The sequence below is a fragment of the Halomonas almeriensis genome (assembly GCF_030409235.1).
Classification (GTDB): domain Bacteria; phylum Pseudomonadota; class Gammaproteobacteria; order Pseudomonadales; family Halomonadaceae; genus Halomonas; species Halomonas almeriensis.
Genome location: NZ_JAUFPO010000012.1, coordinates 141868 through 242875, shown reverse-complemented (window position 1 = coordinate 242875; position 101008 = coordinate 141868). Strand labels below are relative to the sequence as shown.

Annotated in this window: 104 protein-coding genes, 1 tRNA gene and 3 pseudogenes (1 of these 108 cut by a window edge); 38 read left to right on the top strand and 70 right to left on the bottom strand. The window is 62.1% G+C overall.

The window, feature by feature from the left end:
• Window positions 1-176 (bottom strand): annotated as a pseudogene (locus tag QWY74_RS12030) (IS630-like element ISHsp2 family transposase); the annotation flags it as partial.
• A 184-nt stretch (window positions 177-360) separates the two neighbouring features.
• On the bottom strand, window positions 361-690 hold the full coding sequence (locus tag QWY74_RS12025) for a helix-turn-helix domain-containing protein (protein WP_264825918.1): 330 nt from the start codon (window positions 688-690) through the stop codon (window positions 361-363).
• 435 nt (window positions 691-1125) lie between these two features.
• On the opposite strand from QWY74_RS12025, the gene QWY74_RS12020 reads away from it, so the two are divergent.
• Window positions 1126-1401 carry a hypothetical protein gene (locus QWY74_RS12020; RefSeq protein WP_264825906.1) on the top strand — a complete coding sequence of 92 codons (276 nt, stop codon included), beginning with the start codon at window positions 1126-1128 and terminating at the stop codon, window positions 1399-1401.
• A gap of 15 nt (window positions 1402-1416) precedes the next feature.
• Here the strand turns inward: QWY74_RS12020 and QWY74_RS12015 are convergent, their stop codons facing one another.
• From QWY74_RS12015 to QWY74_RS12000, 4 genes are read right to left on the bottom strand one after another with little or no spacing between them, the layout of a single operon-like run.
• Window positions 1417-2289 (bottom strand): DNA replication terminus site-binding protein, encoded by an 873-nt coding sequence (locus QWY74_RS12015; protein ID WP_353960326.1) that lies wholly within the window; start codon window positions 2287-2289, stop codon window positions 1417-1419.
• 11 nt (window positions 2290-2300) lie between these two features.
• Window positions 2301-2531, bottom strand: coding sequence for a DNA gyrase inhibitor YacG (gene yacG, locus QWY74_RS12010; RefSeq protein ID WP_264825904.1), 231 nt, complete (start codon window positions 2529-2531; stop codon window positions 2301-2303).
• A 46-nt stretch (window positions 2532-2577) separates the two neighbouring features.
• Window positions 2578-3216, bottom strand: coding sequence for a dephospho-CoA kinase (gene coaE, locus QWY74_RS12005; protein WP_290314386.1), 639 nt, complete (start codon window positions 3214-3216; stop codon window positions 2578-2580).
• Entirely contained in the window at window positions 3204-4055 is an 852-nt protein-coding gene (locus QWY74_RS12000; RefSeq protein WP_264825902.1) for a prepilin peptidase, read from the bottom strand. The genes coaE and QWY74_RS12000 overlap by 13 nt, the downstream gene beginning before the upstream one ends.
• 144 nt (window positions 4056-4199) lie before the next feature.
• Here QWY74_RS12000 and nagZ point away from each other — a divergent pair, with 144 nt between their 5' ends.
• Window positions 4200-5213 (top strand): beta-N-acetylhexosaminidase, encoded by a 1014-nt coding sequence (gene nagZ, locus QWY74_RS11995; RefSeq protein ID WP_264825901.1) that lies wholly within the window; start codon window positions 4200-4202, stop codon window positions 5211-5213.
• Window positions 5214-5252: 39 nt separating this feature from the next.
• Window positions 5253-5831, top strand: a complete 579-nt coding sequence (locus QWY74_RS11990; RefSeq protein WP_264825900.1) for a hypoxanthine-guanine phosphoribosyltransferase — start codon at window positions 5253-5255, stop codon at window positions 5829-5831.
• A gap of 48 nt (window positions 5832-5879) precedes the next feature.
• On the opposite strand, the gene QWY74_RS11985 is transcribed toward QWY74_RS11990, so the two are convergent.
• The 3 genes from QWY74_RS11985 to rarD all read right to left on the bottom strand — a co-directional run bounded on the left by QWY74_RS11985 (window position 5880) and on the right by rarD (window position 8871).
• Window positions 5880-6425, bottom strand: coding sequence for a response regulator transcription factor (locus tag QWY74_RS11985; RefSeq protein WP_264825899.1), 546 nt, complete (start codon window positions 6423-6425; stop codon window positions 5880-5882).
• Between the two features lie 29 nt (window positions 6426-6454).
• The gene (locus QWY74_RS11980; protein ID WP_264825898.1) at window positions 6455-7726 is read right to left on the bottom strand and encodes an ATP-binding protein; all 1272 of its coding nucleotides are present in this window, start codon (window positions 7724-7726) and stop codon (window positions 6455-6457) included.
• A 245-nt stretch (window positions 7727-7971) separates the two neighbouring features.
• Window positions 7972-8871: an EamA family transporter RarD gene (rarD, locus tag QWY74_RS11975; RefSeq protein ID WP_290314385.1), complete on the bottom strand. Its 900-nt coding sequence runs from the start codon at window positions 8869-8871 to the stop codon at window positions 7972-7974.
• Between the two features lie 119 nt (window positions 8872-8990).
• Between rarD and QWY74_RS11970 the strand changes: the two genes are divergently transcribed.
• Both QWY74_RS11970 and QWY74_RS11965 read left to right on the top strand, forming a co-directional pair.
• Entirely contained in the window at window positions 8991-9815 is an 825-nt protein-coding gene (locus tag QWY74_RS11970) for an amidohydrolase (RefSeq protein ID WP_264825895.1), read from the top strand.
• Entirely contained in the window at window positions 9806-10507 is a 702-nt protein-coding gene (locus tag QWY74_RS11965; protein WP_264825893.1) for a pseudouridine synthase, read from the top strand. The genes QWY74_RS11970 and QWY74_RS11965 overlap by 10 nt, the downstream gene beginning before the upstream one ends.
• Before the next feature lie 50 nt (window positions 10508-10557).
• On the opposite strand, the gene QWY74_RS11960 is transcribed toward QWY74_RS11965, so the two are convergent.
• The 6 genes from QWY74_RS11960 to gloB all read right to left on the bottom strand — a co-directional run bounded on the left by QWY74_RS11960 (window position 10558) and on the right by gloB (window position 18257).
• The gene (locus QWY74_RS11960; RefSeq protein ID WP_264825892.1) at window positions 10558-12150 is read right to left on the bottom strand and encodes an ABC transporter ATP-binding protein; all 1593 of its coding nucleotides are present in this window, start codon (window positions 12148-12150) and stop codon (window positions 10558-10560) included.
• The gene (locus QWY74_RS11955) at window positions 12143-13204 is read right to left on the bottom strand and encodes an ABC transporter permease (protein ID WP_264825891.1); all 1062 of its coding nucleotides are present in this window, start codon (window positions 13202-13204) and stop codon (window positions 12143-12145) included. The genes QWY74_RS11960 and QWY74_RS11955 overlap by 8 nt, the downstream gene beginning before the upstream one ends.
• A gap of 2 nt (window positions 13205-13206) precedes the next feature.
• The gene (locus tag QWY74_RS11950) at window positions 13207-14280 is read right to left on the bottom strand and encodes a microcin C ABC transporter permease YejB (RefSeq protein WP_264825889.1); all 1074 of its coding nucleotides are present in this window, start codon (window positions 14278-14280) and stop codon (window positions 13207-13209) included.
• A gap of 28 nt (window positions 14281-14308) precedes the next feature.
• Window positions 14309-16129 (bottom strand): extracellular solute-binding protein, encoded by a 1821-nt coding sequence (locus QWY74_RS11945; RefSeq protein WP_264825888.1) that lies wholly within the window; start codon window positions 16127-16129, stop codon window positions 14309-14311.
• Between the two features lie 44 nt (window positions 16130-16173).
• Window positions 16174-17379 (bottom strand): transglycosylase SLT domain-containing protein, encoded by a 1206-nt coding sequence (locus QWY74_RS11940; RefSeq protein WP_290314384.1) that lies wholly within the window; start codon window positions 17377-17379, stop codon window positions 16174-16176.
• Window positions 17380-17489: 110 nt separating this feature from the next.
• Complete coding sequence (gene gloB / locus QWY74_RS11935; RefSeq protein ID WP_264825886.1) at window positions 17490-18257, bottom strand: hydroxyacylglutathione hydrolase; 768 nt, start codon at window positions 18255-18257, stop codon at window positions 17490-17492.
• 101 nt (window positions 18258-18358) lie between these two features.
• Between gloB and QWY74_RS11930 the strand changes: the two genes are divergently transcribed.
• Genes QWY74_RS11930 through nudC form a run of 4 tightly spaced genes read left to right on the top strand, consistent with a single transcriptional unit; the run spans window position 18359 to window position 21149 of the window.
• Window positions 18359-19123, top strand: coding sequence for a class I SAM-dependent methyltransferase (locus QWY74_RS11930; protein WP_264825885.1), 765 nt, complete (start codon window positions 18359-18361; stop codon window positions 19121-19123).
• Window positions 19120-19563: a ribonuclease HI gene (rnhA, locus tag QWY74_RS11925; protein WP_264825884.1), complete on the top strand. Its 444-nt coding sequence runs from the start codon at window positions 19120-19122 to the stop codon at window positions 19561-19563. Before QWY74_RS11930 ends, rnhA begins: the two co-directional genes overlap by 4 nt.
• 36 nt (window positions 19564-19599) lie before the next feature.
• Complete coding sequence (gene dnaQ, locus QWY74_RS11920) at window positions 19600-20376, top strand: DNA polymerase III subunit epsilon (RefSeq protein ID WP_264825883.1); 777 nt, start codon at window positions 19600-19602, stop codon at window positions 20374-20376.
• Complete coding sequence (gene nudC / locus QWY74_RS11915) at window positions 20376-21149, top strand: NAD(+) diphosphatase (RefSeq protein ID WP_264825881.1); 774 nt, start codon at window positions 20376-20378, stop codon at window positions 21147-21149. The genes dnaQ and nudC overlap by 1 nt, the downstream gene beginning before the upstream one ends.
• A gap of 24 nt (window positions 21150-21173) precedes the next feature.
• Here nudC and QWY74_RS11910 read toward each other — a convergent pair whose 3' ends face one another.
• The gene (locus QWY74_RS11910) at window positions 21174-21479 is read right to left on the bottom strand and encodes an SCP2 sterol-binding domain-containing protein (protein ID WP_264825880.1); all 306 of its coding nucleotides are present in this window, start codon (window positions 21477-21479) and stop codon (window positions 21174-21176) included.
• Window positions 21480-21626: 147 nt separating this feature from the next.
• Between QWY74_RS11910 and sohB the strand changes: the two genes are divergently transcribed.
• On the top strand, window positions 21627-22655 hold the full coding sequence (sohB, locus tag QWY74_RS11905; protein ID WP_264825879.1) for a protease SohB: 1029 nt from the start codon (window positions 21627-21629) through the stop codon (window positions 22653-22655).
• 27 nt (window positions 22656-22682) lie between these two features.
• Here sohB and QWY74_RS11900 read toward each other — a convergent pair whose 3' ends face one another.
• Window positions 22683-23018 carry an ArsR/SmtB family transcription factor gene (locus QWY74_RS11900; RefSeq protein WP_290314383.1) on the bottom strand — a complete coding sequence of 112 codons (336 nt, stop codon included), beginning with the start codon at window positions 23016-23018 and terminating at the stop codon, window positions 22683-22685.
• Between the two features lie 359 nt (window positions 23019-23377).
• Here QWY74_RS11900 and QWY74_RS11895 point away from each other — a divergent pair, with 359 nt between their 5' ends.
• Window positions 23378-24061, top strand: coding sequence for a 7-cyano-7-deazaguanine/7-aminomethyl-7-deazaguanine transporter (locus QWY74_RS11895; RefSeq protein ID WP_264825877.1), 684 nt, complete (start codon window positions 23378-23380; stop codon window positions 24059-24061).
• Between the two features lie 30 nt (window positions 24062-24091).
• Complete coding sequence (locus QWY74_RS11890) at window positions 24092-24877, top strand: alpha/beta fold hydrolase (protein ID WP_290314382.1); 786 nt, start codon at window positions 24092-24094, stop codon at window positions 24875-24877.
• A gap of 66 nt (window positions 24878-24943) precedes the next feature.
• On the opposite strand, the gene QWY74_RS11885 is transcribed toward QWY74_RS11890, so the two are convergent.
• Entirely contained in the window at window positions 24944-26122 is a 1179-nt protein-coding gene (locus QWY74_RS11885) for an ABC transporter substrate-binding protein (RefSeq protein ID WP_264825875.1), read from the bottom strand.
• A gap of 225 nt (window positions 26123-26347) precedes the next feature.
• Here QWY74_RS11885 and QWY74_RS11880 point away from each other — a divergent pair.
• A pseudogene (locus QWY74_RS11880) lies at window positions 26348-28055 on the top strand (potassium/proton antiporter).
• A 26-nt stretch (window positions 28056-28081) separates the two neighbouring features.
• On the opposite strand, the gene QWY74_RS11875 reads toward QWY74_RS11880, so the two are convergent.
• From QWY74_RS11875 to QWY74_RS11855, 6 genes and pseudogenes are all read right to left on the bottom strand, one after another.
• The gene (locus tag QWY74_RS11875) at window positions 28082-28330 is read right to left on the bottom strand and encodes a GlsB/YeaQ/YmgE family stress response membrane protein (protein WP_264825872.1); all 249 of its coding nucleotides are present in this window, start codon (window positions 28328-28330) and stop codon (window positions 28082-28084) included.
• Window positions 28331-28601: 271 nt separating this feature from the next.
• A complete protein-coding gene (locus QWY74_RS11870; protein ID WP_264825870.1) occupies window positions 28602-28760 on the bottom strand; it encodes a YqaE/Pmp3 family membrane protein in 159 nt (52 codons plus the stop codon).
• 324 nt (window positions 28761-29084) lie between these two features.
• Window positions 29085-29729 (bottom strand): annotated as a pseudogene (locus QWY74_RS11865) (transposase); the annotation flags it as partial.
• Window positions 29730-29774: 45 nt separating this feature from the next.
• On the bottom strand, window positions 29775-29960 hold the full coding sequence (locus QWY74_RS13060; RefSeq protein WP_264825917.1) for a transposase: 186 nt from the start codon (window positions 29958-29960) through the stop codon (window positions 29775-29777).
• Window positions 29961-30121: 161 nt separating this feature from the next.
• Window positions 30122-30448 (bottom strand): hypothetical protein, encoded by a 327-nt coding sequence (locus tag QWY74_RS11860; RefSeq protein ID WP_264825869.1) that lies wholly within the window; start codon window positions 30446-30448, stop codon window positions 30122-30124.
• Between the two features lie 385 nt (window positions 30449-30833).
• Window positions 30834-30923: transfer RNA gene (locus QWY74_RS11855), tRNA-Ser, on the bottom strand.
• Between the two features lie 211 nt (window positions 30924-31134).
• On the opposite strand from QWY74_RS11855, the gene QWY74_RS11850 reads away from it, so the two are divergent.
• The 6 genes from QWY74_RS11850 to QWY74_RS11825 all read left to right on the top strand — a co-directional run bounded on the left by QWY74_RS11850 (window position 31135) and on the right by QWY74_RS11825 (window position 34096).
• Window positions 31135-31803 carry a Bax inhibitor-1/YccA family protein gene (locus tag QWY74_RS11850; RefSeq protein WP_264825857.1) on the top strand — a complete coding sequence of 223 codons (669 nt, stop codon included), beginning with the start codon at window positions 31135-31137 and terminating at the stop codon, window positions 31801-31803.
• A gap of 71 nt (window positions 31804-31874) precedes the next feature.
• Window positions 31875-32267 carry a sulfurtransferase complex subunit TusD gene (gene tusD / locus QWY74_RS11845; protein WP_264825856.1) on the top strand — a complete coding sequence of 131 codons (393 nt, stop codon included), beginning with the start codon at window positions 31875-31877 and terminating at the stop codon, window positions 32265-32267.
• A gap of 14 nt (window positions 32268-32281) precedes the next feature.
• Window positions 32282-32674 carry a sulfurtransferase complex subunit TusC gene (tusC, locus tag QWY74_RS11840; RefSeq protein WP_264825855.1) on the top strand — a complete coding sequence of 131 codons (393 nt, stop codon included), beginning with the start codon at window positions 32282-32284 and terminating at the stop codon, window positions 32672-32674.
• 111 nt (window positions 32675-32785) lie between these two features.
• A complete protein-coding gene (tusB, locus tag QWY74_RS11835; protein WP_264825854.1) occupies window positions 32786-33076 on the top strand; it encodes a sulfurtransferase complex subunit TusB in 291 nt (96 codons plus the stop codon).
• Window positions 33076-33432, top strand: coding sequence for a TusE/DsrC/DsvC family sulfur relay protein (locus QWY74_RS11830; protein ID WP_264825853.1), 357 nt, complete (start codon window positions 33076-33078; stop codon window positions 33430-33432). The genes tusB and QWY74_RS11830 overlap by 1 nt, the downstream gene beginning before the upstream one ends.
• 85 nt (window positions 33433-33517) lie before the next feature.
• Entirely contained in the window at window positions 33518-34096 is a 579-nt protein-coding gene (locus tag QWY74_RS11825; protein WP_264825852.1) for an acyl carrier protein phosphodiesterase, read from the top strand.
• Here the strand turns inward: QWY74_RS11825 and QWY74_RS11820 are convergent, their stop codons facing one another.
• The 5 genes from QWY74_RS11820 to QWY74_RS11800 form a co-directional block, all read right to left on the bottom strand.
• Window positions 34097-35314 (bottom strand): molybdopterin molybdotransferase MoeA, encoded by a 1218-nt coding sequence (locus tag QWY74_RS11820; RefSeq protein WP_264825850.1) that lies wholly within the window; start codon window positions 35312-35314, stop codon window positions 34097-34099. It lies immediately after the preceding gene.
• Entirely contained in the window at window positions 35307-35828 is a 522-nt protein-coding gene (gene moaB, locus QWY74_RS11815; protein WP_264825849.1) for a molybdenum cofactor biosynthesis protein B, read from the bottom strand. Before moaB ends, QWY74_RS11820 begins: the two co-directional genes overlap by 8 nt.
• Window positions 35828-36151 (bottom strand): DUF1244 domain-containing protein, encoded by a 324-nt coding sequence (locus QWY74_RS11810; RefSeq protein ID WP_264825848.1) that lies wholly within the window; start codon window positions 36149-36151, stop codon window positions 35828-35830. Before QWY74_RS11810 ends, moaB begins: the two co-directional genes overlap by 1 nt.
• 32 nt (window positions 36152-36183) lie before the next feature.
• Window positions 36184-36816 (bottom strand): helix-turn-helix domain-containing protein, encoded by a 633-nt coding sequence (locus QWY74_RS11805; RefSeq protein ID WP_264825846.1) that lies wholly within the window; start codon window positions 36814-36816, stop codon window positions 36184-36186.
• A 101-nt stretch (window positions 36817-36917) separates the two neighbouring features.
• Window positions 36918-37850 (bottom strand): histone deacetylase family protein, encoded by a 933-nt coding sequence (locus tag QWY74_RS11800; protein ID WP_264825845.1) that lies wholly within the window; start codon window positions 37848-37850, stop codon window positions 36918-36920.
• A 137-nt stretch (window positions 37851-37987) separates the two neighbouring features.
• On the opposite strand from QWY74_RS11800, the gene QWY74_RS11795 reads away from it, so the two are divergent.
• Window positions 37988-40756, top strand: a complete 2769-nt coding sequence (locus QWY74_RS11795; RefSeq protein ID WP_264825844.1) for a bifunctional acetate--CoA ligase family protein/GNAT family N-acetyltransferase — start codon at window positions 37988-37990, stop codon at window positions 40754-40756.
• 6 nt (window positions 40757-40762) lie between these two features.
• On the opposite strand, the gene pdxH is transcribed toward QWY74_RS11795, so the two are convergent.
• The 6 genes from pdxH to QWY74_RS11765 form a co-directional block, all read right to left on the bottom strand.
• The gene (gene pdxH, locus QWY74_RS11790) at window positions 40763-41404 is read right to left on the bottom strand and encodes a pyridoxamine 5'-phosphate oxidase (RefSeq protein WP_264825843.1); all 642 of its coding nucleotides are present in this window, start codon (window positions 41402-41404) and stop codon (window positions 40763-40765) included.
• Window positions 41405-41433: 29 nt separating this feature from the next.
• Window positions 41434-41841 carry a DUF2069 domain-containing protein gene (locus tag QWY74_RS11785; protein WP_264825842.1) on the bottom strand — a complete coding sequence of 136 codons (408 nt, stop codon included), beginning with the start codon at window positions 41839-41841 and terminating at the stop codon, window positions 41434-41436.
• A complete protein-coding gene (gene wrbA, locus QWY74_RS11780) occupies window positions 41838-42458 on the bottom strand; it encodes an NAD(P)H:quinone oxidoreductase (protein WP_264825841.1) in 621 nt (206 codons plus the stop codon). The genes QWY74_RS11785 and wrbA overlap by 4 nt, the downstream gene beginning before the upstream one ends.
• 26 nt (window positions 42459-42484) lie before the next feature.
• Complete coding sequence (locus tag QWY74_RS11775) at window positions 42485-42838, bottom strand: ArsC/Spx/MgsR family protein (RefSeq protein WP_264825840.1); 354 nt, start codon at window positions 42836-42838, stop codon at window positions 42485-42487.
• 80 nt (window positions 42839-42918) lie between these two features.
• Window positions 42919-43380 (bottom strand): MgtC/SapB family protein, encoded by a 462-nt coding sequence (locus tag QWY74_RS11770; RefSeq protein WP_264825839.1) that lies wholly within the window; start codon window positions 43378-43380, stop codon window positions 42919-42921.
• 105 nt (window positions 43381-43485) lie between these two features.
• Entirely contained in the window at window positions 43486-43911 is a 426-nt protein-coding gene (locus QWY74_RS11765) for a gamma-glutamylcyclotransferase family protein (RefSeq protein ID WP_264825838.1), read from the bottom strand.
• A gap of 158 nt (window positions 43912-44069) precedes the next feature.
• Here QWY74_RS11765 and smrA point away from each other — a divergent pair, with 158 nt between their 5' ends.
• Window positions 44070-44663 (top strand): DNA endonuclease SmrA, encoded by a 594-nt coding sequence (smrA, locus tag QWY74_RS11760; protein ID WP_264825837.1) that lies wholly within the window; start codon window positions 44070-44072, stop codon window positions 44661-44663.
• A gap of 87 nt (window positions 44664-44750) precedes the next feature.
• Here smrA and QWY74_RS11755 read toward each other — a convergent pair whose 3' ends face one another.
• The 4 genes from QWY74_RS11755 to metH all read right to left on the bottom strand — a co-directional run bounded on the left by QWY74_RS11755 (window position 44751) and on the right by metH (window position 52098).
• Window positions 44751-45266 carry a DUF934 domain-containing protein gene (locus QWY74_RS11755; RefSeq protein ID WP_264825836.1) on the bottom strand — a complete coding sequence of 172 codons (516 nt, stop codon included), beginning with the start codon at window positions 45264-45266 and terminating at the stop codon, window positions 44751-44753.
• Entirely contained in the window at window positions 45259-46911 is a 1653-nt protein-coding gene (locus QWY74_RS11750; RefSeq protein ID WP_264825835.1) for a nitrite/sulfite reductase, read from the bottom strand. The genes QWY74_RS11755 and QWY74_RS11750 overlap by 8 nt, the downstream gene beginning before the upstream one ends.
• Window positions 46912-47035: 124 nt before the next feature.
• Window positions 47036-48394, bottom strand: a complete 1359-nt coding sequence (locus tag QWY74_RS11745) for an MATE family efflux transporter (RefSeq protein ID WP_264825834.1) — start codon at window positions 48392-48394, stop codon at window positions 47036-47038.
• A gap of 2 nt (window positions 48395-48396) precedes the next feature.
• Window positions 48397-52098, bottom strand: a complete 3702-nt coding sequence (metH, locus tag QWY74_RS11740) for a methionine synthase (protein ID WP_264825833.1) — start codon at window positions 52096-52098, stop codon at window positions 48397-48399.
• Window positions 52099-52352: 254 nt separating this feature from the next.
• Here metH and nfuA point away from each other — a divergent pair, with 254 nt between their 5' ends.
• Window positions 52353-52940, top strand: a complete 588-nt coding sequence (nfuA, locus tag QWY74_RS11735) for a Fe-S biogenesis protein NfuA (RefSeq protein WP_264825832.1) — start codon at window positions 52353-52355, stop codon at window positions 52938-52940.
• Between the two features lie 65 nt (window positions 52941-53005).
• On the opposite strand, the gene QWY74_RS11730 is transcribed toward nfuA, so the two are convergent.
• A complete protein-coding gene (locus QWY74_RS11730; protein ID WP_264825831.1) occupies window positions 53006-54052 on the bottom strand; it encodes a DNA-binding protein in 1047 nt (348 codons plus the stop codon).
• A gap of 336 nt (window positions 54053-54388) precedes the next feature.
• Between QWY74_RS11730 and QWY74_RS11725 the strand changes: the two genes are divergently transcribed.
• Window positions 54389-55630 (top strand): tyrosine-type recombinase/integrase, encoded by a 1242-nt coding sequence (locus QWY74_RS11725; RefSeq protein ID WP_264825830.1) that lies wholly within the window; start codon window positions 54389-54391, stop codon window positions 55628-55630.
• Between the two features lie 28 nt (window positions 55631-55658).
• Window positions 55659-56081, top strand: coding sequence for a SufE family protein (locus QWY74_RS11720; RefSeq protein WP_264825829.1), 423 nt, complete (start codon window positions 55659-55661; stop codon window positions 56079-56081).
• A gap of 209 nt (window positions 56082-56290) precedes the next feature.
• Here the strand turns inward: QWY74_RS11720 and yidD are convergent, their stop codons facing one another.
• The 9 genes from yidD to gorA all read right to left on the bottom strand — a co-directional run bounded on the left by yidD (window position 56291) and on the right by gorA (window position 64265).
• Window positions 56291-56611 carry a membrane protein insertion efficiency factor YidD gene (gene yidD, locus QWY74_RS11715; protein ID WP_264825828.1) on the bottom strand — a complete coding sequence of 107 codons (321 nt, stop codon included), beginning with the start codon at window positions 56609-56611 and terminating at the stop codon, window positions 56291-56293.
• Between the two features lie 4 nt (window positions 56612-56615).
• Window positions 56616-57056, bottom strand: a complete 441-nt coding sequence (gene hisI / locus QWY74_RS11710; RefSeq protein WP_264825827.1) for a phosphoribosyl-AMP cyclohydrolase — start codon at window positions 57054-57056, stop codon at window positions 56616-56618.
• Between the two features lie 16 nt (window positions 57057-57072).
• Window positions 57073-57522 carry a Fur family transcriptional regulator gene (locus tag QWY74_RS11705; protein WP_264825916.1) on the bottom strand — a complete coding sequence of 150 codons (450 nt, stop codon included), beginning with the start codon at window positions 57520-57522 and terminating at the stop codon, window positions 57073-57075.
• Window positions 57523-57592: 70 nt separating this feature from the next.
• On the bottom strand, window positions 57593-58570 hold the full coding sequence (locus QWY74_RS11700) for an alpha-L-glutamate ligase-like protein (RefSeq protein ID WP_264825826.1): 978 nt from the start codon (window positions 58568-58570) through the stop codon (window positions 57593-57595).
• Window positions 58571-58573: 3 nt separating this feature from the next.
• The gene (locus tag QWY74_RS11695; RefSeq protein ID WP_264825824.1) at window positions 58574-60085 is read right to left on the bottom strand and encodes an inactive transglutaminase family protein; all 1512 of its coding nucleotides are present in this window, start codon (window positions 60083-60085) and stop codon (window positions 58574-58576) included.
• 43 nt (window positions 60086-60128) lie between these two features.
• Entirely contained in the window at window positions 60129-60974 is an 846-nt protein-coding gene (locus QWY74_RS11690) for an ATP-dependent zinc protease family protein (RefSeq protein ID WP_264825823.1), read from the bottom strand.
• Window positions 60975-61296: 322 nt separating this feature from the next.
• A complete protein-coding gene (locus QWY74_RS11685; RefSeq protein WP_264825821.1) occupies window positions 61297-61686 on the bottom strand; it encodes an ectoine synthase in 390 nt (129 codons plus the stop codon).
• 227 nt (window positions 61687-61913) lie between these two features.
• Window positions 61914-62495 (bottom strand): diaminobutyrate acetyltransferase, encoded by a 582-nt coding sequence (ectA, locus tag QWY74_RS11680; protein WP_264825819.1) that lies wholly within the window; start codon window positions 62493-62495, stop codon window positions 61914-61916.
• A gap of 387 nt (window positions 62496-62882) precedes the next feature.
• Window positions 62883-64265 carry a glutathione-disulfide reductase gene (gene gorA / locus QWY74_RS11675; RefSeq protein WP_290314378.1) on the bottom strand — a complete coding sequence of 461 codons (1383 nt, stop codon included), beginning with the start codon at window positions 64263-64265 and terminating at the stop codon, window positions 62883-62885.
• Window positions 64266-64392: 127 nt separating this feature from the next.
• On the opposite strand from gorA, the gene can reads away from it, so the two are divergent.
• From can to QWY74_RS11635, 8 genes are all read left to right on the top strand, one after another.
• On the top strand, window positions 64393-65046 hold the full coding sequence (can, locus tag QWY74_RS11670) for a carbonate dehydratase (protein ID WP_264825818.1): 654 nt from the start codon (window positions 64393-64395) through the stop codon (window positions 65044-65046).
• 174 nt (window positions 65047-65220) lie between these two features.
• Window positions 65221-66798 (top strand): ABC transporter substrate-binding protein, encoded by a 1578-nt coding sequence (locus tag QWY74_RS11665; RefSeq protein WP_264825817.1) that lies wholly within the window; start codon window positions 65221-65223, stop codon window positions 66796-66798.
• Window positions 66799-66960: 162 nt separating this feature from the next.
• Window positions 66961-68007, top strand: coding sequence for an ABC transporter permease (locus tag QWY74_RS11660; protein WP_264825816.1), 1047 nt, complete (start codon window positions 66961-66963; stop codon window positions 68005-68007).
• The gene (locus tag QWY74_RS11655) at window positions 68004-68945 is read left to right on the top strand and encodes an ABC transporter permease (protein ID WP_264825814.1); all 942 of its coding nucleotides are present in this window, start codon (window positions 68004-68006) and stop codon (window positions 68943-68945) included. The genes QWY74_RS11660 and QWY74_RS11655 overlap by 4 nt, the downstream gene beginning before the upstream one ends.
• A 4-nt stretch (window positions 68946-68949) precedes the next feature.
• Window positions 68950-69969, top strand: a complete 1020-nt coding sequence (locus tag QWY74_RS11650) for an ABC transporter ATP-binding protein (RefSeq protein ID WP_264825813.1) — start codon at window positions 68950-68952, stop codon at window positions 69967-69969.
• Window positions 69969-71012, top strand: a complete 1044-nt coding sequence (locus tag QWY74_RS11645) for an ABC transporter ATP-binding protein (RefSeq protein WP_264825812.1) — start codon at window positions 69969-69971, stop codon at window positions 71010-71012. Before QWY74_RS11650 ends, QWY74_RS11645 begins: the two co-directional genes overlap by 1 nt.
• A 127-nt stretch (window positions 71013-71139) precedes the next feature.
• Window positions 71140-72072, top strand: a complete 933-nt coding sequence (locus tag QWY74_RS11640; protein ID WP_290314377.1) for a LysR family transcriptional regulator — start codon at window positions 71140-71142, stop codon at window positions 72070-72072.
• Window positions 72069-73073: a hydrolase gene (locus QWY74_RS11635; RefSeq protein ID WP_290314376.1), complete on the top strand. Its 1005-nt coding sequence runs from the start codon at window positions 72069-72071 to the stop codon at window positions 73071-73073. The genes QWY74_RS11640 and QWY74_RS11635 overlap by 4 nt, the downstream gene beginning before the upstream one ends.
• Here QWY74_RS11635 and msrA read toward each other — a convergent pair.
• Genes msrA through QWY74_RS11615 form a run of 4 tightly spaced genes read right to left on the bottom strand, consistent with a single transcriptional unit; the run spans window position 73054 to window position 80479 of the window.
• Complete coding sequence (gene msrA, locus QWY74_RS11630; protein ID WP_290314375.1) at window positions 73054-73668, bottom strand: peptide-methionine (S)-S-oxide reductase MsrA; 615 nt, start codon at window positions 73666-73668, stop codon at window positions 73054-73056. The two genes, QWY74_RS11635 and msrA, sit on opposite strands and share 20 nt — an antisense overlap.
• Window positions 73669-73712: 44 nt before the next feature.
• Window positions 73713-77768 carry an autotransporter assembly complex protein TamB gene (gene tamB / locus QWY74_RS11625; protein ID WP_290314374.1) on the bottom strand — a complete coding sequence of 1352 codons (4056 nt, stop codon included), beginning with the start codon at window positions 77766-77768 and terminating at the stop codon, window positions 73713-73715.
• Between the two features lie 11 nt (window positions 77769-77779).
• Window positions 77780-79636 (bottom strand): autotransporter assembly complex protein TamA, encoded by a 1857-nt coding sequence (gene tamA, locus QWY74_RS11620; protein WP_264825807.1) that lies wholly within the window; start codon window positions 79634-79636, stop codon window positions 77780-77782.
• A 30-nt stretch (window positions 79637-79666) separates the two neighbouring features.
• Entirely contained in the window at window positions 79667-80479 is an 813-nt protein-coding gene (locus tag QWY74_RS11615) for a coiled-coil domain-containing protein (protein WP_264825806.1), read from the bottom strand.
• Between the two features lie 247 nt (window positions 80480-80726).
• Between QWY74_RS11615 and QWY74_RS11610 the strand changes: the two genes are divergently transcribed.
• Window positions 80727-81296 carry a Fe-Mn family superoxide dismutase gene (locus tag QWY74_RS11610; protein ID WP_264825805.1) on the top strand — a complete coding sequence of 190 codons (570 nt, stop codon included), beginning with the start codon at window positions 80727-80729 and terminating at the stop codon, window positions 81294-81296.
• 13 nt (window positions 81297-81309) lie between these two features.
• Here QWY74_RS11610 and QWY74_RS11605 read toward each other — a convergent pair whose 3' ends face one another.
• Window positions 81310-82602, bottom strand: coding sequence for a UDP binding domain-containing protein (locus QWY74_RS11605; RefSeq protein WP_290314373.1), 1293 nt, complete (start codon window positions 82600-82602; stop codon window positions 81310-81312).
• 3 nt (window positions 82603-82605) lie between these two features.
• The gene (gene galU / locus QWY74_RS11600) at window positions 82606-83499 is read right to left on the bottom strand and encodes a UTP--glucose-1-phosphate uridylyltransferase GalU (RefSeq protein ID WP_264825802.1); all 894 of its coding nucleotides are present in this window, start codon (window positions 83497-83499) and stop codon (window positions 82606-82608) included.
• Between the two features lie 146 nt (window positions 83500-83645).
• On the opposite strand from galU, the gene ubiG reads away from it, so the two are divergent.
• Together ubiG and QWY74_RS11590 are read left to right on the top strand one after the other, a co-directional pair.
• The gene (gene ubiG / locus QWY74_RS11595; RefSeq protein ID WP_264825801.1) at window positions 83646-84371 is read left to right on the top strand and encodes a bifunctional 2-polyprenyl-6-hydroxyphenol methylase/3-demethylubiquinol 3-O-methyltransferase UbiG; all 726 of its coding nucleotides are present in this window, start codon (window positions 83646-83648) and stop codon (window positions 84369-84371) included.
• Window positions 84371-85051, top strand: a complete 681-nt coding sequence (locus QWY74_RS11590) for an HAD-IA family hydrolase (protein WP_264825800.1) — start codon at window positions 84371-84373, stop codon at window positions 85049-85051. The genes ubiG and QWY74_RS11590 overlap by 1 nt, the downstream gene beginning before the upstream one ends.
• 62 nt (window positions 85052-85113) lie before the next feature.
• On the opposite strand, the gene QWY74_RS11585 is transcribed toward QWY74_RS11590, so the two are convergent.
• The 13 genes from QWY74_RS11585 to QWY74_RS11525 form a co-directional block, all read right to left on the bottom strand.
• Entirely contained in the window at window positions 85114-85881 is a 768-nt protein-coding gene (locus QWY74_RS11585) for a YciK family oxidoreductase (protein ID WP_264825799.1), read from the bottom strand.
• A 21-nt stretch (window positions 85882-85902) separates the two neighbouring features.
• Window positions 85903-86694 carry a tol-pal system protein YbgF gene (gene ybgF, locus QWY74_RS11580; protein ID WP_264825798.1) on the bottom strand — a complete coding sequence of 264 codons (792 nt, stop codon included), beginning with the start codon at window positions 86692-86694 and terminating at the stop codon, window positions 85903-85905.
• 120 nt (window positions 86695-86814) lie between these two features.
• The gene (gene pal, locus QWY74_RS11575) at window positions 86815-87375 is read right to left on the bottom strand and encodes a peptidoglycan-associated lipoprotein Pal (RefSeq protein ID WP_264825797.1); all 561 of its coding nucleotides are present in this window, start codon (window positions 87373-87375) and stop codon (window positions 86815-86817) included.
• Window positions 87376-87401: 26 nt separating this feature from the next.
• Complete coding sequence (tolB, locus tag QWY74_RS11570; RefSeq protein WP_264825796.1) at window positions 87402-88691, bottom strand: Tol-Pal system beta propeller repeat protein TolB; 1290 nt, start codon at window positions 88689-88691, stop codon at window positions 87402-87404.
• A complete protein-coding gene (tolA, locus tag QWY74_RS11565; RefSeq protein ID WP_290314372.1) occupies window positions 88691-89797 on the bottom strand; it encodes a cell envelope integrity protein TolA in 1107 nt (368 codons plus the stop codon). Before tolA ends, tolB begins: the two co-directional genes overlap by 1 nt.
• A 9-nt stretch (window positions 89798-89806) precedes the next feature.
• Complete coding sequence (tolR, locus tag QWY74_RS11560) at window positions 89807-90247, bottom strand: protein TolR (RefSeq protein ID WP_264825793.1); 441 nt, start codon at window positions 90245-90247, stop codon at window positions 89807-89809.
• 12 nt (window positions 90248-90259) lie between these two features.
• Entirely contained in the window at window positions 90260-90937 is a 678-nt protein-coding gene (tolQ, locus tag QWY74_RS11555) for a protein TolQ (RefSeq protein ID WP_290314371.1), read from the bottom strand.
• 40 nt (window positions 90938-90977) lie between these two features.
• Entirely contained in the window at window positions 90978-92000 is a 1023-nt protein-coding gene (gene ruvB, locus QWY74_RS11550) for a Holliday junction branch migration DNA helicase RuvB (RefSeq protein WP_264825791.1), read from the bottom strand.
• 79 nt (window positions 92001-92079) lie between these two features.
• Window positions 92080-92691 carry a Holliday junction branch migration protein RuvA gene (gene ruvA, locus QWY74_RS11545; RefSeq protein ID WP_264825789.1) on the bottom strand — a complete coding sequence of 204 codons (612 nt, stop codon included), beginning with the start codon at window positions 92689-92691 and terminating at the stop codon, window positions 92080-92082.
• Window positions 92692-92849: 158 nt separating this feature from the next.
• Window positions 92850-93392: a crossover junction endodeoxyribonuclease RuvC gene (gene ruvC, locus QWY74_RS11540; protein WP_264825788.1), complete on the bottom strand. Its 543-nt coding sequence runs from the start codon at window positions 93390-93392 to the stop codon at window positions 92850-92852.
• Between the two features lie 33 nt (window positions 93393-93425).
• Entirely contained in the window at window positions 93426-94184 is a 759-nt protein-coding gene (locus tag QWY74_RS11535; RefSeq protein ID WP_290314370.1) for a YebC/PmpR family DNA-binding transcriptional regulator, read from the bottom strand.
• 86 nt (window positions 94185-94270) lie between these two features.
• The gene (gene aspS / locus QWY74_RS11530) at window positions 94271-96052 is read right to left on the bottom strand and encodes an aspartate--tRNA ligase (RefSeq protein ID WP_264825786.1); all 1782 of its coding nucleotides are present in this window, start codon (window positions 96050-96052) and stop codon (window positions 94271-94273) included.
• 57 nt (window positions 96053-96109) lie between these two features.
• Window positions 96110-96370, bottom strand: a complete 261-nt coding sequence (locus tag QWY74_RS11525; RefSeq protein ID WP_264825785.1) for an FmdB family zinc ribbon protein — start codon at window positions 96368-96370, stop codon at window positions 96110-96112.
• A gap of 253 nt (window positions 96371-96623) precedes the next feature.
• On the opposite strand from QWY74_RS11525, the gene QWY74_RS11520 reads away from it, so the two are divergent.
• The 3 genes from QWY74_RS11520 (at window position 96624) to QWY74_RS11510 (ending at window position 99546) form a co-directional block, all read left to right on the top strand.
• A complete protein-coding gene (locus tag QWY74_RS11520; RefSeq protein WP_264825784.1) occupies window positions 96624-97562 on the top strand; it encodes a D-2-hydroxyacid dehydrogenase in 939 nt (312 codons plus the stop codon).
• 112 nt (window positions 97563-97674) lie between these two features.
• Window positions 97675-98574, top strand: a complete 900-nt coding sequence (locus tag QWY74_RS11515) for a ribokinase (RefSeq protein ID WP_290314369.1) — start codon at window positions 97675-97677, stop codon at window positions 98572-98574.
• A gap of 21 nt (window positions 98575-98595) precedes the next feature.
• Window positions 98596-99546 (top strand): nucleoside hydrolase, encoded by a 951-nt coding sequence (locus QWY74_RS11510; protein ID WP_290314368.1) that lies wholly within the window; start codon window positions 98596-98598, stop codon window positions 99544-99546.
• A gap of 19 nt (window positions 99547-99565) precedes the next feature.
• Here QWY74_RS11510 and QWY74_RS11505 read toward each other — a convergent pair whose 3' ends face one another.
• A complete protein-coding gene (locus tag QWY74_RS11505) occupies window positions 99566-99841 on the bottom strand; it encodes an acylphosphatase (RefSeq protein ID WP_264825781.1) in 276 nt (91 codons plus the stop codon).
• A 37-nt stretch (window positions 99842-99878) separates the two neighbouring features.
• Window positions 99879-101008, bottom strand: partial view of a YihY/virulence factor BrkB family protein gene (locus QWY74_RS11500; protein WP_320109330.1) — the 3' portion only. 10 nt of this gene lie beyond the right edge of the window; 1130 of the gene's 1140 nt are visible here — the last part of the coding sequence; the start codon falls outside the window, past its right edge; it ends in the stop codon at window positions 99879-99881.

Below are 101008 nucleotides of genomic sequence, written 5' to 3'. Positions count from 1 at the left end.
ACAGCATCGCGGCGAACCTGCAGTATCTCACTGATTTGGTTGATTGTATGGCCTTGATTACTCAACAGGATGGCATGCGCACGCCGACGTAGGGCGCGCTTCTCACCATGGTGATAGGCGGAGGACAGCGTTTTTTGTTCAGATTCAGTGAGAGGGGCAACGAAGCGCCTTGCCATGGTTCCATCCGTGTCAGTGATCCTGAGGCGGATTATACTCGAAAATATCAGATCAGGCACTTAGGCGTTCATAACGTTAGTTGCAGTTTCAAGTGGCCCTCTCGTTGATAAGCGACAGGGCCTTCTGTTGTTAGAGGCTGTCAGCAATGGCGATGCACAACTTCAGTCCCCGTGATTGTGGAATCTACTGGACTGGGTCGCCCTTCAGTGTTTTGCCTTTACCGGAAAAGTTGAGATAACTCATGAAGCAGAGTGCATCCTTCAGATCATGAGTGTTGTTTAGAGGCAGGCGCACCTGGCGTTGCTCGGGTAGAGACATCAGTCGGAAAGCCGGTGGCAAGGCTAGACGAATGATTGTGGTAGCTGTAGGCATGGCAATTGCGCGAATGCTCATGGGCGTTTGCACCAAAAGCCGGGCGGACTTGGCCATGCGAAGCTGGTTCCGGTAAGCCCCGGGTGATATGCCGAATATCTCGTGAAATCGCCGACGAATCTGTGACGGCGAGTAGCCGATGCATCGGGTCAGCTCTTCCAGGTTGGCAGGGGGCCAAGGTGTTCAGCAGCCATACCTCCGCCCGCATAATTTCGTGGCTGATCGCCATGCCTCTGGTTGTCTCTCACCATCCCTGCACTCGATGAGCGGTCATGTTTGCATTGTCCACAAACATTTTGATTGCCCGGAGCAGTGCAATTGATTATCGTTTTTATCTTGAATTAGCATATGTTAATAAAGGCTCTTTTACGCTGCTCATCGACACGCAAGGCACGAAAACTGGCGATGTCTGCGCGTTTTAGAGCAATATGTGCGAATTAGCCGAGCCTGTATACCAGGGGTTGTGTGCCCTGAGCCGGAATGGCGGGTATACTGGTTTCAGAGGAGCCCAAGCAAGATAGGCACGGTCAACCCACGGCTTTTTTCAAGGCTAGACTTGGAAATCAATATTAGCTAATGAAATATCAGAATACACGGCAACCTCTGGATGAGCGCGAAAAGCTCCGTAAGTTTCGTGAGCTTGATGATGCGTTTGCCGAGGCGTTGCGAGATCTCGAGCAGCCCGGTGAGCAGCCCCGTTCTCCGGCTGCTGAGACGTCCGAGGCCACGCCAGTGGAGCGCGAGGTGGCGTTCAAGCAGCAACTGGAAACGTTGATGCGGGAGTATGCCCTTCCGGCGGAGAGCGTGAGTGACCTGCTGAGCACCATGAAGGCCCTGGGGCGCATTGCTTGACCCGGCGAAAAGCGCTCATTGACCCCGTTGGTAGCGGTAGACTCTGATACTCGGCAGCAACGCGGTTTCCTCCAGACGCGCGTCACGGCGCTTGGCGCGGCTGCGTTGCGCTGGGGGGCTATCCGGAGGCTGGTTGACGTCGGGGAGCTGCCCATTCTCACTGGGGATGAACAGAGGAAGCGCGATGTTCATCGCCTTGCGGCTGTGACCGTCTTCCAGGGGAGTGCTGTAAAAGATGTTGGCGCGCATCAGGGGAGCTTGTTCCTGGACCTGCGCCAGGGGTTCGCTTGCCTGAAGTCTCCCCAGCTTGTCCAGTTGCAGACGCACATGAGCGGCATCGGTATCCAGTTCATGGAGTAAGAGTTCAGCGTCACGGACGCTGAGTCGCTTGATCGACCGACCGCTGCGGTACCAGGCCAGTCGGACCCTTGATACCTCGCTTTCGGCTTGCGGAATGCTCCGCCAGCATTGCTTGAGATGCAGGCGTGCCAGGCCGGCACCACTCAGGTGTTCATGCAAGGCTGGATGACGAAAGGGCAGGACTGCCTTGATTTCGGGTATCAGGCCCGGGACGTCGCGACGTATCTTGGCCACCAGTTGACCCAGTTGCTGCTTGGTCGCATTGACCTCCTGCAACCGAGCCATGACGGCTTCGTTGGCGGCCACAAGTCCGATATAGCGCCGCGTGCTTCGCCCGTCCTGGCCGTCCTCGTACCAGAAGTCCAGCAGGGCACGTCTGAGCCAGGTAGCGTCTGCGCGGGATGTATCGAACGACCAGGCTGATGCCCGGCTTTGCCGCCAGGTATCCACCAGATGATCGGTGCGCTCGACAAGCTGATCAAACACGGCTTCCAGTTCGGCGAGCAGCCGGTATTGCGGCGCTTGCATCATGCTATGCATTACTCACTGGCATCACGATCGGACCGTGCCAGCATGGCGTCTATATCGGCCTCGTCCATGGCTGGCTCTCCGGCAATACGGTGTGACTCTTCCGCCCAGGCGCCCAGGTCCAGCAAACGGCAACGTTTGCTACAGAAGGGACGATAAGGGTTCTCCGCTGTCCAGGCCACCGTATTGCGGCATTGTGGACAGGCAACTTCAAGTGGGCGCTGTGTCGAAGTTTCGGCCATGGGGTCTCGTCGGAATCGCGGGTGGTTGGCGACGTATGATGCGCGATCAGTTGTTCCCTGGCAATCTCGGCATGTCGCGATATTGCTGGTCCAGTCTCTTGATCTGTGCCTCGAGAGATTCGGGGCTGCCGTCATTGCAGAGCACGTCGTCGGCGCGGGCCAGTCGCTGCTCTCGCGTCATCTGGGCGGCGACAATGTCGCGTGCCTGAGCTTCGTCGACATCATCGCGTCTGGCGGTGCGCTCAACCTGCAGGTACTCCGGCACATCGATGACCAGGCAGCGGTCGACCAGCTCCTGCTGTCCGGACTCGAAGAGCAGTGGCGAGATGAGCAGGGCGTAGGGCGCCCCTCGCCAGTGAAAGGTGTCCAGCCATTCAATCAGCCGGGTTCGTATGCGCGGATGGGTGATGGATTCGAGCCACTGCCGTTCCGCGGGATCGGCAAAGACGATCTCGCGGAGTGCCCGCCGGTCGAGGCAACCGTCGTCGAGCATCAGCCTGGCGCCGTAGCGTTGACGAATTTCCGCCAGGGCCGGCTCGCCCGGTGCCACGATCTCCCTGGCCACATCATCCGCATCCACCCAGGGAATGCCGAGCCGTGAAAAAACGCGGGCAACGGTGGATTTTCCTGAAGCGATGCCGCCTGTCATGCCGATGACAAGCGGGCGAGGGGTCAGTTCATCCATTGGAGGTACCACGCCATCAAGGGTTCGCCGGCCATCAACATCAGCCAGCCCGCCATGGCCAGCCAAGGCCCGAAGGCAATGGCTTGACCACGTTGTCGAGGATCCCTGGCCTGAATGGCCATTCCATAGAGTGTACCGGAGGCGGCCGCGATCAGCAGTAACAGGGGCAGGTAGGTCCAGCCCAGCCAGGCGCCCAGGGCGGCCAGCAGCTTGAAGTCGCCTTGGCCCATCCCCTGCTTGCCGGTCGCCAGATGAAAGACACCATGAAAGCCCCAGAGCACCAGGTAGCCGAGCATCGCCCCGAGAACGGCGTCCGGCAGGGCGAGAGGAACCAGCAACCAGTGGTAGAAGAGCCCGGCCCAGAGCAAGGGCAGGGTCAGGATATCGGGCAGTAGCTGCAGGCGCAGGTCGATCACCGCCAATGCCAGCAGGGTCAGGCAGGCGCCAAGCAGGAAGGCGGTCTCCCAGCTCACGCCATGCAGCAGCACCACGGCCAGGGCAAGAAGCCCCCCGAGGAGCTCTACCAGCGGGTACTGGGGGCTGATCCGTGCCTGACAGTCGGCGCAGCGGCCACGCAGCATCAGCCAGCTGACCAGTGGCAGCTTGTGGCGCCAGGCTATGGGGGACTCGCAACTCGGACACATCGAATCGGGCCGCACGAGGTTGAAAAGCGGCGCTGACTCCGCTTCCAGTGACAGGGCTTCGCGGGCCTCGCTGCGCCACTGGCGCATCAGCATCACGGGCAGGCGGGTAATGACCACGTTGACGAAGCTGCCCAGGCTCAAACCGAGCAGCATGGCAATCGGCCCGACCAGCCAGGGGGGCAGAGGACTTGGCATCAATGACTCCTTGCTTGGCGACCGCTTCATTGTACGTAGTGTTTGGCCTGGTGTCCGCCGGCCAGGCCGAAGAGCGGGGTTACGGGCTGTCACCCAGCCATGGGATGGTCTAGAATCTGGCCTTCATTTCGTCAGGAAGCGACCATGAGCCAGACACTCGGACCCGTGATGCTGGACCTGGAAGGTCCTCTTCTCCGCGAGGACGAACAGCAGATGCTGGGTCACCCGGCGGTGGGCGGCGTCATACTGTTTGGTCGCAATGTCGAGGATGCCTCCCAGGTACGCGAGCTTTGTCAGTCAATCCGTCGGGTGCGTCCCGACCTGCTGTTGGCCATCGATCAGGAAGGAGGACGCGTGCAGCGTCTTCGCCAGGGCGTCACACGCCTACCCTCGATGTCACGCCTAGGGCAGGAGTATTCGCTATCTCCGGAGGATGCCCGTCGCCTCTGCCAGGATACCGGCTGGCTGCTGGGCATGGAGATGGCAGCGTGCTGGCTTGACATCAGCTTTGCCCCCGTCCTGGATGTCGATAGCGGTATCTCATCGGTCATCGGTGACCGCAGTTTCAGTGGTGATCCCGAGATCGTCAGCGTCCTGGCCGGCGCCTTTGTATCCGGCCTCCATGAGGCCGGTATGTGCGCCATCGGCAAGCATTTTCCCGGGCATGGTGGTGTGGCCGCTGACTCCCATCATGAGCTGCCCGAGGACCCGCGGTCCATGGAGAGCCTTCGGTCTCATGATCTGATCCCGTTCTGCGAGCTGGCCCCGCGGCTGGATGGCATGATGCCAGCCCATGTCCTGTATCCCGACTTTGATCACCGTCCCGCCGGTTTTTCGCCGGCCTGGCTTGGCATGTTGCGCGAATCCTTTGGCTTCAAGGGTACCATCTTTTCCGATGATCTCAGCATGGCCGGCGCCTGCTCCGCCGGGGCGCCGGCCGAGCGGGCGCGTCAGGCGCTGGAGGCCGGCTGCGATACGCTGCTGGTGTGCAACGACCGCCAGGCGGCCCTCGAGGTGCTGGATGCCTGCCAGGGGCAGGTATCGCGGCGCACCGGCAAGTTGCGTTACGGGCGTGCCCGACCGGATCTCGATGCCCTGATGGCCTTGCCGCGCTGGCGTCGCCTTCATGCACGCCTCGAGTCCATGGCCGCCGACTGACATACCCTGTTACCCAGCTACTCACAAGACGAGCTTACGATGTCCAAACTCGATCCCGATACACTGCCGTCACTGTCTGACATGCAAGCGGTCATGGATAGTGCTGACTGCCTGATTTCACAGCCGCAGGTCGAACGCGCTCTCGATCGCATGGCCGAGGCCCTGAATCGCGATCTCGGCGATCGCCTCCCGGTCTTCTACTGCGTGATGAACGGCGGTTTGATCACGACCGGGCATCTGCTGACTCGCCTTGGGTTTCCGCTGGAAGTCGACTATCTTCACGCCACGCGCTATCGCGGAGGCACTCGTGGGGGCGAGCTTTTCTGGCGTGTTTCACCGGAGGTGCCGATGTCCGGCCGCCATGTGGTGATCGTCGATGACATCCTGGATGAAGGCTCGACCCTGGCGGCGATTCTGGAATATTGCCGGCAGGCGGGCGCGGCCAGCATTTCCACGGCGGTGCTGGTCGACAAGCAGCATGACCGCAAGGCGGTCGAGGGGCTCAAGGCTGATTACTGCGGGCTGGAGGTAGCTGATCGCTATGTATTCGGTTTTGGTATGGACTACAAGGGCTACTGGCGCAATGCCCCGGGTATCTTCGCGCCCCGGGACATGTGAGGCACCACAGCGGCCCTGCCAGCGCGCTCGGTGACGCCGGTCGACCCGCTAGTGTCTGACCGGCCGTTTCTGCAGCTTGCGCTGCAACGTTCGACGGTGCATGCCCAGTGCGCGGGCCGTCGCCGAAATGTTGCCGTCGTGTTCCTGCAGCACCTTCTGGATGTGCTCCCAGGTCAAGCGGTTGATGGAGGGCGGGGCTTCTGCGACGTCGGCGGCCGGGTCGCCCTCATTGCGGGATAGTGCGGCCATGACGTCATCGCCATCAACCGGCTTGCACAGGTAATTGACCGCCCCCAGCTTGATGGCCTCAACGGCGGTGGCAATGCTCGAGTAGCCGGTTAGGACGATGATGCGGCACTCGGGAACCAAACTCAGTATTTCCGGCAGTAACCTGAGGCCGGATTCATGCTCGAGCTTGAGATCGAGTGTCGCTTCCTGCGGACGATATTCACGCACCAGTTGCAGGGCTTTTTCGCCATCGCGGGCGACCAGGACTTCATAGCCACGTCGTGACATGGCGCGATGCATGACATGGCAGAACATCTCGTCATCATCGATGACCAGCAGACGTTGTGTGGTGGTTGTCGGTTGCATGGTCTCGCAATCCTCTCCAGTACCCATCTTTATACAGCGGTGTCGGCACGCGGCAGACTCACCTCGGTCAGCGTGCCGCCCTCGGGGTGATTGTACAGGCTGACTCCCCCGCCGAAGCGATTGATGGTGGCATGTGTCAGGAAGAGCCCGATACCCAGCCCCTTGCTTTTGGTCGAGACAAAGGTCTCGCCGAGCTGGTCGGCAATGTCCAGCGTCACCCCCGGCCCATGATCTCGTATATCGATGACCACCTCGTCCATGCTCCAGTCCATCTTGATGGTGATATCCGCCGGGTTGGCGTCGGCGGCATTGTTGAGCAGATTGGTCAGGGCCTGTTCCAGAGTCGTGTCGACGGCGATGCAAGGCTGGCCCCGCCGTTCGCTGATGGTCAGGTGATAATCGACATCCGGCCGCAGTACCAGCCAGCGCTGTATCACCGTGTCCAGCCACTCCCGAGCATCCCGTGGCTCGGGCTTGGACATGCGACGGCGGTCGGCGTTTTCGACCAGGTGGCGCAGACGCGACTTGCAGGTATCCACCTGTTCGCGAAGCATCTCGATGTCCCGGGTCAGAACCGGGTCGTCCCTGGCATCCTCTCGCATTTCACTCAGCAGGACTGCCATTGTCGACAGCGGGGTACCCAGCTCATGGGCCGTGCCGGCCGCCTGGGTGGCCACTGCCAGTACCTGCTCATTGCGCAGCGCAGATTCTCGGGTACGTGACAGAGACTGCTCCCGGTGGCGCAGGGCATGGGCCATCTTGTAGATAAAAAAGGTGACCAGTCCCGCCGACAGAGCGAAGTTGAGCCACATACCCAGAGTGTGCAGGTTCAGCCCGGTTTCGGCATGCGGAATGCCCAGTTGTGGCACCGGATGATAGAAGAACATCAGCAAGCTGTAGCCCGCCATGCCAGCTGATGCAACGACCCAGGCATGGCGCCAGGGCAGGGTGGCAGCGGCGATGGTGACCGGAACCAGGTAGTAGCCGATGAAGGGGTTGGTCGAGCCGCCGATCAGGTAGAACACCAGGGTCAAGCCGGCCATGTCCGCCAGCAGGTGGGCCAGGTACTCCCCGTGGGTGACCGTCCAGGGACGGCCCAGGCGCCACCAGGTGGCGATGTTGATCAGGCTCATGGCGCTCATCACCGCGATGACCGACGGGATATCGAGGGCGAAATCGAGCGCCGCGATACCGATGACCACGCCGATGAGAAAGCCGGTCCAGGTGATGCCGCGAACAATGGTCAAACGCACCAGGTTGCGGTTGGGCGTCGACAGTGGCAGGGGCAGAGGCGCTTGCATGGGGGCTCCGCTATGGGGGTTTGTCGCCATGATAGCCGATTCGAGCGGCATGGTGCTTGAAGCCGGGGGCGAGTTCACGCACTGCGGCCGAGAAGGTGTTTACAAGGGCCCCGGGCCAGAGGATGCCGATTGTCATAAGGCAGCCAGACAGGAAGAGGTCCATAGTGCTTGGTCATCCGGACTTGTCGCAGTCGTCGAGACGGATCAAGCCCGATGCATCTCAGGGGATGGCAAGACGGCTGGTGTCAGGCCGGCACAGGACGGTTCTGCCATGCAGACCATGAGTACAGGGCCAGTCCGCCCCATATCAGCAGGAAGGTGACCAACTGCGTCGGCACCAGGGGTTCCTCGAAGACCAGCAGAGCGATCAGGAACTGGATGCTGGGGTTCAGGTACATGAGAAAGCCCAGTGTCCCGAGTTGCAGCCGACGTGCTGCGCCGGCAAAGGCCAGCAAGGGCAGGGCGGTAATCACCCCGCTGGCGATCAGCAGCAGCGTATGGCGCTGGTCGGTCAGGAAATGGGACACGCCAAGCTGACTGAGCCATGCCAGCGCCAGCAGCCCTAGTGGCATGAGCATCAGGGTCTCGACCAGCAGCCCGGAGAGCCCATCCAGCGGAACCTGCTTGCGCAGCAGGCCATAGGTGCCAAAGGAGAAAGCCAGGACTAGAGTGATCCAGGGCATCTCGCCGAGCATCACCAGCTGGATGGTGATGGCGATACCGGCAAGAGCCACGGCGATGCCCTGCAGGGGCAGCATGCGTTCACGCAGCACGATCATGCCCAGCAGTACATTGATCAGGGGCGTGAGAAAGTAACCGAGACTGGCCTGCAATACCTGGCGACTTTCTACGGCATAGATATAAAGCCCCCAATTGACGGCGATCAGAATGGCACAGGCAAGCACTCGCCCCAGTCTTCCCGGGTGCCTGAGAGCCGCTATCACGGGGGACCAGCGACGCATCAGGGTGACCAGTCCCATAAGAAAGACGCAGGACCACAGGACTCGGTGGATCAATACCTCATAGGCAGGCACCCCCTCGAAGAGTGCAAAAAACAGCGGGAAACAGCCCCACATGAGATAGGCGGCGAGTCCGAAACCGACTCCCTTGCCGGCATCGGGCGAAACGTCATGGATCCTTGGCATGTTAAGCTTCCTAAGTATGTCGGCACCATCATAGTGCGGCCGAGTTCATCTTGCCATGGCTGCGCATAGGGTGACTCGGTTAGGCTATGCGAATATCTGACTCCATCAAGGAGACTTGCATGAGTGAGCTACGAACCACCCTGGTGCAGTGTGATCTGCGTTGGGAAGACCCCGAGGCCAACTGCCGGATGCTCGAGGCCACCCTCGGCGAGTTGGGCAGTGCGGACACCGATCTGATTGTCCTGCCCGAAATGTTCGCCACCGGCTTCACCATGAACTCCCGGGAAATGGCCGAGCCCATGGAACACAGCGCGACCGTTGCCTGGATGCAGGATCAGGCCCGCCAGCGGGGCTGTGTGATCACCGGAAGCGTGGCCGTGACCGCCTCGGGCGAGCATTACAACAGGCTGGTCTGGGCCAGACCGGATGGCAGTATGCTCAGTTACGACAAGCGCCATCTGTTTCGCATGGCCGGCGAACACGAACGCTATGCCATGGGAGATGATCGGGTGATCGTGGAGCTCAAGGGCTTTCGGATTCTGCTCAGTGTCTGTTACGACCTGAGATTCCCCGTCTGGTTGCGTCAGCAAGCGTCGTCCGATCAGCACTTCGAGTATGATGCCTTGCTGTGTGTAGCCAACTGGCCCGCCCCGCGTCGTCATGCCTGGCGAGTGCTTCTGCAGGCGCGTGCCATCGAGAATCTTTGCCCGGTGATCGGTGTCAATCGCGTCGGTAAGGATGCCAAGGGGCTGGGGTATGCGGGCGACTCCATGCTGATCGATGCCAGGGGCGAGCCGCTGATCGATGAGCCCCGGGATCAAGCCTTTGTCATGACCGGCCGCCTGTCTCTGGACGAGCTGCAGGCCTTTCGGGAAAAATTTCCTGCCTGGATGGACGCGGATGACTTTACCCTGGACGAGGGAGCGACTGCCTCATGCGACTAGATCGCTTTCTGTCGGAAAGTACCGAGATGACCCGAGGGCTGGCCAAGCGAGCCCTGCTGCGCGGTGAAGTCACCGTCAATGGTCAACTGGAGAAGAAGGCGGCCCGGCATGTCCAGTCCGATGACTGTGTAACTTGGCTGGGAGAAGCGCTGGAGCCGGTGGGCTTGCGCTACATCATGCTCAACAAGCCGGGGGGCGTGGAATGCACGGCAAGGCGGGAACTCTACCCCAGGGTGGTGGACTTGCTCGATGTCGCCAAACCCGAGCGACTGCATTCCGTCGGCCGGCTGGACGTCGATAGCACAGGCCTTATCCTGATCACCGATGATGGCCAGTGGTCCCATCGCATCACGGCCCCCAGCCGGCATTGCCCCAAGGTCTACCGGGCGACCCTGGCTCGTCCTCTGGAGGGGGCCGGAGCGCAACGCGCCATCCGGGCCTTTGCTGAAGGCGTCGAACTGCAAGGCGATAAAACGCCGACGCTGCCTGCCCGGCTCGAGTGCCTTGATCCCTATCAGGTGCGCCTGACGATCCAGGAAGGCCGTTATCATCAGGTGCGGCGCATGCTGGCCGCCATCGGCAACCACGTCGAGGCGCTGCATCGCGAGGCGGTCGGCGACCTCCCGCTGGACGAGACGCTGGCGCCGGGGGAGTGGCGTGAACTCGAGGCCAGTGAAGTGGCTCTTTTCTGACCGAGGTATCCCTTTTCCTGCCGCCGCCCGGTAGAGCCGGGTCGGCCGATTCATTCCCGGGCCGGACTCAGTCCGGCTGCTTCAACCAGCTCTCGTGTATACGCCATGGCGGGGTCCGCCAGGACGTCCTGGCAATCGCCGTGCTCGACAACCCTGCCGTCCTTGAGGACCAGGATGCGATGCGCCATGGCGCGCACCACTGCCAGGTCATGGCTGATGAACAGGTAGCTGATGCCGCGTCTGGATTGCAGCTCGCGCAGGAGATTGACCAGTTGGGCCTGAACGGTGCGATCGAGGGCTGAGGTGGGCTCGTCGAGTATCACCAGGTCAGGTTCCATGATGATGGCTCTGGCGACGGCGATGCGCTGGCGCTGGCCACCGGAGAACTCATGGGGGTAGCGCGCGGCACAGCCCTCGGGAAGCCCCACTTCCTGCAGGGTGGCGGCGACTCGCTGGGCCACGGCTGATGGGCCCAGCTCGGGGTGGTGAAAGCGCAAGCCCTCACTGATGATGTCCGCCACTGGCATGCGGGGAGACAGTGAACCAAAAGGGTCCTGGAAGACGACCTGAAAGCGCCGCCGTTGATGGCGCATATCGCGCCGGTTCAGGCGGTCCAGGCGTGTGCCGTCGAAGTCGACAGCCCCCTTGCTGGGTACCAGGCGCAACAACGCCTGAGCCAGTGTGCTCTTGCCCGAGCCGGATTCGCCCACGATGCCCAGTGTCTCTCCGGGGGACACCTGGAGGTCGAGCGGATGCAAGGCGTCGAAGGGGGCAGGGCGACGTTGAAACAGCCGCTTGGGGCGCTGGAAGCTGACACTCAGCCCCGAGGCCTGCATGAGTGCCCGATGATCCTTGACCGGCGCGGGCCGGCCGCTCGGCTCGGCGTCCAGAAGGTCTCTCGTGTAGTCACTCCGCGGAGAGCTGAAGACTTCGTGGACCCGGCCGGTCTCCTCCACCCGGCCCTGATGCATTACGCAGACCTGCTCAGCATGATGACGGACCAGGTTGAGATCATGGGTGATGAACAGCATGCCCATGCCCTGTTCATCGCGCAGCTCGGCAAGCAACGAGAGGATCTCCTTCTGCACCGTGACATCCAGTGCCGTCGTGGGTTCGTCGGCGATCAGCAAGCGCGGGTTGTTGGCGATCGCCATGGCAATCATGACGCGTTGACGCTGACCGCCGGAAAGCTGGTGCGGCCAGGTGTCGAGGAGTTCATCCGCTCGGGGGAGCCTGACCCTGTCCAGCAGTTCCCGGCAGCGCTGGCGGGCGGCCTGACCGGTCAGCCCCTGGTGCAGCCTCAGCACCTCGCCGATCTGCTTGCCGATATTATGCAGAGGGTTGAGCGAGGTCATGGGCTCCTGAAAGATGAACCCCACCCGAGAGCCGCGAATGCGTTGCCAGTCACGCGGTGTCAGCTCGGCCAGGTCCTGTCCGTCGAGCTGGCGCACGCCCTGCACGCGCACATTGGCGGGAAGCAGCCCCAGGGCGCCCAGTGCCGAGACCGACTTGCCCGAGCCGGACTCGCCGACCAGCGCCATGGTTTCGCCACGCCCCACCTTCAGGGAGAGCCGGTCGACGACGGTCGTGCCATCGAAGGCGATAGTGAGCCGGTCGAGCTCGAACAGGGGCTGATCAGGCATGGCCATCTCCGGCGTGTTGAATGTGGCGAGGGTCGAAGGCATCCCGCAGCCCCTCGCCGATGAACACCAGCAACGACAACATGATCGAGAGCGTCAGGAAGGCGACTATGCCCAGCCAGGGGGCCTGAAGATTGTTCTTGCCCTGGGCGACCAGCTCACCCAGTGAGGGCGAGCCGGGCGGCAGGCCGAAACCGAGGAAGTCCAGGGCCGTGAGGGTGGTGATGCCGCCGGTGAACAGAAAGGGGATGAAGGTCAGGGTGGCGACCATGGCATTGGGCAAGACATGACGCCACATGATCAGCCGGGATGGCAGTCCCATGGCGCGAGCGGCCCGCACATACTCGAGATTGCGCGCGCGCAGAAATTCGGCGCGAACCACATCGACCAGCCCCAGCCACGAAAACAGCAGCATGATACCCAGCAGCCACCAGAGGTTGGGCTCGACCATGCTGGCCAGAATGATCAACAGAAAGAGCACAGGCAGACCCGACCATATCTCGGTGAGTCGTTGACCGATCAGATCCACCTTGCCACCGAAGTAGCCCTGGATACCGCCGATCAGGACGCCAAGCATCAGCGATCCGACGGTCAGCACCAGAGCGAACACCACCGACAGGCGAAAGCCATAGATCACCCGGGCCAGCACATCGCGTCCCTGGTCGTCTGTGCCCAGCCAGTGTGCGGCGTCGGGAGGTGACGGGGCAGGGTGTTCCAGCCCCATGTCCAGGGTGTCATAGGAATAGGGAATCGGCGGCCAGAGCATCCAGCCCTCTGCCTCGATGGCGTCTCGGGTATGGGGGTCATGATAATCGGCGGGTGTCGGCAGGAAGCCACCGAACTCGCTGTCTGCATAGTCCACCAGGACCGGAACATACCAGTCCCCCTGGTATTGCATCAGCAGGGGTTTGTCATTGGCCACCAGTTCGGCGCCCAGGCTGATCACGAACAGCACCATGAACACCCACAGTGACAGGCGCGCCCGGCGGTTGTGGCGAAAGACCCGCAGCCGGCGCTGACTGATCGGAGAAAGACGTGACGGCAGCATGCTGAGCATGATCAGGCCTCCCGCGTTTCGAAGTCGATGCGCGGATCGACCCATACATAGGTCAGGTCGGAAATCAGCTTGAGGATCAGGCCGATCAGGGTATACAGGTACAGAGTGCCGAAGATCACCGGGTAGTCCCTTTGCATGACGGCCTCGAAGCCCAACAGACCCAGGCCGTTGAGCGAGAAGATGACCTCGATCAACAGTGCGCCGGTAAAGAAAATGCCGATCAGCGCGGACGGCAGACCTGCGATGATGATCAGCATCGCATTGCGAAACACATGGCCATACAACACCCGCCGTTCGCTGGCCCCTTTGGCGCGGGCTGTCAGGACGTATTGCTTGTGGACCTCGTCGAGGAAGCTGTTCTTGGTCAGCATGGTCAGGGTGGCAAAGCTGCCGATGGCCGAGGCCACGACCGGCAAGCTGATGTGCCAGAAATAGTCCTTCACCTTGCCAAGCGTCGAGAGCTCGTCGAAATCGGCGGATGTCAGGCCACGCAACGGAAAGATGTCCCAGTAGCTGCCGCCGGCGAAGAGCACGATCAAGAGGATGGCGAAGAGAAAGCCGGGGATGGCATAGCCGATGATGACGATGCCCGAGGACCAGACATCGAAGCGGGTTCCATGCCTTAGTGCCTTGCGTATGCCCAGGGGAACCGATATCAGATAGACCAGCAAGGTGGTCCAGAGTCCCAGCGAGATGGATACCGGCAGGCGTTCAAGGATCAGGGTGGTGACGGCCTCGCCGCGGAAGAAGCTCTCGCCCAGGTCAAAGGTGGCGTAGTCGACCAGCATATCGAGGAAGCGTTGCGGCGCCGGCTTGTCGAAGCCGAATTGCGCTTCCAGACGCTCCACCAGCTGGTCCGGTACGCCACGGCTGGCGCGCGACTCCGAACTCTCGACGACTTCGCCACCGCCACTCTGCAGTCGTGTACTGGACTCCGAGGAAAGCCCCTCGAAGCGGGCCAGCATCTGGTCGATCGGGCCGCCCGGGGCGGCCTGCACGATGACGAAGTTGAGTAGCAGAATGCCCAGCAGGGTGGGGATCATCAGCAACAGACGGCGTAGCGTGTAGGCGGCCACGGCAATTCCTCAAATGGACGGGAGCTGGCTAGCCGCCGCTCTGGCGAGCCTCGATTTCCTGGGCGCGTTGCGGGTCAATCCACCAGGCGTCAAGGTCCAGGCGATACTCGGGAAAGGGCTCCTGCCAGGCTAGCTTGTCCCAGAACGCCAGCCGCGTCGCGGGAAGGTGCCACTGGGGGATGACGTAGAAGCCCCAGCGCAGCACCCGGTCCAGAGCCTGGGCAGCTGTGTCCAGGTCGTCGCGCGAGTCGGCGGCGATCAAGCGGTCGACCAGGTCATCGATCACCGGGTCCTGCAGGCCGATGAGGTTACGGCTCTGTGGGGCGTCGGCATATTCGCTGCCCCAGTATTCACGCTGTTCATTCCCGGGGCTGGCCGATTGAGGGAAGCTGCCCACGACAATATCGAAATCGAAATTGCGCAGCCGGTTGAGGTATTGGTTGACGTCGACCACGCGAATGTTGCCCTCGATCCCCAGCCGTTGCAGGTTCTGCAACAGGGGTTGGACGACGCGTTCGAAACGGGTGTCGTGAAGCAGGACTTCGATGTTCAAGGGCTCACCATCGGGCTTGCGCATCACGCCGTCCTGATAGGTGAAACCGGCCTCGCCGAGGATGGCATGGGCCTTCCTGAGTCGCGCGCGAGGTGCTTGCGGAGTAGCCATGGGCAGCGGGGTGTCGAAGACTGCCTCGGGCAGGGTATCGCGATGAGGCTCCAGCAGGGCCAGCTCGCCTTCGTCGGGCAGCCCCTCGGCCGCCATCTGGGAATTGGCGAAGTAGCTGTGGGTGCGCTCATAGGCCCCGTAGAAGAGGTTCTTGTTGAGCCACTCGAAGTTGAAGGCCAGGTTGAGTGCCTTGCGCAGCGCCAGATGCTGAAACTTGTCCCGTCGCAGGTTCATGACATACGCCTGCATACCGGCGGGTTGGCCATCGGGAATCTCGAGGCGCTGTATGAAGCCCTGATTGGCCGCCGGGAAGTCGTAGCCGGTGGCCCAGTTGCTCGCCGTGGCGCCGATTCTCAGGTCCAGGTTGCCGGCCTTGAAGGCTTCCATGGCCACCGATGAATCGCGGTAGTAATCATAAACCAGTCGCTCGATGTTGTGGCGTCCACGATTCACCCCCAGGTCAGCGCCCCAGTAGTCGTCGACCCGCTCATAGACAATGCGGCGTCCGGGATCGATCGTGGCGATGCGATAGGGGCCCGAGCCGAGCAGGGCATCCCGGGTCGGGCTGGTAAAATCGCGGTCCTGCCAGTAGTGCGAGGGCAGGACCGGCATCTGACCCAGAATCAAGGGCAATTCACGGGACTCACTGTCAGCCAGATCGAAATGCACGGTGTCATCATCAACGGCGCGCACCGCCTCGACATTGGCATAATAGGCCGCGTAGAAAGGGCGACCGTGCTCGACCAGGGTGTTGAAGCTGAAGATGACATCCTCTGCCGTCACCGGGGTACCGTCATGGAAGCGGGCCTCGGGATGCAGGTCGAATTCGACCCATTGCCGATCGGGGTCGAGACGGATTCCCGAGGCCAGCAGCCCATACATGGTGAAGGCTTCATCCGGGCTCTGGGTCAGCAGGGTGTCGTAGGTATGGCTGAGCCCGGCGGCGTGGGTGCCCTGAATGATATAGGGATTGGTGGAGTCGAAGCTGCTGCCATTGGCGGCGCGACTCAGCGTGCCACCGACGGGCGCATCGGGGTTGGCATGCGGGAAATGCTCGAAGTCGGCCTCGAGGGCGGGCTCGCCGTACAGGGCGAGGGCGTGTTGCGTTGCCACCTCCTCGGGGTCGGCGGCCATGCTTGCCCCGCTGGCCATGGACACGAGAATCGGCAGTAACAGTCGCTTCATGGGGGTTCCTTTCCGTCATCAAGCTGGCGCCAGGCGCGCCACGGTCACCTATCGGAAAGTGTCAGTTGCTGCCCGGGTTGTAAAGTGTCGGGGTGGTCGAGGTCATTCCAGCGCGCCAGGTCGTTCATGGCCACGGCATGCTGTGATGCAATGGTGGACAAGGTTTCACCGCGTTGCACCACATGCACAGTCTCCGGGCTCGCCGGCGAGGTGTCGGGTGAGCCCTGCAGCGCGGCCACCAGGGGGGAGGCATGTCCGGCAGGTACGAGCAGATCCCCCTGCTGGTGCGGCTCAGCAATACCCTGGCGCAGGCCCGGGTTGAGTTGGCTCAGGGTGTCGCGGGAGACGTCGGTCAGACGGGCCGCTTCCTCGAGGCTGATGCGCCGCGTGACGGCAACACTGGCAAAGGCCGGGCCTCCATGAATATCAGGGAGCTGGATGCCATATTGCTCGGGTTCGGCGATGATGGCGGCAATGGCCAGCAGCTTGGGCACATAATCCATGGTTTCGCCGGGAAGCTCGAGATCCCAGTAATCGCCGGACCGCCCCCTGGCCTGCGCCACTCGGCGCGCCTGGTTCACGGTGCCTGCCCCGGCATTGTAGGCAGCGAGGGAGAGCTCAATGTTCCCTCTGTACCATTGGTCGGCCTGCATCTCGATATAATCGAGTGCGGCTTGCGTGGAGCGCACAACATCCCGTCGGCCATCCCAGCCCGCACTTCGCGTGAGGCCCAGGGCTTCACCGGTGCGTGGCATGATCTGCCACAGACCCGAGGCCCCACGATGACTCATCGCCTGTGGGTCGAATGAGCTCTCGACAAAGGGAACCAGGGCGATTTCACCGGGCAGGCCCCGGGCCTCGACCTGCTGGATGATCCAGGCCAGCCAGGGGCGCGCGCGGCGAGTGATTTCTGCGATGTTGCGCGGCCCGGCGCTGTATTGTTCGATCCAGTACTGGACGCGGTCATGCCCGGCACCCTCGCGCCACTGATCCTGCCAGGCAAAGTTGTTTCTTAGTCGCTTCCAGGCATCCCTGGGGTGAAGTGTCAGGTCGGACCAGAAGCCTGATCTCGACACTGGCATGGCGGAATCTGCTGGGATTGGGTCAGTCGCCAGGGTTGCTGCAGTGGCAGCCGGGCCGCTGGAGGCATGTACTGGCTGGCCGAGGAGGCCGAGCGTCAGGATGGCGCCCATCAAGGCACAGGAACCGGTAAGTCCAGACAGGGGATGACGCAGTGCATGATGGGGCATTGATGACTCCTGGGCGCGGTGGTCGTCGGGGTGGGGGTTCCCGCCGCATCGGATATCAAGTAATAGGCAGGAGACGGTCTCGATGGTAGCGCCTTGCAGCCGACGCGTTCTCAAAAGCTGTCTTTCCAGGCACGCAGCGTGGTAAATGTGGCTGCATCGGTATCTGCCTGACCCTGCGCCGCTGCGGCCTGGCGAATGGCCGGGTTGCTGCAGCGCAGGAAGGGGTTGATGCGGCGTTCGCGTCCCAGCGTGCTGGGCAGGGTGGGACGCTCCAGTTCGCGGGCCCGCAGGCATTCCTGTTCGGCTTCCCGAATGTCCCGGTTGTCCGGGTCCACGGTCCTGGCGAAGGCCAGGTTGGCCAGGGTGTACTCGTGGGCGGCAAACACCAGGGCATCTTCGGGCAGGGGCGTCAGGCGATCCAGCGAGTGGAACATCTGCTCCGTTGTTCCCTCGAAGACACGGCCGCAGCCTCCACTGAAGAGAAGGTCGCCACAGAAAAGCAGGGGTGGTATGCCCGCGGTGAAGAACGCGATATGGTCGAGGGTGTGACCCGGTACCTCGAGCACCTCGAAGAGTCGTCCCATGACGCGAATCTCGTCGCCATCGCCGACCCGCTCGTGGATGCCTTCGATATCCGGGTTGTGTGGCCCTATGACGCGAGGCGAATAGCGCTTGATCAGCTCGGCTAGCCCGCCGGTATGATCGCCGTGATGATGGGTGATCAGGATGCAGCCGAGTGTCAGACCCTCTCGCTCCAGCCACTCGATTACCGCCGTCGCGTCGCCAGGATCAACCACGCAGACACTGTCACTCGTGTCCTGGCGCAATAGCCAGATATAGTTATCATTCAGTGCGGGTATGGGCGTCACGCTCAGCATGAATAATGTATCCTCGTGCCTCCTGGAAGTCGACAGTAGCCCGATGCTCTGGTACCGAGGCAATTCGCAAAAAGTGTAAACTGTGGAGAGAAGAGCGCAGCATGTCAAATCTTCGGGATCCGATTGCCCTGGCCAGGTTGGCAAGAGAAGGGCGCCAGTACTGGGTCGGTGAGTCTGGTCGCGTCGTCTGGTCTGCCGAACGCGCCTGTATCGGACCGCGCTGCGAGAAATGGTTCGGCCTGCATGCACTCGAACTCAGCCTGGCCCCTGCGCTGACCGACATGTGTCCGGTTCAACACTCCATGAGCTGGGCGCCGACCAGCGAAATGGCCGAGTCGCGCTCGACGCTGGTGTGCCCGCCTGATCAGCTTGCCTTGCCGGACAACTGTCTGGACCTGGTGGTCGTGCATCATCTTCTCGAAGTCCTGCCGCAACCGCACCATGTTCTGCAGGAGGCGGCAAGAGTCACGGCGGACAATGGCCACCTGGTACTTTTCGGCTGGTCGCCCTATGGCACGGCAGGCTGCGCACGCATGCGTCCCGAATGGCGTCGACACTTCAGTGCCGGTGGTCGCTGGCGCAGTCCATCGCAACTGAGTGATTGGCTGGCATTTGTCGATTTCGAAGCTCAGCGAGTAGACTATTGCGGCTTTCGGCTGCCGGGCCGGACGGGGTGCAATGGCATGCTCGAAACGCTTGGACGGCGCTACAATGTTCCGCTGGGCGATGCCTACATGATGGTGGCTCGACGCCGATCCCAGTTGGTCAAGCCGAGACAGGGCAGGTTGTCATTGCCGCCGCTCGGGGGGCCGGCGCTGGGAGGTGTGTCCCGACTACGATCATCATCGAGAAGGATCGAAGAGTGAACGACGTTACCATTTACACCGACGGGGCGTGTCGTGGCAATCCTGGTCCGGGGGGATGGGGGGCTGTACTGATCAGTGGCGGGCATGAAAAGGTCCTGAAAGGTGCTGAAACCAGTACCACCAACAACCGTATGGAACTTCTGGCGGCCATCATGGCCCTGCGTGCGCTGAAGCGGCCCTGTCAGGTGGCACTCTGGACCGATTCGGAATATGTCCGCCGCGGCATGACCGAGTGGATTCAGGGCTGGATCAAGCGGGACTGGAAGACCGCATCGCGCAAGCCGGTCAAGAATGCCGAGTTGTGGCGCGACCTGCTTGAGCAGTCGCGGCGTCATAATGTGGAGTGGCACTGGGTCAAGGGACACAGCGGTCACCCTGGCAACGAGCGAGCCGATGCCCTGGCCAATGAAGCCATCGATGAAATGAACGCCGCCTCCTGACGTTCATTTCCGTGATCAGCGACGACGAGATACTGCATGCGCCAGATTATCCTGGATACCGAAACCACCGGCATTGATCCTCGTGATGGCCATCGGCTGATCGAGATAGGTGCTGTCGAAATGGTCAACCGCCGCCTGACCGGCAATACCTATCACCAGTACATCAACCCCGAGCGCGACATCGAGGCCGAAGCCGTCGACGTGCATGGCATCACCAATGAGAAAGTGGCCCACGAGCCGGTCTTTGCCGAGGTCGCGGATGCCTTCTGGGCCTTTATCGAAGGGGCCGAACTGGTGATTCACAACGCTCCCTTTGATGTGGGCTTCATCGACCATGAGCTGAACATGCTCAACGAAGTGCGCGGTGAACCCAGGCTGGGTCCGGTGGCAGAGCACTGCCGGATTCTCGATACGCTCAGGATGGCGCGGGATAAGCACCCCGGCCAGCGCAACAATCTGGATGCCCTGTGCAAGCGCTATGACATCGACAATGGCCACCGTGTCCTGCACGGCGCCTTGCTGGATGCCGAGATACTGGCGGATGTCTATCTGGGCATGACCGGCGGGCAGACGGCCCTGACACTGGAGGCCCAGTCGGCCGGCGAGTCGAGCCGCGAGTCCGACAGTCCCGGGGGCTTGGTCATTCGTCGGCTCGCCTTGTCGCACGGCCAACTCCGTGTCCAGCAGCCCGACCCGGATGAATGGCGATCGCATCATGATAAGCTGGCCAGCATCCGTGAGGCGGCCGGCCATTGCCAATGGGACCAGCGAGAGAACTGGCCGGGTGCCACGCATCCCGAGGACTCGGGCTGATGCTCTGGCGGGAGCTGCCCCATCGAGCTGATGCCGGTCGCATCATCCGTCTGGCCGGCGGCCGTATTGCCCCGGGCGTGGACAAGGGCCCGCTGCAGCCGTTGACTGCCTGGCCTGCCGGAGTCCAGCCGCTATGCTGGTGGTCGGGTGAGCCCGTGGCTTTGAGTCTCGAGGAAGCGCCTGGAACGGACTGGCTCGACGGTCGCGACTGGCTGCAGCTGTTGCCGGCTGAATGGTTTCCGCTGATCTCCACCGCCCTGCAGGTCGCTGCCTGGCTGCGTAACCATCGTTTTTGTGGACGTTGCGGAGTGGCGACCGAGAGCGTGCCGCATGAATTTGCCAGGCAGTGCGGAGAATGTGGCCAGCGCCAGTATCCGCGCATTTCTCCCTGCATTATCACCCTGGTGACCCATGGTGAATCGATGCTGCTGGCCCGCAGCCCGCGTTTTCCGCCGAGCCGTTACTCGACCCTGGCGGGCTATATCGAGCCCGGCGAGTCAGCTGAGGAAGCGGTTCGGCGAGAGGTAGCAGAAGAGGTCGGTGTGGCGCTGGGACGTCTCCGTTATTTCCGCAGCCAGGCCTGGCCGTTCCCGCATTCACTGATGATGGGGTTCTTTGCCGAGGCTGCCAGCGCGCGTATCCGTATCGACGGCATCGAGATCAGTGATGCCGCCTGGTTCTCGCCGCACCGCCTGCCCCAACTGCCGCCTGCCTATTCGATTTCGCGTGCCCTGATAGACACCCATCTGGATGCAGTTGGAGCCAGGCGGTGATCCCGCGTGCCGGGGAGTCGCCGCTCAGCGCGATGGAAAGAGACTCGTCAGACGGGTGGCCAGCATGATGTTGCCACTGGCTTTCAGCTTGCCGCTCATGTAAGCCGTCATGCCATTGATATCCCCTGACATTATGCCTTTCAGGGTGTCAGTGCTGAGATTCAGGCTAACGGAGGGATCATCATGTTCACCTTCGACAATGTCCAGCTGGCCATCCTCGACTGCCAGGTAATGGGCCTGAGCATCCGTGAAGTGGAACTGGAAGACCTCATGCATGCCCTCGGCGGCCTGGGGGTCGAAGCGATCATGGAGCTTGTCGAATGTGGACATCGTTGGAAGACCTGTGTGTCGTTAATATTGCCGCCAGCCTATTGAGAACACCCGCCTCGATCAAGCCACCGTGGCCGGGACACCCGTATTTACTGTCTCGCCGGGGCTTCTTTGAGGTACAACCCGATACAAAGCAGGAGATCGATCGTGATGGAATGGTTAGGTGAACTTGGCCTCTTCGCGGGGCAGTGCTTGATCGTCGTGATCAGCCTCGCGGCCTTGGTGGCATTGATCGCCAGGGCGCGAGGCGGTGGTGAAGAAGACAGGTCGCGTCTCAAGCTTGAGGAGCTCAACAGCAAGCGACTGCGGCGCCAGCAACGTCTCCAGCTGGCGGCTACCGATGGCGGCCAGCGCAAGGCGCTGGCCAGACGTCTCAAACGCGATGTCAAGGCGCGAAAAAAACATCCGACCTCGCGAAGTACGGTCTGGGTACTGGATTTTTACGGTGACTTGAAGGCCAGCGGCACGAGTCGGCTGTCGGATGAAATTTCCGCTGTGCTGGATGCAGCCGGCGAGGGCGACGAGGTAGTAGTGCGACTAGAGTCCGCCGGGGGCCTCGTTCACGCCTATGGTCATGCCGCGGCAGAGATGGATCGGCTGAAGCAGGCCGGGTTGTCGACCACGGTCTGTGTCGACAAGGTGGCCGCAAGCGGGGGGTACATGATGGCCTGCTGTGCCGATCGCCTGCATGCTTCGCCTTTCGCGGTTCTCGGCTCGATTGGTGTGGTCGCCCAGCTGCCCAATGTGCACCGCCTGCTGAAGCGCCATGACATCGATGTCGATGTGCTCACCGCCGGCCAGTACAAACGCACCCTGACAGTGTTTGGCGAGAATACCGAGGAAGGTCGCGACAAGTTCCTGGATGACCTGGACACGGTTCACCAGTTATTTAAGCAACATGTCATCGAACGACGCCCCGGGCTCGACATCGAGGCCGTGGCCACCGGCGAGACCTGGTATGGCCGGCAAGCGAAGGATATGAGGCTGGCGGATGAAGTCGGCACCAGCTCGGCGTATCTGGCAAGCCGCATGAACGAGGCTCGCGTGATTACCCTCAGCCTCCAGCCACATCAGGGCATGTTGCAGCGTCTAGGACTCTCGGTCAGCGAGGGCATCGAACGCGCCGCCTTGAAAGGATTGGAGGTGCTCGATGCCTCACGCTGGCAGAGGCGCTGAGAAGAGCCTCGATGATCGACCGCCCGCTTATCGGTCGGTCAAGTGGTCGAGCGTTGTGATCAGTGTCTTCGCGCAATCCCCCTCGAGGGAGTAGTAAATGGTCTGGGAATCGCGTCGGGTGGTGACGAGTTGCGCCCGACGCAATATAGCCAGATGCTGAGACAATGCAGACTGGCTGAGCACGAGCTGCTGATTCAGCTCGGATACCGAGAGTTCCCCCTCCGCCAGCAAGCACAGAATGCGTAATCGGTTGTCATTGGCCATTGCCTTAAGCAGCGCGCTGACCTGGCCGACTTTCGCATCCCCTTTTTTTAGCAGTGGGTGTTTTGCCTGGCGCTGATTGCTGGTCATTGTCAGTTCCATCCTAGAGTGTCCAATACCGCGGCTTCCCTCGCTGGCTACCGGGTTGGTGTGCGACTGCCGGCAATCCGGATGACTTGCCTTTGCCTTGGTCCATCATAGAGACAAAATCCACCATAGCTCATTCTTTAAGGACTAGCGAATACACGCAGGCCTAATGTATTGATGAGTAAATGATTATTATCTGGCCGTATGGTCATGTTGCGATGGAACGAGTGCCGTGCTTGCCGATGGCGGGTGTCCCCGGCCAGGTTCGGGTCTGGCCCGGCTGTGTCAGATGCGTATAATGTTCATTCTTGATAGCTGCATGCTCATATCCCACAGGGTTCCCTCACCCCTCTTCCAAAAAGATTGACGCAACCATGTTTATTCTCTCCTCTACGCAGGCGCGTCGTTGCCTGTTGTTACTGGTAAGCCTGCACATTCTGGTCATTGCCGCCAGTAACTATCTGGTTCAACTGCCGTTCAGCCTGTTTGGCTGGCATACCACCTGGGGCGCGTTCAGTTTCCCCTTCATTTTTCTGACGACCGACCTCACGGTTCGCCTTTTCGGCAAGGAACAGGCGCGTGCCATCGTGCTGCGCGTGATGTTTCCGGCCCTGGTGATCTCTTATGTGGTCTCGGTCATGTTTCCCAAGGGAGGTTTTGCCGGACTGGGCGCGTTGAGTGAGTGGAACCTCTTCGTCGGCAGGATCGCGCTGGCCAGCTTCATGGCCTATGTCGTCGGCCAGCTGCTGGACATCACCGTGTTCGACAGGCTGCGGCGCTTGCGCGCCTGGTGGGTGGCTCCGGCGATGTCCACTCTGCTGGGCAATTTCGCCGACACCTTTGCCTTTTTTTCCATTGCCTTTCATCACAGCCCGGATCCGTTCATGGCGGCTAACTGGCCGGAGATTGCCTGGGTGGACTATGTGATCAAGCTGGGGATCAGTCTGGTATTCTTCCTTCCCCTCTATGGTGTCCTGCTGAGCGGCCTGTCACGCTGGCTGGTCGGCGTCACCGGGCGTGATGACAAGCTGCCGGAACAGGCAGGAGTACGTCCCTGAGGCGTTTCTGGACAAGCAAGGAGGTAGTCGATGGCGGTCTCGCTGCATTACACGGATACCGGTGGCGAAGGTGCCCCCCTGGTTGTGCTGCACGGTCTGTTGGGCAGCGCCGATAACTGGCGCTCGCATATCAAGCAATGGCGCGAGCGCTTTCGAGTGCTGGCCGTTGACTTGCGTAATCATGGACGTTCGCCGCACGTCGACGGCATGACTTATACTGCCATGGCCGAAGATGTCATGGCTCTGCTGGATCGTCTCGGCATCGAGCGGGCGCACTTGTTGGGCCACTCGATGGGCGGCAAGGTTGTCATGAGCGTGGCGCGCCTGGCGCCGCAGCGAGTGGTCTCGTTGTTGGTCGCCGACATTGCACCTTGTGCCTATGGTCATGACCACGCCAGCATTCTGGCCGGTCTGAGGCGTGTGCAGAGCGGCATGCCCGGAAACCGAAACGAGGCCGATGCCCTGCTCGCCGAGCATGTCGAAGAGCCCGCGATTCGGATGTTCCTGGCCACCAACCTGGTGCGTAATGACGCGGGTGGGCTTTCGTTGCGAGTCGGCCTTGACGAGATAGAAGCTGGCTACGGCGCCATCATGGCCGAGCCGGCCGGCCAGGGAGCCTTCAATGGCCCTACGCTCGTGCTGCGCGGTACACGGTCGCAATATGTCGCCGATGAGAGGCTGCCGGCGCTTTACACCATCCTCCCGGAGGCCGAGCTGGTGAGTCTGGACGCCGGGCATTGGTTACATGCTGAATGTCCGGATGCCTTCCAGGCGTCGGTCAATGACTTTCTCGCGCGCATTCTGGGGAAGCGCTGAATCATCTGACGGGCCAAGCTCTCGAGCGCGATGATTAAGTAGTGGTTTCCTGGAACAGCGCTAGGTCTATTGGTCACGAATCGGTGCACTGATATCGACAGCGAGCCGTGATACAGCATGCAGGTCATCTGCGATGCCGATTTCCTGCATAAAGCGTTCGAAGCGCTGGTAGCGTCCCTGGCTCAAGGCACTCGGCGCCTGGGTTAAACGGGCCCTTACGATTGGCCAGGCATCCCGGTTGATGGAGGTGTCCAGAGTTGGTTCCTGGTCGATCAGTAGGGGCCAGCTCTCATCCGGGTGCTCCAGAAGCCACGCCGTTGCCTTTTCGAGGGCGGCGACAAAGTCCTTGATGGCATGTCGCTGGTGCTGCAGGTCATCCCTGTTGGCCACCAGTATCAGGCCGTCATGCAATGGCACACCATGTTCCTCGACGAAGAAGCTGCGTGACACGGTGCCATCGTTGGCCAGAGCACGTGGCAGCAGATGACGAACACCCCCGATGACGCCATCGACGCGTCCTTCCTTGATGGCCTCTTCGATACGGTAGTGGACATTGGGGGTATCCAGGTCGTCGACGGCAACACCGCTGTCGGTAAGCATGGCCGGTAGTAGAATCTGCTCGCCATCTTCATTGGCATGTCCAATCCGCTTGCCTTCGAGATCCGCCAACGACTCGATACCGCTATCCTGACTGACGACCAGCGCGGTTAGAGTAACACTGATTAGGCTGGCCACTCTTACAAGCGGCATGCCTTGATCGATCTGTCGATGGAGGAGGGGCTGACGCGTCAGAGCCAGGTCCACTCGCGAGTCCGCCAGCAGTTTGGTTGGTACTTCCGGGTCGGCTGGTGTCGAGATGTCGACTTCCAGGCCATGCTGTCGAAACAGCCCTAGGGCCTGGGCGGTGAAGAGGGCTGCGTGCCGTGGGCTAGGATACCAGTCCAGCGCGACCGACAAGTGGTCCACAGGTGGAGGCGCGATGGGCTCTGCAGGCCCCAGGGCAATAGCGGGCGCTACCTCGCGTGAGGGGGTGTCCACGCCGGGACCACTGGCCTCTACGTTGCCCGCCGATGGAGAGCTCTGCGATGGGAAGGCCAGATCGGGCACCATGACGTCGCTCTGCAAGGGGCCGAAGCCAGCGTTCTCATCGCTCTCCTGCTGGCTGACGGCCAGCGTTGAAGCCAGCAGAGTGCCGGCCAGCATAATGCTGCGTGACACCTTAAACGAGCGGCGAGGTGACAACATGATAGTGGCTCCCGCTGTGACATAAGAGTTTGAGTCGCCTGCTGTGGGCAACCGCGATAAGGCAATCCGGTGAAGGTCTTTCTCCATGGTGCCGCCCGTCCCAGGCCCGAGTCAGTCTAGCGGTCGAGCGCGCTGGATGGCTAGCCCATCCAGCGGTATGGAGCGCATCGCCAGAATCTGGCGATCATGACACAATAGTATTCCAATATTCAGGCTTCATGACGCATGAATTCGATCAATACTCTTTTCTTGCTGAGCGGTTTCTTGATCGCCCTGAGCATTCTTGCCAGTCGACTTTCGAGTCTGGCCGGTGTGCCCTTGTTGTTGATCTTTCTCGGTCTTGGAATGCTGGCAGGCGAAGAGGGCGTGCTGGGTGTCGAGTTCGATGACTACGCCCTGGCCTTTTCCATCGGGCATGTCGCTCTTGCCATGATTCTTCTGGATGGCGGATTGCGGACCCGCTTGAAGACGTTTCGTGTCGGCTTCAAACCGGCATTGAGTCTGGCGACCCTGGGGGTATTTCTGACCAGTGGCATTGTCGGTAGCATCGCGATGCTGGTGTTTGACCTGACCTTGGTCCAGGGGTTGCTGGTCGGTGCCATCGTCGGCTCGACCGATGCGGCGGCGGTGTTCTCCATGCTGGGAGGCCGGGGCATCAATCTCAATGAACGGGTCGGCGCGACCCTGGAGATCGAGTCGGGCACCAACGATCCCATGGCCATTTTCCTCACGCTGATGCTGGTGGAGATTCTGGTCGGCGACATCGGCGGGGGCTGGGAAACCGCGCTCTTCTTTGTCGAACAGTTCGGTCTGGGCATCCTGATAGGTGTAGGTGCTGGCTGGTTGAGCGCCCGGCTGCTCAGCTGGCTGGATCTGGCGCCGGGCCTTTATTCGCTGCTGGCGCTGGCGCTGGGGTTCTGCGTATTCGGCCTGACCAGTGCGCTGGGCGGTAGTGGCTTTCTGGCCATTTACCTGACCGGCTTGATGATCGGGAATCGGCCGGGACGACACCTCAATTTCATCCTCCCGGTGCATGATGGTTTCGCATGGCTGAGTCAGATCGGACTCTTCCTCGTGTTGGGACTGCTGGTCAATCCCAGCGAGCTTCTCGATGTTGCCTTGCCGGCCGCTCTGGTGGCCCTGGCACTGATATTGGTGGCACGCCCGATTGCCGTGCTGATTGCCATAAAACCGTTCTTTCGCTTTCGCTGGCGGGGATGTAATCTTCATTGCCTGGGTGGGGTTGCGCGGGGCAGTGCCAATCGTTCTGGCCATCTTCCCGGTGATGGGTGGCGTCGAGAACGCATCGCTGTATTTCAATATCGCCTTCGCGGTGGTGCTGCTTTCGCTGCTGATTCAGGGCGGGAGCCTATCCTGGGTGGCGCGCCGCACCAGGGTGCTGCTCCCCCCCATGGTCACGCCCAATCGGCGTGGCCCACTGGGCATTCAAGCCAGTAACGATTTTGAAATGTTCGTCTACGTGGTGGAAAACAGTGACCTGGAAGATGTGCCCATTCGACTGTTGCGTTTTCCGTCCGGAGCCCTGATCGCCTCCCTGTTCCGGGATGGCGTCATGCTGCATCCCAAGGGTTCGACACGCCTGTGCCGTGACGATGTGCTGTGTGTCATAGGTCGAACGGATGATCTGCCGGCCCTGAACCGTCTGTTCAATGGGGATGCCACCCTCAAGCGGGAAAAAGCCTTCTTTGGCGCTTTCACTTTCTCGGGTGAAGTCCGTATGGGAGATCTGGCAGACGCTTATGGTTTGACCCTGAGCCCGGGGGAGCACGAAATGACCTTGGCGGAGTTCATTTCATTACGAGTCGGCGGTCACCCTGTGGTGGGTGATGATGTCGATTGGCACGGGATCCACTGGGTGGTCAGTGAAATGAAGGGCAATCAGGTGACCCAGGTCGGCTTGCGGTTGTATTGAGGGCCGGCCATGGCCGGCCCCGGGTGTTACTTGACGACCTTGTTGTAGATGAACAGCACGATAAGTGCGCCGACAATGGCAATCCCGAAGCTGCCCAGGTTGAACCCATCGACACTGCCGAAGCCGAGGAAAGTGCTGACCCAGCCGCCGACAACGGCGCCGACAATACCCAGAAGGCAGGTCATGATGAAACCGCCCCCGTCCTTTCCGGGCATGATCAGTTTGGCGACGACACCGGCAATAACGCCGAAAATGATCCAAGCAATGATACCCATGTATTCCTCCGAATGTGGTATTTTTTGCCTGCTGTTGCTGAGTGCCAGACAGGTGGCGCCAGTCTGATGGCCTGCTTGCGTACTGTCCATGTCAGTTTAGGGAAGTTCATCAATCACCAGGCCCTGGTGTGTAAATGTGTTGCCATACTGCGTCATTCTACGGGACCACTTTCCCCCCCCCCGGGTTGGAAACGAACGGCAAGCCAGAGGCGGAACAGGGGTGGGGGAGCAAAAAAGTACGGCCCTTGAGAGGGCCGTGGTGGGAGAGCTACTAGCGCCTGGCGATAATCCAGACAGCATGTACGATACCGGGAATGTAGCCCATGATGGTCAATAGAATGTTGACCCAGAAGTGAAGCCCGAAACCGACCTGTAGAAAAACACCCACAGGTGGCAACAGGATGGCCAGTATGATTCGTATAATATCCATCGTGATTCCCTTTTCGATTGAGTGGTAGTTCGGGTCCATCCTAATCTTGATGTGGTGGCTTGTCAGCTGCTTTGTCCACCCCCTGGAAGATTCCGGTGTTGCGTAGCTCTTGGCTATTGCGCTTGTGATGAAGTGGCGCGGCCCGTTGGCTGGTTAGCCCGGATATTGCACCAGGGCTGCGACGTTGGTCTGCTGAGTGACCAGGCCAGCTTGTCGCGCCAGTTTTAGCGAAGATTGGTCATTTTTTGATCGATGCGCCGGCAATAAGGCCCACTGCTCCCTACCTACAGTATTTATGCCGTGCCGCGGACAGCACCGCACTGGTCATCTCGGCACCAGCTTGCTAGCGAGCTTACGAAATAGGCTCTGATCGGGGGAAGGACTGCTCAGCATCAGGCGGACGAGACGGGTATTGCGGATCACCACGCCACCGATCTTCACAAACTTCAAGCGCAGCGTGGTGACCTGGGCCGTGGCGTAGGCGGTGCGCTTCAGATACACCTGGCGCAGCCGTTTCAGCAGCAGATAGGCCAGGCCGGCCAGCAGCAACCGGTACTGGTTGGGCCACCCGTCATGGCAGCTGGTGCGATCCGAGAACAACCACTGCTGTTCCTTGATGCGGTTCTCCATGTCGCCGCACGGGCAGTAGCGATGATCGTAGAGCCACTGCGGACTGCCATGAAGGTTGGTCACCACGTAGCGGGTGTTGAAGCCCCGGTGGCTGGTTTCGGCCTTGACCACCACCTTGCGCCTCGGGCGCTTCCAGCTGTGAGCAGCATAGTGGATGCGCCCGAAGTGGCGCTGCTTGGTCCGCTCGCCCTCCCAGCGGATGGTTGATTCATAGCGAATATCGAATGACAGCTTCTCGAGGCGGCTGCTGGTGGTTAGGCCGACGATGTATTCGACGCTATGGCGCTCACACCAGTTGAGGATCATCGGCCGACAGAAGCCACTGTTGCCACGGAAGACGACCTCCCTCTTAAGGGCTACCGCCCATTAGCGACTGGCTTGCTGTTAGAAACGGCACAGCGTCGATTGGCTGGCCAGCGCAACCTCGGTATCGACCGCCGCCTGTAGGGCGATATCACAGCGTGGGGCATGATGAGCGGTGAGATCTTCGTAGTCCAGCGCCAGACCGAAAACCCGCTGCCGAAGCATGGTTTCGGCAGCGGTGCTGACAACGGCGAGAGCCTGAGACAGTCGGCGATTCGTGAGACAGCGGGCCGGGTAGGTTGCTGATAGGCCAGGGGAATCGAACCGGGTGCGGCTCTGCTATCGAGCAACATTCGCCCCTGTCAGGAGCAGGGGCGAGTAGGATCACTTGCTGATTTGCTCTGCTTTGCGGCGGCAGTCCGGTAGTGTCAGTTGCTGACCTCAGGGTTATGATTTGATTGTACGCCACCGTCTAAGACGATGGGGTCGGTATCCAAATCGCCGTGTGTCTCCCGCTTAGCATTGTAGTTGGACTGAACCCCGCCATCCTGGATGATTGGTTTGTCATCGAGGGTGCCGCCATTATCTGCTCGTTCGGCAATGTGGTCGGATTGTACGCCGCCATCCTGAACGAGGGATTCGCCTTCGTTTGCGTGCATCTGGGACGTATCGCCACGATGATGGTCGGCGATGGCCATGCCTGAAAGCATGGTCATTGAGGCCGTGAGCGCTGCAATCTTGATTGAATTATTCATGATGTACCTCCCGTTTCGTGATCTGCATTACCGCCGTATCAGACGAAGAGGCGGTAAGCGTACTCATAAATACGAGGACGGGAGGCGTAGGGTTTCACGTCGTCGAATACTTGGATAGATAGGACGCTCTTCGAGGCGGCCTTCTTGTGAGCAAAACAGCGTCCAAGAGGTACCATTTGACTGGTGCCCCTGCGAAGACAAAGCTTTTCGCTCTGGCTCTGGCTCCTGCCTTAGACTTTGGCTTAACTTCAGTCGTTTAAGCACCGGGTCACCGGGTCAGCCGATTCTTTATAATGTGTGCTGTCAGAGATGTTATAGAGAAGGGGGGTTGCGAGACCCAAACAAATAGGGAATCAGCTAATTAGCTGATTCCCTTGAAGAAAGGTGGCGGAGGGACAGGGATTCGAACCCTGGGAAGGCTCTCACCTTCGCCGGTTTTCAAGACCGGTGCATTCAACCGCTCTGCCATCCCTCCGGCTCACGGCGATGTATATTATCAAAATTTCCGGAAGAGTCAACCGTCGTATTCCAGCGGGGTGGCATTCGCCTTGCGCCGTCCTGACCTATACTCACTGTAGAGGACGCCGGATCCCGGGGCCGGGAACAGCGAGGTGCTTGCGTCTGCCATTCTTAGGGGGCATTCTGTAGGCATTGCCCTGATCATAATTTACAGGAGTGTTGGATCAATGGCTTACCAAGATACGCATGTAACACAACAAGCTACACAGAGCGTTAGTGCCAACAAGACGCTACGCAACACCTATGGCCTGTTGTCACTGACATTGCTGTTCTCCGCCGTGACGGCGGGCACTGCCATGGCAATGGGTGTTCAGCAGATGAACATCTTTGTCTTCTTCATCGGTGCTTACGGACTGATGTTCCTGGTGCACAAGACCGCCAATTCGGCGCTGGGGCTCTTGTTGACCTTCGCCTTCACCGGTTTCATGGGCTTCACTCTGGGACCGCTGCTCAGCGCCTACCTGACGCTTCCCAACGGTGCTCAGTTGATCATGACCGCACTGGGCATGACGGGTCTTACCTTTTTGGGCCTGTCGGCGGTCGCGCTGATAACCCGCAAGGACTTCAGCTTCCTCAGCAACTTCTTGCTGGCCGGTGCCATCGTGCTGGTTCTCGCCATGCTGGCGAGTATCTTTCTGCAGATTCCGGGCCTGTCGTTGATGGTGTCCGCCGGCTTCGTGCTGTTCTCTTCCGCGGCTATCCTCTACCAGACCAGTGAAATCATCCACCGCGCCGGGGAAACCAATTACATCCTGGCCACGATTACCCTATACGTTTCCATCTACAATCTTTTCGTGAGTCTGCTCTCCATACTGGGGATCATGAGTCAGGACTGATCCCCGGCTGACGAACGATCCGGGTATTCTGGCCCCGCCTCGGCGGGGCCAGTCCGTTGAGAGAGTGCTTCATGCGTTATGCCATCCTGGTTCTGGCGGCACCCTATAGCCATCAGGCGAGCCACTCGGCCCTGCGGTTTGCCCACGCAGTCCTGGCCCGGGGACACCAACTGGATAGTGTATTCTTCTATCATGATGGGGTTTGCAATGCCGCGCGATTGGCCGCTCCTCCCCAGGATGAGCCCCAGCTTCTGGATGGGTGGATGAATCTCAGTGCCGAGCATGATGTCGCGCTCCAGGTATGCATTGCAGCGGCCTTGCGGCGAGGTCTGATGGACGAGCGCGAAGCCGCCCGGCATGGCAAGTCCGGGCATAGTGTCGAGCCTCCCTTCGAGCTGGTCGGTCTGGGTCAGCTCGTCGACCTGGGGTTGGGCTGTGATCGTCTGATAACCTTCGGCACCTGAAGAGAGGTCCGGCGATGCCATACCTCGAAGAACAGAACGGTTGTTCCACCAAGGGAGATATTCTGCTGGTGTTGCGTCATGCACCGCACGGCAGCAGCTGGCTGAGGGAAGGCCTGGACATTGCCCTGGTGGGTGCTGCATTCGATAGAGACGTTTCTCTGCTGTTCATGGGGGAGGGCGTCCTGGCGCTGCTCAGCGGCCAGCAAGCGGGAGCCCTGGGGCAGAAGGGCACACACCCTACGCTGCAGATGCTGGAGATGTACGACATTGACGCACTCTTTGTCGAGCAAAGAGCCATGGAACGTTATGGTTTGGTCCAGGAAGACTTGATCCTGGCTCCTCAGGGGCTCGAGGAGGCTGGAATGGCCGACTTGATTAAACATCATGATCTGGTGCTGACGTTTTAAGCATGCTCTCCGAAACTCAAGGTAGATGCTTGCTGCTTGTGTCCTGCAGGTTGCGCCAGTACTTGTGGGCCTTGATGAGCGGCGCTGTTTCTGGTGATTGGTGAGGGAATCATGATACTGCATGTCGTCAATCAAGCCCCGGATGCCGGTCGGACCCTGGAACAGGTGCTGTCGGCCATGGCGGACGATGATTGTCTGCTATTGATTGAGGATGGTGTCGTTGGTGCCATGCCCACTCTGGCCGCGCTCTTCACCGCGCTGGAAGGTCGACGCTACGTACTGCGCGAGGATCTGGAGTCGCGTGGCCTGCTCGGGCGCCAGCCTGAAGGCTTTGCCATTGTGGACATCGACGGTTTCGTGAATTTGACCGAGGAAGCGGCTAAAACCGTGAGCTGGTATTAATGGCCTCCACAGAAATATACCGTTATCTTGTGCTCAACAATGGGCAATCTATCCCCGTCGACCCTGAGGGTTATCTGGTTGACAGGACGCATTGGTCACTCGATGTTGCCCGGATACTGGCCAAAGAGGCATCCATTCAGCTGGATGAAGAGCATTGGGCCGTCATCGAGGTGGTGCGCGATTTTTATCGCCAATACGAAATGGCCCCGGCCATGCGTCCTCTGGTCAAGGCCGTCGGCAAGCAACTGGGTGCTGAAAAGGGCCGCTCCATTCATCTGATGCGCCTCTTCCCGGGAAGTCCTGCCAAGGTGGTCGCTCGTATCGCTGGCTTGCCGAAACCCGCCAATTGTCTATGAGCATCGGCTTGCCCCGTGCGTCACTCATGCCGGTTGGCAATGTGTCATGGTGGTTTTTGATGTTGTCTCTTCTTGACGCTTCGCAATGAATTTTCTTGCCCATGCATGGTTGGCGCGAGGGGGCTCCCAGGCGTTTGTCTATGGCAACCTGATTGCCGACGGTGTCAAGGGAGTAGATCTCTCCAGCTGGCAGCCACCCGTGGCCCGCGGGATACGTCACCACCGTCGTGTGGATGCCTTTGTCGATCGCCACTCTGTCGTCCGTGAGGCCCGTAACAGAGCACCTGCACAGCAGCGGCGTCATGCGGGTATTGCGCTTGATCTGGTGTGGGATCATTTCCTGGCGGCCAGCCTGGACGTGGCGGCTCGAGATGCTCTGGTGAAGCGCTGCTACCGTCTGCTTGGCGGGTGGGGCGCGCCCAACAGGTTGAGTCCCATGGTGCCTTGTCTGATCGGTCAGGACTGGCTGAGAGGGTATGCCGATTTCGACTTTACCTGTCGGGCCATCGCCGGCCTCGGCCGTCGGCTGAGCGGCCCCAACCATCTGGAGGCCCTGATTCCCTGGCTGCACAGCGATTATCTGGCGTTGTCAGAGGGTTTTCGTACCCTTCGGGGTGATCTGGACAACGTCCTCAGCATACCGCCGGTCTCCGCCTCCCTCTGATCAACCTGCGCTCAGCCAGAGACATTCTACGGCATCACCGGGCTCTATTCGGGTGTCCGGCGGAATGACCGCCAGTGCATCGGCTCCCACACAGGACGACAGGACCCCGGAGTTCTGATCCGGATAGGCGTGGGCTTTTATGCCCTCAGACGAAAAGGCCAGCGAGACCCTCATGTAGTGCCGCCTTGGCCCGGTGCTCGTGGTGAAGTCTGCATTCGCACGCAGGCAGGGGAGCTCCTTGAGCTCAGCACAGTCGAGCATGTGCCCCAGCAGGGGACGTAGAAACAGCCAGGCCCCCACGAAGCTGGACACCGGATTGCCCGGCAGTCCGACCAGGACGGTGCTGCCCCCGGCCGCATCGGGGATTCGGCCGATCGCCAATGGCTTGCCGGGCTTCATTGCCAGTCGCCAGACATCCAGTTGACCCAGCGATTCGATGGCCGCCTTGACGTGATCTTCCTCGCCGACGCTGACGCCACCCGTGGTCACCACCAGGTCCGCATCAGCGGCTGACGAGGCCAGCAACTGCCGCGTGCGTTGTGCCTGATCGGGGACAGCGGCCACGATGGATACCTCGGCACCAAAACTTTCGAGCAATGCCCTGAGCATCGGGCGGTTGGTATTGTAGATCTGCCCGGGGCGGAGTGGCTGGCCCGGCTCGATGATTTCGTCACCGGTGGAGAGCAGGGCAATGCGCGGTCTGCGGCGTACCCGGAGCCTGGTGACGCCCTGGCCGGCCAGGTGCCCCAGGGCAGCAGCGTCCAGCCGTGTGCCGGCACTCAGCAAACGGCTTCCAGCCTGCACATCGCTGCCTTGCGGTCGCACGTTGTTGTAGCGCGGGATCGACTGGGGAAAGCGAATACCCTGGGGTGTTTCCTCGACCTTTTCCTGCATGACCACCGTGTCGGCGCCTTCCGGCATCAGTCCACCGGTGAAAATGCGTGCGCAGCTGTCCAAGGCCAGACGGTCCGGTTGAGCCCCGGCGGTAATTCGCTGGCTTACCGGGAGGACGCGCCCTGCGTCACCATGGTAAAGGGCGTAGCCATCCATGGCGCTGTTGGCAAAGGGCGGTACATCCAGTTGTGCGGTGACACTCTCGGCCAGTACCCGGTGAAATGCGCCCTCGGAGTTCACCATCTCGCTCGGCATCAATGGCGTTTCGGCAAGCAGGGCGGCCAGGGCATCTTCCACGGAGCACAGCGCGCTGGCGTCAGCCATGATGACCTCGCTGAGGAATGACCAGGTTGGCAAAGTTGCAGGGGCGATGCCGGCTGTCCAGTTGCTCGGCCAGAATGCCATGCCAGGCTGTCCGACAGGCGCCTGTGGAGCCGGGCAAGCAGAAGATCAGGGTCTGATTGGCCAGTCCGGCGAGGCAACGGCTCTGCACGGTCGAGCTCCCGATTTCCTGCCAGGAGAGGTGGCGAAATAGCTCTCCGAAGCCTTCAATGCGGCTGTCGAGCAGGGGGTCGATGGCCTCCGGCGTTGAATCCCGTGCCGTGAAGCCGGTGCCGCCGGTGGTTACGATCACCTGAACCTCCGGGTCGGCAATCCAGGTGGCGACGCGGGCCCGTATCCAGTAGATGTCATCGCGAACCATGGTTTTGGTCGTGAGCTGATGGCCGGCGCTCTCGAGCGCTCCCACCAGCCACTGGCCGCTGTTGTCGTCGGCCTCGGTTCGAGTATCGGAAATGCTCAGTACGGCGATGCGCAGAGGGATCAGTGGGGCGCTCATCAATCGGAGTCCCGATTCTGTTTGGCGGCCTGCCGGGCTTCTAGTGCAGCCAGTTGTTCCGGCGTGGCCTCGGGCTGATAGCGTGCCTTCCACTCAGCATATGGCATGCCATAGACATACTCGCGTGCCGCTTCATAATCCAGGGATTCACCACGCGCCTCGGCTTCGGCCATCAGCCATTTTGAAAGGCAGTTGCGACAGAAGTCCGCCAGTATCATCAGGTCGATGTTCTGCACGTCCTTGTTGTCGTCGAGATGACGCAACAGGCGGCGAAATGCCGCTGCTTCCATTTCGGTGCGCGTCGCGTCGTCGATATGCTGCATGGAGAGCCTCCGATGTGGCTTGTTGAGACAGATCAATGTCCGGCACGCGGGGTGCAGACCGACAGCACGATGGCATCTTCCGCGCTGACCGAGACGAGTGCATGGCCCATGTCACTGTCAAAGTAGATGCTGTCGCCCTTGACCAGCAACACGGGTTCGTAGAACTCTGAGTAGAGGTGAACCTCTCCCTCCAGGATCATCAAAAACTCTTCCCCGTCATGGCGAACCCACTGTTGGAAGTCGTCGAAACGCCGCGCGCGGACGACCGTCTTGAAGGGGATCATGCGCTTCTGGGCCATCTCGCAGCTGAGTAGCTCATGCTCATAGGTCGGTGTCGGATGCAACTGGCCGGCCCCACTGCGGGTCAGGTCTCGTCGACCCATGGTTCGAGCCTTGCCGGGGGGCTGACTAAGCAACTGCGGCAGGTCGATTCCCAGGCCGCCGATGAGTTTCTGCACGGCAGCGAAGGTCGGCGATGTCTGGCCATTTTCGATCTTCGACAGGGTCGAGCGTGCCAGGCCGGTTCGCTGGCTGACGTCGCTCAGCGTCCAGTCATTGGCCTGGCGGATTTCCCTGAGGCGTTCGCCGAGTCGCAGGGGCTCGACGAAAGGCTTGCGACCCGAGGCGATGCGCAGGGCCGCATCCTGGTCTTGGTTGCCGTTCATGCGCGTTCACTCAAGGAAACGAATATGCGGTAGATTAGCATATCGGAACCTGGCACCGGCTAGTCCCGGCGACCCTGGCCTGGGTCACGGCGACATCATGCTCAGCCAGGGGGCAGTCCCAGCAGCGCCTTGAGGTGAGCTTCCACGCTGAGGCCCAGTGCTGAACCTGCGTAGCCGCCCTCGAGCACCGAGACCAGGCGCTTGTCCGCGTAGCGCTCGGCCACTTCCATGGCCAGACGGGTAACCCAGTAGAAGTCGTCCGGCGTTAGGTTCAGTTCTCCCAGGGGGTCTTCGCGGTGAGCATCGAAGCCGGCCGAAAGCAAGACCAAATCGGGCTGGAAATGATGCAGGGCGGGAAGCCAGTCAGCCTCGATGGCGCGCCTGAATGCCGCGCCATCGCTGCCGGACGGCAAGGGCGTATTGATGATGTTGGGGGCAGTGCTTTCCAGGTAGCGCCATGGGTAGAAGGGGGACTGAAAACTGCTGCAGACCAGCACGCTCGGGTCATTCTGGAAGATATCGATGGTGCCGTTGCCCTGGTGCACGTCGAAATCCAGAATGGCCACGCGTTGCGCTGCGTGGACATTTCGCGCATGGGCGGCGGCGACCGCCACATTGTTGAAGAAGCAGAAGCCCATGGCCTTGGATGCCTCGGCATGATGGCCCGGAGGACGCATGGCGCAGAAGACGTTGTCGGCCTGATGTCGATATACCCGGTCGACGCCCTTGATGGCGGCACCGGCCGCCAGCCGCGCAATGCGCAGGCTATCCGGGGTCATGAGGGTGTCGCCATCCAGGGACTGAACGCCCTCACACGGGTTACAGTTTTCCAGGTATCGCAGGTGTTGTGCCGGATGCACACGATACAGTTGCTGGTTACTGGCCTCGGTCGCCTCGCACTGCATGGTCTGTTGCAGGAGGCCGGTGAGCTTCAGTCGTGCCTGGATGGCATCCAGGCGCTTGGGCGACTCAGGATGCCCCGGCCCCATGAAATGCCTGGGGTGATCCGGGTGGGTAATATAGGCTGTTATCATGCTGCCCCTCCGCTGGCGTGGTATCACTCTAGAGCCCAGCCCTTCCTCTATGGAAGTGGCCATAGGTCGTAAGCCGTCGGCAGAGCGCCCGAGTGGACATAGACCAGCCGGAGCCCCGTCATCCAGAGGAGTCGCCGATGAGCACTCGTTTTGTGAACCATTTTTTCGACCCGCGAAGTATCCTCGTCGTGGGGGCGTCTGAAAAGCCCCAATCCATGGGCGGCGTGGTGATCGGCAATCTGCTGGAAGGGGGCTTCACGGGTCCGATCTGGGCATGGAGCGAGGATACGCTCAGTGACACAGCGCCGCAGCCCCTGCTGGGGGTGCCATGCTTCAATCGTCTCGATGACCTGCCCGGGGTAGCCGATCTGGCCGTGGTCTGCTCGCCCATCGATGACGTTGCCGAGATGGTCGAGGCACTGGGCCGACATGGGACACGTGCCGCGCTGGTGCTTTCCGGCGGCCCTCATCCGCGCAGAGCGGGCGAGGAGGGGCCATCCATCGGGGAGCGCATTCTCGGGGCGGCACGGGCATCGGGCGTCCGTGTTCTGGGGCCGGAATGCATGGGGCTCATCGTGCCGGGACGGCGCCTCAATGCCTCCTGTTCCGGACGGTCGGTGAAGCGTGGCCGGGTGGCCTATCTGGGGCAGTCGGGCATGCTGGGGAATGCCATGATCGACTGGGCCGCGGGGCGCGAGATCGGCTTCTCACATCTGCTGACACTGGGCGACAGCGTCGATGTGCTGCTGCCGGATCTGATCGATTACATCAACCAGTACTCCCCTCCCCAGGCCATTCTGCTGCATCTGGAACACATCCTCGATGCACAGCACTTCATGACGGCCTTGCGTGACGCCTCACGACATCGTCTGGTGCTGGCCATCAAGAGTGGGCGGACGGCTGAATCGGATATTTCCGGATTGCCTTCCACTCCCGGTATTGCCAACCGCGATCAGGTATTCGCCGCCGCCTTCGCTCGGGCCGGTGTCGTCCGGGTCAATGATTCCGATGAGCTCTTCGATGCCCTGGAAACCCTGTCGCGCATGAAGCCGTTGCGCGGTGACAGGCTGGCGGTTGTCTCCAATGGCCTGGGGCCGGCCATGCTGGCGATCGACAAGTTGATCAACGCCGGGGGGCGGCTGGCCGAGTTCGAGCCTGAAACCCGGGCCCGCTTGCAAGAAGAGCACCAGGATCGCAGCAAGCCCGGTGAAAACCCGGTGGACCTGGGGGGCATGGCGACGCCTCAAGCCTTTGTTGAGGCGCTGGAGCTGGTGGCCGCCGACCCGGGCGTCGATGCCGTGCTGGTCGTCCATGCGCCAACCCGGCTGGCCCCGTCGCTGGAAACGGCGCGTGCGGTCATCGAGGCCCGCAAGCGCTTTCGACGCAACCTCTTGACCAGCTGGATGGGCCTGGGCGAAGCGCTAGCGGCCCGGCATGAGTGCAATCAAGCCGGGATTCCCACCTATATTTCGCCGGAAAAGGCCGTCAAGGCCTTCATGCACATGGTGGATTATCAGCGGGTGCAGGCCCTACTGCATGAGACGCCGCCCAGTCTGACGTTTTCCACGCCAGCGGCGAGCCGCCAGGCATGCCGCGAGCTGATCGAGGAGGCGCAGGCCCAGTCGCGGGAAACCCTGTATCATTCCGAGGTGGCCCGGGTGCTAGAGGCCTATGGTATTCCTGCGGCGCACAGCCGTTATCTATCCGGCGCAGAAGAGGCGCTCCATGCGGCCGGTGACTTCCCGGGACCCATGGCCCTGAAGGTCGTGCATGACGGCAATTGCCGCCCCTTTCGCTATCGTCGTCACCCGCACAAGCTGTCAGCCGGCTTGCTTCAGGACCTGATGACACCCGAGGAGGTTGCCCTGGGCGTCACGCAACTGGGCAACAAGGTGCGGGAGAAGTTTCCGGACCTGGAGATTCGTGAGTATTGCCTGCAGGCCATGCAGCGCGGCAAGCACTCGATGCAGCTATGCGCCGGGATTACCCGGGACCCGGTATTCGGCCCCTTGGTTGTCTTCGGCATTGGCGGCTACAAGGTCAATATCCTCGCCGATCGCCAAGCGGCGCTACCACCGCTCAACATGTCCCTGGCGGCCGATGTGGTCGGTCGAACCCATGCCGCTCGCCTGATCCGTGAGCACTCTCCCGATCCGCAGCGCGATATGACGCGTATCGGTGAACTGCTGGTCAAGTTGTCGCAGATGGCCAGTGACCTGCCGAACCTGCAGGGACTGGAGCTCAATCCGATTCTGCTCAACCGGGATGGTTTGATGGCAGTGGACTTCGCCATGGATCTCGGCAAACCGGCACGTTTTGCCATCATGCCGTATCCGGAAGAACTGCGTGAGTGGGTGACATTGCGCAATGGCTGGGAGGTGGAGGTGCGGCCGATTCGCGCCGAGGATGCGCCGATGATTGCCCGGTTTCATGGTCGGCTTTCCGAGCAGAGCATCCGCTTCCGCTACTTCCACCACAAGTCGGATCTGAGCCAACGGGACCTGTCGATGCTGTCCCACATCAATTATGACCGTCAGATGGCCTTCATTGCCGAGCATCCCTTGCAGGATGGCAGCAAGGAGATGCTGGGCGTCGTCCGGGTGTGGAACGACCCGGACAATATCCGCACCGAATTCTCTATCATCATCCGTGATGACCTGCAGGGGCTGGGTATCGGCAAGCTGCTGATGGAGCGCATTATCCGTTACAGCAAGAGCGTCGGGACCCTGGAAATGGTCGGTCAGATCATGGCCGACAATCGGCCCATGCGATCACTGCTGAAATACCTGGGCTTTCGTCAGCGATACAACATGGAAGAGCAAGTGGTGGATGCGTTCCTGCGCCTCAATGAACCTGGCAGCGAGTGGCAGCGCCACCGCCTGGAGGCGGCGGCCTTCGAGGCGTGACCAGAGTCACGGGGCCAGGCGAAAATGCTGCCAGCTGTTGCCGCGCCGCTCGTAGCGGATGCGATCGTGCAGGCGGCTGGGCTGGCCCTGCCAGAACTCAATCATCCCCGGCACGACCCGATAGCCACCCCAATGGCCGGGGCGCTGGATATCCTGACCCTGATAGGCATGCTGGAAGCGTTGCTCTCGTTCCTCGAGCCAGCTCCGGTTGGGAATCACCACGCTCTGGGTGGCAATCCAGGCGCCGAGCTGGCTGGCCCGTGGACGACTGGCAAAGTATTGGTCGGACTCCTCGGCGCTGATCTTGTCGACGCTACCCTCAATGCGGACCTGGCGCCCCAGCGTCGGCCACCAGAAGACCAGGGCGGCATGGGGCGAGTTGGCGATCTCGCTGCCCTTGTGGCTCTGATAGTTGGTGTAGAAGACCAGCCCGGTGTCGCTGACGTCCTTGAGCAAGACAATGCGGGCATGGGGCATTCCCTGGCTGTCCACCGTGGCCAGTGTCATGACATTGCCATCGTCACCTTCGCTGTCCAGTGCCAGGGCTAGCCAGTCATTGAAGAGGGGCATGGGCTGCTCCGGAACCTGATCCTCTTCAAGCCTTCCTCCTTCATACTCGCGCCTGATGTCGGCAATCTCGCGTGTCATGGTGTCCTCCCGACAGAAAAACGAATGAGTTACTGTGAACCCGCCTGGGCATTCTTGACCTGACGACTGCGGAAGCGGGCGTAGCCGGTGCAGGCGGCAAACAGCGCCAGTGCCACAACGGCTTCCGTGATGCCCCGGATGACCTGCCCCGGTAGGCTGGCGACCATGACGCCCTGGGCGAAGTAAAGCAGACTGACAAAGGCCAGCCAGGCGTGGCCGCGGGCTCGCCTAGCGAATATCGAGGGCAGGAAGAGCGCCAGCGGAAGTACAAAGGCGATCCAGGGGCCGATACGGCCGGTGTCGCTGTCGACCACCAGGCCGCGGTAGACCATCAGTATCACGAGTATGGCATAACTGCCGATCACCAGCCGGCGGCTGGTTGTCACCAGTCGATCCAGACCCTGCCGGGCCTCGAGAGCATTCACCCAACGCTTCATGCCTTGCTCCCGGCCTGGAGGTCCAGGGAAAGCGCCAGGCGAGCGAGACGCTGGCCCTGGGCAAACGCTAGTTGCCGTTCATGGTCATCCAGCGGGCGGTCACTGCGAGTGCCAGCCAGATGGCTGACACCATAGGGCGTGCCGCCACCCTGGGTCCGGGTCAATTCGATCTCGCTGTAGGGAAGCCCGACATAGATCATGCCATGGTGCAACAAGGGCAGGAGCATCGAGATCAGGGTGGTTTCCTGGCCGCCATGTAGGCTGGAGGTGGAGGTGAAGGCCGTAGCGGGGCGGTCAATGAGGGCACCTCCCAGCCAGAGTTCACTGGTGCTGTCGATAAAGTATTTCAGCGGCGCCGCCATGTTGCCGAAGCGTGTCGGGCTGCCCAGGGCCAGGGCCGCGCAATGGCGCAGGTCATCTAGGTCGGCATGAACGGCGCCCTGTTCGGGAACCTCCGGGTCGACCGCTTCACAGGTGGTCGACACGGGAGGCACGGTACGCAGGCGGGCATCAATACCGGAGATGGATTCCACGCCGGCCGCAATGCGCTCTGCCAGGGCACGTGTCGCCCCCTGGCGTGAATAGAACAGAATCAGTACATAAGGATTGGCAGACATGGAGCTTCCTGTGTTGAATAAGCGAGTCAAGCGGTCGTCCCGTCAAGCAGGCTCAGCACAGCGTCCGTCGGGCGACCGATGATGGCGCGCTGACCGTCATCGGCGATCGGTCGCTGAAGGATCCGTGGGTGCGCTGCGATGGCCTGAATGACCTGCTCGGCGTCATGGGGATCGGCACCAAGTTGCTTCCATTCGGGCTCTTGGGTGCGCACGAGTGCGGCTGAATCCGCTTCGAGGCGCGTCAGCAGGGCTCTCAATTCTGCTTCATCGAGGGGCTCGTCGAGATAGCGGCGTACTCTCATGTCGAGGTGGCGCTCCTCGAGCAAGGCCAGCGTCTGACGGGACTTCGAACAACGCGGATTGTGCAACAGGGTCAGCATCCAGTGGCCTCAAGTGTGATGAACAACGCTCCGTCTATTGTAGGCCGGGGGCACAGACGCCCACAACAGCTCCGGGGGGCTCAGTCATCCCGCTTGTGCCACGGCAGGGCGCGCTCTATGGCGCCCAGCAGGGTCATGATGATCAGGGCCAGCAGGGTGACCATCGCGGCCAGCGCAAGATCGCCCACGCCGGCGGCGATGCCGATGGCACCCGCCAGCCAGATCGACGCTCCCGTGGTGATGCCCTGCACATTGGTGCCACTACGGATAATGCTGCCAGCGCCGAGAAAGCCGATGCCGCCGATCACGCCCTCAACGATGCGCGTCGGGTCAATCCGAGCCGCCGGGTCGCCTCCACCGGTGGCCTGGAGGATTTCCAGGCCGACCAGCAGAAAGGCCGCGGCGCCCAGGGCCACCAGCATATGGGAACGCAGTCCCGCCGGTTTGCGGCGGAATTCCCGCTCGCAGCCCAACACCAGCGCCAGCCCGGCAGCGGCGCAAAGTCGGGTGAACATCTCGAGCAGGGTCAGTGAGTCGTCCATGTCTTCAGCCTACAGGCAAGGCGCCTTGTCGGCTATGCCGGTATGTTATTTATACCGTTATCTACGTTGCCAAACAACTTGCACCGGAGGCGGATTAACGCGCATTCAGTCATCCAGGCGTTGGTAGACCCAGGCCTGCTGGCCATCGCCGAGTTCCACCCGCTCTCGCGAGTACCGAATGCCCAGGCGTTCGTAACGATCCAGCCGCTTTAGCTCCCGGCGGTCGACCGTCAAGACGAGGCCTTCGACACTGGCACCCCTGGCGCGGATCAGGTCCAGATCGTTACGCTCATAGCCCTCGAGCGTGGCAGCTGAAGGAGAACCGCTGCGTCCGTAGACAATCCAGCGCACGCTGGCATGTCGCAGGGTGCCGTAAACAAAGACCTGATGAGGTCCGGGGGATACCTCCGGCAGGGAGGCCGGGCGCTGATAGGTCCAGGGACTCAACCACACCAGCCAGAAGAAGATGCCGGCAGTGATCAGCAAAGTGGCGAGTCCTGCGGTGATAGCAAAGCCCGTCTTCCGGCGCATCTAGAGCTCCCGATCTGTCAGGGGCGTTCCCGGCAGCACAGCGCCGTGGAGGCAAAAGGTTGTCATGTTTCCTTCATCACGCGGGGTTGATCCGGTGGCCGGGAACGCTAACATGATCGGCACAATATTTCAGTTGGTGTGCCCGCCGGAGGTGTCGCATGAATGCATCAAAGCAGGAGAACCTGGATTTTCGGGCATTGATGGAAGATGTAGAACCCCTTCGCAGCGGGCGAGACCGTGCGGATCCGGGGCGTCCGCCGAGCAGTCCCAGTGAAGCGCAGCTGGCGCGGCGCCAGAGTGCCGAGGCCGAGACCTCGACTGCATGGGGCCTATCCGATGATTTTGTCGACCTCATCCCCCCGCATGACCCGCTGGAATGGCGTCGTGACGGCATTCAGCACGGTGTCGTCGATCGCTTGCGCCATGGCGGCTATCCCGCCCAGGCGAGCCTGCACCTGCTGCGACGACCGCTTGACGAATGCCGCCGTGCGCTGCCGATCTTTGTGTGTGAAGCCCGCGACAGCGATCTGCGCTCGGTATTGATCGTGCATGGTCGGGGCAGGGAGATCGACAGTGCGGCCAATGTGCTGCGCTCGTATCTGGCCAAGTGGCTGAGTGCCCTGGAAGAGGTTCAGGCTTACACCTCGGCGGCACAGGCCGACGGGGGCATCGGCGCTACCTGGGTAATGCTGCGCAAGAGTGAACGGGCCAGGGCGGCCAACCGGGAGCGTCAGCAGAAGCGGCGAGGGTAGAAGGGGTCGGCGCCCAGTCGGTGAACAAGGAGGGGTGCAGGCCTCCGGGCCGGCACCCCCCCGTCGCAGCTGGTGCTGTCCGGCGCATCAGGCCACGCTGCGTTGAGGGTTTCTCTCGCGCAGCCGACGACGAAAAAGGGGCTCCCGGGTATCGGTGCCCGGTTGATAGCTGCGGCTGAAGGTATTCAATGCCTTCAGGGCGTCGTCGGCGAGCTGATCTTCGCGCAGGGAAAAGGCGTTGAAACCACACCGTGACATGTAGAACAACTGATCGATGAGGACATCGCCGACCGCGCGGATCTGTCCGTGATACCCATGTCGTTCCCGCAGCAACCGCGCCAGGCTGTAGCCCCGGCCATCGGTGAACTTGGGAAAGTCGATGGCAATCAGCGGCGCCTCGACCAGTTCGGCGACTAGCTCCGGTGTCAGGACGGTGTCACTGGCCAGCAGGGGAGCCGTGGTTGCCTCGCGGGCCGCTTGCCAGTCCGCCAGTGGCATGATCACGGGCTCATCCGCAGGGCGCTCGCTTGCTTCTCCGAGCAGTCTCCACTCATCCGGTACCACCGCGCCGTCGACAATCAGGCAGCGTTGCTGATCAGGCATATACATGCTCCTTGAAGGGTTTCAGGCCGATCCGCCGGTAGGTGTCCAGAAAGGTCTCATCTGCCTGGCGTTCGCCGACATAGACCTTCAACAGCTTGTCGATCACATTGGTGACATCTTCACGGTAAAAGGAGGGCCCCAGAATCTTGCCAAGCGATGATTCATTGCCCTGGCTGCCGCCCAGCGAGATCTGATAATACTCCTCGCCTTTCTTGTCGACGCCCAGAATGCCGATGTGACCCACATGATGGTGGCCACAGGCGTTCATGCAGCCCGAGATATTGAGCTCCAGGGGCCCCAGGTCGTACAGGAAGTCCAGGTCCTCGAAGCGCTGTTGAATCTCCTGGGCCACCGGGATCGACTTGGCATTGGCCAGCGAACAGTAATCACCGCCGGGGCAGCAGATCAGGTCGGCGAGTGTGCCCACGGTCGGGTTGGCCATGCCGAGCTCTTCCAGGCGTTGCCAGAGCGCCTCCATCTGATCCACGGGCACATCGGTCAGCACCAGGTTCTGCTCGTGAGTGACCCGCAGCTCGCCATAGCCGAACTCATCCGCTAGGTCGGCGACCGCGCTCATGTCGTCCGAGGTGACGTCACCCGGCGAATGATCATGGCGCTTGAGCGACAGGGTCACGGCCTTGTAGCCGGGTACCTTGTGATCCGTCACGTTGTTGGTGACAAAGCGGGCAAAGGCGCGGTTGTCCGCTCTCAGCTGCTCATAGTGCTCAATGGCGCTTTGCGACACCTCGCGCCTGGGTGGCTCGACGAAGTGCGCCGCCACGGCATCGATGGCCTCGTCGTTCAGGGTCTGAGAGCCGTCCTTGAGATGGGACCATTCTTCCTCGACCCGGCGGCGAAATTCATCGGCGCCCAGCGCCTTGACCAGGATCTTGATACGCGCCTTGAACTTGTTGTCGCGCCGCCCGAACTGGTTGTAGACCCGCACCAGAGCCTCCAGGTAGGTCAGCAGATGCTGCCAGGGCAGATCCTCGTGGATCACGCTGCCGATCATCGGCGTGCGGCCCAGCCCGCCGCCGGCCAGTACCCTGACGCGGACTTCACCGGCCTCGTCACGCCACAAGTGCAGGCCCACATCGTGTACCTGGATGGCGGCACGGTCTTCCTCGGCACCTGTAACGGCGATCTTGAACTTGCGCGGCAGGTAGGCGAATTCTGGGTGGAAGGTCGACCACTGGCGGATCAACTCGCACCAGGGACGCGGATCGACCTGTTCATCGGCGGCGATCCCGGAAAACTGGTCGGTGGTGGTGTTGCGGATGTCATTGCCGCTGGTCTGGATGGCGTGCATCTGCACGCTCGCCAGGTCGGCGAGGATATCGGGAACATCCTCCATCTTCGGCCAGTTCAATTGCAGGTTGGTGCGCGTGGTGAAGTGCCCGTAGCCACGGTCATAGCGGGCGGCAATCTCACCCAGCTTGCGCAACTGGTAGGAAGCCAGCATGCCGTAGGGGATCGCGATACGTAGCATGGGGGCATAACGTTGCACATAGAGACCATTCTGCAGACGCAAGGGGAGAAATTCCTCCTCGCTGAGGCTGCCTTCCAGGTAGCGGCGCATCTGGTCGCGAAATTGCGCGACACGCTCATCTACCAGGCTCTGGTCATGATTATCATAGCGATACATTCGACGCCTTCCTTTAATAGGAAAGTGGCACAGTCTGGTTAGTCTACCGGCCTCTTTTTATACGATAAAAGAATAAATATGCATATTTCATGCGCAAAATGGAATTAAGACTAGCGCTTTCGGGCTAGAGAGCCACGCTCGTCCAGCGTTGGCGCTTCCATATCAGGGCGAATACCAGGGAGTTGATCACTCGATAGACCAACTGAACCCACCAGATACCCAGTAGCCCGAATGCCAGATGCACCCCCACCCACCAGGCCACAGGCAGAAACAGCAGCCACTGCAGGGTAAGCGTTGTCAACATGACGGTTCGATTGGCACCGGCGCCCAGCAGGGCCTGGGCCAGCACCAGGGCTGCGGCGTCCAGCATGATCATCATTGCCGTCAATTGCAGCGGCCGGCTGCCCAGGGCAATCAGTTGGCTGTCATGCAGAAACCAGCTCAGCACCAGCTCGGGGAAGATCAACAGAGGCAGACCGAGCAGTGTCAGGCAGACAACGGCCACCCGCACTGCCTCCCAGCCCCAGCGTTTGGCCTCGCGACCATCCCGCCGGCCAAGCGACTGACCGACCAGGCTCATGGCCGCCATGCCAAGGCCCACGCCGGGCAGGATCAGCATCAAGGACAGATTGACCAGCACATGACCGACCGCCACGCTTCCGGTACCAATCTGCCCGAGAATCCAGAACAGTACCGCATAGCCTGCGGCGAACCAGAGTTGCTGAAACGAATGCGGCGCCGCCAGGCGCAGGGTGGTGCGAAAGGTCGTGAGGTCCGGCCAGCTCACCAAAAAGCCACTGACACTGGCATGTCGACGGCTATAGCCGGCCCATACCACCAGTCCCGCAAACAGCGAGAGGCTCGTACCGGCCCCGGCGCCGGCAGCGCCCATGGTCGGCAGCCCCAGATAACCGAATATCAAGGTGATACTGGCCAGCACGTTGACCAGGTGCATCATCAGCATGATGCGCAGATACAGGCCGGTACGTTGAATCCCGTTCCAGTAGCCGCGAAAGCAGAAGATCAGGGCCACCGGCGTCAGGGACACCACGCGCCAGCGAAAGTAGCTGACGGCTTCGGCGTTCACCGCCGGGTCCTGATTGATCCAGGCCATCAGCCGTGGGGCCTGCCACAGGCACACCAAGGTCAGCGGCACTGCGATCACCAGGCCCATTACGAGCCCAGCGTTGAGGGCCATGGCGCGACTGGCCCAGGCCTTTTCGCCATGGCGCCGCGCGGTCTGGGCCTGAACCCCCGATGAAAGACCGAAAACCATGGCCGTGATCAAGAAGGTGGCGTAACCCCCGATTCCCACACCGGCCAGCGGAATCTCGCCCAGACTGCCCACCAGGGCGGCATCGATCAGATTGAGCAGGCTCTGGCTGAGCATCCCGCCGATGATCGGCAGGGCAAGGCGCAGAATGGTCCGCCGCCGGCTATCGAGCTGGCGGCGCTGTGGTCCTGTGCTGGCACATCCGGCCATGGTTAGCTGGGGTTGTAGGAGAGCACTGGCATCAGCCAGCGTTCCAGTTCGCCAAGCGTCATGTCCTTGCGCTTGGCCAGAGACTCGACCTGATCGCGGGTGATGCGGCCGGTGGAGAAGTACTTTGACTGTGGATGCGCGAAATACCACCCGGAGACGGCGGCCGCGGGCCACATGGCGAAGCTCTCGGTCAAGGAGAGCCCGGTGTGCCGCTCGGCTTCGAGCAGACGGAAGAGGGTGGCCTTTTCGGTATGATCTGGACAGGCCGGGTAGCCGGGCGCCGGGCGAATGCCCTGATACTTTTCAGCGATCAGGGCCTCGTTGTCCAGTGCCTCCTCGGGCGCATAGCCCCAGTACTCGGTGCGCACGCGCTCGTGCATGTACTCGGCGAAGGCTTCGGCCAGGCGGTCGGCCAGGGCCTGGACCATGATGGCGTTATAGTCGTCGCCGGCAGCCTTGTAACGCTCGGCCAGCGCTTCCACCCCGTGGCCGGCGGTCACCGCAAAGCCGCCGATCCAGTCCGGCCGTCCCGTGCTCCGGGGCGCGATGAAATCGGCCAGACTGTAGCAGACGCCTTCGCGATTCTTGGTGGTCTGCTGACGAATATGCTGCAGCCGCTCGGCCACCCGAGTCCGTGACTCGTCGGCGTAGACCTCGATGGTATCGTCATCCACGCTGTTGGCCGGCCACATGCCGATGACCCCGCGAGCCTGGATCAGCCGCTCGTCGACCAGGTACCGCAGCATGGTCTGGGCATCATCAAAGAGGTTGCGGGCTGCTTCGCCGACCTTGGCATCCTCGAGAATCTGGGGGTACTTGCCGGCCAGCTGCCAGCTCATGAAGAAAGGCGTCCAGTCGATACGCTCGATCAATGGTGCCAGCGGCTGGTCGCTGAATGTCTTGAGGCCGGAAAGGACCGGGCGCGGCGGCGTATACGCCTGCCAGTCGAAGGCTGGCTTGTGCTGGCGGGCCTGGTCATAGCTGATTTCGGCGGCCTTGGGACGGCGCTTGGCGTTGCGCTCACGCACCTTTTCGTACTCGTCGCGGATGTCACTGATGTAATCCGCTTTGAGCCCCGGAGTCAGCAGCCTGCCTGCGACCCCCACGGCGCGTGAGGCATCGGTGACATAGATCACCGGATGCTCGTAACCCGGCTCGATCTTGACCGCGGTATGCGCCTTAGATGTGGTGGCGCCACCGATCAGCAGGGGGATGTCGAAGTTCTGGCGCTGCATTTCCTTGGCGACATGCACCATCTCGTCCAGGGAGGGCGTGATCAGGCCGGACAGCCCGATGATGTCGGCATTCTCCTCGCGCGCGGTCTGCAGGATCTTCTCGGCCGGCACCATCACGCCGAGGTCGATGACCTCGTAGTTGTTGCATTGCAGGACTACACCGACGATGTTCTTGCCGATATCGTGGACATCGCCCTTGACGGTAGCCATGACGATCTTGCCCTTGGCCTGGGTGTCCTCGCTCTTCTCGGCCTCGATATAGGGAATCAAGTAGGCCACGGCCTGCTTCATGACGCGCGCCGACTTGACCACCTGGGGCAGGAACATCTTGCCGTCGCCGAACAGGTCGCCGACCACGTTCATGCCATCCATCAGCGGGCCCTCGATGACCTCGATCGGACGCTGCGCACGCTGGCGGGCGAGCTCGGTGTCATCTTCGATGTAGGCGGTGATGCCCTTGACCAGCGCGTGCTCGATGCGCTTCTCGACTTCCCAGCTGCGCCATTCCGCGTCTTCCTTCTGGGTGGCGCCGCTGCCGTCATCCTTGTACCGGTCGGCCAGTTCCAGCAGCCGTTCGGTGGCATCGGGTCGGCGATTGAGCACCACATCCTCGACGCCTTCGCGGAGCTCATCGGGCAAGTCATCATAGACGGCCAGTTGCCCGGCATTGACGATGCCCATGCTCAGGCCGGCACGAATGGCATGATAGAGAAATACCGAGTGAATCGCCTCGCGCACGGCGTTGTTGCCGCGGAACGAAAAGGACACGTTGGACACGCCGCCGGAAACCATGGCATGCGGCAGATGCTCGCGAATCCAGCGCGTGGCCTCGATGAAATCGACGGCATAATTGTCGTGTTCCTCGATGCCGGTGGCGATGGCAAAAATGTTGGGGTCGAAGATGATGTCTTCGGCCGGATAGCCGATTTCATCGACCAGCAGGCGATAGGCGCGCTGAGAGATTTCGGTCTTGCGCGCGAAGGTATCGGCCTGGCCCTGTTCGTCGAAGGCCATGATGACCAGGGCGGCGCCGTAGCGTCGGCACCGGGTGGCCTGCTCGCGGAAGGCGTCCTCGCCTTCCTTCAGGGAAATGGAGTTGACCACGGCCTTGCCCTGGATGCACTTCAGGCCCGCTTCGATGATCTCCCACTTGGAGGAGTCGACCATGATGGGCACCCGGGCGATGTCGGGTTCGCCGGCAATCAGGTTGAGAAAGCGCACCATGGCTTCCTCGGACTCCAGCATGCCTTCATCCATGTTGATATCGATGACCTGAGCACCGTTCTCGACCTGCTCGAGGGCGACTTCCAGGGCGGTGGTGAAGTCTTCTTCCTTGATCAGGCGCTTGAAGCGCGCTGAACCGGTGACATTGGTGCGTTCGCCGACATTGACGAACAGCGAGTCGTGCTGGATGTTGAAGGGCTCCAGGCCCGACAGACGGCACGCCCGGTCGCGTGGCGGAATCCGGCGCGGCTCGACGCCCTGGATGGCGCGGTGAATGGCCGCAATGTGTTCCGGAGTGGAGCCACAGCAGCCGCCGATGATGTTGACCAGCCCGCTGGTGGCGAACTCGGCGACGATTGCCGCCATCTCGTCCGGGGTCTGATCGTATTCGCCGAACTCGTTGGGCAGGCCGGCATTGGGGTGGGCGGTCACGAAGGTATCGGCCTTCTGCGCCAGCTCCTCGACATAGGGGCGCAGCTCGGCGGCGCCCAGCGCGCAGTTGAGGCCGATCGACAGGGGCCGGGCGTGACGCACCGAATTCCAGAAGGCCTCGGTGGTCTGGCCTGACAGAGTACGGCCGGAGGCATCGGTGATGGTACCGGAGATCATCACCGGCACGCGCTCGCCGCGCGCCTCGAAGAGCTCCTCCAGGGCGAAGATAGCCGCCTTGGCGTTCAAGGTGTCGAAGACGGTCTCGATCAGGATCAGGTCGCTGCCGCCTTCGATCAGCGCGTCGGCGGCCTCTTGATAGTTGTCGCGCAGCTCATCGAAGGTGACGTTGCGCATGGCCGGGTCGTTGACATCCGGCGACAGTGAGGCGGTGCGCGAGGTCGGCCCCAGTACGCCGGCCACATAGCGTGGCACGCCGGTTTGCCGCGCCACGCTGTCGCAGACCTGGCGGGCGAGGCGGGCAGATTCCCGGTTGAGCTCGACCACCAGTTCCTGCATGCCATAGTCCGCCTGGGACAGGCGCGTGCTGTTGAAGGTGTTGGTCTCGACAATGTCGGCGCCGGCTTCCAGGTATTCCCGATGGATGCGCGTCACCAGGTCCGGGCAGGTCAGGCCGAGCAGGTCGTTGTTGCCCTTGAGGTCGGTCGGCCAGTCGCTGAAGCGCTCGCCGCGGAATTCCGCTTCGCTGAGGTCGGCATTCTGCAGCATGGTGCCCATGCCGCCATCCAGCATCAGAATGCGGCTGGAGAGGCTATCGGTAAGCGTCGCAAGCGAGGTTACGGAAACGTCGGCCATGGGTCGGGAAGATCTCCGGCAAGTCGTGAATCGAGCGTTGTTATGGGCTGTGCCATGCGGCATCCGCCTTGTGCGGGGAGCCGGATGGGGCGACATGGTAGCAAATGCCGGCCGTCAGCGGCAGGGCGGGAAAGACCCACCAAAACACTCGGGATTGTCTTGGCGGCAAGGCTCGCTTACCATGAGGGCAAATCCCGACAACTCGACTCCGCTCCCCATGAATGGCGGGTCGGGGCCAGAACAGTGAGAGCATCATGAGTGACAGCATCCAGATCACCGACAGTGCCCAGGATTACCTCGCCGAACTGCTGGCCAAGCAGAACGTCGAGGGGATAGCGGTACGCATTTTCATCACCCAGCCGGGCACGCCCTACGCCGAGACCTGCCTGGCCTATTGCCGGCCCGGCGAAGAAGAGCCAAGTGACCAGCGTCTCGAGCTCGAGAAGATTGCCGTCTATCTCGACAGCAACAGCGTTCCCTTCCTCGAAGAGGCCGTGGTCGACTTCAACGCCGACCGCATGGGGGGGCAGCTGACGATCAAGGCCCCCAATGCCAAGATGCCGAAGGTCAATGCCGACAGCCCGCTCGAGGATCAGGTCAATTATGTCCTGTACAGCGAGATCAACCCTGGCCTGGCGGCGCATGGCGGCGAGGTTCGCCTGGTGCAGTTGACTGAGGAGCAGGTCGCCGTGCTGTCCTTCGGTGGTGGTTGCCAGGGCTGTGCGGCCGTTGATATCACGCTCAAGGACGGCGTCGAGAAGACCCTGAAGGAGCGTATTCCGGAGCTCAGCGGCATCCGGGACATCACCGACCACTCGGATACCACAAACGCCTACTACTGAGGCTCGGTGACTACCGTGGCCAGCTGGTCGCGGCAGGCATCCCCTCTAGCGCGAGCCAGCCCCGTTCAGGCGGGGTCCTCGCGATCCGAAGCAGGCGAGTCCGTAGTGTCCTCGGCTCGCTCCCGCGCATCCCGCCACTCGCTGCGCAAGGCTTCCAGCGACGTCCATAGCCGCTCTTCCATCTGCTGCTCGCGTTGTTGCCAGTGTTCGGCCTGCTCGGCCAATTGGCGATCGCGTTCGGTAATACGCGCGGCCAGTTCTTCATTCTGCCGCTGCAGCTCGGTTTCTCTCTCCTGTGTCGTGGCGCGGGCCCGTTCGGCCTCGTGTCGCGCGTGTTGGGCCTCGGACAGCTCCTGTTCGCGGGCCTTGTGCTGTGCCCGGGCATCTTCCAGCTGACGCTCGAGCCGCTGTTCGCGCCCGGCATGGGCCTTCTCGGCCGCCTGGCGCTCCTGTCGGGCCTCATCCAGCAGGCCCATGAGGCGCGCCTCGGCGCTTTCATTGCGCTCCTCTTCCTGTCGCAGGCGTTGCTCGAGGTTCGTTTGCTGCGCTTCCAGGGCCTGCTGGTGGGCCTGTTCCTGCTCACGAGCTTGCTGTCTGGCGGCTTCCAGTCGCGACTGGAGGGTCTCGACCTCTTGTTGCGCGCGGGTCAGCCGCTCCTGCAGGGCATCGTGTTCGGCCTGTAGCTGCGCCTGTTCACGGGTCCGCTCATCGAGACGTTGATCGAGCTCCGTCAGGCGCGAGGACAGGGCGGCTTCCCGCTGTTCGGCGTCCTCCGCACGGCGCTCGGCCCCGGCGACCTGCTGTTGGGCCTCTTCCACGCGGGTATCGGCTTCCTGACGATAATGCACCAGGGCGTCATTGGCGGCTTCCTGGGCCTGACTCCACAGCGCTTCGGCCAGTGCCTGAAGCTCGGTGGGCATGCCCTGAGGAGGCGGAACATCGCGGTTTTCCTCGCGCAGCCGGCGCCATTCGCGCAAGTGTTCGCTGATGGTCGTGAAGCTGCCTGTGCCCAGGGCTTCACGAATCTTGTGCACGCTGGGTGCTTCCCCGCGTGCCATCAAGGCGTCGATGGCGCGTTGCACATCCTCGTATCGCACACCGCTGCGTGCCATGTGAACTCCTCGTGTAACCCGGGTTGCTTGCCTTGATCGCCGGTGTCGGCCGCCATGTGCGTAGGGGCCCCTTTGGTGGGTCTCGACTGCTTCAGGCTAAGCGCAGGATAGCGCTTTGGGAGACTAAAATAAAGTATATTACATAAAACGTAACACATAATTTTATTTACACATTAGCCCAAAAATTCAAGATTACGCGCCTTATCTTGAATTTCTTTCCGCGTAACGCCACACTGAGCGAGCCGATGCGCTAACCGGACCGCGGTGCGGGCAGGGCAGTGCCCGCAGCCCGTGAGGCACGGCCGCCACCCAGGATCCTACTCAAAGGAATAACCCATGGAAGACGACTCGCTGCCTGCCGGTTCAGCTCCCTATGCGACGGCCAGCAGACCGGCCGCCGAGCAGATCGGCAGCCTGCTGTATGCGGCCGCGGACAGCGCGGCGCTGCCTGTGTCGTCATCCGGGCGCATCCAGGCCTCCAGCGATGCCGAGGCGGTGGCCTGCTGGCTGGCCGAGTATCGCGCCAGCCCCAATACCCGGCGTGCCTATCGACGCGAGGCCGAGCGGCTCTTGCTGTGGTTGAATGAAGCAGGGCGGTCACTGCAGGATCTGCAGCGTCGCGACCTGGATGACTTCGAGGCCTTTCTGGCGGACCCGCGACCCCGCGAGCACTGGGTCGGGCCGACCAGGCCGCGCCACGACCCCGCTTGGCGTCCCTTCCGTGGTCCCTTGTCGCCGTCCAGCCGTCGCCAGAGCCTGGTGATCCTCCAGGGGTTGTTTGCCTGGCTGGTCGAGGCGGGCTGGCTGGAGCACAACCCCTTTCGGTTGATGCGCGACAAGCGCCGCCGTCTGGATAACCGACAAACCAGTGTCGAGCGCTATCTAGAACGTCCGCTTTGGCAGTGGTTATGGCAGTGGTTGAATCGACCCCCTGCGGAACCGGCCAGCCCACGCCAGCGTTTCGAATGGCAGCGCCAGCGCGTGCTGTTCGGCTTTGCCTATCTGCTTGCACCGCGTATCGGCGAGATGGCAGCGGCGCGCATGAATGATTTCAAGCGCCGCGAGGGGCGCTGGTGGTGGCAGGTGACGGGGAAGGGCGGCAAGCTGGCGAGCATTCCCGTGCCGCCGGACATGATGAAGCTGCTGGGCGAATGGCGGGCCTGCCTGGGGCTGCCGTCGCAACCGGCCCGAGGCGAGGTCACACCGGTGCTGCGTGGTCTGGATGGTCGGCGAGGCCTGGGGGAGAATCAGGTCTACCGGTTGATGCGTGCCACCTTCGCCCGGGCGGCCGATGCCCTGGCTCAAGAAGCGAAACACCCTGACCTGCTGGATGCTTGCCAGCTGCGTCGCGCCACGCCGCATTGGCTACGCCATACGGCCCTGACTCACCAGGCACAGGCCGGCGTCGAGCTGCGCTATCTGGCCGAGACGGCCCGGCATTCACGACTCGACACCACGGCCCGTTATCTGCACAGCGAAGGAGAGGAGTGGCATCGCCAGCAGGCGGGGCACCGTCTAGTGACCACGCCGGGTGAGGGCGCTCAAGGGGCGGACGACGGCGGGGCGCAACCGTTATAATGGGGGTAACCCCAGCAAGGAGATTGGCATGACAACCACGAGCGCCGAACAGGCTCAGCAGGAACTCGTCGAAGAATTTGAGATGTTCGATAACTGGATGGATCGCTACCAGTACATTATAGACTTGGGCAAGCAGCTTCCGGCCTTTCCGGAGGAATGGAAGACCGAGGAGCGCAAGATCCAGGGCTGTCAATCGAATGTCTGGATGCACCATGAGCGTGACGGAGAGCATCTGCGCTTCCAGGCCATCTCCGATGCCGCCATTGTGTCAGGGCTGATTGCGGTGCTGATGCGCATCTACAATGACCGTTCCCCGCAGGACATTCGTGCTACCAGTGCGCACTTCCTGACGGATCTGGGGCTGGACAAGCACCTGTCACCCACACGCAGCAACGGCCTGCATGCCATGCTCGAACGCATCTATCGTGTCGCCGAACAGGAAGCCGCCTGAGTCGGCTAGCTGTGTAAACTCACCCAGGGAAACATTGCATAAAGGTCTGCGCTGGCAAATCGCGGCGTTGAGCGGCACTCGAAAGCTCGCCTAACGATCTGTTAAGTCTCGCTTTTTGCGCTCCGTGCGCCTTGCGCTTCACCATGCTCGGCGATTTATTCAGCGCTTCCCTGGTTAGCCCTGATGTTCAGGCATCAGGGCATGTTGCGTTAATGGCGACACCGGAAGTCGTCGTCCAGCTCGGGATCTTCCTTGCACAGCTGTTCGCTGGGGCCGCCGGGCACCGGGTCGATGCCGCCGGCGGCACCGGGATGGCAGCGCAGGATGCGTTTGATGGCCAGCCAGCCGCCCTTGAGCGGCCCATGGATGGTCAGTGCCTCGGCGGTATAATGCGAGCAGCTTGGCCAGTACCGGCAGCGAGGGCCCAGCAGGGGGCTGACCACCAGTTGATATAGCCTGATCAGGCCCAGCAGCGGCCAGGTCAGCAGCCGGGTGGCGCAGCGGCGAATCCACGAGCGCTCGCTTGGCATGCCGTCAGCGCCGCTTGTAGAGCGTCTCGGGGTCGATCAGCGGGGCAGCATTGACGCTCGCCCGGTCGATCTCCAGGGCCACGTAGAAACAGCTACGACGCCCGCTATGACAGGCCGGCCCGGTCTGGTCGACCTGAAGCAGCAGGGTATCGCCGTCGCAATCGAAGGCCGCTGACACCAGTTGCTGTTGCTGACCGGAAGATTCGCCCTTGCGCCAGAAGGTGTTCCGGGACCGCGACCAGTAGCAGACTCGCCCGGTATGCAGGGTTTCCTCGAGTGCCTGGCGGTTCATCCAGGCCATCATCAGCACTTCACCGCTGTCGTGTTGCTGCGCTATGGCCGGCAACAGGCCATCCGCATTGAAACGGGCGGCATCGAGGATCTCTCCCAGCGGGCGTGTGGTACCCACCGTGGCGCTTTCGAGTTGCTTGAATACCTCGGACATGTGAGCTCCGTTGGCGTCAGGCGTTGGCGGCCTGCCGGCAGTCATGGCAGCACCCCAGGAGTTCGATGGTCTGTCGCTGGACGGAGAAGCCCAGCTCATGGGCGCGGCCGGCGAGCTGAGTGTTGATGTCATCGAGATGCAACTCTTCGACACGCCCGCAATCACGACAGATCAGCATTTGAAAGCCATGCGCATGCTCCGGACAAGGGCAGGCGACATAGGCATTCAGCGATTCAATACGGTGCACAAGCCCCTGGTCGATGAGAAACTCCAGGGTGCGATATACCGTGGGCGGACGCGCCGAGGCGTGCTCGGTGGTCAGGCGGTCGAGCAGGTCGTAGGCCTTCAGCCCCCCCTGGTGTTCCGCGATCATCTGCAGGACACGCTGCCGTATGGGCGTGAAGCGAACGCCGCGTTGTCGGCATTGGCGCTCGGCCTGTTCCATCAGGGCTCGGGAGTCGGTCATGCTAGCCATGCGCTCTCTGGGGTAAAGCTGGGATTCTACGCGTCGTGCCGTCGGGCTGCCAGGCGGTTTGTCACGCCAGGGCGGACTGGTCGCTGTGGAGTTCGCTGCGCCTGGCAAAGTGGTGCTGGGCAAAGTCCACGCGTTGCGCCGGCGCCACATCCTCGGGCTGTTGCTCGATCAGGTCCAGGCGATTGCGTAACCCTTCGCCATTGGCCATCTGAATGGCCAGGCCGGGGCGGGCGTTGAGCTCCAGCAGCATGGGCCCATGCTGACGGTCGAGCACCATGTCGGTGCCCAGGTAGCCCAGGGATGTCATTTCATAGCAGCTCGCGGCGAGCTCGAGCAGGGTGCGCCACTCGGCGATATGCAGGCTGGCCAGCTCATGCCCGGTATCCGGGTGGTCGTGGCGGGCGCGGTCGAACTGCACACCACGAATGGCCTGACCCGAGGCAATATCGATGCCCACACCGACCGCCCCCTGGTGCAGATTGGCCTTGCCGTCGGAGGCGGCCGTCGACAACCGCATCATGGCCATGACCGGGTAGCCCTTGAAGACAATGACGCGAATGTCGGGTACCCCCTCATGGGTATAGGCCGAGAACGACTCGTCGAAATCGATCAGACTCTCGATCAGGGCGACATCGGGGGAGCCGCCCAATGAATACAGGCCCGACAGGATGTTGGACACATGCCGCTCCACGTCATCAATGGATAACCGCATGCCGCTGGGCTTGATGTAGGCATCCCCGTCGCGCCCTTCGATGACCAGAATGCCCTTGCCGCCGCTGCCCTTGGCCGGCTTGATGACAAAGCCCGAGTGTCCCGACAGCATCTCGCGAATGTGCTTGACGCTGAACTGGGTGGCGACGGTACCGATCAGCGCCGGCGAGGTGATGTCATGGCGCTGGGCAAGCAGTTTGGTCTGCAGTTTATCGTCCACCAGGGGGTATAGCCGGCGGTCATTGTAGCGGCCGATATAGTGAATGTTGCGGCGGTTCATGCCGATGATGCCCTTGGCACGCAGCTTGCCGGGAGTGGTCCAGGGCATGGATCAATCCTCCGTGACCGGCTGGAAACGACGCAGCTCGAGCAGGCGATAGCCCGTGTAGTTGCCCAGCATCAGGATCAGTGCCATGAGAATCAGCTGAACGCCCAGGAAGTTGAAGGTGATATGGCGAATCCAGGGATTGTTCATCGCCAGATAGGCGAGCACGGCTGTCAGCAGGCTGCCGCCACCCTGGATCAGGACCTCCTTGGGGCCTTCCTCTTCCCAGAGAATCGACATTCGCTCGATGGTCCAGGACAGAATGATCATCGGGAAGAAGGTGATCGTCAGGCCGGCATTGAGCCCCATGCGATAGGCCAGCACCGAAAACAGCGAGATGATCGCGATCACCGTGATGATCACCGCCGTGACCCGCGCCACGAGCAGCAGATTGAGGTAGGAGAGATAGTTGCGAATCACCAGACCGACCGCCACGACCAGCAGAAAGCCGATCAGACCAGTGGCCAGGGTCGTCTGAATGAACGCCAGGGCGATCAGTACCGGCATGAAGGTGCCGGAGGTCTTGATGCCGATCAGGACCCTCAGCAACACGACCACCAGAGCACCGATGGGAATCAGCAGGATGGTCTGGAAGAGCGCCTGTTCTTCCAGCGGCAGGCTGTGAATCGAGAAGTTGAGGAAGGTGTCCGATGCCTCGGAGACCCGGTCGCGCACTGCCGCCTCGGCGGGTTGGTTGCGGGACAGCATGGAAAAGGTGATACGCGAGTTCGTGCCGCCCTGAACCTCAAGCACGGATTGGCCGGCGCGCTCCCAGAGCAGCAGGTTCTGTGGTCGGCCCTGTTCGCCACTGGCCGGGTTGAAGAGGGCATGGTCGTCGCCGTCGTATACCTGAATCCAGGGCGTCAGGGTCTGGCGGCGCCGACCGTGCTCGAGCTCCAGACCATTGACGGCGCGTGCGGCCACTCCGGCCTGGTTCAGGAGCCGCACCAGCAGCGGCACACGATCGAACTGCGTCAATAACAGGCGGGCATTTTCACCCTGGCGTTGCTCGCTGAAGTCGCGGATCAACTCCCGGGCAAAGGTGAACTCATCGGCACTGCGTGACCAGGCTCGATCGATCACCTGGCTGGCGGCGGTGTCATAAGGACGCTCCCACAAGGCATCGCTATCCGCCGTGGGCGGTGGCATTGGCTGAGGCTGTGCCTGAGCGGTGACCTGCATGCGCGCGTTGTAATACAGCTGCTGGCTGCCGCGGGCGTCGCGGATGGACCATAACGCGCGACGCACACCGTCCTCCTCGATGAAGGACAGGCCGTAGCCCGGGGACGCAGTGTGTTCCGTCTGCAGGCGAAACCCCTGTTGGGTCGCCGGCAGCGCCATTTCCACCTTGGCGGGGCCTCCATCGGCCACAAAGTTCACCTGTGCCTCGATCTCCCAGACCTGGCGCTGTTCACCCGGGGTCCAGGGCACCTCGAACTGCACATGTCGGTGCAGGCTCATGCCGATGCCGGTCACTATTAAGACAACGACGATCAGATAGAAGGGCAGTCGGGACATGTCAACTTCCTGGTAGGAGCAAGAAAGGCGAGCCAGCGGTCATTCAGGGTGACTCCTTGGATGAAGCATCCGGGCTTTCCTCCGGCTCGGCAGCCTCGGTCAGCTCAGGCTGGTCATGCACGAATTCACGCGCCACGTCGACGATGGCGATGTCCATCAGGAAGCGTCGACCCAGCAATACCGGATATTCGAGGTGACTGCGGTCCGTCAGGGTGAACTGCACGGGTTCACGGATCGGCCCCAGGGTCATCAGCAGCTCGATGACCGGGCGTGATTCCTCGCCGGATGCCTGGGTGATGCGAACGCGGCGAACGATGGGGGCTTCGTGCCAGACATCACGCACTGCCTCGACCACCTTGTCGTCCGGAGTCAAGCCAAGCTTGAAGCGCACCCAGTCCTCGCCGTCACGTTCAAAGGCCGTGATATCGCGAGCGCTCAGCGAGGAGGTATCGGCTCCCGAGTCGACACGCGCCTCGAGAAAAGTGCCCATGTCCGGAAGGCTGATCCACTCGGCACGGCCCAGCAGCTCCTTGTTGGCCAGGCGGTCGTCGCTGGCACGGCACTCGGTGATGACCTTGGTGGCTTCCTGCTGACGGTGGTCATGGTCGAGTGCCCGGAGCTGGTCACGCAGCTCGCGCACCTGCCGGCCAACCGCCTGGACATCGGTGCTCACGGAGCGCTGATCCTGATGATACTGTTGCGCCAGGCGTTCGCTATCCTGCTGGCACTGCGCGATGACTCGCTTCTCGAGCTCCTGAATGCCGGCCGTGAACTCGACGCGATTGACGGGCGGCGCAACCGGTTCCTGCTGGGGTGGCAGAAGCGCGCATCCACCGAGCAATGTTGCGGAGCCGAAGAGCAGAAACATCCGGAAAGCGTGTATCGGCATGTGGGAAAGCGTCCTTGGCACAGAGGAAACGAAACGCGAGTTTTCTGGATGATAAGGAGCCGACCACCCAGTGTCCACGACGGCTTGATCAACATGAGTAACAAGACAGTGACAGCCCGGCGCCAGGCAGGTTGCATTCAGGGGAAGCTTTAAGCTTCGACCTAGTGTCTACCTTAGTTTCGTAGAATGTATATTATGTTAAATAAAGGGTTGAGAATTATTTGGGGAAATCTGCAGCCCCTCCTTCACGTCTTCAGCCAGGCCCCCGGCCCGCTTGCTCCGAGGGCTTGCCCAGGCACCGGCATCCGGGTGCCCGGCGCTGTTATTCCGCAGGCGCGTAGGAGCCGTCTTCGCGATGCATTTCGTTGCCGGTCAGCCCAGGTGTGAACACGCAGGCCAGGTGCATGGTCTTGGTGGCACGCAGCAGATGCTCGTCGTGCTGGTCGAGGATGTAGATATCCCCCGGCTTGATCGGCCAGATCTTGCCATCGGCCAGGGTCTCCACTTCACCCTCGCCCTCGATGCAATAAACGGCCTCGAAGTGATGCTTGTAATGAATGTGCGTCTCGGTGCCTTCAAAGATACGGGTAATGTGGAAGGAACAGTTGCCACCGTCTTCGGCCAGGGATAAACGGGTACTGTCCCAGTTGCCGTTTTCGGCGGTGACGAGGCGCTCGGTCTGGCGCGCTTGCTCAAGGTTGCGAACGATCATATCGACTCTCCATTAATTCGTGGTCGGGTCGGCTGGAACGGCCGACTGCGTCCAGCATGCCACAAGCCACACGTCAGGCGATCAACTAAAAATCTTTGTGGGTGCTGTAAATCTTTGTGGGTGCTGTTTTCCTGGATACCGAGCCCGGGATGAGCTCTTCATCAGGGAAGTCAGTGAACTGACGTAGTACGCCAATGACATACCTGAAAATATCAGGCTAGTGCGTCTTATCGGATTTTGTGCGTCTGGAAGGGCCCAATGCGTACGAGGTTTTCCGGGTCGTGCTCGCCGCCGAGCTGGTCGGTGGAAAAGTACTCGCGACTGTTCAAGGGGGCGTGCCAGCGCTCGGCCAGTCGACGAAACAAAGCCCAGGAGGCCTGGTTGTCGGGGGTAATGGTGGTCTCGAGATGATGCACGTTGCTGAACAGCGGCCGGGTCAGGATAGCCTCTACCAGGCGGCGCGCCATGCCAGTTCCCCTGGCTTTTTCCCCGACGGCGACCTGCCACAGAAAATAGGTATCCGGTGCATCACTTTTGACATAGCCGGAGACGAAACCGACGATCACCCCTGCCTCGTTGGTCGCCACGGCACAGCTCTCGCGAAATTGCGTGGCCAGGAGAAGATAGGCGTAGGCGGAGTTCACATCCAGGGGTGGGCAGGATTTGACCAGCTCATAGACGCCCCAACCATCATCCGGATTGGGTTTGCGAATAAACAGGGAGTTGGCATCCTGGCCGACCACGGCGTCCGATACAGTGGGCCTGGCCAGATCGGAAGAAGGTGTAAACGGCTCTGAAGGTGCACTCATTTTCGGGGTTCGCTGTAGCGAATTGAACCTCCATCATAACAACCGCTTAATGTTATTTCAAAAATTAGGGTAATCATGCTGGCATTAACCCCTTAAGCAGTATTATCAACTGGCTGCAGCAACATTAGGTCGCGCCTGCCCTTCCCTGCCGCCTAGGAGCCTGTCGGATTTGACCGATCGTCGCGAGAATCACGGATTTCGAGACAAGTTTATCGATCTGATGAGGCGAATAGCCCGCTATTTAACGAATCAGATCGAATGAAATTGGCCGAAAGCCCGGGGTTCGTAGCAAATCAGCGTTAAGTCCGACAGGCTCCTAGCCCCCTCCCCTTCAGCCAGTTGCCTGATGGCCTGCCAGATAGCCGCTTCACCCCGACGGCACGATGCTCAGTGGCGCGTTGCCGTGCGCATGGTGACGAACTCTTCCGCGCCGGTGGGATGGATGCCCACGGTCTGGTCGAACTGCGCCTTGGTCAGCCCGGCCCGCACGGCGATGGCGATGCCTTGAATGGTTTCGCCGGCTTCTTCGCCAACCATGTGGGCCCCGACTACGACATCCGTGGCGTCATCGACGATCAGCTTCATCAGACAGCGCTCATTGCTGCCGGACAGCGTGTGTTTCATCGGCCGGAAGTCGGCGCTGTAGACACTGATCGAGGCATAGATCCCGCGGGCCGCTTCCTCGGACAAGCCGACAGTGCCGATATTGGGATGACAGAACACAGCGGTGGCGATGCGCGCATAGTCCAGTGGTTCGGGCGTGGAAGTGGTGAAATGATACTCCACCAGTTTCATGGCTTCCTCCAGTGCCACGGGAGTCAGCTCCGGGCCTCCCGTGACGTCACCGAGCGCCAGGATCGAGGACACCGAGGTCTCGAAACGCTCGTTGACCTTGAGAGTGCCATCGTCGTTGGTCGCGACATCTAGGCGATCGAGGCCCAGCCCGGCCAGATGGGGACGGCGCCCGGTGGCGGCGAGCACCGCATCGACCTCCATGACCCGGCCGTCGGTCAGCGTGACCTTGAGGCCACCCGCGACTTTCTCGATGGATTCGATGTTGGTGTTGAAGTGCAGATTGACGCCTTTCTTGGCCATTTCGTCACGGGCGAAGGTGCGCACCTCGTCATCAAAGCCACGCAGGAACAGCTCTCCCCGATAGACCAGGTGGGCATCGCTGCCCAGTCCGTTGAAGATGCTGGCGAACTCCACGGCGATATAGCCACCGCCCAGCACCAGAAAGCGCTGGGGAAAATTCTCCAGGTCAAAGACCTGATTGGAGTTGACGGTGAGCTCGCTGCCCGGAAAGTCGGGCACCCATGGCCAGCCGCCGACCGCGATCAGGATTTTCTGGGCACTGATGACGTCACCCGCGACCTGGACATGATGACCATCGATGACCGTGGCCCGGCCGTTGATCAGGCTGACGTCGGCATTGTCCAGCAGCCGGCCGTAAATGCCGTTCAGGCGCTTGATCTCGCCGATCTTGTTGTCCCGCAGGGTCGCCCAGTCGAAGCGTGGGGCCTCGCCCATTTGCCAGCCGAAGCCTCCGGCATCCTCGAAGTCCTCGTGGAAGTGCGCTGCATACGAGTACAGTTTCTTGGGCACGCAGCCGACATTCACACAGGTACCACCTAGATAGCGGTCCTCGGCCACGGCCACGCGGGCGCCACGGGCGGCGGCGGTTCTGGCGGCACGCACACCGCCGGATCCGGCGCCGATGACAAAAAGGTCATAATCGAACTCGGACACAGGCGTCTCCTGTTGATGCATGAGCGGAATAAGCACTTATCATACCAGCGTCGATGCGCGGTCGGCAGGGACTGCCGATTGACCCTTGCTATGCGGGTAATAAAGAATGCACTTCTCTGGCTATCCGATCACCCTGGAGACTCCCCCCATGAAGGACGAAATGAAACAGCTCCTCGAGCGCAATCGCCAATGGGCCGATAGCGTCAGTCGCCAGGATCCCGATTTCTTCGCCCGTCTATCCCAACAACAGAATCCCGATTATCTGTGGATTGGCTGTTCAGACTCCCGAGTGCCGGCCAACCAGATCATCGACCTGCCTCCCGGCGAAGTTTTCGTGCATCGCAATGTAGCCAATCTGCTGCATCACAACGATATGAATGCCCTGTCGGTAGTGCAGTTTGCAGTTGATGTGCTCAAGGTCAAGCACATCATGATCGTCGGCCACTACGGTTGCGGTGGTGTGAAAGCCGCGGTGGCCGGCGGCGAGTGCGGCATTGTCGATTACTGGCTGCACTCGGTGCGCGAACTCTACAGCCTGCATCGCCCGGACCTGGGGCATTTGTCGATGGACCAGCAGGTCGACAGGATGTGCGAGCTCAACGTCCAGGCCCAGGTCAAGAATCTGTGCCGTACCAAGATCATTCAACGGGCCTGGCAACGCGGTCAGCCGCTGGCGGTTCACGGTTGGGTCTACGGGCTCAGTGACGGTCGAGCGACCGATCTCGACTGCAGCGTGACGGGGCTCGACCAGGTTTCGACGTTGTATCGCATCGATCGTGTCACCGCGGCCGGCGAAGACTGATCCATGCGGTTTGCCGCGCGGTTATTCACGCAACGCATGACCACGTATCACATTTTCGATTGTGCTTTTCCTGCCGATCTCTCTATGTTGAGTAATGGACCACAATGGTGGATACGCCCTAATACAGGTCCCGGGCTTGAAACCGATAACAATTCACCTGGCATGGAACGACACATGACAATCAAGAAGACTTTGCTGGCCAGCGTCATCGGCACCGCCATGACCTCTGCTGCCTTCGCTCCGGCTGCCCTGGCGGAAAATACCCTGCGCATGGCCTATGATGCCGATCCAGTTTCCCTGGACATTCATGAGCAGCTGTCCGGCGGGATCCTCCAGCTTTCGCACATGACCTTCGACCCCCTAGTGCGATGGAACAAGGACCTGGAGATCGAGCCCCGTCTGGCGACTTCATGGGAGCAGGTCGATGACACCACATTGCGCATGAGCCTGCGCGAAGGTGTCGAATTCCACAGCGGCAATGCGTTCACAGCGCAGGACGTGGTCTGGACCATCGAACGCCTGAAGCGCAGCCCGGACTTCAAGGCGATTTTCGAGCCCATCGAGAGTGTCACGGCGGTCGATGAACACACCGTCGAGATCAACACCCATCAGTCCTACCCACTCCTGCTCAACCTGGCGACCTACATCTTCCCCATGGATAGCGAGTTCTACTCCGGGGAAGACAGCGATGGTGACGCCAAGGACGAGATCGTCAAGAACGGCAACTCCTATGCCTCGCGCAACGTCTCTGGCACCGGTCCGTTCGAGGTCACCGAACGCCAGCAGGGGGTACGCGTGGCCTTCGAACGCAACGATGCCTACTGGGACGAGGAGTCACCGGGCAACGTCGACAAGATCGTGCTCAAGCCGATCGGCGAGAATGCCACCCGTGTCGCCGCCCTGCTTTCCGGCGACGTCGACTTCATTGCGCCGGTGCCGCCCAATGATCTGGAGCGCGTGCGCAATGACGACAATACGCAACTGGTCACCATGTCGGGCACGCGCATCATCTTGTTCCACATGAACCAGGAGCGCGTCGAAGCCTTCCAGGACCCACGCGTGCGTAAGGCCTTTGCCTACGCCATCAATCAGGAAGGCATCGCCGACCGCCTGATGAAGGGCTTCGCGACACCGGCGGCACAGATGTCGCCAGAGGGTTATGCCGGTCACAACAGTGAGCTGGCACCCCGCTATGACGTGGAAAAGGCCAAGGAGCTGATGGCCGAGGCCGGGTACGAGGACGGCTTCTCGATCAGCATGATGGCGCCCAACAATCGCTACGTGAACGATGCCAAGATTGCCCAGGCAGTCGCCGCCATGCTGGCTCGCATCAACGTCGAGGTGGACCTCAAGACCCTGCCCAAGGCGCAGTACTGGGGGGAATATGATGATCGCGTCGCCGACATGATGATGATCGGCTGGCATGCCGACACCGAGGACACGGCCAACTTCCATGAGTACCTGACCGCCTGTCCGGACGCAGACAGTGGTGCCGGTCAGTACAACGCGGGCAATTACTGTAACCCCGAGGTCGACAAGCTGGTCTCCGAAGCCAACCTCGAGCTGGATCAGGCGAAACGCGCTGAAATGCTGCAGCAGATGGAGCAGACGCTGTACGACGAGGCGGCCTTCATTCCGCTGCACTGGCAGGACCTGGCCTGGGCCAGTGCCAGTAATGTCGACATCGAGCCGGTGGTCAACGTCATGAACTTCCCCTACCTCGGGGATCTGGTGATGGACGGCGACGAATAAGATCCTCCTGCCGATCCATGGCTCCTCCATGGGTCGGCCTTTCAACAGCTCACTGCGAGACACGCCCTTCAATCGAAGGGCGCGTTTTCGCGTGACAGGCCCTGGAACTCCGGTCTCGCGTGTCGGCCCGGAAAACAGCCCCGGAAACCATGGAACGCCCTCATGATCGCTTTTCTGATCAAGCGCCTGTTTCACGCGCTACTGGTGATGTTCGTCATCAGCGTGATCGCCTTCGCCATTCAGGACAATCTCGGCGACCCCATCCAGCAGATGGTCGGTCAGTCGGTGCCCGAGAGTGAGCGTGAAGCCCTGCGAGAAGAGCTGGGGCTCAACGATCCCTTTGCCGTACAGTATCTGCGCTTCGCCGCCAACGCCGCCCAGTTCGACTTCGGGTATTCGTACATCTTCAACGAGCCGACCACTCAGGTCATCATGCGTCACCTGCCGGCGACGCTGGAGCTGGTGGCCGCTACGACCTTCCTGATCATCGCGCTGTCGGTGCCCATCGGGGTCTACAGTGCTATCAAGCCACGCGCCTGGTTGTCACGATTCTTCATGGGCGTATCGATTGTCGGCATCTCGATACCGGTCTTTCTGACTGCCATCGTGCTTATCCAGCTGTTTGCCATCGGCGTCACCTGGACGCCCTTCCCCACGGATACCGGCTGGGGCAGCTGGCTCAATGACCTGGTAAGCACCGAAGGTGGCATGCCGGCTTACGGTCGCGGCGATCCGATTCCAGTCTTAGGCACCTGGGAGACCAACTTTGCTTCCCTGGAAGGACTGACCTATCTGGTGCTGCCGGCCATCTCTCTGGCATCGATCATGCTGCCACTCTTCATCCGCCTGATTCGTGCTGAGATGCTCGAGGTCCTGCAGTCGGACTATGTGAAGTTCGCCCGCGCCAAGGGCATATCGCCACGTCGCATCTATTTTCTGCACGCCCTGAAGAACACCATGCTGCCGGTCATCACCGTGGGTGGCGTGCAGATCGGAACCCTGGTGGCCTACACCATTCTCACCGAGACCGTCTTCCAGTGGCCCGGCATGGGGCTGATGTTCCTGGATGCCATCGAGCGCTCGGATATACCGCTGATCGTGACCTATCTGATGATCGTCGGGTTGATCTTCGTGATCACCAATACCCTGGTCGATCTGATCTATGGCCTGATCAATCCCACCGTCAAGCTGACAGGGAAACCCGCATGACCTCGCAGACGACTCGACCCGCGAGCCGTTGGGAGCGCTTTCGCGACTCCTACTTGCTCTACAGTTTCAAGCGTGACCTGATCGCCCAGGTCAGTCTGCTGGCATTCATCCTGCTGGTCACGGCTGCCGTGCTGGCCCCCTGGCTGGCGCCCATGGACCCTTATGACCTGGCGCAGATTGACATTCTGGCTTCTGAGCTGCCGCCGTTGTGGATTGACGGCAGCGACCCCACCTACCTGATGGGTACCGATGCCCAGGGCCGTGATCTGCTTTCGACCATCCTCTATGGCGCCCGGGTTTCGTTGATCATCGGCTTCGGCGCCGTGGCTATGCAGGCCACACTGGGTGTCTGCTTCGGCCTGCTGGCCGGCTACATGGGGGGGCGTGTCGATGCCTTTCTGATGCGTCTGGCCGACATTCAGCTGTCCTTCTCGACCCTGATGGTTGCCATCATTGTGGGTGCCCTGTTCAAAGCAATCTTCGGTGGTGCCACCTTCAGCACCTATGCCGTGCCATTGCTGGTATTGATCATCGGTCTGGCAGAGTGGCCCCAGTACGCGCGTACCGTGCGGGCCTCGGTGCTCGCCGAGAAGGGCAAGGAGTATGTCGATGCCGCTCGGGTGATGGGCCTGTCCAGTCGCCGAATCATGTTTCGGCATATCCTGCCCAATACGCTGTCACCGATCTTTGTCATCTCCACGGTCCAGGTGGCCAATGCCATCATCTCCGAAGCGGCCCTGTCGTTTCTGGGGCTTGGCATGCCCGAAACCCAGCCGTCGCTGGGCTCATTGATCAAGTCCGGTTTCGATTACCTGCAGTCCGGGTCCTGGTGGATCACGCTGATTCCCGGCCTGGTGCTGGTGATTCTGGTGCTGGTGATCAACCTGCTGGGTGACTGGCTGCGTGACGTTCTGAATCCGCGACTCTACAAGGGCTGAATCCATGTCTCTACTCGACGTTAACCACCTCGACGTGCGCTTTGCGCTGCGTGGCGGCGATGTCCAGGCCCTGCGCGATGTCTGTTTCAGCCTGGATCGCGGCGAACGCCTGGGCATCGTCGGCGAGTCCGGTGCCGGCAAGTCCGTGGCCGCCTTCAGCCTGCTGAACCTGATTGCCAAGCCCGGCTATATCGCCGGTGGCAGTATCCGCTTCGACGATCAGGAGCTCATCGGCGTCAGCGATCGGCAGTTGCGCAAGATTCGCGGCCATCGCATGTCGATGATCTTCCAGGACCCGATGATGACGCTCAACCCGGTGCTGACCATCGGTGAGCAGATGGTCGAGTGCCTCAAAGCCCACCGGCGCATCACGACCCGTCAGGCGCGTACCATTTCGCTCAAGCGGCTACAGCAGGTGCAGATTCCCTCCCCCGAGGCACGTCTCGATCAGTATCCGCATGAACTGTCCGGCGGCATGCGCCAGAGGGTGATCATCGCCGTCGCCTTGCTGCTCGACCCGGACATCATCATCGCCGACGAGCCGACCACGGCGCTCGACGTGACCATCCAGGCCGAGATCATGGCCCTGCTGCTCGAGCTCTGCGAGACGCATAACGTCGGGCTCATCCTGATCACTCACGACCTGGGAGTGGTCAGCCAGGTCACGCAGCGCATGCTGGTCATGTATGCCGGTCGCGTCATCGAACAGGGCCCTACTCGGGAGATCATCAATGATCCTCAGCACCCCTACACCCAGGGGCTGATCAATGCCCTGCCGCAGATGGCCACCCCGGGCGAGCGGCTCAATCAGATTCCCGGCAGCATGCCGTCGCTTTCCAAGCTGCCCTCCGGCTGTGCCTTCCACCCACGCTGCGGCTTCGTCCAGCGCAGCGATGGCACCGACCGTCAGGCCTGCCGCGAGGAAGTGCCGGCCTTTGTCACCTCCGGCAACTGCCAGGCCGCCTGTCACATGGTGGCGGAAATGATCGACAGCGAACGCATTCCGGCACAGGAGCAAGAGTGATGAATTCGAGTGCAACAGGCACGGCATCCACCGCCCCGCTGCTCAGCCTCAAGGGGCTGGAGAAGCGCTTCTCGCTGTCCGGCGATTTTCTCGAACAATTGCAGTTTAAGGGGGGCAAGCTGGTACGCCACCAGGAGCATGTTCATGCTATCAATGGCGTGGACCTGGACATTCAGCGTGGCGAGGCCCTCTGTGTGGTGGGCGAGTCCGGGTGCGGCAAATCCACCGTGGCGCGTACCGTGATGGGGCTTCTCACACCCTCGGCCGGTGAAGTCCGCTATGCCGGGGAGCGAATCGACAACATGAGCGGCAAGCAGTTGCTGCCCTATCGTCGTCGCATGCAGATGATCTTCCAGAATCCCTACGCCTCCCTGAACCCTCGCATGACCATCCAGCAGACGCTGGAGGAGCCGATCCGGCTGCACCATCCGGACTGGTCCAATCAGGCCGTCAAGGACAAGGTCAGCGAGGTCATGGAGTCGGTGGGCATCAGTGCGGATTGGGGGCCGCGCTATGGCCATGAGTTTTCCGGCGGACAACGCCAGCGCATCGCCATCGCCCGTGCCCTGGCCGTGGACCCGGAGTTCATCGTCGCCGACGAGCCTATCTCGGCACTGGATGTGTCGATCCAGGCCCAGGTGCTCAACCTCCTGATGGAGGCTCAGCAGCGACACAACCTGACCTACCTGTTCATCACTCACGACCTGGCGGTGGTCGAGCATTTCGGCACGCGCGTCGCGGTCATGTACCTGGGCCGGGTCTGCGAGGTCGCCCCGACCGCCACACTCTTTGCGCGACCCCGCCATCCCTACACACAGGCGCTGATGTCGGCCATTCCTCGGCTCGAGGATGACCGTCCGCAACACATTCGTCTTGAAGGTGAAGTCCCGACGCCGGTCCACCTGCCATCGGGCTGTGTCTTCCACGGTCGCTGCCCGCATGCCAACCAGCGCTGTCGTGACGAGATCCCCCAGCTGATCGCCACAGAGGATGGCGGCCAGGTGGCTTGTCACGGGGTGGAAGAAAACCGCATCGATCCGTGACTTTCGGGGCGGCCGGTCCCGGCGCCATTTCTGGCATAATATGCCGAGGCATGCATAGAGAGCCCGTGAACCGGGCTCTCTTGCTGATGTGTCTATCGATGCCCGCCCCTCGGCAAGAGAGCTGTCCATGGAAATACGCTGGCTGGAAGATTTCATTGCCCTGGCCCGTACCCGGCACTTCTCGCGAGCAGCGGAAGAGCAGAACGTCACCCAGCCGACGTTCTCGCGACGCATCAAGCTGCTCGAAGATGATATGGGCGCCATTCTCGTCAATCGCCAGACCTTGCCGCTGTCGCTGACACCCGAGGGAGAGGAGTTCCTGCGTCTCTGTCAGGAAGTCACGCGTCAGGTCGCGGAGACGCGTCAGCGCCTGGACAGTCTGGCAAAGAGCCAGACTGGGAAGCTGCGTCTTGCCGCGTCCCAGAGCCTGCTGGCCAATTTCTTCCCGGACTGGCTGGCCGCTCTATCGGATCCCCCCGAAATGGAGCCCTGCCTGCGAGCCACCGGCTGGTTGATCCCCGACTATTTCCAGGCACTGGGTCGGGATGAGTGTGATCTCGTCATGTGTTATTGGCCGAAGGATGACGAACCGGCAGACGTCGATACCGAGGCCTTCAGTCATCAACGGCTGGGCGACGAGCACTTGATCCCGGTTTCCCTGCCAGACCCGGATGGCCGCCCCCGTTATGCCCTGGATAACGGGGCGCGCCGCCCCCTGCCCCTGATCGCCTATCATCCAGGTTCCATGGTCAACGCAGTACTGCAGCGCCAGTTGGCCGCGCAGGGCGATGCCCCGAACTTCAATGTCCTCAACGAGAGTATCCAGAGCGGCAATATTCGTGAACTGGTGGAACTGGGATATGGCATAGGCTGGATGCCAGCGCGCAGCGTTCGCGAGGCACTCGCTGCCGGGCGTCTGGTAATGGCCGGCAGCCAACGATGGCACTTGCCGCTGGAGATTCGCCTCTACCGCCGTCGAGAGGCCTCGGGGTCAAGCCTTGACGCCCTCTGGCAGGCACTGGCACAGAGCGCAGCGGTCGAGAGCGAGCATACGTCATGACATCAGTGGACATCGACGCCGAGTTTCGGCCGGCAAGCGGACTGGCCAACCGCCATGTACAGACCCTGTTGCCGCGTACCCTGCCCCGTCCCTCACCGGGCCTGAGCCGGGAAGTGCTGGAGCTGGCTGATGGAGACTTCGTCGAGCTGAGCTGGTGTGACGGCTCGACCATTGGCCGGTACGCCCCGCTGCTGGTGGTGTTTCACGGACTGGAAGGCTCGGTGGACTCGCCCTATGCGCGACACATTCTGGCCAGCGCCGAACAGCAAGGCTGGCGCGGTGTGCTGATGCACTTCCGCGGCTGTGGTCGCTGGCCCAATCGACGACCGCGCGCCTATCACAGTGGCGATACGGCGGATGCCCGCTATCTGCTCGAGACACTCCGTCATCGCTATCCGCACGCCACCATGGCAGCACTGGGTGTGTCGCTGGGCGCCAACATGTTGCTCAAGCTGCTGGCCGAGGGAGCGGATAATCCGCTGGCTCTCGCTGGCGCGATGGCCGTGGCACCGCCGGTCGATCTGGCCGGTTGTGCCGATACCCTGCAGCGGGGCCTGGCAAGGGTCTACCAGCGCCACCTGCTGACATCACTCAAGGCCAGGGTGGCGCCTCGTCTAGCCAGTGGCGAATTGCCGCTGGGCCTTCGGGAGGCCGATCTCGAACAATTGACCACTCTACGGGCCTATGACGATGCAGTGACGGCCCCGCTGCACGGGTTTGCAGGCGCCTCGGACTATTACCAGCGGGCCTCGGCGGGCCCATTGCTACGTCACATCCGGACGCCGACCCTGATCCTGCATGCCGCGGATGACCCCTTCATGCCGCCCGGTCTCTACGACGACCTGATGCTGGGCGCCGGGATCCGCCTCGAACGGTCAAGTCACGGTGGCCATGTGGGCTATGTCGAGTGGCGGGACGGGCAACTCGCCAGCTGGCTGGCGCGTCGCGTCGGACAACAGCTCGATCAGTGGCAGGCTACCGTCAGGGAAGCGGACAAGTGACGCCGGTGCCTTTCAGTCCGCAGTAACCATTCGGGTGACGATCGAGATACTGCTGGTGATACTCCTCGGCGTAATAGAAGACGTCCAGCGGCTGGATGTCGGTCGTGATGGGTCCTCGGCCCTGCTCTTCCAGCGCCGCGGCATACGCCTCGCGGCTGTGTTGGGCCCGTTCCTGCTGATCTTCATCGAGGGTCAGAATGATCGAGCGATACTGGGGGCCGATATCGTTACCCTGACGATCTCCCTGGGTCGGATCGTGGGCCTCCCAGAAAGAGCGCAGTAGTGTCTCCAGCGAGGTCACCTCGGGATCGAAGACCACCCGCACCACTTCGGCATGACCGGTGCGGCCCGTACAGGTCTCTTCATAAGTCGGGTTGGACGTGATGCCACCGGCATAGCCCACGGCCGTGACATGCACACCCGGGAGTTCCCAGAAGAGTCTCTCCGCGCCCCAGAAACACCCCAGCCCGAGGACGATTTCCTGCATGCCCGCCGGCCAGGGGGGGACCATGGAATGCCCTGTCACTCGGTGCTGCCCGGTGATCGGCAGTGGCGTGCTGCGCCCCTGCGGCGCACTTTCCGCCTGTTGGTTCATGACGCTTTCCTCGTTGTTGCGCGAATGTGGCTTGCCTGACGAATCTATTCCAGGTCCGGCGGGTCGCCGGGCAGACTGAAGGTATAGATCAGGTCAACCGCCTGGGAAGCCCCCGAGACGGCCTCCACGTACAGATTGCGCCACAGCTTGTAGCGCAGGCTCAACTCGGCGATGGGCGAGAAGACCCCGACGCCGTAACCGACGCTCAAGCGATCGGTGAGGTTGCCACGCACGACCACCTGGCTGTCCTCGCCACTGCCGGCGGAGTCAAGCTGCAGATCCTGAATACCGAAGGCCTCACCGATGGCGCCGACGGTGCCACTGGCCTGCCCCAGGCTCACGCCGATCAGCGCCGAGGTCAAGGCGCCGTCGGCACCACCGCTGGCATCCGGGGCGCGGCCGCGCAGTACATAAGACAGGGCCCGCGACTCATCCATGGCCGGTTCGGAAAAGATCTGCAGCCGAGGGCTGGAGGCCGGACCGGAGACCTGAATACCGGCGATGACGTCATCTTCGGTACTCTCCGGATTGCGAATGGCCTCGAAATCCAGCAACGGCTCCCCGGGCGGCCCGCTGAAGTAGAGAATACCCTCACGGATGATCAAATCCTGAGCGAAGGCCCGGAAGCGACCATCCTCGAGGTTGACGTCGCCGAAGATCTGTACCGGGCCGCCTTCCTGGCGAACCTCCAGATTGCCGGCCAAACCGGTCTCCAGCCCATAGGCTGAAAGTCGCATGTCTGGCCCCAGCGACAGCGTGATACGCATGTTCATGGCCATGCCGGCCTCGGACATGGCCTCGGCCGTGGATTCCCCGGTGGCCTGAGCGGTTTCCCGGGTTTTGACCTCCTCGCGGGTGACGATGACCTCGTCCGGGCTGGATGACTGAGCCGAGGCGGGAACTTCGCCGACCTCGAGCCGAGCCCAGGGAATGCCGACGTCACCACGGATGCGCAGGCGATCGGGGTTGGCACTGACGCTAAGATCAGGAGCCAGACGCAGGCGGCCAAAACCGGACAGCGAGGCCTGCAAGGGATCTTCCACGCCGTTGATATCTATGCCAACCTGCCAGGCATCGGCGGATGGCCAGCTGGCATTGCCTTCCACATTCAGTCTGCCCTGCTCGCTGGCCACGAAACCAGCGAGCAGAGCACGGTCGCCGTTGAGATCGACACTCAGCCGGCCATCGGTCACCGAGAGCGGCAAGCCCATACCAACCGCCTGTAGTCCGCTCAACTCCAGGTTGCCATCGAGTCCGGGTTGTTGACGGTTGCCGCTGATATCGACACGCCCGCTCAGCGCCCCCTCGAGGGTCTTGACGTCGGCCACCAGCGGCCGGTAAGGGCTCAGGGCAAGCTCCTCGAGCGTCAGGTTACCGGAGAGATTGCCGGCCCCCATGGGATCGTCGATGCCCAGATCGAGGCGCACTGCGCCACTCTCGCCCAGCGTCAGCCCCAGATCGACATCGGCACGCCCCTGGTCGGCCTGCACGTCCAGCGTCAGTCCGGTACCTGGGACTGTCCAGGCCTTGCCATAGGCATCCTGCCCGGTGATATCCAGGCGGCTCTCCAGGTTGGCTTCCGCCTGCCAGGCGCTGCCAACACTGGACCACTGGGCGGTCATGCGGGCCTGGGTCTCCCCCGCCATGCGCCAACCGGCGGGCATGGTGTCATTGATCAGGTCCATGGGCAGCTCATTGATGGCCAGCACGGCATTGCCGGCATCCGCCGAGGCGGCCAGCGGCGCCTCGAGACAGAGCGAACCGCCCTCGCGACGGCGCAGGCAGAATGGCTGCGCGGTGACCGCACTACTGGCCAGATCGGCCTCGATCACCAGAGCATCCTCCAGGGCCAGCTCGCCATATCCGGTCGTCGCTTCGAGGGGTATCAGGCGGCCCTGATAGCGTTGCGCCTGTTGATCCAGACCACCTTCCAGCGCCAGGTTCAGGGAGGACAGCAGTCCCTCCGCCGGGCCACCCACATCCAGTGTCAGGCGGTGTTGTGACAACTGCCCGTCGAGGTTCAGGTCGACGCTGTCGAATGCCTGGCCCGCAGCGTCGATCCCTTCGGCGTTGAGCGCCACATCCAGGCGTGGATCCTCGAGTCCGGCCACCTCACCGGTCAGCTCGAGTCGCCTCAGGGCGTTGTCGGCGAAGGCCAGGCCATCGCCGGCGAGATCGAGCTGCAACTGAGGGGCCTCCAGACTGCCCGAGGCATCGATGCGGCCGCTCAGGGCGCCGCTGAGATCAGGGTAGAGACTGTCGAGAGCGGGCATGTCCAGCTCGGCTGCCACATCGAGCTGTTCGGGGGACACCTCGCCGCTGGCGTCGAGACGATTCTCGCCCTGGCGAAACGCCAGGGTCTGAATCTGCCAGTTCATGCGGCTATCGCCGGCCAGTTGGGCCTCGAGACTGAGCGGATATTCGGCCAGGGTGCCATCGATGGCCAGGCCGGGTACCTCTACCCGCCAGCCATCCGCATCCTGGGTGAAGGCGACATCGGCACTGCCGTTCAGGTTACCGCTCAAGCCCTCGACGAAGGGTTCAGGATTCAGGTCGTTCAGCGCGAGGCTGGCTTCCACCGCCAGCCCATCGGCCCAGTCGATGCGACCCTCGGTCGAGATCCGAGCGTCATTCATGTTCAGGGCCAAGGGTTCCCAGATGAAATGCGCCAGGTCGCCACGCCCGCTCAGCTCAACCCGGGTAGGCGGTACCTGCGGGCCCTGTGCGGCCAGCGAGACCTGGGTGCGGTAATCGGTCAGGCTACCCTGCGCCTTGAGGCTGAGTGACTCGATCCGCCAGGGTTCGCTGGTCTCCGCCGCCGTATCGGCGCTGGAGGCGTCGCTGTCGTCTTCGCCCTCACCATTCGCGGGATCGGCATTCGCTTGCGCGGTGGTCGCCGGGGTGGCGGCTTGCATACCGGGCAGTGGCCATTGCAGGCCGGGGCTCTGCAGTGACGCCTCGAACGGCAGTGTCGGGTCCAGGGCATCGAGAGTGGCGGTGAAGCGGGTCTCGATGGGCCCGGTGGTGGTCAGATCCACCTGCAGATCGGCCAGATCACCGCCGAGCCCAAGCTCGATACGCTCGCCATCCAGGGCCGGCATGCGTTGCGGCAGGTAGAGATCGCTTTCGAGACTGACGTTCAACGGGTAGTTGCCGCTCAGGGTGACCGCGGCCTCGAGGCGGGCATCCGCGGCCGAACTCGACACACTCAGCGGCTCGATGCTGATGTCCTGCCCCCGCGCCGTGACGCTCAGCAGCAACTCATCCAGGTGATAGGCAAAGGCGCCCTCCACCGCTGTATCGGTGACCTTGAGCTCCGGGACTTCCACATTGATCGGCAACGTGATGCTCGGCAGCTCGATACGCGGCTTGTCTTCCAGCGACTGATCGGCCATGCCCGCGGCCTCGGGGGCTGCCTCGGCGGGCAACGGCGAACGCACGGCAATCGAGGCATCAATGGCGTGAGCCGCCAGAGTGGGATCCTCGCGCTCGCTCTCGCCAAGGGCGAGCTGGTTGCCGGCCGACAACGGCAGGGTCAGGCGCAGATCATCCAGCCGGGTGGGTAGCAATTCAAGGGTATCGGTGCTGGCCACCGCACCGCTGCTGAAGGACGACCAGTAGAGTCGGGTGCCATCGGCCAGACGAACCTCGACATCGTCCAGGCCCAGTTCACGCAACTCGATGGGGAATGGCAGTTCGATGGGACCCGGGATGCCGCCTTCATTGCTTGCCGGGGCTTCCTCTTCGGGCGGCGCGTCGCTTTCCGAGAGGCGAACCCGCGCGCCCTCGACCTTCAAGCGATCAAGGCAGAGGCGCCCGTCCAGCAGGCAGTCCTCTGCCCAGACGAGTTTTAGCTGTTTTATGGCCACCCGGGCCGTGCCGGCCTCGAGGCTGAACTCCTCGACAATCAGGGTATCCAGTGGAGCCCCTTCGGCACTGGCGAAGTCATAGAGCTCCATGCGTTTGCCCTGATCGAGGAGCAGCCCGGTGCCCCAGGGCGACAGGGCCAGGCCCAGCACCAGAAAGACCAGTCCGATCAACCACACAGGAACAAGAATCAACAGTCGGGTCAGCGCCCAGGTCAAGCGACGAACTCTCACGTGGCGGCCTCTCAGAATTCGGGTCCGATGGAGAAGTGAATGCGAAAGCTATCTTCATGGTCGAAGGGATGCGCCACATCGAAGCGAATCGGACCAACCGGCGAGATCCACCGAACGCCCAGGCCGACGCCGGTGCTCAAGGCTTCCGGCCCCCAGTCCGAGAAGGCGTCCCCGGTATCCACGAAGGACGCCAGCCACCACTTGTCGGCTACCTTGCGCTGGGCTTCGATGCTGGCCACAAAACGCTGTTCGCCGCCCTCCAGACGGCCTTGTGAATCACGCGGCGACAGACTCTCGAAGGAGTAGCCGCGGACGCTGTTGTCGCCGCCGACAAAAAAGCGCAGGGAGGGGGGGATATCTTCAAAATCGTCGGTTTTGATGCTGCCCAGGCCGAGCCGACCGACAAGACGATTACGCTTGCCCAGCATGCGGATCCACTGGGTATCGCCATTGATACGCAGGAATTCGGCATCCGATCCCCAGGCGGAGTGTGAGTATTGCACGGTCAACTGTTGCCGGTCACCCCAGGTGGGAAAGGTCGGGTTGCGGGTGCGGGTCCGCGACCAGCGTACCCCGGGATACAGCAGGAGTACCTCATTGGATACCCCAGCCTGGGTGAAGTCCTCATAGGTGCTGCGCGCATAGAGGTACTGCTCCCAGCCATTGTCGAACTTCCAGCGGCGGCCGAATTCGACGCTGGCTTCCAGCGACTCGGTGTCGTCCTCGGACTTGTTGCGCACCCCGTATTGAAGCTCGTAGCTGTCACTCAAGGGATCTTCAAGCGGCATGGTGTAGACACCGCTGAATTTCTGCTCGGGGGCCGACACATAGAGGTCATGGTCCCAGCTGTGGCCATAGCGATTCACCCAGGGCTGATCCCAGCTGAGCCTCCCCCGCGGCCCCACATCGGTGGAGAAACCGATCCCGGCTTCGAACTGATGCCGGTCCGCGGGCGTCAGCAGCACGTCGATCGGTACGCTCGGCACCTCGCCGGCATGCAGCGCTCCCGCCGTGGTGAGCGCCACGCTGCTGAGGCGTTCGGGCGGCTCGGGTGCTGGCGGAATGCCCGACACATCCAGGGCGTACCACCAGCCGGCCGCTGCTTCGGGCAACGCCAGATCCTCCGGGCCGGCATTCAGACGGGGCCGTACACTGACCGAACCGAACCACTGGGTCTGACCGAGGTTCTGGTTCAAGCGAGCCACTTGGCTGGCCTGATAGGCGGCGCCGGGGTAAAAAGGCACCAGGCTGTTCAACCTGTCGGCCTCGATGTGATGGCCGCTGAAGTAAACCTCACCGAAATGGTAGCGGGGGCCGCTGTCGAGCCCCAGGGACAGATAGGCCGTGTTTTCCCAGGGGCGGATTTCCATGCGCCGTTGCGTGAACCGCCAGTCGAAATAGCCTCGTTGAAGTGCCAGGCCCGACAGTTTGCTGCGCAGACTGTCATAGGGCGCATGGCGGAGGATGTCACCCTTCTCCTGGGGATAGTCCTCGATGGCGTCGCTGAAGGCCGAATCCTCAGCGGCGCCCCCTTCCAGGACGATATCCAGTGCTTCGATACGCACCGGCTCGCCCTTATCGATTTCCAGGGTCACGCTGGTGGGCGCCGAGCGGTCGTCAAACCGCAGGGTCAATTGAGGGGTGTAATAGCCGTAGGGGCGCAGAGCCTGGTTGACCAGCCGGCGGACTTCACCTTCCAGACGCTCCGCCTGGTAGCCGGCGGCATCCAGACCGTCCAGGTAGACCTCGATATTGCTGGCGAGTTCGTCATCGACACCCTCTATGGTGGCATCGAGAGCGGTGGCCGGGGTGACGGCAACCAGGCAGAGTGCCCCCGCTCCGAGGCGCATGATCCGACGATTATCCATAATGCGTATATTTCCTGACTGACGTCACACTCATTGGCGCATGGATTCCAGCTGGGCACTCAACGCCAATTGTGCCTGACGCAGATCTCGCAGCTCCGTCTGCATTGCATCCAGGCGCGAATTCAAACGTTCGACCTGGGATCGGGTATCTTCTCTCGAACCGGCCAGACCTTCAATGTCGGCTTGCATGGCAGACAGACGACCCTGTGTTGACTCCAGTTCCTCGCCGAGTGATGACAGCCGAGACTCGCGTTGTTCATCGGACTCGGCCAGCCGAGACTCGTTCGACTCAACCGCGGCGGACAGCGTGCCGATGCGCTCTTCCAGAGTGGCGCGCCCATTCTCGCCGGCGCGCTCCAGCGCATCCAGCGAGCTACGCACGGCAGACAGCACTTCGTCCCGCGCCCGGGCGTCCTCTGCGAGGTTAGCCTGGAGGCGGGCAACCTCGTCCATGTCATCTGCCACGGGCACGAGGCGTTGTTCAGACCATTCGGCCAGGCGCTCTTCGATACTCTGCCCAACCTTCGCCTGCTCGTCCTCGACGCCAGCGACGCGCTGCTGCAATGACTCCAGAGCCTCACCACGCCCCTGCTCGGCATCGAAACGGGCATGCACATTGGAAAGCTCGCCGTGCAATGCTGTCAGGCGTTGCTGGACAGCCTGATGATACCACCAGCCCGTGGCGGCCAGCCCCATCAGCAGGACCAACAGCAACAGGGTCAGGGACCACAGCGGCCAGAGACGCACCCCGGGAGCATTCAGAGGGCGGTGGCCGGCCAGGCTGGCCTCCGGGTCCGGAACGATCGGTCGCTGGTACCGGCTATCTTCCGGGCGCTCTGCCATGATGGTCTCCTCGGACGATGTTACAGGTTGTAAGGCATGAAGATCCGTGTCACGAAGGTCACCGATTGGCACCCAGATGACAGGATGCCACTGCCGGAAACACTCAGCATGCTGAATAGTGTAAGGTTTTTTACCGGCGTAGCGAACGACCGGACTCAACGCTTGAGGGGTTCGGCAATTTCTCACCCCTAGTCCCCCGGCCGTCAATCTGTCACGGGTCCCGGGCAGATACCAAGAGGAGTTCTCCATGGCTTTCGAGCTGCCTGCACTGCCCTTCGAACCACATGCCCTGGCCCCCGGGCTCTCTGCCGACAGGGTCAGGGCGTTGCATGAGGGTCGTCAGCGAGCCTGTCTGGAACGGCTCAATGGCCTGCTGGACAAATCGGCCGAGGAGAGTCCCCCGCTGGAAGCCCTGATGCAGGCTTCATCCCGCGAGGTAGCCGAGCTGGCCACCGAAGCCTGGACCCTGACCTTTTACTGGCATTGCTTGGCCCCCTGGGGCGGCGGCCAACCACAGGGAACCCTGGCCACGGCCATCGACTCGCAGTTTGGCAGCTTCTGTCGTTTCAGGGATGCGCTGTCGAACGCGGCCGGCAACAACCGATCATCCGCATGGAGCTGGCTGGTGCGCGACCACCAGGGCAGCCTGGCCATCCTGGATCACCATACGCCCCTGACGGCGGGATACTGGCCCGTGCTGGTCATCGAGTCGGCGTTATCGCACCACTGCGGTGCCCCCTGTGAGAGCCACTCTGCCTACCGAAGAAGCGTCTGGGACCTACTCAACTGGTCGTTCATCGAACACAACTATTCATGACGGAGCGAGCGCCTCAAGGGTCGCAACGCCGGCCGATCCCCCGGTAATACAGTCCCCGAGACGCAACATAGCCGGGGTCATAGATATTGCGTCCGTTCAGGAGCAAACGGCCTCCTAGCTGGCCGGCCAGGCGCTGCCAGTCCGGGTTCCAGTAGGCCTTCCACTCGGTGACCAGCATCAATGCATCGGCCCCTTCGGTGGCTTCATAAGGATCGCCGTCGAAGCAGTCGAGTAAGGGGTGGTCGCCGAGCCGCTCCTGTAGGGCCGAGACGGCGGCCTGGTCATGCAACCTGACCCTGACGCCCTGAGCCCAGAGCGCGCGCAGCAGCGTCAACACGGGGGCGTGATCGATGCGGGCTGTCCCGGGTTTGAAGGCCGCGCCCCAGATGGCCACTGTCCTGCCCTCTAGGCAGCCGTGATAATGCGCCCAGAGCTTGCGAAACAGGGTTTCCTTCTTGTGCTCGTTGATGTCCAGCACCTGGTCGAGCAGGGCCGAGTGACGCCCGCTGGCCGATTGAACATCCGCCAGTCGCATCAGGTCACGTGAAAAGCTGGGGCCGCCGAAGCCACACCCCGGGTAGAGGTACTCATAACCAATGCGGCTATCCGCGCCCATACCCTGCCGCACATGCTCGACATCAACCTCCAGGGTATCGGCCAGGCCGGCGATTTCGTTCATGTAACTGATGCGCGTCGCCAGCATGCCGTTGATGGCCAGCTTACTGAGTTCGGCGGCTCGCCGGGGCATGCGCTGAAAGACATCCCGGCGACGGTTGAAGGCACGCAGCAACTCGCGAACGCGCTGCTCGGCCGTGTCGTCATCGCACCCCAGCAACCAGCGCGAGGGACGCGTGAACGTTTCCCAGGCACGCCCTTCCTCAAGCAGGTCGACCAGGGTGACCGCCCTCCCCGCTCGCTCCAGGCGTTGCTCCAGGACTTCCGTTTCGCCTACCGGAAACGTCGAATTGTTGACCAGCACCGAGTCGTCAGACAGCCCGTCGCGATAGCGATCAATCAGCTCACCGGCATCGGCGCGCTGTTCGGGGGACAAGGCCAGCCAGACCACGTCAAACGCCCTGGCCTCGGCGGATGGTTCATCGGCTTCGAGGATCGTCAGGCGACCCTGATCACGGCTCTGGGCAAGATGGTCGAGAAGATGAGGCTCGCTGGTCAGCCAGGCGCTGGCGGCAAGACGCCTCCAGCCCAGGGTGTCATGAGGCCGCCAGACCACTTGGTGACCCACCCAGGCCAGGGCGGCGGCAGCGGTGGCCGCGGCCAGTTCGCTGCCGATGATCAAGACTCGCATGAACTACTCCTCGCCGGCATAACGCTTGATCAGCTCGCGGAAGCCCTCTCCATAACGATCATGGCGGCGCCCGTAGGCGAGGATGGCTTCCAGGTAGCCGAGCTGGTGACCGCAATCATAGGTCCGCCCGCGCATGCGCCAGGCATCGACACCCTCGAGGTCGCGAAGGGTTTCGATGGCGTCGGTCAACTGGATTTCATCCCCGGCACCAGGCGGCGTGTTCGCCAGCAAGGGGAAGATGCGGCCGGGCAGCACGTAACGGCCGATCACCGCCAGGTTGGAAGGCGCCTGCTCATGAGCGGGCTTTTCGACCAGCCCGGCCAGGGCAGACGCTTCACCCGCGGCCGGTGCATCGTTCTGCGGGGCCACGATGCCGTACTTGTGAACCATATCATGGGGCACCTCCTCGACCATTAGCTGGCTGCGCTGGCGGTCATTGAAGGAAGCCACCATGCCGGCGAGATCATTGTCGCCCGACACCCCACTGCCATCCACCAGCACATCCGGCAGCAGCACGGCAAAGGGCTCGTCATCACCGATGATGGGGCGAGCACAGAGCACCGCATGACCCAGGCCCAGGGGCTCGGACTGGCGGATGCTGACAATATTCACGTCCGGCGGCACGATGGCGCGCAGCTCCTCGAGCAATTCCCACTTGCCCTTGGCCTCGAGACCCGCCTCGAGCTCGAAGTGCTTGTCAAAGTGATTTTCGATGGCTCCCTTGCTGCCGTGGGTGACCAGCACGATATCGCGAATTCCAGCTTCCACGGCTTCCTGAACCACGTATTGAATCACCGGCCGGTCGACGATGGTGATCATTTCCTTGGGGATGGCCTTGGAAGCAGGCAAGCAACGGGTGCCGAAGCCGGCAACGGGTAGAACAGCCTTGCGAATCATGGAACAGTCCCTGTGATATTCAAGTGCAAAGGAAAGTGAAGCGCCATTGGGAATGGACTCCCCGGAACGGGTATCATGATCCCATGATACCGAATGCGCCCGTGATCGCCACCAGGGCAAATCAGGCAAGACAGATGGAGAATGCCATGACGGCTAGTGATTCCCGCAGTGACAATGTCGACGCCTCTGAAATCGCCAAGTTCGAGGCACTGGCCGAGCGCTGGTGGGATGTCAACGGCGAATTCAAGCCGTTGCATGACATCAATCCCTTGCGACTCGACTTCATTGATGCCCGTGCCGGTCTGGCGGGACGGCAGGTTTTGGATGTGGGCTGCGGTGGCGGCATACTCGCCGAGGCCATGGCGCATCGCGGCGGCCAGGTCTCGGGTATCGACCTGGGAGAGGCACCGCTTGCGGTAGCTCGGCAGCATGCCGAGCAATCGGCGCTGCAGGTCGACTACCAATGCACCAGCGTCGAGCAGTTGGCCGAACGCCAGCCGGCTTCCTTCGACGTGGTCACCTGCATGGAAATGCTGGAGCATGTCCCCGACCCCGGCTCCGTGGTGCAGGCCTGCGCGCGCCTGGTCAAACCGGGGGGGCAGGTCTTCTTCTCGACCATCAACCGACACCCGAAGGCCTATGCCCTGGCGATTATCGGCGCCGAGTATGTACTGGGCATGCTGCCACGAGGCACCCATGACTATGCCCGTTTCATACGTCCCTCGGAACTGGCGGGCTGGTCAAGGGAAGCCGGCCTGGAGGTGCGCGAACAGAGCGGCCTCATCTATCACCCCTTATGGCGCCGCTATCAGCTATCCGCCAGGGATGTCGCGGTGAACTATCTCATGCATTGCCGCCGCGAGGTGGCCTGATGGACCGCCTCTCGCTTCCCTCGGCCCTGCTGTTCGATCTGGATGGCACCCTGGTCGACACCGCCCCGGATCTGGCGCGGGCCACCAATGCGTTGCGCGCCCACCATGGTCTGAGTGCACTTCCCTACCCGCGAATTCGCTCCCAGGTTTCCAACGGCGGCAGCGCCCTGGTGGAGATGGCGCTGGGACTGGGCCGCGAGCAGGCCGGGCATGAAAGCGCACGCCAGTACCTGCTCGACCGTTACAGCGAAGCCCTGGCGGTGGAGAGTCTGGTCTTTACGCCTCTCGAGACACTGCTGCAGCACTGGATTATGGCCGGCCGCCCCTGGGGGATCGTCACCAACAAGCCGCGGGCCTATGCAGCGCCGCTGGTCAGGGCCCTCGAGCTTGAGCCGGACGTGTTGTTGTGCGCCGATGATCTACCCATGAAGAAGCCCGATCCGGCCCCGTTGCACGAGGCAGCGCGCCGTCTTGACGTCGCCTCCGAGAAATGCTGGTACATCGGTGATCATCATCGCGATGTACAGGCCGCTCGAGCCGCCGGTATGATCGCCGTGGCCGTCGGCTATGGCTATCTGGAAGCGCCGGACGATCATCGCCACTGGTCGGCCGATTTTTGTTTCGACACCCCCGAGGCGCTGGTCCATGCACTGACGAAGGCGCCGACCGACATCGCCTGACACCACCCCCGGCCGCACTCGGCGGGCGGGAGACCCCGGCAGAGTGGCGCTCTACCGGGTACTCAGGTCGTGCGCGGTGGCTGAGCGTCGAAGGTTTCGCCGTTGTGCCCTCGGCTGTCCGGCCCCATCAGCCACAGATAGGTCGGCATGATGTCATCCGCCGAGCGCAGTGTCATGGGATCTTCCCCCGGATAGGCCGACTTGCGCATGGCGGTGCGGGTGGCCCCCGGATTGAGGCTGTTGATGCGCACCTGTCCCTCGTGCTCGACCTCGTCGGCGAGCACCTGAACGAAGCCCTCAGTGGCAAACTTGGACACCGAATAGGCGCCCCAGTAGGCGCGTCCCTTGCGGCCGACACTCGATGTGGTGAAGATCACCGATGCATCCGGCGCGGCACGCAACAACGGCAGCAGAGCCTGGGTCATCCAGATCGGCCCATTGACGTTGACCTGCATCACCTGCTCCCAGAGCGCCGGGTCGTATTGCTCGAAGGGCGTGATGCGTCCCAGTAATCCAGCATTGTGTAAAAGGCCGTCGAGCCGCCCGAATGTCTCTTCGAGGGTCACGGCCATGTCCTGGTAGTCCTTGAAGGTCGCGCCCTCGAAATTGAGCGGAAAGATCGCCGGCTGAGCGCCGCCGGCGGCCTCGATTTCGTCATAGACCTTCTCGAGCTTGGCGGTGGTTCTGCCCAGCAGTATCACGGTGGCCCCGTGTCGCGCATAGCTCAGGGCGGCACTGCGGCCGATACCATCGCCTGCCCCGGTAACCAGTATGATGCGCCCCGCCAGCAGATCGCCGGCCGGCTTGTACTCAATCCTGCAACACGCCATCTGGACTCTCCGTGTCAACGATCAGCTACCCGACTCTTTCTGGAAGTCCTCTGCCAGGCTGGCCGCGCTGCTGTCGGGATATTGTGACTGAACCTGGTCGAGCAGCTCGCCACTGGCTTCGATGTTGCCCTGGCGGGCCTTGAGAAGCCCAAGCTTGTACAGCGCGTCAGGTACCTTGTTGCTGTCAGGGAAGCCGTCGATCACCTTCCGGAAGGCGGCCGAGGCGGCCTCGAGATCGGATTCTGCAGAATGCAGCTCGCCCAGCCAGTAGTGGGCATTGGCGGCCAGCCCGCTCTGGGGATAATCCGCGATGAAGGTCTCGAAGGCCTGGCGGGCGGCCGCGAAATCGCGGTTCTGTACCTTGGCGAATGCGGCCTGGTAGGCCTCACGCCCGGCGCTGTCGTTCGCCCCGGCGTTACCGCCGGACGACGCCGAACCGGACGAGTTCGATGACGGCGCTGACGACGAGGCACTGCCTCCAGCAGCATCGGAAGACAGGGAACTCAGGCGGTCGTCCATGTCCAGGTACTGCTGACGCGTTTGCTGGCGCAGTTGCTCAAGCTGGTGGCGTAACTCCTCGACCTGTCCCCTGAGGCGGCGCAGCTCTTCCTGATTCTGCTTCAGGCGGTTGAAAAGCACCAGATCGCCACCGGCTTCCGCACGAGTGGCGGTCTGATCGTAAAAGGTGCCACCTCCCGAGCTTCCCCCCGACAGATCGGTCACCGAGGGCTGCTGAGCAGACACGGTCGGCACGACGCCCATTGGCAGGCTGACAATGCCGATGATGCACAAGCGTTTCAGGCCCGTTTTCATCGCATATCCTTCCTTGCGTATCCATTGACCGTGCAGCACGCCGGTCGGGCATACGAGTGCGGGGGCGCGCCCCGCGCTCTTGCCATACCTTCAGGCCGACGGGCCGGCTGGCGCCGTGTATCAGTAGGCAAAGACGACACGACGGTTCTGCGCATAGGCCTGTTCGTTGCTGCCGCGCGCGGCGGGACGTTCTTCACCGTAACTGACGACGTCCACCTGAGAGGGGGATACGCCCTGCACGCTGAGGAATTCCTCGACGGCACCGGCACGCCGCTCCCCCAGCGCCAGGTTGTATTCACGGGTCCCCCGCTCATCGGTATGACCCTGCAGCACAACACTGGCATTGGTGTTGTTGCGCAGGAAGCTGGCATGGGCGTTGAGCACCGACTGGAATTCAGGCCGGATCGTGTCGCTGTCGAAAGCAAAATAGATGGTACGCGTGGCCGGAATGCGCGAATCGGCCATCTGGCCAGAACCACCGTTGAGGCCGCTTCCGTTGCCGGTGCCCGAGCCGTTCACCTGGCCGGTGCCGACACCACTGGTGCCGCTCGTGCCGGCGACTCCTGCGGTGCCGCTACCGGACATGGAGCCATCCTGGGTACCACCTATGCTGGAACAACCGGCCACGAGGGCCAGGGAAAAGGCAACGGCCAGAGACCGGACATATGGCTTGAGTTGCATCTTGGGACTCTCCTTGTGGTACGGGTTCAGTTCAGAAACGGGGACCAGGCGGGCTCGCGTACATCGCCCTGGGTCGCGGGGAGGCGGAACGAAGCGCGCCCATCCGCGGACACGACCCCCAGTACACCACGACTCCCCTCCTGGGTAGCGAAGATTACCATGGTGCCATTCGGTGCAACACTCGGCGATTCGGCCTGGCGGGCATCGCTGAGTTCCACCAGGCGACCGTTATCGAGATCCTGGCGGGCCACCTGATAGCCATTATTGCCCTTGTGGATCAGAAAGATGGCTTCTCCATCCGGCGCAAACCGCGCCCTGGCGTTATAGTCGCCGGTATAGGTCAGGCGCTCGGGAGAGCCACCATTCAGGGCCTGACGGTAGATCTGGGGCCCCCCGCTGCGATCCGAGGTGTAGATCAGGCTGCGACCATCCGGCGCCCAGGACGGTTCTGTCTCGATGCTCGGGTTGCGCGTGATACGCGTCAGTTCCTGGGAAGCGATATCGATGGTATAGATTTCCGGCTGTCCATCCCGCGAGAGCGCGATGGCCAGCCTGCGTCCATCCGGCGACCAGGAGGGGGCACTGTTCAGGCCCTCGAAGGAGGTCAGCTTGACGCGCCGGCCACTGCTGACTTCCTGCACATAGATGCCGGGGCGACCGCCCTCGAAGGAGACATAGGCGAGCTTGTTGCCATCCGGCGACCAGGCAGGTGACATGATGGGTTCATTGGATGTCAGGGCCTGGTGACTGTTGTGACCATCGGCATCGGCCACCATGAGGCGGTATTGCGTGTTGTCACCGATGCCCTCGGAGGTGACGTAGGCAATGCGCGTCGAGAAGGCACCCCGAATGTCGGTGATGGCCTCGAAGACCTGGTCACTGACATGATGCGCCGCTGCTCTCGGCTGGTCCGGCCCGGTGGTCACCGTCTCGCCCAGCATGCGTGACTCGCCGGCAACGTCCATCAGCTCGTAACGAATCCTGAGGTTGCCGTCCTCCTGCGACACCCGCCCCACGACCAGATAGCGAGTATCTAGTGCCTGCCAGTCACCATAGGTCACGTCATCGCTGCTGGCGGGCCGGGCAAACATATCCTGGCGCGCCAGTGGCGCAAAATAGCCGCTGCGGCGCAGATCCTCGGAGACGATGCGGGCAATATCCGTGGACATACTGACACCGTCTTCGGCAAAGGGTACCACCGCGATGGGCGTGGCCTGTTCGTTGCCCCGCGTGATATCGATGGTCAGCTCGGCCTGGGCCATTGGGGCGCATAGCAGCACCAGCGCGGCCAGCCAGCTCGTTAACAAGGCTCTCATCAGCGTATGTCTCCCGGACGGAAGTTGAGGTTGAACTCTCGATGGTCCCGCTGTACCGAAGCGGGCAGGTCACGCAATTCGGCAAAGGGGGCAGCCGACTCCACTGCCTGCACCGCGGCGCGGTCAAAGGCCGTGTTGCCACTGCTGCGAGCGATACTGGCGGAAAAGACCTCGCCGGAAGGCCCCAGACGAATCGCCACCAGTGCACTGGCATTGTCGCTCACATTGGGCGGGATCACCCAGGCCTGTTCGACGGAGCGGCGTACCAGATTGATAAAGCCATTGGCCGCCTCGCGGGCCTGTTCGGCATTGGCGGCGGCTTGCGCCTCACCTTGTATGGCGCGTTCCAAGCTGCTCTGGGCCGCCTCGGACGCGCGCTGGGCGGCGGCTTCCTGGCGCCGCTGCTCTTCTTCCCGCTGGCGCCGGGCCTCTTCCTCGGCCTGGCGTTGGCGTTCGGCTTCGGCCTCGCGCTGACGACGCGCCTCCTCTTCCGCTTCCCGCTGGCGCCGGGCCTCTTCCTCGGCTTGGCGTTGGCGTTCGGCTTCGGCCTCGCGCTGACGACGCGCCTCCTCTTCCGCTTCCCGCTGGCGGCGGGCTTCTTCCTCGGCCTGGCGCTGACGTTCGGCTTCGGCCTCGCGCTGGCGGCGGGCTTCCTCCTCGGCCTGGCGTTGGCGTTCGGCTTCCGCACGGCGTTCGGCCTCGGCCTTGGCCTGAGCCTCACGCCGCTGCGCCTCCTCCTCAGCGGCACGTGCAGCTTCCCGGGCGGCGGTGCGCTCTCTCTCGGCTTCGGCTTCAGCCTCTGCCGCGGCCTGACGCTCGGCCTCCGCCGCCTCTTGGCGCTGTGCTTCGGCGTCTTCGGCCTCGGCCGTAGCCGGTTCTTCCCTGGCCTCGTCGGCCGGCGAGGAGGCCTCCGGCTGGCTGGCCTGCTGGGCCTGGTCGGTCGTCGTCCGGGTACTGACCAGAGTCGCCTGAACGACCGACTGGCTCGGCGGCTCGCTTTCCGCCCAGGGAAAGCGCAGCACACTGATCATCAGGATGCCGAGATGCAGGCCGATGGCAAGCAGGGCCGGAAGCCCGTAACCGACGCGTCGTGAGTGTCTGGCCATGTCGCTTCCTCAGGACTCTCCGGGCGGCGGCTCGGAAATCAGCCCCACATTGGCGACACCGGCTTCCTGGAGCGTACTCATAAGGCTTACCACCTGCCCATAGGCGACATTGCGATCTCCCCGAACCAGTACCTGGGTCCCCGGCTGGCGTTCCAGCAGGACCAGGACGCGCTGGCTGAGTTCATCGAGCGAGACCCTGGTCTCATCGCCGCCGAGACTGACGAAAAACTGGCCCTCGCTGTCCACCGATACGACGATCGGGTCGCGGTCCTCGCTCTCCTCGATGGGTTCGGAGGCCGTCTGGGGAAGGTCCACCTGAACGCCCTGGGTCAACATGGGGGCCGTGATCATGAAGATCACCAGCAGCACCAGCATGACATCGATGAACGGCACCACATTGATCTCGTTCATCGGCTTGCGCCGCCCCATGCGGTTGAAGGGTCCGTGCATGATGCCTCTCCCTCAGCCGTCGTTGGAGTCACCGCGTCCCTGAAGGTTACGGTGCAGAATGGAATGAAATTCCTCGGCGAAGTCCTCGTACTTGCCCAGCAGCCGCGACGATTCCGCGGAGAGTCGGTTGTAGAAGATTACCGCTGGAATGGCCGCGAACAGGCCCATGGCCGTGGCGATCAGGGCTTCGGCGATCCACGGCGCGACGGTCGACAGCGTGGCCTGCTGGGCCATTGAAAGCGACTGGAAGGAGCCCATGATGCCCCATACCGTACCGAACAGGCCGATGTAGGGGCTCGACGACGCCACCGTGGCAAGAAAAACCAGATGCCTGTTGAGGCGATCCTCCTCCCGGGACCAGGCGACACGCATGCTGCGCTGCACTCCATCGAGGATGGCCTGGGGGCTGCGTGTCTTGGGCATCAGGCGGTTGAACTCGCGGAAACCGGCACGAAACAGCTGCTCGGTTCCCTGGGTGTCCTGTTCCGCCGGTGTCTCGCGATACAGTTCGTTGAGATCGACACCGGACCAGAACCGATCCTCGAACTGACGATGCGCCTTGCGCGCTCGGCGCATGACGAAGGTTCGTTGAAAGATCACGATCCAGGACAGCAGCGAACCGATCAGCAATAACAGCATGACGGCCTGCACTACACCGCTGGCGTTCATGATCAGGTGGGGAATGGACATGGCGTCGTTCACGGCAATCCTCTCGGTCTGGGCAGCTCGGTCAATCGTTGCGCGGTGCCTGATCATCCGGCGGCAGGCCAAAATGATGCCAGGCTTGGCGAGTCACCACCCGACCACGCGCGGTACGCATCATCAGGCCTTGCTGGATCAGGTATGGTTCAATGACATCTTCTATGGTGTCGCGTTCCTCGCCGATGGCCGCTGCCAGGGAATCCACCCCGACCGGCCCGCCATCGAATTTCTCGATCATGGCCAGCAACAGCCGGCGATCCATGTGATCAAGCCCATGGTGATCGACATGCAGCATGTTCAGCGCCTGGTCCGCCAGCTCGGCATTGATGTGGCCGTCACCGCGCACCTGGGCAAAATCCCGGACACGACGCAGGAGTCGATTGGCGATGCGCGGCGTGCCGCGCGAGCGCCTCGCCACTTCCATGGAGCCCTCGGCATCGCATGGCACCTCCAGCAGCCCGGCCGAGCGGGTCACGATCTGGGTGAGCTCCTCGACGGAGTAGAATTCCAGCCGCTGAACGATGCCGAAGCGGTCCCGCAGCGGCGACGTCAACAGGCCTGCCCGGGTGGTGGCGCCGACCAGGGTGAAGGAGGGAAGATCCAGCTTGATGGAGCGCGCCGCCGGCCCCTCGCCGATCACGATATCCAGCTGGAAATCTTCCATGGCGGGATACAGGACTTCCTCGACCACCGAGGGCAAACGATGGATCTCGTCGATAAAGAGCACGTCGCCGGGTTGCAGGTTGGTCAGCATGGCCGCCAGATCGCCGGCCTTCTCCAGCACCGGGCCGGAGGTCGACTTGAGCCCCACCTGCATCTCGGTGGCAATGATGTTGGCCAGGGTGGTCTTGCCAAGCCCCGGGGGACCGAAGACCAGGGTGTGGTCGAGGCTCTCCTGACGTCCCCTGGCGGCGCTGATGAAAATATCGAGCTGTTCGCGGACACGAGGCTGGCCGATATAATCGCTCAGATGACGGGGACGAATGGCATGGTCCAGAGAGCTCTCGCCATCCCGGGTCTCGGCGCCGATCAGTCGGTCGGTTTCCAGCATCTGCTCCCTTCCTCGGCAAGACTCCATTGACCCCCTGCGGGGAGATTCGGATCAGGCAGCGCTACCCGCGCCGCCGTGCTCAACCCGACATGCGGCGCACCAGGGCCGCCTTGATCATCGCTTCGGTGCTGGCCTCTTCTTCAAGACCCGAGAGCATGCGGCTGGCTTCGGTGGCCTTGTAACCCAGGCTGACCAGGGCCGCTTCGGCATCCGCCAGGGGATTGGAAGCACTAGCCGGGTGGGGTGTCACTCCCGGGCTCTGGGCATTCACTGCCGTCTCGTCCTGCCAGTGCGGGAATCGGTCACGCATCTCGATGACGAGCCGCTCGGCCGTCTTCCTGCCAACCCCCGGCAAGCGCGTCAGTGCCTTGATATCATCATCCATGACACAACGGATGAAGGCATCCTCGTCCATGCCTGAGAGAATGGCCAGGGCCAGCTTGGGACCGACCCCATTGACCTTGATCAGGGCCCTGAAGAGCGCGCGCTCCTGCTCACGAGCGAAACCGAACAGGAGGTGTGCATCGTCACGGATGGTCAGATGCGTGTGCAGCGAAACCTCCTCGCCACAGCCGGGTAACGCGACCAGGGTGGTCATCGACGCTTCCAGCTCATAGCCGACTCCGCCGACATCCACCATCAACCAGGGAGGCTGTTTTTCCAGCAGGGTGCCTCTCAGACGTCCAATCATGCGATCTCGCGATCCTCTGGTTGATCAAGGTAGTGCATCATGCAGGCGGTCGAGCGAACACCTTCAGCGACTCGGGCCTACTATACTGGTCGTCCGGACACCTTGCCAGCCTCACGGAACGCTGTTCGACAATCCTTGCACCTTTGCCCTGAGAGGAATCAGGAGGGGCGATAGTCTCGCCAGCCAGAACCCCGACCGGCCCTGCGCCGGCCCCCGTAACTGCCCTGCTGGACCAGGCCCAGGCGGGCATGGGCGTGCGTCAGGGCAATGGCCAGCGCATCGGCGGCATCCGCCTGGGGCGCGCCGTCAAGGCCCAGGACGGCCGTGATCATCTGCTGCACCTGTCCCTTGTCGGCGCCACCGTTGCCCGTCACCGCCTGCTTGATCTGCCGGGCGGCATACTCGCTGACCGGCACACCATGATTGGCGGCACAGACAATGGCGGTGCCACGCGCCTGGCCCAGCTTGAGGGCCGAGTCGGCATTCTTGGAGAGAAAGACCTGCTCGATGGCGAATTCGCCAGGCCCGTGCACCGCGATCAATTCACCGATGCCGGCATAGATCTGCGCTAAACGCTGGGCGAGATCCTCCCCACGGGTGCGAATGCAGCCGCTGGCCACGTAGCGAGGCTTCGGGGTGGTCACGTCGAGCACGCCCCAGCCGGTGATGCGTGACCCCGGATCGATACCCAGAATCAGCATGGCGTCCCCCCGAAGCGAATGCCCGTCACGGCATCAAGCCTGCTCTTGCAGGGCCTCGAGGATGTCGTCATCGAAGTCGGCATTGGTGAAGACGTTCTGCACATCATCCAGGTCCTCCAGGCGGTCGACCAGCCTGATGATACGCTGCCCCAGCTCGACATCGGTAATCCGCGTGTAATTGTCGGGAAACAAGCCCACCTCGCTCGAGGTCGGTGTCAGGCCCGCCTCGACCAGCGCATCCTTGATGACACCAAAGCGGTCCGGCGAGGTCACCACTTCCAGGCGACCGTCATCCAGCGACTCGATCTCTTCAGGCGCGGCCTCCAGGGTCGCCTCGATGGCCGCCTCTTCGCTGGCCTCACCAGGCAGGGTCAGGCGGCCCTGACGATGAAACATGAAGGCCACGGAACCGGTGGTGCCCAGGTTGCCGCCCTGCTTGCTGAAGGCATGGCGAACCTCCGACACCGTGCGATTGCGGTTGTCCGTCATGGCCTCGACCATGACCGCCACACCCTCCGGGCCGTAGCCCTCGTAGACGACTTCCTCCATGGCGTCGCCATCGGTGTTGCCGGCCCCTCTGTCGACGGCGCGCTGGATGGTGTCCTTGGTCATGTTATTGGCCAGGGCCTTGTCAATGGCGGCCCTCAGACGCGGGTTATCGGCCGGCTCGCCTCCCCCGTGTCGAGCCGCCACGCTCAACTCGCGAATCAGCTTGTTGAAGATCTTGCCGCGCCTGGCGTCCTGTGCCGCCTTGCGATGCTTGATGTTCGCCCATTTGCTGTGACCGGCCATATAGCTCCCCGGCGCTGCTTGAACAAGGATGCAAACGACACCGGCGCCCTCTCGGCGCCGGCTGGTTGTGTGACTCTCCGGGAGGATTAGTCCCCGGCATTCTCCGTCCTGGCCTTTTGACGCAGGCGGATGTTGAGCTCCTTGAGCTGCTGAGCACTGACATCGCCGGGGGCGTCGGTCATCAGGCAGGCCGCGCTCTGGGTCTTGGGAAAGGCGATGACTTCGCGAATGGTGCGCGCTCCGCTCATCAGCATGACAAGGCGATCGAGTCCGAAGGCCAGCCCGCCATGGGGCGGCGCGCCGTACTGCAGAGCATCCAGCAGGAAACCGAACTTCTCGCGCGCCTCTTCCTCGCCGATGCCCAGCGTCTCGAGGACGGTCTGCTGCATGGCCTGATCGTGAATACGAATCGATCCGCCACCCAGCTCTGTGCCATTGAGCACCATGTCGTAGGCACGGGAGAGCGCTTCGGCCGGCTGCTGTCTGAGGGTCTCGGCATCGCAGGAAGGCGCTGTGAACGGATGGTGCAGCGCCTGGAGACGCCCGTCATCGTCGGCTTCGAACATCGGGAAGTCGACCACCCACAGCGGCGCCCACTCAGCGGTGTAGAGGTCAAGATCCTCGCCCAGGCGCACACGCAGCGCTCCCAGGGCCTCATTCACGATGCGGGCTTTGTCGGCGCCGAAGAAGATGATATCGCCATCTTCGGCGCCCACACGATCGAGCAGTGGCTCGACGACACCGTCCATGAACTTGACAATCGGCGACTGCAGCCCCTCGATGCCGGCGGCCCGCTCATTGACCTTGATCCAGGCCAGGCCGCGCGCGCCGTAGATGCCGACAAAATCGGTATAGGCGTCGATCTCCTTGCGCGTCAGCGAGGCCCCGCCCTTGACCCGGAGTGCTGCAACGCGGCCATCCTCGGCGTTGGCCGGTCCGGAGAAGACCTTGAAGTCGACGTCCTTCATCAGGTCGTCGACATCCACGAGCTCCAGCGGGATGCGCAGGTCCGGCTTGTCCGAGCCGTAGCGCTGCATGGCCTCGGCATAGGGCATGCGAGCAAATTCCGGCAACTGGACCTGCAGGACCTCCTGGAAGAGCTGACGAATCATGCCTTCGGTGATGGCCATGATGTCATCTTCCTCGACAAAGGAGGCCTCGATGTCGATCTGTGTGAATTCCGGCTGACGGTCGGCGCGCAGATCCTCGTCGCGGAAACACTTGGCGATCTGATAATAGCGATCGAAGCCGGACACCATCAGCAGCTGCTTGAACAACTGTGGCGACTGGGGCAGCGCAAAGAAGTTGCCGGCATGGGTGCGGCTGGGCACCAGATAATCGCGCGCGCCCTCCGGGGTTGCCCGCGTGAGAATCGGTGTCTCGATATCCAGAAAGCCCTGGTTCTCCAGATAGGCCCGCACGGTATGTGAAATGCGCGAACGCAGGCGCAGCTTGTCGATCATGTCCGGGCGACGCAGATCGATGTAGCGGTGCTTGAGGCGGACTTCCTCACCGACACGGCCATGCTCGTCGAGCTGAAACGGCGGCGTAGCCGCGGTATTGAGAACTTCGACGTCGCGAGCCAGCACCTCAATCATGCCGGTCGGCATATTGGCATTCTGGGTGCCTTCGGGGCGCAGGCGGATGCGACCGGAGATGCGCAACACATATTCGCTACGAGCGCGATCCGCATTAGCGAAGGCCTCGGCCGTATCGGGGTCGACCACGACCTGGGCGATGCCGTCGCGATCGCGCATATCGAGGAAGATCACTCCGCCGTGGTCCCGGCGGCGGTGAACCCAGCCGCACAGGGTGACGGTCTGATCCACCATGGTCTCGTTCAATTGGCCGCAATAATGGCTGCGCATGTCGTATCCTGTTTGATTCGGGTTCCGTGAAGTTCTCGTGGCGCAAGTCGGCGGGCGTCAGGCCGCTGTGCCGCCCTTGTCCGAGGTATCCGAGGCCGTGGCGGTCTCGCCGCCAGCGGCTAGATTCTTCTTGTTGCCGGTCTTGAAGTCCGTCTCGTACCAGCCGCCGCCCGCCAGGCGAAAACCGGCGGCGGAGACCAGGCGGCCGAGTGATGGCTGATCACAGGCTGGACATATCGTCAGCGGCTCGGCACCGAGTCTCTGAAGCTTTTCCAGGCGGTGGCAGCAAGCCTTGCACTCATATTCGTAGATGGGCATGGTCGTGATTCTCCCGATGACGATATCCCATGAGTCATGCGACGGGGCTGCATGGCGCTGTGGCGTGATCATTCGCTTCGACGCTTGTCGCGCACCGTCAGTGCTGGTCAATCAGGGCAGGCCGATCAAATGACAAGGCCGGCACAAAGCGACATATTATAGCCTGCTCGATAGCCGTAGGCCCAGCCCTGTCGTGGCCTCGACGCTGCCTTGATCGCGCAGCATCCATCAATCGACCCGCAAGGACCCCACCATGCAAGCCGTACTTCTTGATGCTGCCAGCCTGGGAGCGGATATCGACCTTTCACCCATCGAAGCACGCGTCAGCCGCCTGACTTGCCATGACGCGACATCCGCCGAACACGTCGTGCCGCGTCTCGACCAGGCCGATGTGGCCATCGTCAACAAGGTCGTGCTGGACGCCGCAAGCCTCGAGGCACTTCCGCGGCTCAAGCTGATCTGCGTGCTGGCCACCGGCACCAACAACATCGACATGCAGGCCGCTGAAAGGCTTGGCATCCAGGTCCGCAATGTGGTGGGCTACGGGACCGCCAGCGTGGCCCAGCACAGCCTGCTGCTGCTGCTGGCATTGGCCGCACGCTTGCCGCTCTATCAGGAGGATGTCAGGTCCGGTCGCTGGAGTGCCAGCCCCTTTTTCTGTCTGATGGATCATCCGACCATGCAGCTCGACGGGCGACACCTGGTCATCGTCGGCCAGGGAGAACTCGGCCGCCGTGTCGGCCAGCTGGCCGCTGGCCTTGGCATGCAGGTCAGTTATGCGGCCCGGCCCGGCCGGGAAGCCGGGGATTCCCGCCCTGCCCTGCACGAACTGGCCGCCGGGGCGGATGTCATCAGTCTGCACTGCCCATTGACCGACGCGACCCAACATCTGATCGACGAAACCCTGCTGGCGCGCCTGAAGCCTTCCACACTGATAATCAACTGTGCGCGAGGCGGCATCATCGACGAAAGAGCCTGCCTGGCCGCCCTGCAGGCCGGTCGACTCGGCGGGCTCGGCGTGGACGTGCTGCCGGAAGAGCCACCGCGCAACGGCCATCCGCTGCTGGAGGCTCTCGGCGAGCCGCTGAATCTCATCGTCACACCGCACAACGCCTGGATTTCCCCCGAGGCCAGGCAGCGTATCGTCTCGCTGACCGCGGACAACCTGGATGCCTGGATCGCCACACGGTGAAGTGCAACGGCTGCGCCGGGTTGGCGGCGCGAACGTGGCGGCTTGCGCTGGCCTTCCGTGCCTTGGATACTCGGGCCGAGACCTCACTACACAGAGCAAATTCGGATACGCCATGCTGCACAATCTTGGCTCGATCAACATCGACCATTTCTATCGCGTCCCCCACCTGGTCCGTCCCGGCGAGACACTCGCCGGCGGCGATTACCGCGTCGGCCTGGGTGGCAAGGGCGCCAATCAGTCCATCGCCCTGGCACGTGCTGGCAGTCGCGTCTGTCACTGGGGCCGCCTGGGCCGCCAGGACAACTGGGCACGAGAGCACCTTCAGGCCGCTGGTGTCGATACCCGCTACATCGAGATGGTCGACGTGGCCAGCGGGCATGCCATCATCCAGGTGGATGATGAAGGCGAGAACGCCATCCTTCTCTTTCCCGGCGCCAATCATGGCTTCACACCGGCCAACCTGGGTGAGCTGTTCGAGAACACCGCGGCGGGCGACTGGCTACTGATCCAGAACGAATGCAGCGGCCTGGCCCCTGCGCTGGAGATGGCGCATGCCAAGGGGCTGAAGGTCGCCTTCAATCCGGCACCGATGACCGCCGAGGTCGCCTCGCTGCCCTTGCACTACTGTGAGCTGCTGTTCGTCAACCGTGGCGAGGCCGAAGCCCTGACCGGCCTGCCCGCGGGCAGCCCTGCCGGCGAACTGCTGGATGCGCTGGCCCGTCAGCTACCCGAGACACAAACTGTCCTGACCCTCGGGGGAGACGGCGCCTGGTACCAATCCACCGAGCAGCGGATCTTTCAGTCGCCGCTTCCCGTCAGGCCTCAGGACACCACGGCCGCCGGCGATACCTTCATCGGCTACTACCTGGCTGCAAGTCAGGCCGGGGAAAACGCTGCCAACTGTCTGTTGCGCGCCGCCACTGCTGCTGCCATCGGCGTACAACGGCCGGGGGCCACGGAGAGTATTCCCGAGCTGGCGGAAGTCGAGTCGGAACTGGCCCGCACCCTTTGAGACACTCGAGCAGGAGCCCTCATGGCACATCCGATCATCTTTGATACCGACCCCGGCGTGGACGATGCCCAGGCCATTGCCATCGCGATGGCCCATCCCGATATCGAACTGCTAGGCATGACCACCACCTTCGGTAACGTCGATATCACCACCGCCACGCACAATGCCCTGCTGCTGGCCGAACTGGCCGAGCGCCAGGTGCCGGTCGCCCAGGGGGCTGCGGCGCCCATGGTCAAGCCGCGGCATCCGGCTCCGACCCATATCCATGGCGACAACGGCCTTGGTAATATCGCGCTGCCCGAGGTCCAGGGCAAAGCCGATTCGCGCAGTGCGGCACAGTTCATCGTCGATACGGTCAACGCCCGCCCCGGGGAGGTCTCGCTGGTAGCCGTGGGACCGCTGGGTAATCTGGCCGCCGCGCTGCAGCTCGACCCGGCGCTGATCGAGAAGGTGAAGCAGGTCATCGTCATGGGCGGTTCCATCAAGGAAGGCGGCAATGTCACCCCGGTGGCCGAAGCCAATATCTTCAATGACCCGCACGCCGCCCAGCGCGTTCTGACCGCCGGCTGGCCGCTGGTCATGGTCGGTCTGGACGTGACGCACCGCTGCGTCCTCGGTCCCCGGCAGATGGCGCGTATCGAAGCCGGCCAGGGTCGTCTCGGCCAGGTGCTGGCCGGCAGCTACGCCTTCTACCGAAGCTTCTATCAGCAGATGCTGGGCATCGATGGCTGCTGCCCACACGACAGTTGTGCCCTGGCCTGGCTGGTGCGACCGGAGATGTTTACCACGCAACGCGGCCACCTGAACGTGGTCACGGAGGGACTTGCCGAAGGTCAGACCCTCTTCGCCCCGCAGGAGCGCGACTTCATCGAGTCCCGCTGGTCAGGCACGCCATACAGCGAGGTCTGCCTGGGCATCGAGGGGGAAGCCGCGGTGGAGTGGATGACCGCCACCCTGGTCGGCGATGCCTGACCCAGTGCGACCCGGTATCTCAGCCGGTGCGAAAGTTATCGGGAGGTGAAGCCTCGACGGTCTGTAACTCCACATGCCGGACCTCGGCAGCCGGCGGGCCCTGCCACAACCAGTCGCCGAGAGCTTTGACGCTCTCGGCATCACCACACATCAGCACTTCGACACGCCCATCGGGCAGATTGTGAGCGTAGCCCACGACCCCGTGGATGAGAGCCTGTTCACGGGTCGCCTGTCGAAAGCACACCCCCTGCACCCTGCCACTGACCAGCGCTTTCACGCATTGCGACTGTAACATCCGGACCTCCTCTCGGCTTGTCGGGTTGCCCCGGGGGTCATCCCCGGAACCGCGGCTCACCACCCCCAGATGTGGCTTTATCGGCGTTCTCCGTGCGGGTGTCGGAGGGCACACACGCGTGGCTCTTCTCGGGATCCGCCTGCTCGCCAGCCCCGGCCGCTTCGCTTACCACGGCGGCAGCGCGACGTCGCCCTCTGGCCCAGCCGGGCAGCCTGGACCCCTTGCTGGTGCCATGGGGAGTATCATCGAGCAGTTCGTGCTTGACCAGCACGGCACTGTTGCGCGGCACCACCGCCTTGCCCCGGGCCACCAGGTGACACTTGGTAAAGGCCGCACCGAACAGCAGGATCAACGACGAATAGTAGACCCACAGCAGGATCAGCACGACCGAACCGGCAGCACCATAGGTCGAGGCCGTTGCCGTATAGGTCAGGTAAATGGCGATGGCCGTCCGCCCCACGGCGAACAGCAGGGCCGTGACGATGGCCCCTACCAGCACATCACGCCAGCGCAGCACGACATCGGGCAGGACCTTGAAGATAGTGGCAAAAAGCGCCGTGATCAGGGCCAGCGAGACGAGAAATTCCGCGCCGTTGGTCAGCAGGCCGACAAAGGGCAGAAGACCATCGGCGGCCTTGAGCATGGCCTTGACCATTACACCCAGGGCGAGCGAAACCAGCAGGATGAAGCCGATCGAGAGCACCACGGTGAGCGAGAGCATGCGATTCTTGATGAAGATCCACAAGCTGTTGGTGCTGGGGCGTGCGGTCACGCCCCAGAGAGTGTTCAGGGAAAACTGCATCTGCCCGAAGACCGTGGTGGCACCGACCAGCAGGGCACCGACCCCCAGCAGGGTAGGCAGAATCCCCGACTCCTGGATCCGCGACTGGGTCACGGCATTCTGCACGACTTCAGCCGCGCTCGCCCCCATGGTGCCTTCCAGTTGGGCGACGATCTGGCCCTGAGCCGCTTCCTCCCCCAGCACCAGGCCGATCACCGTGACCGCGATGATCACCGTGGGGGCCAACGAAAACAGCGTGTAGAACGCCAGTGAGCCGGCATAACTGAACGCATTGCGATCCAGCCAGAGTTTCACGGCATGGCGCACGACGCCCGACCAGAAGACCACGAAATCGCGCACCCGGGTCCAAGTATTCATCACAGCTT

Bases quoted from the DNA above. Each gene is read 5' to 3' on its own strand.
- coaE (WP_290314386.1), bottom strand. From the start codon at position 3,216: ATGGATGAACTGACCCCTCGCCCGCTTGTCATCGGCATGACAGGCGGC.
- QWY74_RS11910 (WP_264825880.1), bottom strand. From the start codon at position 21,479: ATGTCCACATTCGACAAGCTCCATGATCGCTTCGACCCCCAGGCCGCC.
- pdxH (WP_264825843.1), bottom strand. From the start codon at position 41,404: ATGACACGCGAGATTGCCGACATCAGGCGCGAGTATGAAGGAGGAAGG.
- QWY74_RS11825 (WP_264825852.1), top strand. From the start codon at position 33,518: ATGAATTTTCTTGCCCATGCATGGTTGGCGCGAGGGGGCTCCCAGGCG.
- tolB (WP_264825796.1), bottom strand. From the start codon at position 88,691: ATGAGAGCCTTGTTAACGAGCTGGCTGGCCGCGCTGGTGCTGCTATGC.
- QWY74_RS11955 (WP_264825891.1), bottom strand. From the start codon at position 13,204: ATGCTCAGCATGCTGCCGTCACGTCTTTCTCCGATCAGTCAGCGCCGG.
- QWY74_RS11730 (WP_264825831.1), bottom strand. From the start codon at position 54,052: ATGGCACGCAGCGGTGTGCGATACGAGGATGTGCAACGCGCCATCGAC.
- QWY74_RS11985 (WP_264825899.1), bottom strand. From the start codon at position 6,425: ATGCAACCGACAACCACCACACAACGTCTGCTGGTCATCGATGATGAC.
- yidD (WP_264825828.1), bottom strand. From the start codon at position 56,611: ATGCCAAGCGAGCGCTCGTGGATTCGCCGCTGCGCCACCCGGCTGCTG.
- ruvB (WP_264825791.1), bottom strand. From the start codon at position 92,000: ATGCTGGAAACCGACCGACTGATCGGCGCCGAGACCCGGGATGGCGAG.
- QWY74_RS11725 (WP_264825830.1), top strand. From the start codon at position 54,389: ATGGAAGACGACTCGCTGCCTGCCGGTTCAGCTCCCTATGCGACGGCC.
- QWY74_RS11525 (WP_264825785.1), bottom strand. From the start codon at position 96,370: ATGCCCATCTACGAATATGAGTGCAAGGCTTGCTGCCACCGCCTGGAA.
- QWY74_RS11615 (WP_264825806.1), bottom strand. From the start codon at position 80,479: ATGGCAGAGCGCCCGGAAGATAGCCGGTACCAGCGACCGATCGTTCCG.
- QWY74_RS11610 (WP_264825805.1), top strand. From the start codon at position 80,727: ATGGCTTTCGAGCTGCCTGCACTGCCCTTCGAACCACATGCCCTGGCC.
- QWY74_RS12000 (WP_264825902.1), bottom strand. From the start codon at position 4,055: ATGCCAAGTCCTCTGCCCCCCTGGCTGGTCGGGCCGATTGCCATGCTG.
- QWY74_RS11800 (WP_264825845.1), bottom strand. From the start codon at position 37,850: ATGATAACAGCCTATATTACCCACCCGGATCACCCCAGGCATTTCATG.
- QWY74_RS11890 (WP_290314382.1), top strand. From the start codon at position 24,092: ATGGCGGTCTCGCTGCATTACACGGATACCGGTGGCGAAGGTGCCCCC.
- QWY74_RS11970 (WP_264825895.1), top strand. From the start codon at position 8,991: ATGAGTGAGCTACGAACCACCCTGGTGCAGTGTGATCTGCGTTGGGAA.
- QWY74_RS11805 (WP_264825846.1), bottom strand. From the start codon at position 36,816: ATGAACGGCAACCAAGACCAGGATGCGGCCCTGCGCATCGCCTCGGGT.
- QWY74_RS11535 (WP_290314370.1), bottom strand. From the start codon at position 94,184: ATGGCCGGTCACAGCAAATGGGCGAACATCAAGCATCGCAAGGCGGCA.
- QWY74_RS11895 (WP_264825877.1), top strand. From the start codon at position 23,378: ATGTTTATTCTCTCCTCTACGCAGGCGCGTCGTTGCCTGTTGTTACTG.
- gorA (WP_290314378.1), bottom strand. From the start codon at position 64,265: ATGCATCAACAGGAGACGCCTGTGTCCGAGTTCGATTATGACCTTTTT.
- QWY74_RS11945 (WP_264825888.1), bottom strand. From the start codon at position 16,129: ATGAAGCGACTGTTACTGCCGATTCTCGTGTCCATGGCCAGCGGGGCA.
- QWY74_RS11930 (WP_264825885.1), top strand. From the start codon at position 18,359: ATGTCAAATCTTCGGGATCCGATTGCCCTGGCCAGGTTGGCAAGAGAA.
- QWY74_RS11515 (WP_290314369.1), top strand. From the start codon at position 97,675: ATGCTGCACAATCTTGGCTCGATCAACATCGACCATTTCTATCGCGTC.
- QWY74_RS11965 (WP_264825893.1), top strand. From the start codon at position 9,806: ATGCGACTAGATCGCTTTCTGTCGGAAAGTACCGAGATGACCCGAGGG.
- tolA (WP_290314372.1), bottom strand. From the start codon at position 89,797: ATGGCCAGACACTCACGACGCGTCGGTTACGGGCTTCCGGCCCTGCTT.
- nfuA (WP_264825832.1), top strand. From the start codon at position 52,353: ATGAGTGACAGCATCCAGATCACCGACAGTGCCCAGGATTACCTCGCC.
- can (WP_264825818.1), top strand. From the start codon at position 64,393: ATGAAGGACGAAATGAAACAGCTCCTCGAGCGCAATCGCCAATGGGCC.
- QWY74_RS11690 (WP_264825823.1), bottom strand. From the start codon at position 60,974: ATGCCGATACACGCTTTCCGGATGTTTCTGCTCTTCGGCTCCGCAACA.
- QWY74_RS11505 (WP_264825781.1), bottom strand. From the start codon at position 99,841: ATGTTACAGTCGCAATGCGTGAAAGCGCTGGTCAGTGGCAGGGTGCAG.
- ruvC (WP_264825788.1), bottom strand. From the start codon at position 93,392: ATGCTGATTCTGGGTATCGATCCGGGGTCACGCATCACCGGCTGGGGC.
- yacG (WP_264825904.1), bottom strand. From the start codon at position 2,531: ATGGCCGAAACTTCGACACAGCGCCCACTTGAAGTTGCCTGTCCACAA.
- QWY74_RS11755 (WP_264825836.1), bottom strand. From the start codon at position 45,266: ATGCCTGATCAGCAACGCTGCCTGATTGTCGACGGCGCGGTGGTACCG.
- QWY74_RS11655 (WP_264825814.1), top strand. From the start codon at position 68,004: ATGACCTCGCAGACGACTCGACCCGCGAGCCGTTGGGAGCGCTTTCGC.
- QWY74_RS11720 (WP_264825829.1), top strand. From the start codon at position 55,659: ATGACAACCACGAGCGCCGAACAGGCTCAGCAGGAACTCGTCGAAGAA.
- QWY74_RS11635 (WP_290314376.1), top strand. From the start codon at position 72,069: ATGACATCAGTGGACATCGACGCCGAGTTTCGGCCGGCAAGCGGACTG.
- QWY74_RS11875 (WP_264825872.1), bottom strand. From the start codon at position 28,330: ATGGGTATCATTGCTTGGATCATTTTCGGCGTTATTGCCGGTGTCGTC.
- QWY74_RS11765 (WP_264825838.1), bottom strand. From the start codon at position 43,911: ATGCGCCGGAAGACGGGCTTTGCTATCACCGCAGGACTCGCCACTTTG.
- tamA (WP_264825807.1), bottom strand. From the start codon at position 79,636: ATGGATAATCGTCGGATCATGCGCCTCGGAGCGGGGGCACTCTGCCTG.
- pal (WP_264825797.1), bottom strand. From the start codon at position 87,375: ATGCAACTCAAGCCATATGTCCGGTCTCTGGCCGTTGCCTTTTCCCTG.
- dnaQ (WP_264825883.1), top strand. From the start codon at position 19,600: ATGCGCCAGATTATCCTGGATACCGAAACCACCGGCATTGATCCTCGT.
- QWY74_RS12015 (WP_353960326.1), bottom strand. From the start codon at position 2,289: ATGCAAGCGCCGCAATACCGGCTGCTCGCCGAACTGGAAGCCGTGTTT.
- tolR (WP_264825793.1), bottom strand. From the start codon at position 90,247: ATGCACGGACCCTTCAACCGCATGGGGCGGCGCAAGCCGATGAACGAG.
- hisI (WP_264825827.1), bottom strand. From the start codon at position 57,056: ATGTCCGAGGTATTCAAGCAACTCGAAAGCGCCACGGTGGGTACCACA.
- QWY74_RS11745 (WP_264825834.1), bottom strand. From the start codon at position 48,394: ATGGCCGGATGTGCCAGCACAGGACCACAGCGCCGCCAGCTCGATAGC.
- QWY74_RS11510 (WP_290314368.1), top strand. From the start codon at position 98,596: ATGGCACATCCGATCATCTTTGATACCGACCCCGGCGTGGACGATGCC.
- msrA (WP_290314375.1), bottom strand. From the start codon at position 73,668: ATGAACCAACAGGCGGAAAGTGCGCCGCAGGGGCGCAGCACGCCACTG.
- QWY74_RS11645 (WP_264825812.1), top strand. From the start codon at position 69,969: ATGAATTCGAGTGCAACAGGCACGGCATCCACCGCCCCGCTGCTCAGC.
- QWY74_RS11990 (WP_264825900.1), top strand. From the start codon at position 5,253: ATGTCCAAACTCGATCCCGATACACTGCCGTCACTGTCTGACATGCAA.
- QWY74_RS11860 (WP_264825869.1), bottom strand. From the start codon at position 30,448: ATGAATAATTCAATCAAGATTGCAGCGCTCACGGCCTCAATGACCATG.
- tolQ (WP_290314371.1), bottom strand. From the start codon at position 90,937: ATGTCCATTCCCCACCTGATCATGAACGCCAGCGGTGTAGTGCAGGCC.
- QWY74_RS11960 (WP_264825892.1), bottom strand. From the start codon at position 12,150: ATGCCTGATCAGCCCCTGTTCGAGCTCGACCGGCTCACTATCGCCTTC.
- QWY74_RS12020 (WP_264825906.1), top strand. From the start codon at position 1,126: ATGAAATATCAGAATACACGGCAACCTCTGGATGAGCGCGAAAAGCTC.
- rarD (WP_290314385.1), bottom strand. From the start codon at position 8,871: ATGCCAAGGATCCATGACGTTTCGCCCGATGCCGGCAAGGGAGTCGGT.
- QWY74_RS11520 (WP_264825784.1), top strand. From the start codon at position 96,624: ATGCAAGCCGTACTTCTTGATGCTGCCAGCCTGGGAGCGGATATCGAC.
- aspS (WP_264825786.1), bottom strand. From the start codon at position 96,052: ATGCGCAGCCATTATTGCGGCCAATTGAACGAGACCATGGTGGATCAG.
- QWY74_RS11685 (WP_264825821.1), bottom strand. From the start codon at position 61,686: ATGATCGTTCGCAACCTTGAGCAAGCGCGCCAGACCGAGCGCCTCGTC.
- ectA (WP_264825819.1), bottom strand. From the start codon at position 62,495: ATGAGTGCACCTTCAGAGCCGTTTACACCTTCTTCCGATCTGGCCAGG.
- QWY74_RS11590 (WP_264825800.1), top strand. From the start codon at position 84,371: ATGGACCGCCTCTCGCTTCCCTCGGCCCTGCTGTTCGATCTGGATGGC.
- ybgF (WP_264825798.1), bottom strand. From the start codon at position 86,694: ATGAAAACGGGCCTGAAACGCTTGTGCATCATCGGCATTGTCAGCCTG.
- QWY74_RS11900 (WP_290314383.1), bottom strand. From the start codon at position 23,018: ATGGAACTGACAATGACCAGCAATCAGCGCCAGGCAAAACACCCACTG.
- QWY74_RS11820 (WP_264825850.1), bottom strand. From the start codon at position 35,314: ATGGCTGACGCCAGCGCGCTGTGCTCCGTGGAAGATGCCCTGGCCGCC.
- wrbA (WP_264825841.1), bottom strand. From the start codon at position 42,458: ATGTCTGCCAATCCTTATGTACTGATTCTGTTCTATTCACGCCAGGGG.
- ubiG (WP_264825801.1), top strand. From the start codon at position 83,646: ATGACGGCTAGTGATTCCCGCAGTGACAATGTCGACGCCTCTGAAATC.
- QWY74_RS11700 (WP_264825826.1), bottom strand. From the start codon at position 58,570: ATGCCCTGGACCACTCCCGGCAAGCTGCGTGCCAAGGGCATCATCGGC.
- QWY74_RS11980 (WP_264825898.1), bottom strand. From the start codon at position 7,726: ATGCAAGCGCCTCTGCCCCTGCCACTGTCGACGCCCAACCGCAACCTG.
- QWY74_RS11795 (WP_264825844.1), top strand. From the start codon at position 37,988: ATGAGCACTCGTTTTGTGAACCATTTTTTCGACCCGCGAAGTATCCTC.
- QWY74_RS11785 (WP_264825842.1), bottom strand. From the start codon at position 41,841: ATGAAGCGTTGGGTGAATGCTCTCGAGGCCCGGCAGGGTCTGGATCGA.
- QWY74_RS11640 (WP_290314377.1), top strand. From the start codon at position 71,140: ATGGAAATACGCTGGCTGGAAGATTTCATTGCCCTGGCCCGTACCCGG.
- QWY74_RS11750 (WP_264825835.1), bottom strand. From the start codon at position 46,911: ATGTATCGCTATGATAATCATGACCAGAGCCTGGTAGATGAGCGTGTC.
- QWY74_RS11770 (WP_264825839.1), bottom strand. From the start codon at position 43,380: ATGGACGACTCACTGACCCTGCTCGAGATGTTCACCCGACTTTGCGCC.
- QWY74_RS11940 (WP_290314384.1), bottom strand. From the start codon at position 17,379: ATGCCCCATCATGCACTGCGTCATCCCCTGTCTGGACTTACCGGTTCC.
- QWY74_RS11660 (WP_264825816.1), top strand. From the start codon at position 66,961: ATGATCGCTTTTCTGATCAAGCGCCTGTTTCACGCGCTACTGGTGATG.
- QWY74_RS11665 (WP_264825817.1), top strand. From the start codon at position 65,221: ATGACAATCAAGAAGACTTTGCTGGCCAGCGTCATCGGCACCGCCATG.
- ruvA (WP_264825789.1), bottom strand. From the start codon at position 92,691: ATGATTGGACGTCTGAGAGGCACCCTGCTGGAAAAACAGCCTCCCTGG.
- QWY74_RS11650 (WP_264825813.1), top strand. From the start codon at position 68,950: ATGTCTCTACTCGACGTTAACCACCTCGACGTGCGCTTTGCGCTGCGT.
- QWY74_RS11810 (WP_264825848.1), bottom strand. From the start codon at position 36,151: ATGCAGCATATCGACGACGCGACGCGCACCGAAATGGAAGCAGCGGCA.
- nagZ (WP_264825901.1), top strand. From the start codon at position 4,200: ATGAGCCAGACACTCGGACCCGTGATGCTGGACCTGGAAGGTCCTCTT.
- tusB (WP_264825854.1), top strand. From the start codon at position 32,786: ATGATACTGCATGTCGTCAATCAAGCCCCGGATGCCGGTCGGACCCTG.
- QWY74_RS11605 (WP_290314373.1), bottom strand. From the start codon at position 82,602: ATGCGAGTCTTGATCATCGGCAGCGAACTGGCCGCGGCCACCGCTGCC.
- QWY74_RS11705 (WP_264825916.1), bottom strand. From the start codon at position 57,522: ATGACCGACTCCCGAGCCCTGATGGAACAGGCCGAGCGCCAATGCCGA.
- QWY74_RS11830 (WP_264825853.1), top strand. From the start codon at position 33,076: ATGGCCTCCACAGAAATATACCGTTATCTTGTGCTCAACAATGGGCAA.
- smrA (WP_264825837.1), top strand. From the start codon at position 44,070: ATGAATGCATCAAAGCAGGAGAACCTGGATTTTCGGGCATTGATGGAA.
- galU (WP_264825802.1), bottom strand. From the start codon at position 83,499: ATGATTCGCAAGGCTGTTCTACCCGTTGCCGGCTTCGGCACCCGTTGC.
- gloB (WP_264825886.1), bottom strand. From the start codon at position 18,257: ATGCTGAGCGTGACGCCCATACCCGCACTGAATGATAACTATATCTGG.
- QWY74_RS11585 (WP_264825799.1), bottom strand. From the start codon at position 85,881: ATGGCGTGTTGCAGGATTGAGTACAAGCCGGCCGGCGATCTGCTGGCG.
- QWY74_RS11870 (WP_264825870.1), bottom strand. From the start codon at position 28,760: ATGGATATTATACGAATCATACTGGCCATCCTGTTGCCACCTGTGGGT.
- metH (WP_264825833.1), bottom strand. From the start codon at position 52,098: ATGGCCGACGTTTCCGTAACCTCGCTTGCGACGCTTACCGATAGCCTC.
- nudC (WP_264825881.1), top strand. From the start codon at position 20,376: ATGCTCTGGCGGGAGCTGCCCCATCGAGCTGATGCCGGTCGCATCATC.
- QWY74_RS11850 (WP_264825857.1), top strand. From the start codon at position 31,135: ATGGCTTACCAAGATACGCATGTAACACAACAAGCTACACAGAGCGTT.
- QWY74_RS11775 (WP_264825840.1), bottom strand. From the start codon at position 42,838: ATGCTGACCCTGTTGCACAATCCGCGTTGTTCGAAGTCCCGTCAGACG.
- tusD (WP_264825856.1), top strand. From the start codon at position 31,875: ATGCGTTATGCCATCCTGGTTCTGGCGGCACCCTATAGCCATCAGGCG.
- moaB (WP_264825849.1), bottom strand. From the start codon at position 35,828: ATGAGCGCCCCACTGATCCCTCTGCGCATCGCCGTACTGAGCATTTCC.
- QWY74_RS11885 (WP_264825875.1), bottom strand. From the start codon at position 26,122: ATGTTGTCACCTCGCCGCTCGTTTAAGGTGTCACGCAGCATTATGCTG.
- QWY74_RS11695 (WP_264825824.1), bottom strand. From the start codon at position 60,085: ATGTCCCGACTGCCCTTCTATCTGATCGTCGTTGTCTTAATAGTGACC.
- tusC (WP_264825855.1), top strand. From the start codon at position 32,282: ATGCCATACCTCGAAGAACAGAACGGTTGTTCCACCAAGGGAGATATT.